Annotated in this window: 91 protein-coding genes, 1 tRNA gene and 1 riboswitch (2 of these 93 running past the window's edge); of the genes, 54 read left to right on the top strand and 38 right to left on the bottom strand. The window is 37.1% G+C overall.

Annotated features, from left to right (window positions below; genetic code table 11):
* The 4 genes from pstC to phoU all read left to right on the top strand — a co-directional run.
* Positions 1-504 carry the 3' portion of a phosphate ABC transporter permease PstC gene (gene pstC, locus ACPF7B_RS02550; protein ID WP_490506070.1) on the top strand. The gene continues 432 nt to the left of window position 1, outside the view, so only the last 504 of its 936 coding nucleotides appear in the window; the start codon falls outside the window, past its left edge; it ends in the stop codon at positions 502-504.
* On the top strand, positions 504-1,385 hold the full coding sequence (gene pstA, locus ACPF7B_RS02555) for a phosphate ABC transporter permease PstA (RefSeq protein ID WP_490506071.1): 882 nt from the start codon (positions 504-506) through the stop codon (positions 1,383-1,385). Before pstC ends, pstA begins: the two co-directional genes overlap by 1 nt.
* A 127-nt stretch (positions 1,386-1,512) precedes the next feature.
* Positions 1,513-2,349, top strand: a complete 837-nt coding sequence (pstB, locus tag ACPF7B_RS02560; protein WP_490506072.1) for a phosphate ABC transporter ATP-binding protein PstB — start codon at positions 1,513-1,515, stop codon at positions 2,347-2,349.
* Between the two features lie 46 nt (positions 2,350-2,395).
* A complete protein-coding gene (phoU, locus tag ACPF7B_RS02565; RefSeq protein ID WP_490506073.1) occupies positions 2,396-3,124 on the top strand; it encodes a phosphate signaling complex protein PhoU in 729 nt (242 codons plus the stop codon).
* A gap of 79 nt (positions 3,125-3,203) precedes the next feature.
* Here phoU and ACPF7B_RS02570 read toward each other — a convergent pair whose 3' ends face one another.
* The 5 genes from ACPF7B_RS02570 to ACPF7B_RS02590 all read right to left on the bottom strand — a co-directional run bounded on the left by ACPF7B_RS02570 (position 3,204) and on the right by ACPF7B_RS02590 (position 9,056).
* Entirely contained in the window at positions 3,204-4,286 is a 1,083-nt protein-coding gene (locus ACPF7B_RS02570; RefSeq protein WP_490506074.1) for an NADH:flavin oxidoreductase/NADH oxidase, read from the bottom strand.
* A gap of 193 nt (positions 4,287-4,479) precedes the next feature.
* Positions 4,480-5,784, bottom strand: a complete 1,305-nt coding sequence (gene phoR, locus ACPF7B_RS02575; RefSeq protein WP_490506075.1) for a phosphate regulon sensor histidine kinase PhoR — start codon at positions 5,782-5,784, stop codon at positions 4,480-4,482.
* Between the two features lie 62 nt (positions 5,785-5,846).
* A complete protein-coding gene (locus tag ACPF7B_RS02580) occupies positions 5,847-6,539 on the bottom strand; it encodes a response regulator (protein ID WP_490506076.1) in 693 nt (230 codons plus the stop codon).
* A gap of 218 nt (positions 6,540-6,757) precedes the next feature.
* A complete protein-coding gene (locus ACPF7B_RS02585) occupies positions 6,758-8,149 on the bottom strand; it encodes an NAD-dependent succinate-semialdehyde dehydrogenase (protein WP_490506077.1) in 1,392 nt (463 codons plus the stop codon).
* 220 nt (positions 8,150-8,369) lie between these two features.
* A complete protein-coding gene (locus tag ACPF7B_RS02590) occupies positions 8,370-9,056 on the bottom strand; it encodes a 5'-methylthioadenosine/adenosylhomocysteine nucleosidase (RefSeq protein ID WP_490506078.1) in 687 nt (228 codons plus the stop codon).
* A 241-nt stretch (positions 9,057-9,297) separates the two neighbouring features.
* Between ACPF7B_RS02590 and ACPF7B_RS02595 the strand changes: the two genes are divergently transcribed.
* Complete coding sequence (locus ACPF7B_RS02595; RefSeq protein ID WP_490506079.1) at positions 9,298-10,677, top strand: amino acid permease; 1,380 nt, start codon at positions 9,298-9,300, stop codon at positions 10,675-10,677.
* Between the two features lie 69 nt (positions 10,678-10,746).
* Here the strand turns inward: ACPF7B_RS02595 and ACPF7B_RS02600 are convergent, their stop codons facing one another.
* Both ACPF7B_RS02600 and ACPF7B_RS02605 read right to left on the bottom strand, forming a co-directional pair.
* A complete protein-coding gene (locus tag ACPF7B_RS02600; protein WP_490506080.1) occupies positions 10,747-11,373 on the bottom strand; it encodes a DUF805 domain-containing protein in 627 nt (208 codons plus the stop codon).
* Positions 11,374-11,739: 366 nt separating this feature from the next.
* Entirely contained in the window at positions 11,740-11,949 is a 210-nt protein-coding gene (locus tag ACPF7B_RS02605; protein WP_490506081.1) for a bacterioferritin-associated ferredoxin, read from the bottom strand.
* A gap of 170 nt (positions 11,950-12,119) precedes the next feature.
* Between ACPF7B_RS02605 and epmA the strand changes: the two genes are divergently transcribed.
* A complete protein-coding gene (gene epmA, locus ACPF7B_RS02610) occupies positions 12,120-13,079 on the top strand; it encodes an EF-P lysine aminoacylase EpmA (protein ID WP_490506082.1) in 960 nt (319 codons plus the stop codon).
* 230 nt (positions 13,080-13,309) lie between these two features.
* Here epmA and ACPF7B_RS02615 read toward each other — a convergent pair whose 3' ends face one another.
* Entirely contained in the window at positions 13,310-13,804 is a 495-nt protein-coding gene (locus tag ACPF7B_RS02615; RefSeq protein ID WP_490506083.1) for an acyl-CoA thioesterase, read from the bottom strand.
* Between the two features lie 168 nt (positions 13,805-13,972).
* Here ACPF7B_RS02615 and uvrD point away from each other — a divergent pair, with 168 nt between their 5' ends.
* Both uvrD and ACPF7B_RS02625 read left to right on the top strand, forming a co-directional pair.
* On the top strand, positions 13,973-16,195 hold the full coding sequence (gene uvrD, locus ACPF7B_RS02620; protein WP_490506084.1) for a DNA helicase II: 2,223 nt from the start codon (positions 13,973-13,975) through the stop codon (positions 16,193-16,195).
* A gap of 310 nt (positions 16,196-16,505) precedes the next feature.
* Positions 16,506-17,492, top strand: coding sequence for an MDR family oxidoreductase (locus ACPF7B_RS02625; protein ID WP_490506085.1), 987 nt, complete (start codon positions 16,506-16,508; stop codon positions 17,490-17,492).
* A 20-nt stretch (positions 17,493-17,512) separates the two neighbouring features.
* Here ACPF7B_RS02625 and ACPF7B_RS02630 read toward each other — a convergent pair whose 3' ends face one another.
* The 4 genes from ACPF7B_RS02630 to ACPF7B_RS02645 all read right to left on the bottom strand — a co-directional run bounded on the left by ACPF7B_RS02630 (position 17,513) and on the right by ACPF7B_RS02645 (position 20,574).
* A complete protein-coding gene (locus ACPF7B_RS02630; protein ID WP_490506086.1) occupies positions 17,513-18,013 on the bottom strand; it encodes a flavin reductase in 501 nt (166 codons plus the stop codon).
* A gap of 110 nt (positions 18,014-18,123) precedes the next feature.
* Entirely contained in the window at positions 18,124-19,230 is a 1,107-nt protein-coding gene (locus tag ACPF7B_RS02635; protein ID WP_490506087.1) for a DUF726 domain-containing protein, read from the bottom strand.
* A gap of 11 nt (positions 19,231-19,241) precedes the next feature.
* Positions 19,242-20,015, bottom strand: coding sequence for a sulfate transporter CysZ (gene cysZ, locus ACPF7B_RS02640; protein WP_490506088.1), 774 nt, complete (start codon positions 20,013-20,015; stop codon positions 19,242-19,244).
* Positions 20,016-20,055: 40 nt separating this feature from the next.
* Entirely contained in the window at positions 20,056-20,574 is a 519-nt protein-coding gene (locus tag ACPF7B_RS02645) for a dihydrofolate reductase (protein ID WP_490506089.1), read from the bottom strand.
* A gap of 211 nt (positions 20,575-20,785) precedes the next feature.
* Between ACPF7B_RS02645 and pssA the strand changes: the two genes are divergently transcribed.
* The 7 genes from pssA (at position 20,786) to ACPF7B_RS02680 (ending at position 27,461) form a co-directional block, all read left to right on the top strand.
* Positions 20,786-21,661 carry a CDP-diacylglycerol--serine O-phosphatidyltransferase gene (pssA, locus tag ACPF7B_RS02650; RefSeq protein ID WP_490506090.1) on the top strand — a complete coding sequence of 292 codons (876 nt, stop codon included), beginning with the start codon at positions 20,786-20,788 and terminating at the stop codon, positions 21,659-21,661.
* 47 nt (positions 21,662-21,708) lie between these two features.
* A complete protein-coding gene (locus ACPF7B_RS02655; RefSeq protein WP_490506091.1) occupies positions 21,709-22,677 on the top strand; it encodes a uracil-DNA glycosylase in 969 nt (322 codons plus the stop codon).
* Positions 22,678-22,715: 38 nt separating this feature from the next.
* A complete protein-coding gene (gene rimI, locus ACPF7B_RS02660; RefSeq protein WP_490506092.1) occupies positions 22,716-23,198 on the top strand; it encodes a ribosomal protein S18-alanine N-acetyltransferase in 483 nt (160 codons plus the stop codon).
* Between the two features lie 34 nt (positions 23,199-23,232).
* Complete coding sequence (locus ACPF7B_RS02665; RefSeq protein WP_490506093.1) at positions 23,233-23,481, top strand: sulfurtransferase TusA family protein; 249 nt, start codon at positions 23,233-23,235, stop codon at positions 23,479-23,481.
* Positions 23,482-23,518: 37 nt separating this feature from the next.
* Positions 23,519-25,243: a single-stranded-DNA-specific exonuclease RecJ gene (gene recJ, locus ACPF7B_RS02670; protein WP_490506094.1), complete on the top strand. Its 1,725-nt coding sequence runs from the start codon at positions 23,519-23,521 to the stop codon at positions 25,241-25,243.
* A gap of 172 nt (positions 25,244-25,415) precedes the next feature.
* The gene (locus tag ACPF7B_RS02675) at positions 25,416-26,930 is read left to right on the top strand and encodes a peptide MFS transporter (RefSeq protein WP_490506095.1); all 1,515 of its coding nucleotides are present in this window, start codon (positions 25,416-25,418) and stop codon (positions 26,928-26,930) included.
* 129 nt (positions 26,931-27,059) lie between these two features.
* On the top strand, positions 27,060-27,461 hold the full coding sequence (locus tag ACPF7B_RS02680) for a hypothetical protein (protein WP_490506096.1): 402 nt from the start codon (positions 27,060-27,062) through the stop codon (positions 27,459-27,461).
* An 85-nt stretch (positions 27,462-27,546) separates the two neighbouring features.
* On the opposite strand, the gene ACPF7B_RS02685 is transcribed toward ACPF7B_RS02680, so the two are convergent.
* From ACPF7B_RS02685 to leuC, 6 genes are all read right to left on the bottom strand, one after another.
* Entirely contained in the window at positions 27,547-28,674 is a 1,128-nt protein-coding gene (locus ACPF7B_RS02685; protein ID WP_490506097.1) for an ABC transporter permease, read from the bottom strand.
* A 3-nt stretch (positions 28,675-28,677) separates the two neighbouring features.
* Positions 28,678-31,434 (bottom strand): ribosome-associated ATPase/putative transporter RbbA, encoded by a 2,757-nt coding sequence (gene rbbA / locus ACPF7B_RS02690; RefSeq protein ID WP_490506098.1) that lies wholly within the window; start codon positions 31,432-31,434, stop codon positions 28,678-28,680.
* Positions 31,435-31,541: 107 nt separating this feature from the next.
* On the bottom strand, positions 31,542-32,633 hold the full coding sequence (locus ACPF7B_RS02695) for an HlyD family secretion protein (RefSeq protein WP_490506099.1): 1,092 nt from the start codon (positions 32,631-32,633) through the stop codon (positions 31,542-31,544).
* 311 nt (positions 32,634-32,944) lie between these two features.
* A complete protein-coding gene (gene alaS, locus ACPF7B_RS02700; RefSeq protein ID WP_490506100.1) occupies positions 32,945-35,548 on the bottom strand; it encodes an alanine--tRNA ligase in 2,604 nt (867 codons plus the stop codon).
* Between the two features lie 155 nt (positions 35,549-35,703).
* A complete protein-coding gene (gene leuD / locus ACPF7B_RS02705; protein ID WP_490506101.1) occupies positions 35,704-36,357 on the bottom strand; it encodes a 3-isopropylmalate dehydratase small subunit in 654 nt (217 codons plus the stop codon).
* Positions 36,358-36,371: 14 nt separating this feature from the next.
* The gene (leuC, locus tag ACPF7B_RS02710; RefSeq protein WP_490506102.1) at positions 36,372-37,778 is read right to left on the bottom strand and encodes a 3-isopropylmalate dehydratase large subunit; all 1,407 of its coding nucleotides are present in this window, start codon (positions 37,776-37,778) and stop codon (positions 36,372-36,374) included.
* Positions 37,779-37,971: 193 nt separating this feature from the next.
* On the opposite strand from leuC, the gene proB reads away from it, so the two are divergent.
* Together proB and secA are read left to right on the top strand one after the other, a co-directional pair.
* Complete coding sequence (proB, locus tag ACPF7B_RS02715) at positions 37,972-39,087, top strand: glutamate 5-kinase (protein ID WP_490506103.1); 1,116 nt, start codon at positions 37,972-37,974, stop codon at positions 39,085-39,087.
* A gap of 134 nt (positions 39,088-39,221) precedes the next feature.
* A complete protein-coding gene (gene secA / locus ACPF7B_RS02720; RefSeq protein WP_490506104.1) occupies positions 39,222-42,065 on the top strand; it encodes a preprotein translocase subunit SecA in 2,844 nt (947 codons plus the stop codon).
* A gap of 130 nt (positions 42,066-42,195) precedes the next feature.
* Here secA and ACPF7B_RS02725 read toward each other — a convergent pair whose 3' ends face one another.
* Positions 42,196-43,101, bottom strand: a complete 906-nt coding sequence (locus ACPF7B_RS02725; protein ID WP_490506105.1) for a hypothetical protein — start codon at positions 43,099-43,101, stop codon at positions 42,196-42,198.
* Between the two features lie 291 nt (positions 43,102-43,392).
* On the opposite strand from ACPF7B_RS02725, the gene ACPF7B_RS02730 reads away from it, so the two are divergent.
* From ACPF7B_RS02730 to murA, 8 genes are all read left to right on the top strand, one after another.
* Entirely contained in the window at positions 43,393-44,598 is a 1,206-nt protein-coding gene (locus ACPF7B_RS02730; RefSeq protein ID WP_490506106.1) for an efflux RND transporter periplasmic adaptor subunit, read from the top strand.
* On the top strand, positions 44,598-46,559 hold the full coding sequence (locus ACPF7B_RS02735; protein ID WP_490506107.1) for a MacB family efflux pump subunit: 1,962 nt from the start codon (positions 44,598-44,600) through the stop codon (positions 46,557-46,559). Before ACPF7B_RS02730 ends, ACPF7B_RS02735 begins: the two co-directional genes overlap by 1 nt.
* Positions 46,560-46,704: 145 nt before the next feature.
* Complete coding sequence (sdhC, locus tag ACPF7B_RS02740; RefSeq protein WP_490506108.1) at positions 46,705-47,094, top strand: succinate dehydrogenase, cytochrome b556 subunit; 390 nt, start codon at positions 46,705-46,707, stop codon at positions 47,092-47,094.
* 9 nt (positions 47,095-47,103) lie between these two features.
* Complete coding sequence (gene sdhD / locus ACPF7B_RS02745) at positions 47,104-47,523, top strand: succinate dehydrogenase, hydrophobic membrane anchor protein (RefSeq protein WP_490506109.1); 420 nt, start codon at positions 47,104-47,106, stop codon at positions 47,521-47,523.
* 56 nt (positions 47,524-47,579) lie between these two features.
* Positions 47,580-49,382: a succinate dehydrogenase flavoprotein subunit gene (gene sdhA / locus ACPF7B_RS02750; RefSeq protein WP_490506110.1), complete on the top strand. Its 1,803-nt coding sequence runs from the start codon at positions 47,580-47,582 to the stop codon at positions 49,380-49,382.
* Positions 49,383-49,433: 51 nt separating this feature from the next.
* Positions 49,434-50,210, top strand: coding sequence for a succinate dehydrogenase iron-sulfur subunit (locus tag ACPF7B_RS02755; RefSeq protein WP_490506111.1), 777 nt, complete (start codon positions 49,434-49,436; stop codon positions 50,208-50,210).
* A 221-nt stretch (positions 50,211-50,431) separates the two neighbouring features.
* A complete protein-coding gene (locus tag ACPF7B_RS02760; protein ID WP_490506112.1) occupies positions 50,432-50,671 on the top strand; it encodes a BolA family protein in 240 nt (79 codons plus the stop codon).
* Positions 50,671-51,942 (top strand): UDP-N-acetylglucosamine 1-carboxyvinyltransferase, encoded by a 1,272-nt coding sequence (gene murA / locus ACPF7B_RS02765; RefSeq protein WP_490506113.1) that lies wholly within the window; start codon positions 50,671-50,673, stop codon positions 51,940-51,942. The genes ACPF7B_RS02760 and murA overlap by 1 nt, the downstream gene beginning before the upstream one ends.
* A 91-nt stretch (positions 51,943-52,033) precedes the next feature.
* Here the strand turns inward: murA and dsbD are convergent, their stop codons facing one another.
* Positions 52,034-53,842, bottom strand: coding sequence for a protein-disulfide reductase DsbD (gene dsbD / locus ACPF7B_RS02770; protein WP_490506114.1), 1,809 nt, complete (start codon positions 53,840-53,842; stop codon positions 52,034-52,036).
* A gap of 262 nt (positions 53,843-54,104) precedes the next feature.
* Here dsbD and ACPF7B_RS02775 point away from each other — a divergent pair.
* Positions 54,105-54,180: transfer RNA gene (locus ACPF7B_RS02775), tRNA-Gly, on the top strand.
* A 38-nt stretch (positions 54,181-54,218) separates the two neighbouring features.
* Here the strand turns inward: ACPF7B_RS02775 and ACPF7B_RS02780 are convergent.
* From ACPF7B_RS02780 to ACPF7B_RS02800, 5 genes are all read right to left on the bottom strand, one after another.
* The gene (locus ACPF7B_RS02780; RefSeq protein WP_490506115.1) at positions 54,219-55,091 is read right to left on the bottom strand and encodes a class II glutamine amidotransferase; all 873 of its coding nucleotides are present in this window, start codon (positions 55,089-55,091) and stop codon (positions 54,219-54,221) included.
* Between the two features lie 37 nt (positions 55,092-55,128).
* Positions 55,129-56,790: a formate--tetrahydrofolate ligase gene (locus tag ACPF7B_RS02785; RefSeq protein WP_490506116.1), complete on the bottom strand. Its 1,662-nt coding sequence runs from the start codon at positions 56,788-56,790 to the stop codon at positions 55,129-55,131.
* 221 nt (positions 56,791-57,011) lie between these two features.
* A complete protein-coding gene (gene gltP, locus ACPF7B_RS02790; RefSeq protein WP_490506117.1) occupies positions 57,012-58,340 on the bottom strand; it encodes a glutamate/aspartate:proton symporter GltP in 1,329 nt (442 codons plus the stop codon).
* A gap of 325 nt (positions 58,341-58,665) precedes the next feature.
* Positions 58,666-60,135: a basic amino acid/polyamine antiporter gene (locus tag ACPF7B_RS02795; protein WP_490506118.1), complete on the bottom strand. Its 1,470-nt coding sequence runs from the start codon at positions 60,133-60,135 to the stop codon at positions 58,666-58,668.
* Between the two features lie 12 nt (positions 60,136-60,147).
* Complete coding sequence (locus tag ACPF7B_RS02800; RefSeq protein WP_490506119.1) at positions 60,148-62,523, bottom strand: Orn/Lys/Arg family decarboxylase; 2,376 nt, start codon at positions 62,521-62,523, stop codon at positions 60,148-60,150.
* Positions 62,524-63,164: 641 nt separating this feature from the next.
* Between ACPF7B_RS02800 and ACPF7B_RS02805 the strand changes: the two genes are divergently transcribed.
* From ACPF7B_RS02805 to ACPF7B_RS02825, 5 genes are all read left to right on the top strand, one after another.
* Positions 63,165-64,853 (top strand): class I SAM-dependent DNA methyltransferase, encoded by a 1,689-nt coding sequence (locus tag ACPF7B_RS02805; RefSeq protein ID WP_490506120.1) that lies wholly within the window; start codon positions 63,165-63,167, stop codon positions 64,851-64,853.
* The gene (locus ACPF7B_RS02810; RefSeq protein ID WP_490506121.1) at positions 64,843-66,198 is read left to right on the top strand and encodes a restriction endonuclease subunit S; all 1,356 of its coding nucleotides are present in this window, start codon (positions 64,843-64,845) and stop codon (positions 66,196-66,198) included. Before ACPF7B_RS02805 ends, ACPF7B_RS02810 begins: the two co-directional genes overlap by 11 nt.
* Positions 66,198-66,776 carry a DUF8453 domain-containing protein gene (locus tag ACPF7B_RS02815; RefSeq protein WP_490506122.1) on the top strand — a complete coding sequence of 193 codons (579 nt, stop codon included), beginning with the start codon at positions 66,198-66,200 and terminating at the stop codon, positions 66,774-66,776. Before ACPF7B_RS02810 ends, ACPF7B_RS02815 begins: the two co-directional genes overlap by 1 nt.
* Positions 66,777-66,869: 93 nt before the next feature.
* Complete coding sequence (locus tag ACPF7B_RS02820; protein ID WP_490506486.1) at positions 66,870-70,031, top strand: type I restriction endonuclease subunit R; 3,162 nt, start codon at positions 66,870-66,872, stop codon at positions 70,029-70,031.
* Between the two features lie 3 nt (positions 70,032-70,034).
* Positions 70,035-71,837 carry a transglycosylase domain-containing protein gene (locus ACPF7B_RS02825; protein WP_490506123.1) on the top strand — a complete coding sequence of 601 codons (1,803 nt, stop codon included), beginning with the start codon at positions 70,035-70,037 and terminating at the stop codon, positions 71,835-71,837.
* Positions 71,838-71,923: 86 nt separating this feature from the next.
* Here the strand turns inward: ACPF7B_RS02825 and ACPF7B_RS02830 are convergent, their stop codons facing one another.
* Positions 71,924-73,240, bottom strand: a complete 1,317-nt coding sequence (locus ACPF7B_RS02830; RefSeq protein WP_490506124.1) for an acetamidase/formamidase family protein — start codon at positions 73,238-73,240, stop codon at positions 71,924-71,926.
* 178 nt (positions 73,241-73,418) lie between these two features.
* Positions 73,419-74,384 (bottom strand): AEC family transporter, encoded by a 966-nt coding sequence (locus tag ACPF7B_RS02835; RefSeq protein ID WP_490506125.1) that lies wholly within the window; start codon positions 74,382-74,384, stop codon positions 73,419-73,421.
* Positions 74,385-74,705: 321 nt separating this feature from the next.
* Here ACPF7B_RS02835 and ACPF7B_RS02840 point away from each other — a divergent pair, with 321 nt between their 5' ends.
* Both ACPF7B_RS02840 and ACPF7B_RS02845 read left to right on the top strand, forming a co-directional pair.
* Complete coding sequence (locus tag ACPF7B_RS02840) at positions 74,706-75,362, top strand: hypothetical protein (protein WP_490506126.1); 657 nt, start codon at positions 74,706-74,708, stop codon at positions 75,360-75,362.
* Between the two features lie 57 nt (positions 75,363-75,419).
* A complete protein-coding gene (locus ACPF7B_RS02845; protein ID WP_490506127.1) occupies positions 75,420-75,614 on the top strand; it encodes a hypothetical protein in 195 nt (64 codons plus the stop codon).
* Positions 75,615-75,842: 228 nt separating this feature from the next.
* Here the strand turns inward: ACPF7B_RS02845 and ACPF7B_RS02850 are convergent, their stop codons facing one another.
* A complete protein-coding gene (locus tag ACPF7B_RS02850; protein ID WP_490506128.1) occupies positions 75,843-76,760 on the bottom strand; it encodes a hypothetical protein in 918 nt (305 codons plus the stop codon).
* Between the two features lie 305 nt (positions 76,761-77,065).
* Between ACPF7B_RS02850 and ACPF7B_RS02855 the strand changes: the two genes are divergently transcribed.
* Entirely contained in the window at positions 77,066-79,177 is a 2,112-nt protein-coding gene (locus tag ACPF7B_RS02855) for an nSTAND3 domain-containing NTPase (protein ID WP_490506129.1), read from the top strand.
* Between the two features lie 49 nt (positions 79,178-79,226).
* Here ACPF7B_RS02855 and ACPF7B_RS02860 read toward each other — a convergent pair.
* Positions 79,227-80,299, bottom strand: a protein-coding gene (locus tag ACPF7B_RS02860) for an IS3 family transposase (protein ID WP_490506130.1) whose coding sequence is annotated in 2 segments (ribosomal slippage) — positions 79,227-80,038 and positions 80,038-80,299 — 1,074 coding nt in all. Because the reading frame shifts where the segments join, the coding sequence is not laid out codon by codon here.
* 226 nt (positions 80,300-80,525) lie between these two features.
* On the opposite strand from ACPF7B_RS02860, the gene ACPF7B_RS02865 reads away from it, so the two are divergent.
* Both ACPF7B_RS02865 and ACPF7B_RS02870 read left to right on the top strand, forming a co-directional pair.
* Complete coding sequence (locus ACPF7B_RS02865) at positions 80,526-82,973, top strand: hypothetical protein (protein ID WP_490506131.1); 2,448 nt, start codon at positions 80,526-80,528, stop codon at positions 82,971-82,973.
* A 232-nt stretch (positions 82,974-83,205) separates the two neighbouring features.
* Positions 83,206-83,547 carry a VapD gene (locus tag ACPF7B_RS02870; RefSeq protein ID WP_490506132.1) on the top strand — a complete coding sequence of 114 codons (342 nt, stop codon included), beginning with the start codon at positions 83,206-83,208 and terminating at the stop codon, positions 83,545-83,547.
* Between the two features lie 55 nt (positions 83,548-83,602).
* Here the strand turns inward: ACPF7B_RS02870 and ACPF7B_RS02875 are convergent, their stop codons facing one another.
* Positions 83,603-84,550, bottom strand: coding sequence for a permease (locus tag ACPF7B_RS02875; protein ID WP_490506133.1), 948 nt, complete (start codon positions 84,548-84,550; stop codon positions 83,603-83,605).
* Positions 84,551-84,651: 101 nt separating this feature from the next.
* Here ACPF7B_RS02875 and ACPF7B_RS02880 point away from each other — a divergent pair, with 101 nt between their 5' ends.
* From ACPF7B_RS02880 to ACPF7B_RS02905, 6 genes are all read left to right on the top strand, one after another.
* A complete protein-coding gene (locus tag ACPF7B_RS02880) occupies positions 84,652-84,966 on the top strand; it encodes an ArsR/SmtB family transcription factor (protein WP_490506134.1) in 315 nt (104 codons plus the stop codon).
* A gap of 54 nt (positions 84,967-85,020) precedes the next feature.
* A complete protein-coding gene (locus ACPF7B_RS02885; protein WP_286479256.1) occupies positions 85,021-85,365 on the top strand; it encodes an ArsR/SmtB family transcription factor in 345 nt (114 codons plus the stop codon).
* A gap of 138 nt (positions 85,366-85,503) precedes the next feature.
* Positions 85,504-85,905, top strand: a complete 402-nt coding sequence (locus tag ACPF7B_RS02890; RefSeq protein WP_109201073.1) for an ArsC/Spx/MgsR family protein — start codon at positions 85,504-85,506, stop codon at positions 85,903-85,905.
* 34 nt (positions 85,906-85,939) lie between these two features.
* Positions 85,940-86,236: an arsenite efflux transporter metallochaperone ArsD gene (gene arsD / locus ACPF7B_RS02895; protein ID WP_109201072.1), complete on the top strand. Its 297-nt coding sequence runs from the start codon at positions 85,940-85,942 to the stop codon at positions 86,234-86,236.
* A gap of 23 nt (positions 86,237-86,259) precedes the next feature.
* On the top strand, positions 86,260-88,011 hold the full coding sequence (gene arsA / locus ACPF7B_RS02900) for an arsenical pump-driving ATPase (RefSeq protein ID WP_490506135.1): 1,752 nt from the start codon (positions 86,260-86,262) through the stop codon (positions 88,009-88,011).
* A gap of 81 nt (positions 88,012-88,092) precedes the next feature.
* Positions 88,093-89,376 carry an arsenic transporter gene (locus ACPF7B_RS02905; protein WP_490506136.1) on the top strand — a complete coding sequence of 428 codons (1,284 nt, stop codon included), beginning with the start codon at positions 88,093-88,095 and terminating at the stop codon, positions 89,374-89,376.
* 316 nt (positions 89,377-89,692) lie between these two features.
* On the opposite strand, the gene ACPF7B_RS02910 is transcribed toward ACPF7B_RS02905, so the two are convergent.
* On the bottom strand, positions 89,693-90,406 hold the full coding sequence (locus ACPF7B_RS02910) for a GntR family transcriptional regulator (RefSeq protein ID WP_490506137.1): 714 nt from the start codon (positions 90,404-90,406) through the stop codon (positions 89,693-89,695).
* Between the two features lie 29 nt (positions 90,407-90,435).
* On the opposite strand from ACPF7B_RS02910, the gene lhgO reads away from it, so the two are divergent.
* Positions 90,436-91,653, top strand: a complete 1,218-nt coding sequence (gene lhgO, locus ACPF7B_RS02915) for an L-2-hydroxyglutarate oxidase (protein ID WP_490506138.1) — start codon at positions 90,436-90,438, stop codon at positions 91,651-91,653.
* 94 nt (positions 91,654-91,747) lie between these two features.
* Here the strand turns inward: lhgO and ACPF7B_RS02920 are convergent, their stop codons facing one another.
* From ACPF7B_RS02920 to serC, 7 genes are all read right to left on the bottom strand, one after another.
* Entirely contained in the window at positions 91,748-92,695 is a 948-nt protein-coding gene (locus ACPF7B_RS02920) for a magnesium transporter CorA family protein (RefSeq protein WP_490506139.1), read from the bottom strand.
* A 23-nt stretch (positions 92,696-92,718) separates the two neighbouring features.
* Positions 92,719-93,675 (bottom strand): magnesium transporter CorA family protein, encoded by a 957-nt coding sequence (locus ACPF7B_RS02925; protein WP_490506140.1) that lies wholly within the window; start codon positions 93,673-93,675, stop codon positions 92,719-92,721.
* A gap of 48 nt (positions 93,676-93,723) precedes the next feature.
* On the bottom strand, positions 93,724-94,665 hold the full coding sequence (locus tag ACPF7B_RS02930; RefSeq protein ID WP_490506141.1) for a CorA family divalent cation transporter: 942 nt from the start codon (positions 94,663-94,665) through the stop codon (positions 93,724-93,726).
* A gap of 141 nt (positions 94,666-94,806) precedes the next feature.
* Positions 94,807-94,984: riboswitch (M-box (ykoK) riboswitch) on the bottom strand.
* 74 nt (positions 94,985-95,058) lie between these two features.
* Positions 95,059-96,894: an ABC transporter ATP-binding protein gene (locus ACPF7B_RS02935; protein WP_490506142.1), complete on the bottom strand. Its 1,836-nt coding sequence runs from the start codon at positions 96,892-96,894 to the stop codon at positions 95,059-95,061.
* Positions 96,895-97,047: 153 nt separating this feature from the next.
* A complete protein-coding gene (gene mnmA / locus ACPF7B_RS02940) occupies positions 97,048-98,145 on the bottom strand; it encodes a tRNA 2-thiouridine(34) synthase MnmA (protein ID WP_490506143.1) in 1,098 nt (365 codons plus the stop codon).
* A 102-nt stretch (positions 98,146-98,247) separates the two neighbouring features.
* A complete protein-coding gene (locus ACPF7B_RS02945; protein WP_490506144.1) occupies positions 98,248-100,422 on the bottom strand; it encodes a carboxy terminal-processing peptidase in 2,175 nt (724 codons plus the stop codon).
* Between the two features lie 282 nt (positions 100,423-100,704).
* A complete protein-coding gene (gene serC / locus ACPF7B_RS02950; RefSeq protein ID WP_490506145.1) occupies positions 100,705-101,805 on the bottom strand; it encodes a 3-phosphoserine/phosphohydroxythreonine transaminase in 1,101 nt (366 codons plus the stop codon).
* A 233-nt stretch (positions 101,806-102,038) separates the two neighbouring features.
* On the opposite strand from serC, the gene clpP reads away from it, so the two are divergent.
* From clpP to pepN, 11 genes are all read left to right on the top strand, one after another.
* Positions 102,039-102,647, top strand: coding sequence for an ATP-dependent Clp endopeptidase proteolytic subunit ClpP (clpP, locus tag ACPF7B_RS02955; protein ID WP_490506146.1), 609 nt, complete (start codon positions 102,039-102,041; stop codon positions 102,645-102,647).
* Between the two features lie 126 nt (positions 102,648-102,773).
* Positions 102,774-104,021 (top strand): ATP-dependent Clp protease ATP-binding subunit ClpX, encoded by a 1,248-nt coding sequence (clpX, locus tag ACPF7B_RS02960; protein ID WP_490506147.1) that lies wholly within the window; start codon positions 102,774-102,776, stop codon positions 104,019-104,021.
* Between the two features lie 114 nt (positions 104,022-104,135).
* Positions 104,136-104,807 (top strand): ribonuclease T, encoded by a 672-nt coding sequence (gene rnt, locus ACPF7B_RS02965; RefSeq protein ID WP_490506148.1) that lies wholly within the window; start codon positions 104,136-104,138, stop codon positions 104,805-104,807.
* Positions 104,808-104,856: 49 nt separating this feature from the next.
* Positions 104,857-106,410, top strand: a complete 1,554-nt coding sequence (gene gshA, locus ACPF7B_RS02970; protein WP_490506149.1) for a glutamate--cysteine ligase — start codon at positions 104,857-104,859, stop codon at positions 106,408-106,410.
* Positions 106,411-106,446: 36 nt separating this feature from the next.
* Positions 106,447-107,445 (top strand): TerC family protein, encoded by a 999-nt coding sequence (locus ACPF7B_RS02975; RefSeq protein WP_490506150.1) that lies wholly within the window; start codon positions 106,447-106,449, stop codon positions 107,443-107,445.
* A 70-nt stretch (positions 107,446-107,515) separates the two neighbouring features.
* Positions 107,516-108,835 carry an NCS2 family permease gene (locus ACPF7B_RS02980; protein WP_490506151.1) on the top strand — a complete coding sequence of 440 codons (1,320 nt, stop codon included), beginning with the start codon at positions 107,516-107,518 and terminating at the stop codon, positions 108,833-108,835.
* Positions 108,836-108,928: 93 nt separating this feature from the next.
* Positions 108,929-110,992, top strand: coding sequence for an FUSC family protein (locus tag ACPF7B_RS02985; protein ID WP_490506152.1), 2,064 nt, complete (start codon positions 108,929-108,931; stop codon positions 110,990-110,992).
* 63 nt (positions 110,993-111,055) lie between these two features.
* On the top strand, positions 111,056-111,547 hold the full coding sequence (mraZ, locus tag ACPF7B_RS02990; RefSeq protein WP_490506153.1) for a division/cell wall cluster transcriptional repressor MraZ: 492 nt from the start codon (positions 111,056-111,058) through the stop codon (positions 111,545-111,547).
* Between the two features lie 22 nt (positions 111,548-111,569).
* Positions 111,570-112,385 carry a glutamate racemase gene (murI, locus tag ACPF7B_RS02995; protein WP_490506154.1) on the top strand — a complete coding sequence of 272 codons (816 nt, stop codon included), beginning with the start codon at positions 111,570-111,572 and terminating at the stop codon, positions 112,383-112,385.
* A gap of 97 nt (positions 112,386-112,482) precedes the next feature.
* A complete protein-coding gene (locus ACPF7B_RS03000; protein WP_490506155.1) occupies positions 112,483-113,019 on the top strand; it encodes a hypothetical protein in 537 nt (178 codons plus the stop codon).
* A gap of 235 nt (positions 113,020-113,254) precedes the next feature.
* On the top strand, positions 113,255-115,343 hold the 5' portion of the coding sequence (gene pepN, locus ACPF7B_RS03005) for an aminopeptidase N (protein ID WP_490506156.1). 482 nt of this gene lie beyond the right edge of the window; 2,089 of the gene's 2,571 nt are visible here — the first part of the coding sequence; its start codon is at positions 113,255-113,257; the stop codon falls past the right edge of the window.

Here is a 115,343-nt window from a genome sequence, read left to right on the forward strand (position 1 = left end):
GAAAATTTCAGTGAAAATATTCCGATATTAAAAGCGTTATTTAAAGGACCATCTTTTGGAATAGGCATTCTTACCGCAGGAATTATACTCGCGATTATGATCATTCCCTACATTGCGTCTGTTATGCGAGATGTATTTGAAAGAACACCCCGTATTATGAAAGAGTCAGCATATGGCTTAGGCGCTACGACATGGGAAGTTATTTGGAAAGTAATTTTACCATATACCAAACGGGGTGTATTTGGTGGGATTATGCTTGGTTTAGGTCGCGCATTAGGAGAGACAATGGCTGTCACCTTCGTCATTGGTAACACCTATCAGTTCGATAGTTTTTCGCTTTTTGCACCAGGTAATAGTATTACCTCATCATTGGCAAATGAGTTTGCCGAAGCCTCAAGTGAATTACACACCGCAGCATTAATGGAACTTGGATTACTACTCTTTGTGATTACCTTTATCGTATTAGCAATTTCCAAAATATTCATGAAACAGGAGCGTGCATAATGACTACTCAACGTTCGGAAATTATTGCCAGTCGCACTAAAAAACAGCAGCGTCGTAAATATATTAACCAAGTTGCTATCTCACTATCACTTATCGCTATGACTTTTGGTCTATTCTGGTTGATCTGGATTTTATGGACTACTGTTAGCAAAGGAATGGGAGGAATTTCGTTAGATTTCTTTACCGAAATGACACCACCACCAAACAGTGAAGGCGGCGGTTTACTCAATGCCATTGTGGGAAGTGGAATCATTATTCTCTGGGCAACGGTTATCGGTACACCTTTAGGAATATTGGCGGGGATATATCTTGCTGAATATAATGCAGAAGGTAAATTGTCAGCGATTATTCGTTTTATTAATGATGTTTTGTTATCAGCACCATCAATTGTAATCGGGCTTTTTGTTTATACGGTTGTAGTGGTAAGAATGGGTCACTATTCTGCATTTGCAGGAATTATTGCTTTAGCGTTAATCCAGATTCCTATTGTGATTCGTACTACGGAGAATATGTTATTGTTAGTGCCAAATACCCTTCGAGAAGCTGCATATGCCTTAGGTACACCGAAGTGGAAAATTATCTTACGCATCACACTTAAATCATCACTTTCGGGCATTATGACCGGTATTTTATTGGCAGTAGCCCGCATTTCTGGTGAAACAGCACCTTTACTATTTACAACACTGTCGAATCAATTCTGGAGTACAAATGTGATGGAGCCGATGGCTAGCTTGCCGGTAACGATTTACAATTTTGCAATGACACCAGATAGCAACTTACAGTCATTAGCATGGTCGGGTGTGTTCTTTATTACAATGGCTATTTTAGTATTGAACATCATTGTTCGCATATTTTTTAAGTCTAATACTAAGAATGATTAATCAATATAGAGAATCGTTTAGTTAATAGAAGATATTTGTCACAATTTTGTTACATTAAATCAGTAGACTAGAGATACATTTATTTCCTCGAATGTCGCGAGAGAAAAAACTCATGTAGGAATAGAGAATGAATTTAGAATCAAGACAAAAAATAGAATCAAGTGAAGCATTTACCAAGGTGAATAAAACCTCTGAGGTAAAAAAAGAAGATGTAGCTAAAATTAGTGTTCGCAATCTGAATTTTTATTACAATAAATTCCATGCGTTACATAATATTACTTTGGATATTCCTGAAAACCAAGTAACCGCATTTATTGGTCCATCAGGTTGCGGTAAATCAACTTTACTTCGTACATTTAATAAAATGTTCCAGCTATATCCTGAGCAAAAAGCGGAAGGTGAGATCATCATTAATGGCGAAAATATCTTAACAAGTAAACAGGATGTTGCACTTCTTCGCGCAAATGTTGGTATGGTTTTCCAAAAACCAACACCATTTCCAATGTCAATTTATGACAATATTGCATTTGGCGTAAAACTTTTTGAAAATCTTTCACGTGCAGATATGGATGCACGAGTCGAATGGGCCTTAACAAAAGCAGCACTTTGGGCAGAAACAAAAGATAAACTCCATGACCAAGGTACAAATCTTTCAGGCGGGCAACAACAACGTTTGAGTATTGCGCGAGCCATTGCAATACGTCCAGAAATTCTACTAATGGATGAGCCTTGCTCGGCATTGGATCCGATTTCTACCGGAAAGATTGAAGAGCTTATATTTGAGCTTAAAAAAGATTATACCATTGTTATGGTGACGCATAATATGCAACAAGCAGCGCGTTGTTCAGATAAGACAGCCTTTATGTACCTAGGTGACTTAATTGAATTTGATAATACCGATACTATTTTTACTAAGCCAAACAACAAACAGACGGAAGATTACATTACAGGCCGTTATGGTTGATAGTTTTAAGTATTAAATTCTCTTCGATTTTTTTGGAAAAACGATAATGAAAAATTTAGATTTTAATAGTCATATTTCAGCACAATTTAATGCTGAACTCGAGCGCTCTATGAGTAAGGTTCTTGAAATGGGTGGGCTTACAGAGCGACAAATTCAAGATTCAATCAAAGCAATGGTAACTCAAGATGAGACACTTGCAAAAGAGATTATCAGACGTGATGAAGTGATTAACGAGCTTGAAGTAGAAATCAATGAGCTCTGTATTATGATTATCGCTAAACGACAACCAACGGCGAGTGATCTACGTCTTTTGATTGTTATCATAAAGACGATTGCAGAGCTTGAAAGAATTGCTGATAGTGCTCGAAATATTGCAAAAATGGCTTTTAATCCACTTCCTGAAAATCATAATGAAGTTTTAGTATCATTGGAATCGCTAGCGAATCGAAGTTTAAGCTTTTTTGAAAAGGTGTTAGATGCTTTTGCGCGTATGGACTTAGATTCAGTATTGGAAATTTATCCAGAGGATGATCGTATTGATAGTGAATATAACAGTATTATTCGTCAACTAATGACTTATATGATGGAGGATGGAAAAACAATTCCCTCAGTTCTTAAGGCTATGCAATGTGCTCGTTCTTTAGAGCGTATAGGGGATCGTTGCCAAAATATTTGTGAGTTTATTATCTATTTTGTCAAAGGCGTGGATATTCGTGTAGAAAAAAATAAGCAGCTACAAGAACTTCTTGATAATCGTGATAGAAAAGCGCTTTAAAGTAATAAATAATATCTTTATTAAAACAGAAAACCAGGTATTCACCTGGTTTTCTTGAGTTTATGTGATCTTTTTCAAATTACAAATAACGCAATATTGAATTTATAGCAGCATATTGAGGCGGGGTTTGGGGTTTAATCCCGAGTTCTTTAGCTGCCGACCATCCCCAATGAGGATCCATGAGCATCGCTCTACCAATTGCAACGAGGTCAGCTTCACCTTTTTCTAAAATTGATTCAGCTTCTGCTGCGTTAGTAATAAGCCCCACGGCAATAGTTGATAATTTACTCTCTTTTTTAATTGTTTTGGCAAATGGGATTTGATAAAGGGGAGCTATTGGAATTTGTTGGTCTAAAGAGAGTGCACCGGTAGAAACATGGATAAAATCAGCGCCTTTTCCCTTAAGAATTTTTGCTAATTTTACAGATTCATTCAGATTCCAACCACCATCGACCCAATCAGTCGCTGATATTCTTATGCCAATGGCTGTTTTCGTTGAGACGCGCTTTTTAATTGCATCAAAAACTTCAATTAAGAAGCGAATACGGTTTTCAAAGTTTCCACCATATTGATCTGAACGATGATTAGATAAGGGGGATAAAAATTCATGAAGTAAATAGCCATGAGCCCCGTGAATTTCTATAACTTCAAATCCTGCCCGTTCTGCTCGTAGTGCTGAATCTACAAAGGCATTGACACGGTCATGAATTTCAGATTCAGTCAGTGCTTCAGGTGGAAGATCATTAGGTTCGAAGGCAATTTTGGAAGGTGCTTTGGTAGTCCATCCTCCTTGTTCTTTTGTTAATTGAGAATCTGACTCCCAAGGAACACCAGTAGAAGCCTTGCGACCGGCGTGTGCAAGCTGAATACCTAATTTGATATTGGCGTATTGTTTGATTGATTTGAGCTGTTTAGTAAACTCTGTTTCTTGAGCATCATTCCAAAGACCTAAATCGAGTGGTGAAATACGGCCTTCAGGCAATATGGCGGTTGCTTCATAAATGAGCAGGGAAGCACCGGAATTCGCCAAAGATCCATAGTGTATTAAGTGCCAATCCGATGGAATACCATCTTTTGCTGAGTATTGGCACATTGGTGGGATAACGATGCGATTCTCAAGTTGAATAGGGCCTAATGTATACGGTGAAAATAGTACGCGCATTTAAAACTCCTTCTTAACAGTATAAAGAGAGCAGAGTTTTATCGAATTATTTGAGTAGACTAATGAATAAGAATGAAGGCATAAACCAAAGTTAGCAAATAAGAGAAAAGGATGGCCCGCTCGTAGTAACTATAAATAGCGATAAAAATCTACTTTTCATCCATTTTAGCTCGGGCTCTGTAAAGGAAATGTATTATTTTTCAAACATATTTTTGTGGGGAATCTCAAAAGAGAAAGTGGTTCCTTGGCCTACAACACTTTTGATTTGCAATTGACTTTCATGATTGTTAAGAGCATGTTTGACAATCGCTAATCCGAGTCCACTACCACCTGATTGTTCACGGTTTCGTGAGGAATCTACACGGTAAAAACGCTCTGTAAGTTTGCCAAGATGTTGTGGAGCAATACCTTTGCCTTTATCGGAAATTGTAAAATGAACAGTACCATTATTTTTTCTTAGTGACAGATGAATAGAAGTTTGAGGCGGATTATGCTCAATCGCATTATAAAAAAGATTATTAAGTGCCTGCTTTATCTGATCACTATTTCCATAAATGAATACCTCTTTTTCAATATCCGCTGTAATATACGCTTGTGATTGAGGGTGGTTACTCCAATAATCATCAACCATTTGGTGAAGCAGAGTGCTGATATTAAATTCTTCAAAATTATCTGATTTAGGAGATGTTTCAAGTCTAGTAAGTGCCATCAGCTGAATGACAAGTGAATGGAGACGATGAATTTGTTCGCCCATACGATGTAGCGCTTTTGCCTCAAAACTATTCTGTTCGCCATCATGTAAATTTTCTTCGAGTATCTCCACATAACCTTTGAGAACCGTTAAAGGGACTCTCAGTTCATGATTGACATTTGAAAAAAACATTTGACGTGTCCGTTCAGCAACTAAACGATCAGTTACATCGCGAGCAATAATAAGAAGATTATTCTCAATGTATGGGGAATAAAATCGGCATTCTAGTTCACGTTGATCTTGTTTTAATAGAAAAGGCTGATTAAATTTTCCATTTTTGAAATACTCAAGTATTTCTGGTTTACGAATTAAATTAAAAATAGATTGATTTTCATCCTCTGGCCAACGTAATTTCAACATTTTTTCAGCTTGAGAATTACACCAATTTAAACGTCCTTCCATATCACAAAGAATAATTGCATCAGGCATTGACTCTGCGCCTTTACGAAAATAACGAATATATTCTAAGAGTTGGTTGCGTTGTTTGCGTTGATCAAGGCGTTGACGATGCAAACCATGAAATATAGAGAGCCAAATACCTTTACTAGCAGGGGGAGAAAGATTATGTTGAACCCAAGTCCAATGAGATAAACGATATATTTGTCGGTAATGCCAAATCAAAAGGATAAATAGAGCAATAAAAAACCATAAAAAAATATGGCCGAAAAAAAATGAAAGGAGTAGTGCTGGCAACAAAACAATGATCAATTCTAAGATGAAATGTTTGAGAGTGATGTGCCCTAGCATATAATTTGATGATCCTTTAGAGATTATTGTTTTGTTAGTATAAATTATTGATCAGTAATGGTCTATTCTGGAGAAAAGCGATACCCTTCGCCGCGTACAGTCTGTAATAATCTATGATGACCTGTGGGTTCGAGAATTTTTCGTAATCTTCCAATGGTTACATCAACAGTCCGTTCATCAACATAGCTATCAATTCCCCAAACATGATCTAATAGCTTCGTGCGGCTATATACTCGATCAATATGACTCATAAAAAAAGCCAATAAACGAAATTCGATTGCACTAACATTAAGGAGTTCTTTATTAATCAAGATTCGTTGGGCATCAAGATCTAATTCTATGCCTGCAATTTCGATGAAGTTTTTTTCTTCAGGAACATATTCATCAATGCGGCGTAGAAGAGAGTTTATGCGAGAAAGAAGCTCCTTCATGGCAAATGGTTTTGGTAGATAGTCATCAGCGCCCGTATCTAACCCTTGTAAGCGATCTTCTAATTCTGCACGTGCACTGAGCATAATCACAGGGATATGTCGATTTTTCCTGCTCTCTTTAAGCTCTTTTAGCAGATCAATTCCTGACTTTTTGGGTAGCATCCAATCTAGTAAGATTAAATCTATTTTGTGTGGGGCAATAAGGATCTCTTTTGCTTTTTGCCCATCATAGGCTTTTACAACATCAAATCCTTTACTTAACAGAAAGTGTTCGATCATTTCCGAAATAGGAAGCTCATCTTCAACTAAGAGAATTTTCTTCATAGGTCTCGCTAATTTCTCACTCGTTTAAATCTTGCAAGTTAGTTTAGGATTAAATTATGACAATTGTGTAACAAACTCTAAAATGTTTAAAAAATTGTCACTTTTTTGTCATATATTTAGCGTATAAGATTTTAAAAGAATGAGCAATCATTTTAAAACGCGAAAAAAAGAGCATCTGAAGATGCTCTTTTAATAAGTTTTAATTCAAAAAGAATAAATTAGAACGGTGCGTCGATATCTACAACATCAATTAATTTGATATTTACAAACTCTTTCAAACCTAAGTCAATCAATTCACGGCCGAATCCAGAGCGGCGTACACCACCAAATGGAAGATCTGCTTTAACCATTGTAGGATGATTTACAAAAATCATACCGGTTGAAATTTTAGAAGCTACACGGCGACCGCGAGTTTCATCTGAAGTAAATACTGACCCACCTAAACCAAATGGTGAATCATTTGCAATACGAATAGCATCTGCTTCATCTTCTGCTTTGATGATCATTGATACAGGTCCAAAAAATTCTTGATAATAAGCAGGATTATCGGGTGTTACATTAGTAAGAATTGTTGGTTGAACAAAACAACCTTGTTCTGGTACCTTTGGTCCTACGGGAGTTGCAGTTGCACCATGTTTTACAGCTTCTTCAATCTGTCTTAATAAACCATCTTTCGCTCTTTGTGAAGAAAGAGGTGCTAATTGCGTTGCAGGATCCATTGGGTCACCCGCTTTGAGTGCAGCAACACCAGCTGTATATTTTTCTAAATACTCATCATAAACTTTAGCGTCGATAATCATACGTTTAGATGAAACACATACTTGCCCTGCATTCCAATGACGTCCAAAAACACCCCATTTGACAGTTTTATCAATATCAGCATCATCTAACACAACAAAGGCATCAGCTCCGCCTAACTCCATAATAGATTTTTTAAGATGTTTACCCGCTGTTTGTGCAACTGCAGAACCAGCCACCTCAGAACCCGTTAATGCAACACCACAGACACGAGGATCAGCAAGAATGATTTCTACATCGGAATGTTCGATGAAAAGATTGATAAATACACCATCAGGAAGACCTGCATCTTTCATTAATTGTTCAAATGCAAGAGCGCATTGTGGAAGATTAGATGCATGTTTCAGGATTAATGTATTCCCCGCTGATAGTTGTGGGGCAAGAATACGTGCAACTTGATAAAAAGGGAAGTTCCACGGCTCGATTGCTAACAAAATACCCAGAGGTTCATATACTAATTTAGCATCGCCTTCAGCGGGATCCATCACTGGTAAATGACGTGGTTGTAATTGTTCCTCTGCATGTTTGACATAGTATTCAAGGATTTGTGCAGAAAGTTCAACTTCACCTTTTGCCTCCGCGAAAACCTTTCCCATCTCAAGTGTGATAAGTTTTGCATATTCATCACGATTTTTGCGAAGAAGATCAGCAGCATTTTTTAGATAGCTAACACGTTCTGCAATGGAGGTTGTTTTCCAATCTTGAAATGCTTTGTCAGACTTATCAAGTGCCGCATGAATATCTTCCTTCGTTGCACTTTTGTACTCTTTAAGTAACTCGTTTGTGTATGGATTAACAGTTGCGAATGCCATAGTTATCTCTCCTAAAAAATTTATATGAAACTTGATTATAGACCCCCCATTCAATATATGCATCTTTTTGATAGTAGAGAAAAGATGCAATGATTAAACGAAGATCAAAGAATTTTCGTAATTATTTGATTTGTTATACTCTTTTATAAGATGATAATTGTTTTCAATTGATGAATCTAATTTCATATATTTATCAGTCTGTTAATGTTTTTAATTTGAGCTAGATTTTTTTGAGTACGGATAAAACAATCGAAGCTGAATTTTTTGCAGCAAGATCGAGGTATTCAATAAAGCTCATGGGCATCTCTTTATCTGGAAGATCTGAAAGTGCTCGAATAACTATAAAAGGGGTTTGATAGAGGTAACAAACCTGAGCAATCGCTGCGGCTTCCATTTCAACTGCTTGTATAGTGGGGAAGATCGATTTGATGATATTTACACGCTCTTGATCCGCGATAAATGCATCCCCTGTACCAATTAATCCAATTTTATAGTTGAAATTGAGATCGTTTAAGGTTGATTGCACAAGATCGAGTAGACGTTGATCTGAACGAAAAGTTTTCGGTAACCCCGGTAAAACAGCGACCTCTAAACCAATTGGAGATAGATCAACATCATGATGTGCAGCTTCATCAGAGATAATAATATCACCGATCTCCATGCCTGTAATTAGTCCTCCAGCAGAGCCGATATTGATAACACATTGGGGATGATAATGCTCGTGAAGCAGTGTTGTTGCAATTGCTGCTTGAACCTTTCCGACACCAGATTTTAGTAGTACAACTCGTTTTTCTTCTAACTTTCCTTCAATAAATTCAATACCAGCAATATTTTTTTCTTTTTTATGCGTGATTAATGAAGCGAGGAGAGTTACTTCTTGCGTCATTGCGCCAATTATTCCTATCATAAAAACCTTTAGTAAAGTGTGATTTTAGTACATCGTATATATCAATTAATTATACATTTATCTTTGAAAAGAGAGGGGGCTTTTATCAAACAGGCAAAAATGTTTTATCTTAATTCATAAGAAGCTTTTCATTCATTAAAAAAGAAAATTGTTATACTGTGTCGTGACTGTTATGCCAAGCGGAAAATCTCGAGAAAAGGCCTAGCAAGTTATAAAAAATATTAAAGGATAACAGAGAAAAATGTCAGTAGAGATTCAAAATCAATCACAGTTAAAACGTGGACTTAAAAATCGTCATATCCAGATGATCGCACTAGGTGGTGCTATTGGAACGGGGTTATTTTATGGTTCCGCAGAATCGATTAAACTTGTTGGTCCGGCAATATTATTAGCCTATCTACTAGGTGGATTTGTGATCTATCTCATCATGACAATGATGGGAGAGATGGCAACGCATGAACCTGTCGTTGGGGCATTTAGCCATTTTTCCTATAAATATTGGGGAGAGTTTCCCGGTTTTTTAGCGGGATGGAATTATTGGTTTCTCTATATTCTTGTCAGTATGGCTGAGCTTTCGGTTATTGGTATATATATCCAGGTTTGGTTTCCTGAGATTCCTCTTTGGGTATCGTCGTTAGCTGTTTTGTTAATTATTACAGGAATTAATCTGTTTTCAATTCGGATCTATGGTGAATTTGAATTTTGGTTCGCATTGGTTAAAGTATTAGCGATTATTCTGCTTATTTTATTGGGGATTTATCTCATTTTAACAGGTACAGAAGGTGCAAAAATTTCTAATTTATGGCGCTATGATGGTTTTTTCCCTTATGGTTTAAAAGAGTTTTTATTATCACTTGTGATTGTCATGTTTTCTTTTGGAGGAACTGAGCTAATCGGGGTTACTGCCGCAGAAGCGGATGATCCTAAAACCTCCATCCCCAAAGCAATTAAGCAAGTTATTTGGCGCATTCTGCTATTTTATGTACTCTCCATTGCAATTTTGATGATCTTGCACCCGTGGAATGAGATTGGAACAGATGGCAGCCCATTTGTGATCATCTTCCGAGAAATGGGCTTTGGTATTGTTAATACTCCGATTGGGACGATTAATATTCCGGCAACATTTTTTAATATTGTCGTTTTATCGGCTGCGATCTCTGTCTATAACAGTGGAATTTATAGTAATGGTCGGATGTTGTTTGGTCTTGCTGAGCAAGGCAATGCACCTAAATTCTTTTTAAAGCTTAATCGACATTCAGCACCTTTCATTGCGATCCTTTTCTCTTCGCTTTGTACATTAGTGGCAGTTATTATTAATTTTGTGGTGCCAGAAGGCGCATTTATGCGAATTATGTCACTTGCCGTAGCTGCCGCAACCATTACGTGGGGATTAATTGTAATTGTTCAATATCAATTTAGAAAACAGATAGATCCGAAGGCATTGACCTATAAAGTACCATTTTATCCTTATAGTAATTATTTTGCTTTAGCCTTTTTACTATTATTGTTGGTTATGATGACCCAATCTGGCAACATGATCTATGCAGTAATTGTGATTCCAATTTGGATAGTTGCACTATATATTGGTTTTAGAATCAAAAAAGTAATTAGTAAACCGTAATTAGAGTTAATGAAGCCTAGAAAAAGATTATATACTTGTAAGCCCCATTATTGGGGCTTTGTGATCTATTTAAAAAACTATTTGATTATCTAGAAAGCCAATAGAAATGCTCTGTAAGGTAATATATTGATAAGTAAAATAGCTTAGAACAGCAAGAATCACAATTAATAGTATCAAGCCGAGAGGAGTGCCTTGTTTAGTTGGTGCACCATATTTATTGATTCCTTTGTTTCCAGGCATTGCAAAAGGAAAGATACGAGCAATTAATCCAATCACTCCAAAGGCACTCAAACATATATAAAAGAATGTTTTACTCATTGTCATGGGTAACATAATAATCATTAAGTCTGTGAAATAGGGAAAAATAAAAAGAACACAAGACCACCAGCCAGATAGATTAATGTCATGAAGCCGCATGATTACGATTCGAATATTTAAGAGAATGACAGCACCAGTATAGCCACTGTAAAATATCAACCGAATAAGATTTTTTGTCATATCAACGGATTTATCATTGATATCAAAGATTGAAAAAAGGCCTCTTTCAAAAACGAAAAAATAGAGGAGGTAAATAGTTACAAAAAGCACCAAATAGGTAACGAAACGATTTGCAAATTCTAATCGACCGATTCTTCCCGTGAAGTTAAGGGAAAAGTAGGGCGGAGCAGTAATATGTTCGTGGTGCTTTTTACTCATAAAAGGCCTCATGGAATAACGCGAGAATCAGTATTATAGTTTGTCTATTAAATAGACTCAACCTATTGAGATACTATCAATTATTGCAAAATATCGAATATAGACATTTTTATAGTGTACTTATTTTGATTCTCTAAAATTGTTATCCACACTAATAGTATAGTGTTTAATAATGTATTGGTAAATATTAAAAATTAGATAGTAAATCAACAATGAGTATCTATTATTCTGAGTAGAAAGGATTAGAGGAGAGAAAGAATTTAAAATGCCAATAAGTGTAAAAAAGCGAAGAAGATCAATTATTGTCGAATGAATTATAAAGTATACTTAAAAAATTTTGTGATTTCACGTTAGTCTTAGTAGTGACTAACGCAATTCACGCGCCTGTGGAATAGGTTGATTAGCGTTCAAAGGCGATGCACCTCCGGGGAGAAGACTCTTAGCAATTTCTGCACATGATCCACATCCAGTTGCAACGCCTAAATGTGTTTGTAGTGCTTCAAATGTCGTAATACCATTCTCAACAGCCTCAACAATTGCTTTATCGGTAATTCCATTGCAAAGACAAATATACATAATTTATTCCTCTTATTAACTTCTTTTGCATATAGTAATAATAATTATTCTTATTTGCAAGTGGGATGTAATGTTATTTTTACTTTTTATATAAGGTTTGCATGCTATTAAAGAATAGCGATAATAAGTGCTATAATTATGCGATATTTTTGAGTAACTATGAGGGTAAAATGGGCAGGTCAAGAGTTGGTCAATATCTGTGGCAGCGAGGGAAGTATCTTCGCAAAATTCGTGATTATTTTTTTTTAGAAGAGGTTGTAGAAGTTGATACACCAATTCTCAGTCAATTTGGGAATCCTGATCCTGCGTTACTCAACTTTATTACTCGCTTTAATGGTGGGGGGATGTTACACAATCAAAATTTATATCTGATTACTTCGCCTGAATACCATATGAAGCGACTTTTATCGCAAGGTTCTGGTTCTTGTTACTATTTAGGAAAGGTCTTTCGGGATGGTGAACTTAGTTATCGTCATAATCCTGAATTCACAATGCTTGAATGGTATCGGTTGGACTACGATTTAGATGACTTAATGGCAGAAGTCTCATTAGTAATTCGTCTCTTGAGTGAACAAAATTTAGAAATCGAAGCATACACTTACCTTGACGCATTTCAAAAATTTTTAGGTATTAATCCTTTTGAAGCATCGCTAACGGATCTTTCAGGTCTCATAAAAGCGCAAGGAATCGATATTACATTTGAATTTCGTGATAAAGATGAAGCGCTTGATTTGATTGTATCGCAATTGATAGAGCCACGTTTTAATCCGGAAAAATTGACATATCTCTATTACTATCCTGAGTCACAGGCCTCATTAGCAAAAGTTATTGAGTCCGATGGGTATCGTGTTGGAAAACGATTTGAGGTCTATTGGCGTGGATTAGAACTTGCAAATGGCTATGAAGAGCTCACAAATAGCCTGGAGCAACGACAACGATTTGAAAACGAAAATCTTATACGTCAAAACAAAGGACTTGATCCTGTTCCGATTGATGAGTTATTACTATCAAAGCTTGATAAGCTACCATTTTGCAGTGGGGTTGCGTTAGGCTTTGATCGTTTATTAATGGCAATTAAAGAAACAGATGCGATTCAGAATATAATCTCTTTTGGTTTTGAATCATCTTAGTTTCTCAGTAAAGCATTTTTTATAAATTTCTCCCTCATCTATTCCAGATAGTATAGAAAGAATGCTAATTTAAAAGTATATTTAATTATGGTCATATTCATTCACATGCCCATTAATTCATATAATTTATCAGAACCAAGTTTAAAATTAGTATGCAGAAAAAAGCTCTAGAGTGACGATCTAGAGCTTAAAGAACTAGGTAAAATACTATTAACACTTAATTACAAATTTTAATCTAAATCATCATCATCTTTTATTTGAGCTTTATCAAATGCAAGACGAGAATTGAGCCTCAATACAGCATTATCAAAACGGCGTTGATCAGTACGATTACGAATCTCAAGCTTTGGTACAGGTGTTGGTGTCCCATTATCATTAATCGCAACCATGGTGAAATAACAGCTATTAGTATGGCGTACTTCACGTGTTTTGATATTTTTTGCTTCAACGCGAATACCGATTTCCATTGAAGTCCGACCTACATAGTTAACATTTGCATGAAAGGTTACAAGCTCTTGTACATAGATAGGTTGTTTAAAGACAACTTTATCAACGGAGAGCGTTACTACATAGGTGCCAGCATATTGACTTGCACAGGCATATGCAACTTGGTCGAGCAATTTAAGGATATTCCCCCCGTGAATATTTCCAGAAAAGTTGACCATATCCGGCGTCATTAATACCGTCATACTCAATTCACGTGTGGGTTTTTTTGTATCAATCATTTTTCCTATCTCATTTGAAATCAATAAAAGGTATAATTGCTTATTATTATAGTGGGTTCTTTTGAATTCATACAGTATAAAACCTACTCTTTTTCTCTATGAATGTGATTGTGATTATTAATCATATTCTTCTTACTTATATCACGATAAACAATTCCGGCAAGATAAATGAGTTATTTAGAACAATTAAATGAAAGTCAGTACGAAGCAGTTACCGCACCTCTTGGTCCTGTGAGAGTATTAGCAGGTGCAGGTTCAGGAAAAACACGCGTATTGATCTCCCGAATAGCATGGCTTTTGGAAACAGAACAGGCAGAATCATATAATATTTTGGCAGTGACATTTACTAATAAAGCCGCTTTTGAAATGCGCACGCGACTTGAAGATACTTTGAAATTCTCTGTTCGTGGTATGTGGATCGGTACATTTCATTCATTATGTCATCGTATATTACGAACCCATTTCAAAGAAGCAAAACTGATCGAGAATTTTCAGATTTTAGATAGTGATGATCAAGTTCGGTTATGTCGAAGAATTATTCGTGGTCGCAATTTAGATGAAAAAATCTACCAACCGAAAATATTAGCGTCATTTATCAATGGTCATAAAGAGGAAGGAAGAAGAGCGCAGCACATTGAATCTTATGATGACACATTTACCCATAATTTAATAGAACTCTATAAAGAGTATCAAACAGTATGCGATCAATCAGGGCTTGTTGATTTTTCGGAGATTCTACTGAGAACTGTTGAGTTATTACGAGACAATAGACCAATCTTAGAACATTATCAGGATCGTTTTAAATTTATTCTCGTCGATGAGTTTCAAGATACCAATAGCGTGCAATATGCATGGTTGCAGCTTTTATCCGGGAAACATCATAATCTTTTTGTTGTGGGGGATGACGATCAATCAATCTACGGTTGGCGCGGTGCTAAAATTGAAAATATCCTCCATTTCGATAAAGATTTTAATGATGTTACAACTGTTCGCCTTGAACAGAATTATCGATCAACAAAAGCGATTTTGGAAGCAGCAAACTTTGTTATTTCAAAAAACCAAGATCGCTTAGATAAACGTCTTTGGACTGAAAATCAATCTGAAGATCTTGTAACCGTCTATCGTGGAACTGATGGTTATGATGAAGCTCGTTTTGTCATAGAAACCATTAAAGAGCGCTTAGATGAAGGCTATCGTAAATCCGATATCGCCATTTTATATCGTTCAAATGCTCAATCCCGTCTTTTTGAAGAGTTACTCTTAAGAGCACAAATCCCATATCGTGTCTATGGAGGACTACGCTTCTTCGATCGCGCTGAGATTAAAGATATTATGGCATACCTTCGGATGATCATTAACCCAAATGATGATGTTTCTCTTGAGCGAAGTATGACAACGCCTCCAAAAGGGATCGGACAAGCAACAATTGAAACAATTCGAGAGTATGCATCACAGCATGGTCTATCACTTTGGGAATCAATGCAACATCTTTTAGAGAGTCAATTACTTTCAACAAGAGCTCATAATGTATTGCTCGCCTATTATGAGCAAATTATCAATCTCACTCAAAAAATTGATACTACGAAATTAGATGAATTTTTTGCTTATGCTATCGAAGAGAGCGGGCTTAAACCACATTACAAAAAAGAGCCCTTAAATCGAGGTGAAGATCGAATTGATAACTTAAATGAATTAATCACTGCCGCTGAATATTTCATGATGAATGACCAAATTGAATTGGCATTTAGTGAGGAGCTAGTCGATGTGAAGAATTTATCAACTCGACAACAGCTTGATGCATTTATGGGGCAAACTTCGCTTGATTCGAGTGATTCACAAGCAGAGGTAGATGAAGATAGTATTCAACTGATGACATTACATGCCTCAAAAGGATTAGAGTTTCCAATAGTATTTTTGGTTGGTATGGAAGATGGTATGTTCCCAAGTGATGCAGCGATCAGCGAAATTGGTCGTATTGAAGAGGAGCGTCGCCTTGCGTATGTGGGCATTACCCGTGCTGAAAAAATGCTCTATCTTCTCGGTGCTGAACAACGAATGATTTATGGTAAGACCTTAAGAATGCCACCATCTCGATTTTTACGAGATATTCCAGAGCATCTTTTAAAAGTTATTGGTCCTGCTGTTGAAATCCGTCAGACCTTAACCAATCCCTCAACGGCGAATGTAGGAGATCGCATCCGCAATCAAACGAAGCTCGATGATAATATTAATGGCTACAAAATAGGGCAATTTGTTGCTCATCCAAAGTTTGGGGATGGAGTAATACAGGGATTTGAAGGGGTTGGGGCAAGTACGCGAGTAATTGTCGAATTTGCGGATTCCGGGCGAAAAGTACTGGTTCTTAGTTATGCTAATCTTACAATTTTGTAGTAAAAGAATCGTTAAGTTTTAATTGTCTAGACAATTTGGGGGGATAAAGGAAAAATCTTGTTCTATATCAAAACAGCCTTTGAGAATGGTGGTAAAATGCCTTTTATTCCCTAGGAGTAGACTTTAAAACTGACTTGTATTGTTATTTCCTCCAAGAAACGAGTCTACTTTTATTACTGATTTTAGTAGTGATACTAAAATCAGTTTTTTTATTTTAAAAACCACAGTTAAACTACAAATGCCTATTTTAGTTTGTTATTCTTACACGATAGCTGAAATAACCGAAAACGATAAATAGGGAGTGCAAAGTATGTTTTCTGCAATGATTTTAAGAGATGAACCCCATTTTTCTTGTAGAGTTGAATCAGTTTCTTTTGGTGAACTTCAAAAACAAGCGGGAAATACCCTTATCAAAGTACATCATTCGACACTTAATTATAAAGATGCGTTAGCGGTAACTAATAAAGGACAAATAGCGCGATACTTTCCTATGATCCCCGGGATTGATCTTGCGGGTGAAGTGGTCCAATCAGAGAGTGATGAATTTACCAAAGGTGATCTTGTTTTCATAAATGGATTAGGTTTGGGTGAGAGTCATTTTGGTGGTTTTTCTCAGTTTGCATGGATAGATGCCGATAAACTTCTAAAGATTCCTGCCGCTTACAATAGCTATGATGTTATGGCATTTGGTACAGCTGGCTATACAGCAGCCTTATGTGTTAATCGCCTTTTAGCGCATGGTATAGAGAAAGACAATGGACCTATAATAGTTTCAGGTGCGACAGGCGGGGTAGGTTTAGTTGCGGTGATGTTACTTTCTAAACTTGGATTTAATGTAGTCGCGATGAGCTCAAAAAAGGGGAATGAAGAATTCTTTAAAAAACTAGGGACGGCTTCCATTATTTCGAGTGAAGAATTCAAAGAGAAGGGACGAGCCCTGCAAAAGTCGACTTATCAAGCAGCAATTGATGTTGTAGGATCGAACGTACTTGCAAATATATGCGCTCAAGTGAAGTACGATGGAATTGTGGCTGCATGTGGGCTTGCTGCTGGAATGGATCTGCCCGCTACTGTTGCGCCTTTTATTCTTCGAAATATTACGTTAGCTGGAATTGACAGTGTGATGGCTTCTAAAGAGCGACGTATAAAAGCCTGGAAATTGTTGGAGTCACAGATCAAATCAGATGAAATTTGCCAATTTAGTAAAACAATTTCTCTACAAGAGGTGATTCCAACAGCATTAGCGATGATAGAAGGCCAAATACAAGGGCGTTACGTTATTGAAATCCCTTTATAGTGCTGCTCTTTGTGCATCTATTACTTTTCTCGGTGTAGTTGATGAAATTGTCGATTAAAGTAGATAAGTGCAGGACCTTTTTCTTGATTTACAATCATTTCTTCAATCTCAACAATAAAGAGGGTATGAGTACCAACTTCTAAAGTATTGGTAATAATCCCCTCTAAGTTTGCGATTGCACCTCTTAGAATGGGCAATTGATAACGCCCCTCATAGAAATCAAATTTTTCGAATCGTTCTTCCATTGATACAGGATGCATTCCGCCAAAGAACTCGGCTACTAACTGTTGATCGGCATGACAAATGTTAATTGCCATCCGTCTATTCTCTTTAAATGCTTCATTTGCCGAACTATTACGGTTAATCGATACAAGCATTGTCGGTGGTGTGTCAGTAATAGAGACCACCGCTGTTGCAGTTAATCCACATCGACCATTAGAGCCGTTAGTCGTAATAATATTAACCCCAGCTCCCAAGGTCGCCATTGCATCTCTAAATTCTTTTTTTATATCGCGATCCATTATCCTCTCCTCATCCTCTTTTGATTCTAATGAATTGAGAGATATTTGCAAAAAATAATCACTCTCAATGTTACATTTTGTGAGAGATTAGTCACAAAAGGTGTTAGCTCTCAACTGAGAAGTGTGCGTTGATAGACTTCTGGATAGCTTTCTTTCCAATTAGTGTGAGATTGAATGATATCGGTGCAATCTATATCTCGAATGCGCTTATTGTCGCTCTCAATTGGAAAGCAACCAACGGCTTTGCTAATATTGAGCGTCGATGTTGCGTAACCTTTACTCAAGACTTTATCATTTAAGGAATAACAGTTGTAAATATTTCCCTTCATTGCCGGCAAAACAGCTTCCCATTCCTTTTTTTGATTACCGACAGCACCGCCGAGAAGATAAATATTATTGATTTTAATATGTGGGTGGTATTGTAAAAAATGCAATGCGTAAAATATCACTCTGCATCCTAATGAATGGGCAACTAAAGTAACTGGTTCTGTTTCTAAATTCATTTTTAAGAGAATATTACCTAACAATTCGCCAGCATCTTGTGCACGTTTTAGTGAGACATGCCAAGGATTGGTGACCACATTGTAGGCAATATTCGCCCAAAATAGTTTCCTCGAAACTAAACTTGGAATCGAAAATGTTTTAATAACGTCATCGACCCCCTTCGAAGCCCATGTTAATCCGTAAAGTTCGACATTTTCATTGATAAGTTTATAACTAGCTTTCCAATCCCCAAAGAATTGGTCTTTCTCTTGTAAAAATCCGTTGATTAGAATGATTTTTTTGGAATGAATTGATGAATCGACAGTATGAGTAAGATGAATGAGTTCAAACTTTTCATCATCTGTAAAGTAATCCGCTAATAGAAATTTTCCAATTTTAGTCAATGAGAGACTCTTTTTATTTTTATGGAGTAAAACATCTCTATAAGCAGCTAGATTATTTAAAGAGTTATTAGGGGGTTCAGAAAAGCTGAAAATAGTGCCATCATGTTCAGCACAACGTTCATTCGTCCATTTCCATTTTTGATGAAATTCATCATGTTCAATAGCCTTCACCATGTTGTCACAAAATCGACAGGGGGCTGTATAGTTCTTGCATTCAGCACATTGAAAAAGATTTCGACCAATTTTTTCGATCTTAACTAAATGATGTGTTGTTTTCTCATAACACCATGAGCAATATTGATTTTCAGATGTTGTAATCACTTGGCTCATAAACTTTAGTCCTAGTCTGGGTGATTCGCTTTATAACGATCAACCCACATTGCTGTTCCCGCACAGACCGATGCAGGCATAATAAATAGGTTCACAAGTGGGATCATTGTCAAGAAAGCCACCAACGCACCAAAGGGCATATTGGTAATTCGGTCTTTTGCAAGCGTCTTTTTCATATCGTTAAATGAAACTTTGTGATTGTCAAAAGCATAGTCGCAATATTGAATGACCATCATCCATGAACCGAATATAAACCATAATATTGGAGCAATAATATTTATGACAGGGATAAAGGAGATAATGAGCAACACAATCGCACGAGGGAGATAATAACCTAAACGTGTAAATTCACGAGCGATCATACGGGGGATATCTTTTACAAACTCTGTCCAGGAGCTATCTTGAGCTACAACTCCACTTAATTCTTCCTCCACTTTTTCGGCTAAGAAACCATTAAATGGTGCCGCTATAATATTGGCGAGGGTACTAAAAAAGTAGGCGAATATTAGTAAAATAGAGGCAAGAATGACCGGCCAAAGGAGATAACGTAGCCATTCTAACCATGATGGTAGAAAACTAATCCAATAGTTTACCCATTCATCTGCTTTAAAGTAGAACCAAAGAAAAGCGCCGCCAAGGATAAAAATGTTGACAATAATCGGGAGAAACACAAAACGTTTTAGGCCAGGGCGCATCATAATGCTAAAGCCTTCAGCAAAATATTGCAGACCATTTTGGGCTTTACGAGTTGGATGTCTATGCGAGACTTTTTTGTCGATATTCATAGTTAATATTTCAGTGTATAATTACTCGGAATAGCTTAGTTTATTGAATTTTATGATTAAATTTCCATATCTCGAATGTATAATCATAAGGATTTTTTTCATCTTTAGCATGAAATTCTTCAAATAATAATGTTGCATTCGTAAAATCAAAATGCTTCATCTTAGTATCACCGGTAACATTAGCGTGTACATGGGTTAGGTAGAGTTTGTCCATTAATGGAATGGTTTCCCGATAAATTTGTGCGCCGCCCATGATCATCACTTCCGGTGCATTTAATGTTTCTTCACAGTATTGAATTGCGCTTTGAATATCATTGAAAACAATACAGCCTTCGATGTTGACCGACTGTTGGCGTGTAACGACAATATTATGGCGATTCGGTAAAGGACGTCCAATGGATTCATACGTTTTTCGTCCCATAATGACCGGCTTACCAACGGTATTATCTTTGAAAAATTTTAAATCATTCGGTAGATGCCACGGCAAACTATTGTTATCTCCAATAGTACCATTATCAGCCATGGCTAAAATTAACGAGATAATTGTCTTACTCTCCATTACGTGATCCTTTACTAAATTTAAGCCTCTATCATAAGGTAAATATTGTAAAATCGCATCTGTAAGATCTTTATTCTCCTCATTTTTCATCTTGGACTGAATATAGATATCGAATAAAGTTCAACTTAATAAAAAAAGTAAGGGTGTTATAATAAAGCCTTACTTAAATGAGGTCGCTTAGAAAATGATCAACGAAAAAGAGAGTAATATCGTGGCAAAAAAGAATAATGCGATATATGTTTTACCTAATTTAATTACCACAGCATCTATGCTCTGTGGCTTTTCTGCAATATTAATGGCCTTAGATGCTTATTATGGTGTGCAGAATATGGGGGAAGTCTCACAAACATTTACGAAAGCTGCGATTTTAGTATTTGTCGCGATGATTTTTGATGGACTTGATGGTCGGGTTGCGCGTGCAACGAATAGTTCGAGTGCTTTTGGCGAGCAGTACGATTCTTTATCGGATCTTATCTCTTTTGGTATTGCACCCGCGTTAATAGTTTACCTATGGGCGCTAAAAGAGAGCCATTTTAATATGATTGGTGGAATCTCTTGGTTTGTGGCGTATCTTTACCTTGCTTGTGCTGCACTGCGTTTAGCGCGATTTAATGTCCAAATTGGAAAAGTAGATAAACGTTTCTTCGTTGGAATGCCAAGTCCTACTGCCGCCGCGATTGTTGTCGGTTTTGTTTGGTTCGGCGAAACAGTAGATTTAGATACGCCGTGGAAAGATTACATTGCTTTAGTCTTGACACTTTATAGTGGGCTGATGATGGTGACGAATGTGAAGTTCTTTAGTTTTAAAGATATCCGTTTCCAAAATCCCGTACCATTTTTTGTGTGGGTATTATTAGTGATGCTGATTGGTCTATTAGCAGTATGTCTTGTACGGTTCCCAAGCCAAGTGATCTTCTTTGTATTACTTGCTTATGGTTTATCTGGTCCGATTTATGCTGTTTTACGTTGTCGCAAGCGCCGTAAAATAAAAGGAACAGATAAAGCATCTAGAAAAGCTGCTCGAAAAGCTGAAAAATTAAATTCTGCAAAAACTGCCATCAATGATTCAGTAAAAGATGCCGAGTAAGTGATTTTGAATAACAAAGAAATTTTTACTTCACGAGGTATTTCGTAATGAATGACCGTCAGGCGCAATATCTTCAATTACTTGGAATTCAAGCTTGGTGTAAACAAGAGGATCTTTCACGTATCCGTGAAGTTAAAAAAGAACTTATTCAAACAAAGAAAAAGTTATCGACGTCATTATTATTGACTGATAACTCGAAACTTTCTAGCCGTGACAATGATGACAATGAGGATTTACAAAATCCGTTATCGCAATCTATCGCTCTGCCAATAAATGAAGTTCAAGAAGATACGCAGATAGCTCGTAATCCTCATCAAAATTCATTTAGTCAGCAACTTCAGGCTATTGTTGGCGGGACAGTAAAAGATTCTAGAACTTTAGTAAAACCACAATCAGTTCAACAAACAAAAACGAATGTCGGGTCATTTAATGAAACGGAATTTCGATTTTCACAAGATCAATCGATTTTTGAAAATTCCTTTTTGCAAGCTATTCAAAATTGCCGAGGTTGTATTTTCGCGCAAAGCCGTCTTCAAGCCGTTCTGCCAAGACAACAATCGTCAGCAAATATCATGGTTATTACTGATATTCCGTTAAAAGAGGAATCTCGTCAGGGAGTAGTCCTAGATCGAGCGGATGAGCAATTCTTCTTTAAGGCTATGAATCAGGTAGGTTTTCAACCCGAAAATCTCTATATCACGCCTTTTATAAAATGTCGTCCACCTGAATTGCGGGATGTGGAAGAGAAAGAGTGGGAAGCTTGCTCCTCAATCCTCTATCGGGAAATTAATGCGCTGAACCCTAAAATAATTTTTATCTTAGGGCGAACGTCTGTTAAATACTTATTAAAGAAAGAACTTCCTTTTGAATCTCTTCGGCAAACAACTCATTCATTACCGGTCGGTGATAGAAACTATCAAGTAGTGATTTCCCATTCACCAAGAGTTTATGCTAAAAATCCCAGATTGAAGTCTAATTTTTGGCAAGATCTTAAATATCTTCGCCAACATATATAACAATAATTTTAAGATTAAAGGGATAAAAGGATAAAGGGATGAATCGTTTTGTTATTGAAACAATAGATGAAGCAGATATTACATCTATTTTAGAAATTGAGAATAGAGCTTATTCAGTGCCGTGGAATGAGCAACAAATGCGTGATGTCTTTGCACAAAATGTTGATCGACTTAAGCTTATGGAAGGTGAAAATATTATTGGTTACGCATTTTTTCAAACTATTTTAGATGAAGGGCACCTTCTTCATATTACTATTGATCCTAAACACCAAGGCCGAAAGTTAGGGAAATTCCTTTTAGATCATATTATTCAAAAAGCACACGACGCTGAATTAGTCACTATTTTTCTCGAGGTTCGGGCTGGTAATGTGCCGGCATTACGACTTTACGAAAAATCAGGGTTCAATCAAATAGGCATTCGTAAAGGTTACTATCCATGTGTTATAAATGGCCGAGAAGATGCGATTGTAATGGCTTATAGTAATCCATTGTTGTTTTTTAAAACAGCTATTCAAAATTAGTAACAGTTATTTTTAAAAATTTCAGGAAGAGTTAATGATGTCTGATAATAAAAATCCTAAAACAGTGATTGAATTGGATTTAAAAGGTTTAAATTGTCCAATGCCTATATTAAAAACAAAACAGGCGTTAATGAAGGCTGAATCAGGTGATCAAATCCGCGTATACGCAACTGATCCGCATTCTGAAGTTGATTTCAAAGCCTTTATCATTCGTACAAATCATCATCTATTGGAAAATAGTCAAAAAGATGGTGTCTTTACTTTTTTAATTGAGAAAGCATGATCTCGCTGTTAAACGAATTAGGATAAAAACTGTTTTAATGAAAATTATTCGCCGTACTCCAAAGCATCAATTTGTAAATCAACAATTTTCTCCCCTGTTACAACAAGTTATTCGTAATCGAAAAATTGAAAAAGAAGAGGATTTAGATCTCTCTTTAAGAGGTTTGCTCCCGTATCATTCTCTGAGTAATATAAAGGAAGCGACAGAGATTGTTGTGGATGGCATTCTCAATCAGAAAGAGATTTTAATTGTGGGGGATTATGATGTTGATGGTGCGACGAGTATTACTTTAGCAATCCGAATTCTACGTGAATTTGGGGTGCATAATGTTCGTTATATTGTGCCGCACCGTGTGTTGGATGGTTATGGACTATCTCGTACACTTGTCCAAAAAATTCTTCGAAATCCTCCGGAACTATTAATCACTGTTGATAATGGCATTTCAAATGTTGAGGGCGTTGCATTAGCGCGAGAGAATGGAATTGATGTAATTGTTACTGATCATCATTTACCACCTGAAATTCTTCCAAATGCTAATGCTATTGTAAATCCGAATCTAGAAGGCGATCTTTTTCCGAGTAAATCACTAGCAGGTGTTGGGGTAATTTTTTATCTTCTCCTAAGTGTTCGTGCAAAATTAGTCGAAATTGGGTACTTTGGTAGCCATACACCGCCTAATTTAGCTAAGTATCTCGATATTGTCGCGCTTGGCACTATCGCTGATTTGGTTCCATTAGATGCAAATAATCGACGAATTGCCCAACAAGGACTGCTCCGAATTAGGCAAGGAGCCAATATCAAAGGTATCACGGCGCTAATTGATATCTCTTCACGGCAACAAACGCAACTTTCAACGAGCGATATCGGCTTTGGGTTAGCACCGCTTCTAAATGCGGCAGGCCGTCTAGATAATATGCAAGTGGGAATTGAATTATTATTAACCGATGACTATCAAGAAGCTTTTGCTATTGCACAAGAACTTTTTTCAATGAATGAAGAGCGTAAAAATATTGAACGTGATATGCGTGACAAAGCTGAAGAAATTCTTCAAACAGTCTCGATTAAAGATGATGAATTGCCAGCTGCAATCTGTCTTTATGATGATTCTTGGCATCAGGGGATCACCGGTATTGTCGCATCTCGAATTAAAGAGCAATATTATCGCCCAACATTTATCTTTGCATATGATAATGATGGATTACTAAAAGGATCCGGTCGATCTATTCAAGGAATCCATCTACGTGATTTAATGAGCAACGTTGCGAGCAAATACCCAGGACTTATAGCAACATTCGGTGGACATGCAATGGCTGCGGGACTCTCGCTTTATGAAGAAAATTTATTGCAATTTCAAAAAGCGATGAATGAAGAAGTAATCGATTTTCTAGAAAAAGAGAAAACCCTCGATTCTATCTTTAGCCAAGAGATTTATACTGATGGGGCGCTCCCTACTAATATACTAAATATACAGGTTGCTGACGAACTCAAAATTGCTTTTCCATGGGGACAGCAATTTCCTGAACCTGTCTTTGATGATTATTTTAAAGTGATTGATTTTCGTATCCTAAAAGATGTTCATCTCAAATTTACTTTGCAAAAAAAGGGCAGTACACAACTGATAGAGGGACTTGCTTTTTTCCAAGCCCATAAACTTATTGATAATGTCAAAGCTATTCACTGTGCTTTTAAGCTCGATATTAATGAGTGGAGGGGGAATCGTAATCTACAATTAATTATCGATTACTTTGAACCAATTGCTTAATTCCTATAAAACAAGCCAACTATTGAGATCTCGTTCAAAATCAGATCAACATAAATTGGTAAACATTTACCTACCAAAATGATTGGATTTCTTATTGTTCATGGTAGTCTATTTTAATTTCTCTTATTAAATTGGGAATTATTTATAAGAATCACTACGTTAAGGCTCACATATGAAACAGCTTAAAACAGAGGACAATGCCTTTTTTGGTCATCCTAAACCCTTGAGTTCACTCTTTTTCACTGAAATGTGGGAGCGATTCTCCTTCTACGGAATCCGACCATTATTAATATTGTTTATGGTTGCAGCTATAAACGAAAATGGTCTTGGTATTGATACTGTCACAGCGTCTGCCATAGTTGGAATTTTCGGAGGCGCAATCTATATCGCCGCATTACCTGGTGGTTGGATTGCTGATAATTGGCTCGGGCAGGAACGGAGTGTTTGGTATGGTTCACTAATTATTGCGTTAGGTCATCTTTCAATTGCATTATCAGCGTGGTTATCAGTCCATTTCTTTTATCTCGGTTTAATCTTTATCGTCATTGGATCGGGATTATTTAAAACCTGTATTTCTGTGATTGTGGGGATGCTCTATAAAGAAGGGGATCATCGTCGAGACAGCGGATTCTCTATTTTTTATATGGGCATTAACCTCGGTGCTTTTTTAGCGCCTATTATTGGGGGTATCTTACTCGATTTTTATGGTTGGCATGCTGGATTTGCTGTTGGTGGTATTGGTATGCTTATCGCCTTAATTATTTTTCGATTGAAAGCCATGCCAGAAATGCGACGGTTTGCAGATGCTGAAGGAATAGATCGTTCATGGGGGTCGCCGACCATTATTTCATCATCTACTAAACTTTGGGTTCTTTCGGTGATTTTAGTGATTGCAATTTTATTCTTCGGTATTAGTTTTGACTGGATTCCATTCTCAGCAACAATAGTTGTAAACTATACTACCGTAATTATTGCAGTGACTGTGATTGCCTACTTTCTGGGGTTGTTTTTCTTCGCGAAACTAGAAAAAAAAGAGCGATTTCAGCTAATTATTTGCTTGATTTTATTCATTGCTTCAGCATTTTTCTGGTCAGCATTTGAACAGCAACCCACTTCTATGAACTTATTTGTTGATCAATATACTGATCGGGAAATCTTTGGGTTTACGATCCCAACAACTTGGTTCCAATCAGTAAACTCGATATTTATCATTATCTTTGCGCCAATTTTTGCAATGATTTGGCCATGGATGAACCGTCATAATCTTGAACCTAGCAGTATGACTAAATTTGCATTTGGACTCTTCTTTGCAGCAGTTGCTTTCGGTTGTTTATATTTAGCAAGTCAGTTAGTTGTCGGTGAGTCAAATTCACTTGCCTCACCATCGTGGATGGTAGCTTGTATGCTTTTTTTAACCTTCGGTGAACTTTGCTTAAGTCCAGTAGGATTATCAATTATGACCAAGATTGCACCTAAAATGATTCGAGGACAAATCATGGGATTATGGTTTGCTTCTATTGCTCTAGGAAATCTTGTGGCCTCTCGTGTTGGAGGGAATGTTCAAGCTGAAACAATCGGTGATTTACCCGGAATCTTTATGACAATTATTATTATGTTGGTCATTGTTGGTGTAGTGTTATTACTTATTAATATCCCCATTAAACGTTTTAATAAAATACTCGATTAAACTTTTGACTATCAGTATCTGAAGCCCGTACATTTCGTTACGGGCTTTTTTGTGCAAAATATGTTCACTAATTGAAAGGTTTCGAAACCCTTTAAAACCATTGGTTTATTTTGGAAGGTGTTTCTTCTCATGCCACTCACTATGCTCGAAAATTCATTGCAACAATATATTCAAAGTTATCAGCGCCGATTAGATAGTATTTTTAGCTATCAAAACTCTGTTAGAAAAGATGATCTAGATATACAAAAGATAGCTTGCGAAAAGAGAATGCTACCTATCTATATTCATATTTTGAAGGGGCTGCAAAATATTCTTTTAAGAAAGAAGTTAATACCAAAAAGTACCGAAGATAAAGATTATTTAGATGGATATATCGAAGGAGTTTTAAAAGGTACAACCATAGCATCAGAGCTTCTTTTAGAAGCGCTTACTCTAGGCTCTGACGAGAAAGAATCAGCTGAACTGGCAAATTTTTGCCAGATTTTTAATACATTTTCAGCACAAGTTTGGAAAGCAATTGATGATATGTAAGTTCTGTGTAAAACTCGTTTACATAAAACCTCATAAATAGGCCATTATGAGGTTTTAAAAATGTTGAATTTTCTTATGACATTAATTACGCCATTTTACTAATCGTATCTCTAAAGCGACGATGGGCAAAGAAGAAGAATCCCGTTCCAATCAATAAGAGATAAAGCATTGAAGGCCATATAATTGATAAGCCAGCGCCTCTAAAGAGAATTGCTTTACCAAGTTCAATGAAATGTGTTGTTGGCGCGATTAACATAATGTTCTGGATAATTTCCGGCATACTTTCCCGTGGAGTAATGCCACCAGAGAGCATCTGTAATGGTACTAAAACCATCAAAAGTAACATCCCGAATTGCGGCATATTTCGTGCAAGTGTCGCTAAGTAGATCCCTATGGAAGTTGTCGCATAAAGATTTAATGCCGCACCAACAACAAAGAGAACTATGGAGCCTTCTATTGGAACATTTAAAAAGCCTTGAACTACAAATACTAGTGAGAGTATAGAAGCCACTAAAACAACCAGTCCCATAGACCAGATTTTTGAGAGCATAATCTCAAAAGAAGTTAAAGGCATTACTAAAAGATGCTCAATTGTCCCACGTTCGCGTTCACGTATAACGGCAGCCCCTGTTAAAATAATTGAGAGCATAGTAATAAGGTTTATAACCTCATTTAACGCACCAAACCATGATGCCGTAAGGTTTGGATTAAACCGCATGCGCTCTACAAGATTAACAGGTAAGTCAGTTTTTTCTCGTTGCCTTTCAAGATATTCATTCACCTCAGCATTAATAATTTGATTGATGATCATATTTCCCGTAAATCCTTGGGTCATACGAGTAGCATCAATATTCAACTGCATTGCTGGCGTTCGATTACCAAGTAAATCTTGTTGGAATGATGGTGGGATATTTAAAACAAAGGTGTAATTGCCTTTATCCATCCCTGTATCCATTTGACTCAAAGTAATCTCTTTAGGATAGGTAAATTGCGGAGGATAAAAAGCACTTTGAATACGCTCCGATAACGTAGAGCGATCTTCATCAACTACTGCGATACTCGCATTTTGTATACCATCTGGTGCAGCTGTTGCTGCTGTATACACTGATACGGTGAAAGTAAATGCAATTAATACCAATAAAAATGGATCCCGAATAAGACTCCAAAGTTCTTTAATGCCAAGGTAATATATATTTTGAATTTGTGTTTTCATAGCTTAAGAATCCTGTTTTTTGAGTAAAAGGACACTACAAAGCACAATAATTGGTCCCGCGATCATCAAAATAGCAGTCTCAAAATAGAGATCATTAAGGTAGAGCGCTTTACTAAATATCCCTCGAGAAATAGTGAGCATATGGGAAGCAGGGTAAAGTTCTGCAATAACGTGAGATATTCCTTCTAATGAACTCGTTGGATTAATTAATCCCGCAAACTGAATTGAAGGGATTAATGTACCAATAATTGTGAAGAACATCGCGCCTATCTGACTTTTTGTAAAACTTGATGCAAACAGCCCAAAACCAGTGGAGAATATTGAGAAAAAGAGAGCAGCTAACGTTAGTGTGAATAGTCCACCTTTTACCGGTACACCAAAGAGTACGACAGCTAACAGAACCATCAGGAAGAAGTTGAACATCGCAACTAATATGTAGGGGATCTGTTTACCAAGTAAAAACTCTAGTTTTGTAACAGGTGTGACATAGAGATTAATGATGGAGCCAAGTTCTTTTTCACGCACAACTGATAATGCAGCAAGCATTGCTGGAATCAGTAATAACATAATTGGGATGACGGCGGGTACAATCGAGAAAAGACTCTTCACATCGGGATTATAACGATAACGCACTTCGATATTGAATGTTTCGGGAAGATCAATACCATAATGGTATTTAGCTTCTTTCTTCAACCAATCTAAATGCATCCCTTGTACATATCCACGAATTGTCTCGGCTCGTTGTGGCATTGCACCATCGATCCAGACCCCAATCTCAACCTTTGAGCCTTTAGCAACGTCTCGTGCAAAATTAGGAGGGATTTCAATAGCTAAAGCTATTTCGGCACTTCGCATCCGTTCATCGAGTTCAGTGTAGTCATAGATTGGTGCTTTCTCAATAAAGTAGCGTGATCCAGCAATATTATTAACATAGCTAGTACTTAAAGATGTTTGATCTCGATCGAGAACAGCGTAGGGAAGATTCTCGACATCCATAGTAATTCCATAACCAATCGTTGCCATAAGAATCAATGAACCTAAAAGTGCTAATGCTGCTCGTACAGGATCACGCTGTAACTCAAGTGCTTCTCGCCATGTATAGCTTAATAAACGTTGGAAACTAAAGCGTTTGGTCGATTCGATCTCGGCATTTACATCCTCTTGTTTCTCTGTTTGAAGATTTAATTGCGCAACTTCATGGCCATCTGAAGGAATATCATCTCCGGCACCCGCATCTAAGAGATACTTAATGAATGCGTCTTCAAGAGTATTTGTTCTTTGTTTTTTAATAAGATTTTCAGGCGTATCACTGTCAAGAACTTGTCCAGCATGCATCATTGACATACGATCGCAGCGTAATGCTTCATTCATAAAGTGTGTAGAAATGAATATCGTTACACCATCGTTGCGTGAAAGATCAATCAATAGCCGCCAAAAATTATCACGAGCGATTGGATCGACTCCTGATGTTGGTTCATCTAGAATTAAGAGTTCAGGTTTGTGAACCATCGCAACAGCAAGTGATAGGCGCTGACGCATTCCTAGGGGGATATTATCTGGTAATTTTGTTAATACAGATTTAAGATCAAATCGCTTCACCATTTCATCAACACGAGCATCGATTTGATCGGCAGGAACATGGAACAACTTCGCATGTAAAACTAAATTTTGAAGAACAGTTAATTCACTATAAAGGGAGAAAGCTTGCGACATATAGCCAACTCGTTTACGAGTATTAATATCTTCCGATTCAATTGGTTGCCCAAAAAGCCAAGCTTCACCTTTGCTAACAGGAAGTAAACCAGTAAGCATCTTCATTGTAGTCGACTTTCCACAACCATTTGATCCTAAAAAGCCAAAGATTTCCCCTTTTTTAATCTCAAAACTGACATTATTGACAGCAATAAAATCCCCAAATTGTTTTGTTAATCCATCTGCTTTAATTGCGATGGGTGTTTCATCAGTCAACTTCAGAGGAGTCACGACAACTGGTTCATAACCACCTTTTTTTTCATCGGGTAGTAATCCAATGAAAGCAGCTTCTAAATTGTCACTATTGGTTCTTTCAAGCAACGCTTTTGGCGTACCTGTTGCCATTACTTTCCCATCATCCATCGCCATGAGCCAATCAAAACGCTCTGCTTCATCCATGTATGCAGTAGCAACGATAACACTCATTGATGGACGATCTTCGCGAATACGATTAATCAGATCCCAAAATTGGGATCGGGCAAGTGGGTCAACGCCCGTTGTTGGTTCATCGAGAATTAATAGATCGGGATCATGGATTAGCGCGCAACAGAGTCCTAATTTTTGTTTCATTCCACCAGAAAGTTTACCGGCAGGGCGATCAAGGAAGTTATATAATCCTGTGCTTTTTGTTAGATCGTCAATACGGCGGCGGCGTTCTTCGGCATCATGACCAAAAAGGCGGCCAAAGAACTGTAAGTTCTCTTCAACGGAAAGCGTATGATAGAGGTTTTTCCCTAGACCTTGGGGCATGTAGGCGATTCGTGGGCAGATTTGATCACGCACCTTTTTTATGCTCATATCCCCATTAAGAACAATTACATCACCGGTCTGTATTGCTCTTGCTCCGGAAACAAGCGAAAGCAGTGTGGATTTACCAACACCATCAGGCCCGATTATTCCCGTAATAATTCCACTTGGAATTTTGATCGAGAGGTCATCTAAAGCAAGATTATCACCATAAAGAAATGAAACATTTTTGATGGAAACGACAGGTTCACGAGAATCCATTATTGAATACCTTTCAGAGCTGTTCTAAAAACGGGAAGTGCAGAGCATCATTTTGAGAATGGTGCAAAAGGGATTTCGAGCATTCAAAAGAATGCTCAATGAATCACTTACGGTTTAGTAACTTCATCAATTAAAGGCCCATTGAGTTTTGCGGGCCACGCTTTATCTGGATCGATTTTGATATATGCCTCACCAGTTACGCCTGTTTTAATATACTTCTGATAACGGTCGAGTAGGTCACTATTGATACGCGCTTTCACGCGATACATCAATTTTTGACGCTCATTTTGCGTCTCAACAGCTTTAGGTGTGAATTGTGCCTCTGGAGATACAAAGGTTACACGTGCTGGAATTGGCATATCAGGGGCAACATCGAGAAGAATTCTTACTTCAGTTCCATCTTCCTCACCTTCGACTAACATTCCTGTATATTCTGTTGGGACAAAGAAGGTCATATAGACTTTCGAGAGATCTAAAAGATTAAGAACTTTACCGCCTGCACCAAGGACCTCTGATGGTTCAGAAATACGGTACTGAATACGCCCAGTTACAGGTGCTATTAAGGCACTATCTTTAAGATCAGCCTTCACACGATTAATCGTTGCTACTGCTGCTGCAACTTGTGATTCAGCGGCAACTGATTGCGCTTTTGCCGCATCGATTGCTGCTTGTGCTGCTAGAACTTTTGATTTTGCAGTTGCAATATTTGATTTTAGTACACGCGTATAGGCTTCTTGGTCATCAAAATCTTGTTCCGTTGTTGCGCCTTTTTTCACAAGTAATTTGATACGATTGAGCTTACGATCTGCCGCATAGAGCTGACTTTCAGCTGCTGTAACAGCTGATTCTGCTGCAATTTTATCGCTCTCACGAGCTTTTACAACGGCTTTTGCTGAATCTGCTTGATGCAGCGCTTGTTGGTGATATGCTTGGGCTTCGGCTAACTGTGCTTCTAGTGAGTCAACTTGCATAATTGCAAGCAATTGTCCTGCTTCAACGTAATCACCTTCATCAACAAGAATTTCATCAACTCTACCGGGAAGCTTTGTGGAAATATCAAGTGGTGTTACTTCGATACGACCATTACTTTTTATAAAACCAGCATCTGGATCTCTTGCTAAAAAGTAGTTCGCTAATATAATCAGCACAACAATTGCGATACCGCCAATAATATATTTTTTACTGTTATTCTTTTTCATTCAATTAGACCTCATACCGCTGTAAAAACTGTTGAACTAGTGTTAATTGCATATTGAAAACACTAACTTGCTTGAAATTTTCTCTATCATTCATTTTAGCTGAACTGTAAAGAAATAGCATATTAATTATTTACATCGAAATACAATAATTTTATTAATTTTATATTAATGTAGTTTCATTAATAATGAATAGTATTGACTGGGTATTTTGAGTTTTGAAAGCCAAAAATAGTATGAAAGGACGTTAAAAAAGCCACTTAGTGATGTAAGTGGCTTTTTTTCTATGTAAGCAGGTTATCTTGACATGTTTTTTAAAATTTTGCTTTCAACCAACTAGATGAAACATCCAATGCTTTTTGAATATTCTGAGGTTCTGTACCACCACCCGTTGCTGAGTCTGGACGTCCTCCACCTTTACCACCGACCTCTGCTGCTGCGATATTAAGAAGTTCTCCAGCTTTGATTTTACTTGTTAATGCCTTATCAACACTCGTGACGATCGCTACTCGCCCGTCGACTTCTGCCATGAGCAGTGTAATACCTTTGGTTTCAGCTTGGAGGTTCTCACAAAGCTCGCGTAGTGAGCGATTATCTGCACCATCAACTTTAGCAATAATTACTTTGATGCCATTAATCTCTTGAGCTTTTGCTAAGATTTCGCCACGATTTGCAAATACTAATTTCGATTGTAGATTTGCCATTTCTTTGCGAAGTGCTTTTGCTTCATCAAGAGCTTGATTAACACGTGTCACAATATGAGCACTATCGGTTTTAAGCGTTGATCCTAGATGATGTAATGTAGCGGCCTGCTCCAAAATATATTCAATCGCAAGACCTGCTGTCACAGCTTCAATTCGGCGAACACCAGCTGCAATTCCTGTTTCTGAGATGATTTTAAAGAGCCCTATATCACCCGTTGCAGAAACGTGGGTTCCACCACAAAGTTCAATTGAATCCCCCATTTCTACTACACGTACAACGTCACCATATTTTTCACCAAAAAGTGCCATCGCCCCTTTTGCCTTAGCATCATCAATCGGCATTTCATTAATATCGATTGAATTATTTTGCCGAATAGCCTCATTGACCAACCGTTCAATTTCTTGAATTTCTTCAAATGTTACGGGTTTATTGTGTGAAAAGTCGAAGCGCAAACGGTCATGAGTGACTAAAGAACCTTTCTGTTCAATATGAGAACCGAGAAGAGTTTGTAGAGCATTGTGAAGCAGATGTGTTGCTGAGTGATTTTTACGAATTAACGTTCTGCGAGAATCATCAATTTTTGCTGCCACTTTAGAATGAGTAGTTAATTTTCCACTTTTTAGAATGCCATGGTGGAGATAGATATTTTGTTGTTTTTGCGTATCTTTTACCAAAAACTCGAATCCATCACCTGAAATAACACCAGTATCACCAACTTGCCCACCTGATTCACCATAGAAAGGCGTTTCAGTTAAAACAATCACCGCTTCCATACCTTTAACAATGGCATTAACAGCTTCACCATTAACTAAAATAGAGCATACCGATGTATCTGCTTCTATATTGTTATAGCCTTTGAAGGTCGTCTCCGAGAGATGCTGCAGATCAAATGTTTTCTCGGCACCAAAATTACTCGCAGCACGAGCACGTTCACGTTGTTCTTCCATGCAACGCTCAAACCCCTGCATATCAAGTGTAAGTGATTGCTCGCGGGCAATATCATTTGTCAGATCAACAGGGAAACCATAAGTATCATAAAGTTTGAAAATTGTTTCGCCCTGGATTTCTTTCGATGTTAATTTAGCAATATCAGCTTCTAAAAGTTTAAGACCATTTTCAAGCGTTGTAGAGAAACGTTTCTCTTCATCTTTAATTGTTTCAATAATAAAGGCTTCTTTCTCTTTTAATTGCGAGTATGCCTCTCCCATTTCTGTAACTAATGCAGGCACAATTTTATGAAAGAAAAGCCCTTTCTGTCCTAATTTATAACCATGACGAATTGCACGACGAATGATGCGGCGAAGGACATAACCGCGGCCTTCATTAGAAGGTAAAATCCCATCAGCAATAAGGAACGATACAGAGCGGATATGGTCACTCAACACTTTTAATGAACTACTTGTAAGATCGGTTGTTCCCACAGCTTTTGCGGAGGCTGCAATAAGTTTTACAAAAAGGTCAATCTCGTAATTACTATGAACCTTTTGCAATATTGCAGAAATACGCTCTAAGCCCATTCCCGTATCGATTGAAGGATTGGGTAACGGATGTAGCGTCCCTTCTTCGTCACGATTAAATTGCATAAATACAAGATTCCAGATCTCAATAAAGCGATCACCATCTTCTTCTGCCGATCCTGGAGGGCCGCCCCAGATGTGATCTCCATGGTCGTAGAAAATCTCCGAACAAGGCCCACAAGGACCAGTATCACCCATTTGCCAAAAATTATCAGAAGAACCATCTTCTTTATCACCAATACGAATGATTTTATCCGCCGGAACGCCAATTTTTTCATTCCAGATTTTAAAAGCCTCATCATCAGTGTGATATACAGTAACAAGTAATTTCTCAGCAGGTAGATTGTAAACTGTTGTTAATAGTTCCCACGCATAACTGATCGCTTTTTCTTTAAAATAATCACCAAAACTGAAGTTCCCGAGCATTTCAAAGAAAGTATGATGACGAGCAGTAAAACCAACATTCTCTAAATCATTGTGCTTACCGCCGGCGCGAACACATTTTTGTGCGGTTGTTGCTGTGCTATAAGCTCTTTTTTCCTGCCCAAGGAAACAATCCTTAAATTGATTCATTCCAGCATTTGTAAAGAGTAGGGTAGGATCATTAGCGGGCAAAAGTGAGCTAGAAGTGACCTCTTGATGCCCCTTACTGACGAAGAAATCAATAAATTTTCGGCGTATTTCGTTTGTTTTCATTGTGTTCTATCAATATTAAAGAAGTTAATTGATCGATTATAATCTATTTTCGACCATTGTTTAGGAATAGTGCGTGATTTTACTACGGTTCTATCTTCAAAAAAAGGAAAGGTTTACAGTCACTGTAAACCTTTCAATATTTCTGAACTATTTATTTAACGGAAAAGCCACGGAGCTTCCTCTTTGCGTTTTTCCTCATATGCACGGATCTCATCAGCATGTTCGAGTGTTAAACTAATATCATCAAAGCCATTAACCATGCAGTGTTTACGAAAGGAATCGATCTCAAAATGGAATGGCCCTGCTAATACTTCATTCATTCTATGAGCTGACACTGTTTGTGCTGGTAGGTCGATAGAAATTTCGAGATCTTGATATTTTTCAGTTAGTTTGAATAATTGATCTATTTCTTTAGGTGTCAAACGGATGGGTAAGAAACCATTTTTAAAACAGTTGTTGAAAAAAATATCGGAGTAACTTGAGCTAATGACCGCACGGAAACCGTAATCAGTTAGAGCCCAAACAGCATGCTCACGCGATGAACCACAGCCAAAATTTTCACGCGCTAAAAGAATCGTCGCTTCTTGATAATGTGAATAATTAAGAGGGAATTTTTCATTTCGTGGTCGATTACTGTTGTCCATTCCCGGAGCACCTTGATCAAGATAGCGCCATTCATCAAATAGGTTAGGGCCAAATCCCGTCTTATAGATACTTGTTAAAAATTGCTTAGGGATGATCGCATCTGTATCAATATTCGCACGATCTAATGGAACAACAATCCCTGTATGCTGAACAAATGGTTGCATGAAAGACTCCTTACTTAATTAAATTCACGAATATCAACGAAACAGCCGGCAATTGCAGCAGCTGCTGCCATAGCGGGGCTCACAAGATGTGTTCGACCACCAGCACCTTGACGCCCTTCAAAGTTACGATTTGAGGTAGATGCACAGCGTTCATAGGGTTCTAGACGATCAGGATTCATTGCTAAACACATTGAACAACCCGGCTCGCGCCATTCAAATCCAGCTTCGATAAAGATTTTATCTAAACCTTCCGCTTCCGCGGCTGCTTTCACTAACCCAGAGCCAGGAACTACCATTGCGAGTTTAATGTTATCCGCGATTTTTTTGCCTTTCACAAAACGGGCGGCATCGCGAATATCTTCAATACGTGAATTGGTACAAGAGCCAATAAAAACTTTATCAATTTTTATTTCTTTAGGAGATTGGTTAGCTTGAAGTCCCATATATTTAAGAGCTTTTTCAATGCTCTCTTTCTGGATAGGAGAAGTAGCTTTTGCCGGATCTGGAATGATTTCATTCACACTGATAACCATCTCAGGACTTGTTCCCCAACTTACTTGGGGTTCAATTGTTGTTGCATCAATCGTAATCACCTTATCAAAGTGGGCATTTTTATCGCTATGTAGAGTTTTCCAGTAGGTAACAGCTTTATCCCAATCCGCTCCTTTTGGGGCAAAAGGACGATCTTTCACATAATTAATCGTTTTATCATCGACGCCAACTAAACCGACACGAGCACCCGCTTCAATTGCCATGTTACACATTGTCATTCGACCTTCCATTGAAAGGTTGCTTACAGCCTCACCGCTAAATTCAATGGCATAACCTGTTCCACCAGCAGTTCCAATTTTACCGATAATTGCAAGAATCAGATCTTTAGCAGTGATATTAGGATGTAATTTCCCCTGTACTTCAATTTTCATAGTCTTTGATTGTTTCTGTACAAGACAGTTTGTTGCCATGACATGTTCAACTTCACTTGTGCCAATCCCAAAGGCAATTGCTCCGAACGCACCATGTGTAGCGGTATGGGAATCTCCGCAAACTATTGTCATTCCAGGAAGTGTTGCACCTTGTTCAGGACCTGCAACATGAACGATTCCTCGGCGCATATCACCAATAGCAAAATAAGCAAGTTCATTTTTACGTGCATTTTTATCAAGTGTATCCACCTGAAGTCTGGCTATTGGATCAGTAATATTATCGATGTCACTTGTTGTGGGGGTATTATGATCCGCCATTGCTACAATAGAGCTTTTTCGCCACAGTTTCCGTCCTGCTTTTTCAAGCCCTTCAAATGCTTGAGCACTTGTTACCTCATGGATTATATGTCGATCAATATAGAGTAGCGCAGTACCGTCCTCCTCAGTACGAACCACATGATCATCCCAAATTTTTTCATAAAGTGTTTTTGCTGTCATTTTTATATTCACTCTCTTCTTTTATCGGTGAGCTTGCTCTATCATTCTTCAATATATTCACAAAACATAGTGAATTATTGTTTTAAAACAATGAATTTATATTAGCAAATAAAATCTGCGTTAGTGCTAGAATAACATCCATTTTTCATATATTTCAAAAATTCAATTTAACTCTAGAATAGGTATCACAAAAATGAAAACGGCAGAGAGAAAAACCTGGGTCGTTAAGATCGGTAGTGCGATGATTACTAATGATGGTCAAGGGGTAGATCTCGCTCGGATCAATCATTGGTGTGAACAGATTAAAGTACTACATGAGCGTGGAATTGATGTGGTGCTTGTCTCCTCTGGAGCGATAGCAGAAGGCATGAAATTGTTAAAATGGTCAGAGCGCCCGCATTTTTTAAGTGAGTTGCAAGCGGCTGCATCTGTTGGGCAATCATCTTTAATTAACGCTTGGACGTCAGGCTTTGCACCCCTTGATCTCAATGTTGGACAAATTCTTCTAACCCATGAAGATGCCGCGGATAGACAGCGCTATTTAAATATTAAAAATACCATTAATACATTGCTTAAGTACCAAGCTGTTCCAATTATCAATGAGAATGACACAATTTCTTTTTCAGAGATCAAATTTGGTGACAATGATACTCTCGGCGCATTGGTTGCGAGTCTTATTGATGCGGATGTATATGTGATATTAACGGATCAGGAAGGTGTCTATGAGGCAGATCCTCGTAAAAACCCCGATGCTAAAATGATTCATGAAGCAGATGCTCACGATGAACGTCTACTTGGAATGGTCACAAGCGAAGGTGGTAAATTCGGCACTGGTGGAATGTTTACAAAAATTACAGCTTCTCATATCGCTGCAACATCAGGAACGGTTACTTATATCGTCAAAGGTGATCGACAATGGGCGCTTCGAGATATCGCCGATGGAAAAGAGATTGGTACAAAGCTTAATCCTGATGGATCTAAGATAACCGCCAAAAAACGGTGGATTTTAAGTCAAAAACAGATTAAAGGCCATATTGTGATTGATGATGGGGCTGTCAATGCATTAATAAATGAAGGAAAAAGCTTATTGCCTATTGGAATTATTGCTGTCGATGGTACCTTCGAAAGAGGTGATGTTATTCGTTGTTTGGATTCTAATGGGGAAGAAATTGGCAGAGGATTAACCAACTACCACTCTCTTGAAATAGAAAATATTTTAAAAACTCCATCAAACCAAATCATCGATAAATTGGGATATATCATCACTGATGAAGTGATTCATCGTAATAACTGGGTTGAAACTCTTTAATTTCACCTCATATTGATAATTAGCGATTAATTTTAACGCTAAAATCATGTAATATAGTCACCTAAAATTATCTTACATAATCTAAGAACAATAACTTAAACAGAATGAACTGTTGAACTGGTAAAAGGTCTCAAATGATTAATAAATTGATCCGAAAAATCTTTGGTACACGTAACGATCGAATGATCAAAGAAGCAAAACGTTATGTTTCTCAAGTAAATGCACTCGAAGAAAAGATGCGTGCAATGTCTGAAGAGGAATTAAAGGGTCAGACACAACGCTTTAAAGAACGAATTGCCAAAGGGGAGACTTTAGATGATCTTTTACCAGAGGCATTTGCAACCATGCGTGAAGCCTCAAGCCGAGTATTAGGTATGCGTCATTATGATGTACAGTTAATCGGTGGTTATATGCTTCATAAAGGTCGTATTGCTGAGATGCGTACTGGTGAAGGTAAAACCTTAGTTGCAACTTTAGCGGTATACCTTAATGCCTTAGCAGGTAAAGGTGTCCATGTTGTGACAGTCAATGACTATCTTGCTAAACGTGATGCGGAATGGATGGGACAAGTCTATAATTACCTTGATCTAACGGTTGGTGTAATCGTAGCAAACCAATCTCTCCCAGAGAAAAAAGCTGCCTATGAAGCGGATATCTCTTATGCAACAAACAACGAGCTTGGATTTGACTATCTTCGCGATAACATGGTCTTTGATCTTTCACAAAAAGTCCAACGACCACTTTATTTCGCAGTTATTGATGAGGTTGACTCAATCTTAATTGATGAAGCACGTACCCCACTTATTATTTCTGGTCCTGTTGAAGGTGGTGCTGAACTTTATCATGCTGTGAATAAACTTATCCCATCACTCAAGAAACCCACTGCAGATGGTCCTGTTGATTTTGAAATCAATGAAAAGGATAAACAAGTTAATTTAACCGAAGAAGGACATCAACATTTAGAATCACTTTTAGTGGAAGCAGGTTTACTCCAAGAAGGGGATAGCCTCTATGATAGCCAAAACTTAAAGCTATACCATCATGTCGATAATTGCTTACGTGCACATTATATTTTCCATAAAGATGTCGATTATATTGTTGAAAATGGCGAGATTGTCATTGTCGATGAGCATACTGGTCGTACATTAGCAGGTCGTCGTTGGTCCGATGGATTACATCAAGCGATCGAGGTTAAAGAAGGTGTTGAAGTTAAGCCTGAAAACCAAACATTAGCATCCATTACCTTCCAAAATTATTTCCGTATCTACGAAAAGTTAGCTGGGATGACTGGTACAGCAGATACCGAGGCACCAGAATTTTTAGAAATATATGGGCTTGAGGTTGTAGTAATACCAACGCATCGCCCAATTCAACGCAAAGATTTTGGGGATTTAATCTACCTTACACAAAAAGAGAAATATGAAGCAATCATTAAAGATATTCTTGATTGCTATGCACGTCGCCAACCAGTATTAGTTGGGACTGCATCAGTTGAAGTATCAGAGTTAATTTCCGATCTTTTGAAAGCACAGAATATTCCTCATGAGGTCTTGAATGCCAAACAGCATGAGCGGGAAGCATATGTTGTCGGACGTGCTGGTATTCCTGGTGCAATTACCATCGCAACCAATATGGCTGGTCGTGGTACCGATATTGTACTCGGTGGAAACGTAAAATTGGAAGAAGAACTTTTTCTTGCTGAAAATCCTAATGCAACTGAAAAAGATCTTGAAGCATTGCGTCAACGAGCAAAAGATCGTCAAGCTGAAGTTCTCGGACTTGGTGGTCTTCATATCATTGGTACAGAACGCCATGAATCACGTCGTATTGATAATCAGCTTCGTGGACGTGCCGGTCGTCAAGGAGATGTCGGATCATCGCGCTTTTATCTGTCACTTGATGATCACTTAATGCGTATCTTTATGAATCCTAAAATGCGTAGCATCATGGCGAGCTTAGGAATGGGGAACGGCGAGGCTCTTGAACATAAAATGATTACTCGTTCTATCGAAAATGCCCAACGTAAAGTAGAAGGGCATAACTTTGATATTCGTAAAAATCTTCTTCAATATGATGATATTGCAAACGATCAACGCAAAATTATTTATCAACAGCGTGATGATATTCTTAAAGCCACAGACATTACAAATGCTGTCAAAATGATGCGTGAGCAAGTATTTGGTGCTGTTTTAGAACGCTTTGTTCCACCGCAAAGCTATGCAGAACAATGGGATCTAAAAGGATTGTCAGATTTACTAGCGAAAGAATTCAAGATTGAAATCGATTTTGAAAAACGCTTAGCGGATAATCCAAACTTAACAGAAGAAGAGATTTACGATGAAATTCTTCAAGAAAGTGAGCGCTTATATGCTGAAAAAGAAGATCAGGCGAATGTTAAAGTTGATCCTACTCAATTTAGACGTTTTGAAAAATCGGTTCTTTTAGAAGTGCTAGATACTCAATGGAAAGAGCATTTAGCGGCGATGGATTATTTACGCCAAGGAATTCAGCTACGAGCTTACGGACAACGACGTCCGGAACAAGAATATAAGCGTGAATCATTTATTCTTTTCGAAGAGATGTTAAATCAAATTCACTATAAAACGATCCGTTTCCTAAGCAATATTGTTATTCGAATGGAAACTCCTGCAGATGAAGTTGCAGAGAAGTTACAAGCGCCTGAAAAAGAGGAGTCAAATATCATTTCAGGATCCATTACTAATGCATCGGATGTTGAACGCATTGCTGATGAGATTGGTAATATTCGGGAAGAAAATATAGAAGAAACAGAGCGCAAAATTCTCCTAGAGTCTCGCACAGAGGCTTGTCCTTGTGGATCAGGCAAACCATATAATGAGTGCCATGGGGCTATTGAACTCAATGAAAAAGATCATGATCTTTTCCATATTGGCCGCAATGATCCATGCCCTTGTGGTTCAGGTGCAAAATATAAGAATTGTCATGGAAAAATAGCATAATAGTTTTATTGTTTCCTAAGATCTAGTTTTAAAATTTATAGTAACAAAAAAGACCTATTCAGCTGAGTAGGTCTTTTTTGTCAATCTGTTAGCCAATAATAAATATAATAATTATATTTTATAGGACAATCTAAAGGGCTTTAATATGGTTATTGAGTTGTGCTCTTGCTTTTTCAATTGTTACTTCACCATCAAAAAATAGAGGATCCATTACTTCAGCTTTACTATAAGGGATTTTATGCATTTTGAAGAGTTGCTCTAATCGCTCTGATGTTGCATGATAATTTTTTTCAGTTTGTATATAGTTTTTCATCGCTGTCTCATAGATTGATGGATGTGCGGTATAGAGAACCACCTCATCAAGCTTCCAATATAAGATATGCCCACTGCCAAGTAGACGTAGTTTTTCGGTTTGATCAAAAATAACAGCTTGAATAATCTCCCATAGCTCCTCAAGTCCAATTTGGATTAATTGTGATGCAAAAAGACCATTTAAGTCAGCAAGTGTCACAATTGAGATATTTTCAATTTGACGTTGAAACGAAGCTTCAAAATCTTCGATGATTTGTCCTGAAAGGTGAGCTTTTGTAATCAACTCATTTTCAAGAAGATCAATAAACTTTTCGCTTTCAGGGAGATCTGGCATTACAACAGTAAAGGGAAGTACTTCGAGTAGTTCAGGATAAGGCGATGGCTCTTTATTAAAATAAGAAATTTCAAACTCAGGCTCTTCTGTTCCTATTCCAATAACGAGAGGCTTAAAATTATTTGCACGAAAACGGATCTTAGAAAGTTCGAACAACTGTCGATAAATCGGAAAACCAGGACGGATAATCTGGTTTAAATGATAAAGCCCACCAACTCCAATCATTCCATATTGCGTTATTTGCGGATAGTAAAATGCAATATTTTGCCCAATTTTCTGTAAAAGTTCGGTCGCATGATCCTTGTTAAGATAGCGGCTCGCATTCGTTAAGTTACTAGGAGATCGCTGAATGACGACAGCAAGATCAATTGTTTTTAGTCTATTTTCCATTATCTTTCCACTGTATGATTAGCTATATTTTATTGATTGAGTATTGTACGACTTTCATTACATAATTGCGATTAGAATGGATATTTCTAGTGGTGGGAGCAATCAGAAATATCAAGTGTTATTCTTAAGTGATAATTCTTCTCATTTAATATACTTTCAAGTATACTAACAAAAATCAACAACCTAAAAAGATTAATCTACGTTAGACTATATGTTTTATTAATAAATATTTTATGTGTTTATATTTTATAAAAACTAAAGTTGCCGATTTAACTTTACAAACTTAAGAAGATGAAAAAGTCACTCAAATTATTGATCATTATTGTAACTATTATCGTTTTGACGATTGCCGCTTATGCTGTTTTTAAACCCAAAGAGACAATCGCATATCTAACAGCCCCCGTAGAGAAGGGCAATTTAGAGGTTAATATTCTTGCATATGGAAAAATGGAAGCTTCTCAGCAGGTTGATGTAGGAGCACAGGTATCAGGGCAGATCAAGAAGATGAATGTTTCCCTAGGTGATGCAGTTGAAAAAGGTGACCTATTGGCAGAGATTGATGATCTTCCTCAGCAAAATGCTCTGCGTGATAGTGAAGCTCGCCTCAAGAACATGATTGCATCGAAAGTTGCAAAGGAGGCCCAACTAGTTAACGCACGTATTACCCTTGAACGTCAACAAAACCTTATTAAAAATGGTGCAACAACACGATCAGATCTTGATTTGGCAGAAGCCAATTTAAAAGTATATGAAGCGGAAGTCGAAGCATTAATTGCACAAATAGCACAAGCACAAGTTGCGCTTGATACAGCAGAAATTGATCTAGGCTATACAAAGATCACCGCCCCGATGGATGGGGTCGTTGTTGCAACAGTTGTAAAAGAGGGACAAACGGTAAACTCAACACAAACAGCCCCGACAATTGTAAAAGTTGCCGATCTTTCTAAAATGACAATTAAGGCACAAATTTCAGAAGCAGATGTTACTAAACTCTATCCTGGGATGAAAGCGTATTTTACAATACTTGGTGAACCTAGCCAACGTTACGAAGCAAAACTAAGACAAATTGAACCAGCAACTGAAACTTTTCAAACTACGACCGGTAATGCTGTTACAAACTTTACCGAAGCAGTTTATTACAATGGGTTGTTTGATGTCGAAAATCCCGATCATAAATTCTATATTGGCATGTCAACACAGGTCTATATCGTATTAGACGATGTGAAAGATACTTTAAAAATTCCTGTATCAGCACTGCGTTTTAAACCGACGGAAGGCGTTTTGACGGGCAAGCCGAGTATTGGAAAAAGATTTATCTGGATTTTAGAAGATCGAGAAACCGGTAAAATAGCACCTCGTGAAATTGAAACAGGAATCTCAAATAATGTCGATGTGCAAGTGATTAGCGGATTATCAGAAGGGGAGAGTGTCATAACAGCAGAATCCACAAGCAAAGCCTCATCTGGAACAATGGGGCCAATGGGCAGAAGACGATAATGATGAAAGCAATTATTGAATTAACAGATCTGCGTCGCTCATTTCAGTCGGGCGATTTAGAAGTAGAGGTACTCAAGGGAATAAGTCTTTCAATTCAAAAAGGTGAATTTATCGCAATTATGGGGTCTTCGGGATCAGGTAAATCCACATTGATGAATATTATTGGAGGGCTTGATTATCTCTCTTCGGGCAGCTATCGCTTTAAGGGTAAGGAAATTACACACTACGATGCAGATGAGTTGGCAGAATTACGGCGCGAACATTTTGGATTTATCTTTCAACGCTATCATCTTCTTAATAGTCTAACTGCCGAAGGGAACGTGGAAATGCCGGCAATATATTCAGGTATGCCATCCTATCTTCGTCATGAAAGAGCCGCTGAACTTCTTGAACGACTTGGCTTAAAAGAGCGTTTGAAGTATTATCCGACTCAACTTTCTGGTGGACAGCAACAACGAGTAAGTATTGCACGAGCACTAATGAATGGCGGCGAGATTATTCTTGCCGATGAGCCAACAGGTGCGCTTGATAGCGAAAGCGGAAAGGCAGTATTAGAAATCCTCAAAGAATTAAATGATGCTGGGCAGACCATTATTATGGTAACGCATGACCCCGAGGTTGCGGCTCATGCGGAGCGAATTATTGAAATTAAAGATGGGTTAATCATCTCGGATACACAAAATTTGGGGGAGTCTCGAGAAGTAGATAGTAGTTCTTCGAATAATATCACATTTAAACGTGCTACTGGTCTTTCTCATTTATGGCTTCGTTTAAGTAATGCGTTTAAAATGGCAATTGTATCGATGATGATGCAACGACTACGTACATTTTTAACAATGCTTGGAATCATTATTGGTATTGCGGCAGTTGTGTTAGTAATCGCACTTGGCCGAGGCTCTACCGATCAGATTATTGCAGATATTCGACAAATGGGAACAAATACATTGACAATTTATCCTGGTACAGGATTTGGTGATCGCCGATCACAAAGTATCGATTCTCTACAACCCCGGGATATAGACGCATTGAAAGAACTGCCTTTTGTTCACAGCGTCACACCACTTGTTGCAACATCCGTAGAAGCTCGATTTGAAAATATGTCTGCAATTAATACGCAAGTACAAGGTGTTGGAGCACAATTTTTTGATGTACAAGGTTATGATATTAGTCAAGGCATCCCTTTCAATGAAGCAAGTGAAGAGGATCTAGCACTAGAAGCGGTTATTGATGAAAATACCGTTAAGACTTTCTTTAAAGACGGACGTAATCCGATTGGTGAAGTATTAATTTTAGGCGCACTTCCAGTAAGAATTGTTGGTGTTGCAACTTCTAAGTCTCAAGGAATGTTTAGTAGTGATAGCATGACTATTTGGATTCCGTACTCTAGCGCAATGCATCGTATGACAGGAAGTACATCTCTTCGAAATATTACGATAAGAGTAGATGATGGCGTTGATATGAGTCTTGCAGAGCAGAGTATTACTGAAGTCTTAACCGCACTACATGGTCAAAAAGACTTTTTTGTTTATAATGCTGATGCTATTAAGGAGATGGTGGAGTCTACAACCTTAATTATGCGTCTTTTAATCACATCTATTGCGCTTATATCGTTGTTAGTCGGGGGAATTGGTGTAATGAATATTATGCTTGTTTCTGTTGCCGAGCGGACAAAAGAAATTGGAATGCGTATGGCTGTTGGTGCACGGAAAAGTGATATTTCACAACAATTTTTAATTGAATCGGTCCTTGTTTGTCTATTCGGAGGAGTCATCGGCTTAGCACTTGCATTGACAGTCGGTTTGATTATGAAACAATTATCAGATGTTATTCCCTTGAGCTTCTCATTACCCTCTATTGTTTTCTCGTTTATCTCGGCATTCGTCATTGGTATACTTTTTGGCTATTTTCCTGCAAAAAAAGCAGCTGAGCTAGCGCCTATTGAAGCATTAGAAAGATCTTAACCACTTAATTTTAATATAACGATATCCAAAATGAGTAATATGTTGGCTATTTTTGATCATATATTGAAAAGTTGCTAATAAGTTGGCAAACTGATGTAACTTAGGTTTAATCTGTATTTTCTATTTATTTTTTGGAGTTCTATCTATGAGTCAAAATAAACGGCCAGTATCGCCATTTATGCTCGGTAGTGGCTACAAATTGCAATTTACTTCGGTAATGAGCTTTTTGCACCGTCTCTCGGGCATTGCGTTAGTGTTGGTTCTATTAGTTATTGGAATATGGTTTGTCTCGCTTGCAGCTGGGCCATCTGCATTTGCGACAATGACAGCTGTTCTTACAAATCCATTGATGATTTTATTAGTCATGATCGGAACATTTGCAGCTTGCTACCATTTTTGTAATGGTATTCGCCACCTTTTTTGGGATGCGGGTAAAGGTGTAGATATTCAATCAGCGAAAAGAAGCGCTAAGATTGTTCAAATTGCAGCTCCTGTTATCGCTGTTCTTTTAATTATTGTTGGATTTGCGGTTTAAGGAGCTAACATGAAAAGATATCAATCACCATTGGGGCGAGTAAAAGGTCTAGGTTCAGCACATGCCGGTTCAGCATCATGGTTAGCCCAAAAAGTATCCGCAGTAGTGCTGGCAATCCTATTTCTTTGGTTTGCTTTTTCATTTGCAGCACTATATGGAAAACCTTATGACGAGGTATTAGTATGGGTTGGAACGCCTTTTAACACTGTACTATTTATTGTTTTTATAGTTACTGCTATCTATCATGCAATTTTAGGATTGCAGGTTGTTATCGAGGATTATGTGAGTAAAACATGTCAACGTACTGTCATGCTTGTTGCTATGCGTGTAATCCTATCGATTATTGGTTTAGCAATTGTTTGGGCAATTGTTCGTGTTGGATTTACCATCAATACACTAGGATTGTTTGAGCAAATATTTAGATTCTAAATATATTAAATAGCTTTACTAACATAAATAAAACAAAATTCTCGAGGTCTAAATCGATGAGTAACTTAAAAGAATATAAAGATTATAAAATTCAAGAACATGTCTATGACGTTGTTGTTGTCGGTGCTGGTGGAGCAGGTCTTCGTGCTACACTAGGAATGGCAGAAAAAGGGTTAAAAACGGCTTGTGTGACAAAAGTCTTCCCAACACGTTCACATACGGTTGCGGCACAAGGTGGCGTTTCAGCAGCCCTTGGAAACATGGGTGAAGATGATTGGCGCTGGCATATGTATGATACTGTTAAAGGTTCTGACTGGTTAGGTGACCAAGATGCAATCGAGTACATGTGTCGTGAAGCTATTCCAGCGATTTTGGAATTAGAACATTATGGATTGCCATTTTCTCGTACCGAAGAGGGTAAAATTTATCAACGCCCATTCGGAGGAATGACAACTAATTTCGGTGAAGGGCAAGCACAAAGAACATGTGCAGCAGCCGATAGAACTGGGCATGCGATGCTACACACTCTCTATCAACAATCATTAAAACATAATGCAGAATTCTATATCGAATATTTTGCAATTGATCTTTTAATGGATGATGGTGAATGCCGTGGTGTTGTCGCTTGGGATTTAGCAGAAGGTACAATGCATGTATTCCGTTCGCAAATGGTCGTTTTAGCTACTGGTGGATATGGTCGTGCATATTTCTCTGCAACATCAGCACATACTTGCACAGGCGACGGAAATGGAATGGTTGCTCGCGCAGGATTACCGCTTCAAGATATGGAGTTTGTTCAATTCCATCCAACAGGTATCTATGGCGCTGGCTGTTTAATTACTGAAGGTGTTCGTGGTGAAGGAGGATACTTAACAAACTCTAATGGTGAGCGTTTTATGGAGCGTTACGCACCAAATGCAAAAGACCTCGCATCACGTGACGTAGTTTCTCGCTCAATGCTCATTGAAATTCGTGAAGGTCGTGGAGTTGGTCCTAAAAAAGACCACATTCATCTTCATCTTGAGCATTTAGGTCCTGAAGTGATTGAAGAGCGTCTTCCGAGTATTGCAGAAAGTGCTCGTATTTTTGCGGATGTTGATGTCCGTAAGGAACCAATTCCTGTAATTCCGACTGTCCATTATAATATGGGAGGAATTCCAACGAACTATCACGCAGAAGTAGTCACTTTAAAAGATGGCAATCCTGATTCAATTGTCCCAGGATTAATGGCGATTGGAGAAGCAGCTTGTGTATCTGTACACGGAGCGAATCGTTTAGGTTCGAACTCACTTTTAGACTTAGTGGTCTTTGGCCGTGCAGCAGCAAATCGTGCATCTGAGATTTTAAAGCCAAATGCTCCGCATAAACCGCTTGATGATCAAAAAGTCATCGATATTTTAGATCGTTTTGACAAAATTCGTTATGCAGATGGCTCAATCTCCACGGCAGCACTCCGTGACAAAATGCAAAGAGCAATGCAAGAAGATGTTTCTGTTTTCCGTATGCAAGAGACTTTAGAAGATGGTGCAAAACGTGTGGAAGAGGCATATCAGCAATTCAATGACATTAAAGTCCATGATCGTAGTCTAATTTGGAACTCTGATCTCGTTGAAACATTAGAATTATCAAATCTTTTAACTTGTGCATTAGTGACTGTAAAATCCGCGGTTAATCGCACAGAATCCCGTGGTGCTCATGCTCGCGAAGATTATCCAACACGTGATGATGTGAATTGGATGAAACATACATTAGCTTGGGTTAATGAAAATGGAGATGTAACGCTTGATTATCGTCCCGTGCATGCCTACACGCTAACAGATGAGATTGACTATATCGAACCCAAAGAGCGTACTTATTAAATCGTTGTTTACAACATTTATTAAGAATGGTTAAAAGAAAAGGAAATTATTATGGCTGAATTTAAATTACCTGCAAATTCGGTTGTTAAAGAAGGAAAATTCTTTAAAAACGAAACTGCAACTAATAAACGCGTCTTCAAAGTCTATCGTTGGAGCCCAGATACAGGGGAGAATCCTCGTTATGATCGTTATGAAGTAGATTTAGATGCGTGTGGACCAATGATTTTGGATGCATTACTGTTGATCAAAAATACCATTGATCCAACATTAACGCTTCGTCGTTCATGCCGTGAGGGTGTGTGTGGTTCTTGTGCGATGAACATTGATGGAACAAATACACTTGCATGTACAAAAGCAATTAGCTCTGTACCTGAAGGTGAAATTTCTATCAATCCATTGCCGCATATGCATGTTGTGAAGGACCTTGTACCAGATTTAACACATTTTTATGCACAATATGCATCTATTAAACCTTGGTTGCAAACAGATACAGCAACACCGCCACGTGAACGTCTTCAATCAATCGAAGAACGCCGTAAACTTGATGGTTATTATGAATGTATCCTTTGTGCATCATGTTCGACATCATGCCCAAGTTATTGGTGGAATTCTGATAAGTATTTAGGTCCTGCTGTACTATTGCAAGCGTATCGTTTTATCTCTGATAGTCGTGATGAATATACCGGTGAGCGTTTAGATGAATTAGAAGATCCGTTTAAACTCTATCGTTGTCATACCATTATGAACTGTACCAATACTTGTCCAAAAGGATTAAATCCTGCAAAAGCCATTGCGGAGATTAAAAAATTGATGGTAGCACGTCATTAATAAGCAGCAGCGATAGCTTCTCTATGAGAGGAGTACTTATGCTAAAACGTCACTTTAGTGACGTTTTTTATTGGGGGAAAAATGGTATTCCTTTTGATTTTTTGCATGTGAATTATTTAGAATTAGGGTGTTATTACATAGTTTATTCAAATTTTTTCATGCAAACATGGCATAATGGTAAACATATTTTTTGGACAATAACGATTAGGGATTGAAGTAAAATGATGACAAAAGAAAAAATTCAAGAACTTATTGAATCTGCAATTAAATGCGATTATATCGAGATTAAAGGTGAAGATGGTGTTCACTTTGAGGCAATTATTGTTAGTCCCGATTTTGAAGGTTTATCAATGTTAAAACAACACAAACTTGTATATTCAGCACTTGGAGATCGCTTAAAAACGGAAGAGATCCATGCGCTTGCACTAAAAACTTATAAACCATCTGAATGGAGTCACTAATGAGCGATAATCAGCGCTTACTCGTTGAAAATAATGGTCCATTAAAGGGTTCGGTTCAAGCAAGCGGTGCAAAAAATGCAGTCTTACCGATATTAGCGGCAACCATATTGGCAACAGAACCAGTCATTTTAAAAAATGTGCCTAATCTCCAAGATGTACATGTGCTTAGTAAAATCTTAATTGACCTTGGTGCAAAAGTCACAAGAGAGCATGACACGATAATAGTCGATCCAAGTAGCATTTCTAAAACACGTGCTAATCATGATTTAGTCAGTAAAATGAGAGCATCCATTCTAGTTCTAGGACCAATTTTAGCAAAATTTGGAGAGGCAGAAGTATCGCTTCCTGGTGGATGTGCTATTGGGAGTCGACCTGTTGATCAACACCTTTTAGGAATGGAAGCGCTTGGTGCAGATATTAAAATTGAAAATGGTTATGTTCATGCAACCGTTAAAGGCGGACGGCTTAAGGCAAATCATCATGCATTCGATGTTGTCACAGTCACAGGTGTTGAAAATGTTCTAATGGCAGCTGTTTTAGCAGAAGGTATCACTATTTTAGACAATTGTGCGAAAGAACCAGAAGTGAGTGATTTGGCGCTTATGCTTAATAGACTTGGTGCAAAAATTGACGGAATTGGTACAGATCGATTAGTGATTACTGGCGTTGAAAAGCTCAGCGGTGGAGAATACACTGTGATGCCTGATCGAATTGAGATTGGAACCTATATGGTTGCAGCAGCAATGACTTTTGGCGATGTCACTATTGAGAATTGTATTCCTGAGCATGTTGATTCTGTGACTCATGCGTTAAAACAGGCTGGCAGTAATGTTTACATTGAGGGGAATAATATTTTGATCTCCCCAAAAAGCACACGTTTAAAAGCACTTCGGATAAAAACTGCGCCTTATCCACTATTTGCAACCGATATGCAAGCTCAATTTATGGCGATGGCAGCTATTTCCGAAGGCACATCATCCATTATTGAAACAATATTTGAAAATCGTTTTATGCATGCTAATGAGTTAGTGCGAATGGGTGCGAATATTAAAATAGATAATCGTTTAGCACTGATTGAAGGTGTTAAACACCTGTCAGGTGCAACAGTAACAGCAACAGATTTACGAGCTTCTGCGGCATTAATTCTAGCAGGGCTTGTTGCAGATGGGGTAACTACGATTGGTGCTTTACATCATCTTGATCGTGGATATGATTCTATTGAAAACAAGCTGACAAATCTTGGTGCTAAAATTCGTCGTATTACGATTTAAATTATAAGTTTTTCATAAATAAAAAAGATCTGCTCCTTGTAAATAAGTGCAGATCTTTTTTATATGTAATATATTTTTGTCCCTCGCTTTCTTAATAATTTTGCAAGATAAAATCGAGGTAACGTAAAAACTCTTCTTTCGATACACTTCCCATTACGCGCAAATCTGGAATCTCTTGGCCATTTCGATCGAAAAATAGCATCGCTGGCGGTCCGAAGATATTAAAGTGTTCTTGTAAGCGTTGGTCTTGCTTATCATTTTGGGTAACATCACTTGCAAGCAGATTCAGTCGCGCCATTTTTTCTTTCACTTTTGGATCACTAAAAACATATTTTTCCATTTCTTTACAAGCAACACACCAGTCTGCATTAAATTCTAACATCGAGATGTTGCCATTATTCGATGCAAGTGCATCATTTAATCCATTAATACCTTTTACTGCCTTAAACTGGGCTGTCTCAATAGTACGAGTTGATTCATTAATTGACATCACACCAAATATTAATGTACCAACCGCTAATACTCCAAATAGAAAACGTGCTTTTATACCGCTTTCAACAATTGTTACTAATAGCCAAACAAAAGTCATTAAACTAATAATGGCATAGAGCATCTGTTCCCAAAAGTGTGGTAATGTACGACCAATAAAGTAAGCAGCTAGCCCTAATAACATAAAGCCAAATAGATATTTAACTTTATCCATCCAAATTCCCGCTTTCGGGAGTAAATGACCAGAAGAAGCACCGAGTATCAATAATGGAATTCCCATACCAATACTCATGCTAAAGAGTGCGGCTCCACCTAATAGATAATCTTGAGATTGCGCAACTAAGCCGATAATACCAATTAGAGGTGCAGTGACACAAGGGCCAACTATCAAAGCCGATAGCATTCCCATAATAGCAGTACCAATATAGCTGTTTTGGTTAGACTGCTTATTGCTTAATATACTTAATTTTGATTGAATCGCTGCTGGCATCTGAATTTGATATGCGCCAAACATTGAGAATGCTAAAAGTACAAAAATCAATCCGAAGCCAATCAATACATATGAATTTTGAAGATATGCAGCTAATCCTTTTCCAAAATAGGCAGCAAGAAGCCCGAGCAATGTATAAACAAATGCCATTGCTAATACGTAAACGAGTGATATTGTAAAACCTTTTCGCGGGGTTAAATTGCCACTTCCAGTGAGAATTCCAGATAAAATAGGAAGCATTGGTAACACACAAGGTGTAAAAGTTAATAACAATCCTAGTAAGAAAAAGAGAGGGATTGCTAAATATTGCTTATCTTGTAAATATTGTGTCAAACGATCGTGCTCTGCAATAATCGGCTTCATTGTTTTTGTTCCAGCCGTCGTACTACTCACATCTAACTGATCATTTTTTGGATTATTATTAGAATTTATTTCAACATCTAGTTGATATTGCTGAGGGGCAAAGCAATAGCCACTTTTTGCGCAACCTTGTGCTTCAAGATTAAAATAAGCGCGATTCATCGTATCGCTATTTTTTAGAGTAATTGGAATGATAATGGGAAAATCATAAATCTCTTGTTTTCCGAAGAATTCATCTTCATGTTCAATCCCTTCAGGAAGGGCTATTGTAGCAATTTCCCCATTACTATTGCGTAGCAGGATATTGATTTTATCTTTATAAAGATAATAATCAGGGTGAATATTCCAAAGAAGTTTTATCTCGCCACTCTTATCATCAAAAGTAATTGTTGGATCAAACGCCTCTTTTGCTTGGAGCAGGGTAGAAGTATCGATACCGATTTTAGGTGCATTGATTCCTTGTGAACGATTAAAGAGTGATTGTCCAAAAACGATATTCGAAATGGCAACAGAAAGTATCAATATAAAGAGACTTACTTTCATCATTATCTGTTTAAGCATAAATCTTCCTAAAATTATTATACAGCACCTTAATATTATACCTTTTAATATAATATTAGTGCGATTCTTAGTAAAAATATAAAGATGTAGTATAACGAAAAAGGACTCTTTAAACAGTAAAGCCATTGAGATTTACAATTTTTGATTCCATCCCATATGTGCTCATAAAAATCCATTTATAAAATCTCATCATATTGCTAATAATTTGCACTTTTTTGGAATTGACACTTTGTAAAAAAGCTCTATAATAAGCTCATCTTTTGCGGGAATAGCTCAGTTGGTAGAGCACGACCTTGCCAAGGTCGGGGTCGCGAGTTCGAGTCTCGTTTCCCGCTCCAAATTTAAAGCCACTCATTATTTGAGTGGCTTTTTTGTTTTACAACACACTTTCTGGCGCTGCTCCTACGGCCTTCGCAAGGGCTAATGCTTCCTCAATCGCCATTACCTCACCCTCATTGGGGCTATCTTTTGCAATAATTTCCCCATCTTTAAACATTAACAGTTCATTTCGAGATAATTGATGCCATGTTTCATTGGCTGTTAGAGGCAATGTAGCAATTACAGCAACGCGATCTTGCGCAGTAGTCACGGAAGCGAAGTCGATAGAAACATCATCATCGATAAGATGAGCTTCGCCAAAAGGTGCTTGTCGAATAATATAATGCAAAAGTGTTGTCGCATGAGCGATCATCCATTCACCATTGCTCAATATATAATTAAAAATACCATGTACTCGGATTTTTTGCGTCAATGTCTGTATTGCTTTAAAAAGCAGATCTTTCTCAGGTTTTATAGGAAATTTTTTGCGAAGCTCATTTAAGATAAAACAAAAAACTTGCTCTGAGTCGGTATTTCCAACTGCTCGATAGTAATCGTTTGTTGTATCACTATTTTTCAATAATTTTTCAAGTTCTGTTAAGTGCCCATTATGTGCAAAAAGCCAATATTCACCCCATAATTCACGCATAAAAGGGTGTGTGTTCGCTAAGCTTACCTGTCCGCTAGAAGCCTTACGAATATGTGCAATAACATTTTTAGATTTAATGTCATACGATTGAATCATTTCAGCAACAGGCGATGAAGCACAGGGTGTATCGTCTTGGTAAATTCGAATTCCCTTTCCTTCAAAAAATGCAATGCCAAAACCATCAACATGTTGATCAGTAACGCCTCCTCGACGGCGAAACCCTTCGAAGGAGAAGGTAATATCTGTGGGAGTATTACAATTCATTCCTAAAAGTTGACACATATCGATCCTCCTTCCACTATCAGACACTTCATCTTATCTATAATCCGATAATATTACCATTTTCATCAATATCGATATGACGATAGGCCGGCTTAAGACCCAGTCCTGGCATGGTCATAATATCGCCAAGTAGAACTTTTACAAAGCCAGCGCCTTTTGCTAATTGAATTTCTTGCACAGGCAGTATAAATGGCTCTGGAACATTTTTGATATTTGGATCATGGCTAATAGATTGTGGTGTTTTAGCGATACAAATAGGGAAGTGCCCATAACCATTTTTAGTCAATTTTTGAAGTATCGCTTCTGATTCTTTAGAATACTCAATTGCTTTTGCCCCATATGTAGCAGCAACGGTTGCTATTTTATCCTTAAGTGGAAGAGCATCATCATATAGAAGGGTTGCCTCCGCATTTAGCTTGCACGCTTTAACGATCTTTTCCGCAAGAAGGCTGGCTCCTTTTCCACCTTCAACAAAAGCACGGCTTACTTCACAGTCATAAGCTCCCTGTTCAAGCGCATATTGGCGGATAAAGTCCATTTCTAAATTGGTATCGTCTGGAAACTGATTAATCGCTACAATAACAGGAATATTGTAACGTTTAGCATTTTGAATATGCCAACCTAAATTAGCAATTCCTGAATGAAGTTTATCCGTTTCTGAGGCATATTCCCCTAGCGTTGAATTAGATTTAATACTTTTGACGGTACTAACAACGACAACACATTTAGGGAAGATTCCACTTTGACGCGCTTTAATGTTGAAAAATTTTTCCATCCCCATATCTGATGCAAATCCCGCTTCTGTGACAACATAATCAGCATGAGACAGCCCAATTTGATCTGCAATAATGGAAGAATTTCCATGCGCAATGTTAGCAAAAGGGCCTGCATGAATTAGTACTGGCGTATTTTCAACGGTCTGCATGAGCGTTGGTTCAATAGCTTTTTGTAAAATAGCCGTCATGGCGCCCGCAACCTCTAAATCATCGGCAGTAATTTCATTGCCTGAAAAATCGTAAGCAAGAACAACACGCCCGATCCGTTTACGAAGATCAAATAGATCATTACTTAATGCTAAAATCGCCATTAACTCTGATGCTGCGGTGATCTCAAAACTGCTCTCATGCATGTAAGCAGTTTGGAAACCCATTTTTCCAACAGCTACCTCACGAAGCGCCCGATCATTATGATCAACAACTCGTGACCATAAAATACGGTTCGGATCAATATTGAGCCTTGGAAGCCCACTTCGCTGCGTGAATTTTTCACCTAAACGTGTCTCATGATATAAACGCGCATCTAATGCAGCTGCTGCTAAATTATGCGCAGAGCTTAGTGCATGAATATCACCAGAAAGATGTAAATTCAATTGTTCCATCGGTACAACTTCTGCTTGGCCACCGCCTGCTGCTCCACCTTTTTGTCCAAAAATGGGACCAAGACTTGGCTGACGAATGCAGGCGATTGCTTTATGACCGTTATAATTTAATGCCTCACTAATACCAATAGTCGTTACCGTTTTACCCTCTCCTTGTGGCGTTGGAGTCGTGCTTGTTACTAGAATCAAATCGCCTGTTAGGGATTTATTTACCAAATTTTGAAGGCTTACTTTTGCAGCATAGTTACCATAATGAGTCAGTGTTTTTATAGGGATATTGATTTTTTCGGCAATAGTATCAATCGGTAAAAGCATCATCATTTCTCATTTAGAATATAGTTAAAAATATAAAGGTGATTCTGATATCTGTACGTATCATAACGAGCCATTCATAAAAACTAAACAAAAAAATGCGAATAATTTATTTTTTCTAAAGTGATGAAAATCTTTAATGAATGATCGTATTTATGAACTAATAAGCATAAAAAACTCCAAAAGAATTTAATCTTTTGGAGTTCATTTTATATATATAAAAAGCAAGACTAGATATTTTTATTCACGTCAAAATAGCTATCTGCCTTTGATTGATCAAACGATCCTTCCCATTTTGCAATTACAAGCGCCGCTAAAGCATTCCCCACAACATTAAGCGCAGTGCGCGCCATATCCAAAATGCGATCAATACCGATAATATAAGCAACACTTTCGAGCGGAATACCAACAGTTCCAATCGTTGCTAATAGTACAACAATCGATACGCCTGGCACACCAGCAATTCCTTTTGATGTGAGCATTAACGTCACAACAAGAATAATTTGATCCAAAATAGAGAGATCTACACCAGAAATTTGTGCCAAGAAAATTGCCGCGATACTTTGGTAAAGCGTTGAACCATCAAGGTTAAATGAATAACCAATAGGAATAACAAACCCCGTTACTTGTGGTGGTGCTCCATACAGTTCCATTTTTTCCATGATTCTTGGAAGAACGGTCTCAGAACTTGCCGTAGTATATGCAAGAATCAATTCATCTTTCAGAATCTTAAAGAGCGTAAAGATATTAATTTTAAAAAGATACGCAACAATACCTAATACCACAACCGCAAAAAATATAATTGTTCCATACACGACAAGCACTAAGTTTAAAAGTGGATAGAGTGATTCGAATCCAAAACTTGCAACAGTTGTTGCAATAAGTGCAAATACACCGATAGGGGCATATTTCATAATCATATTGGTGACTTTAAACATTGCGCCCGAAATCCCTTTGAGTACTTGGATGACCGGCATTTTTTGTTCAGTAGGTAATGAACCTAATCCTAAGCCAAATAAGACAGAAAAAAAGATCACCGCTAGCATACTATGATTATCCGACATCGCCGCAAAGATATTACTAGGGAAGATTGATAGTATCGTATTTACAAAAGGACTAGTCGTTGATTCATTAATATTCGAGATTGTATCACTATATTTACTAATATCCGTTTGTGCCAAGTTTGATATATTTAACCCAGAACCAGGATGGAAAATGTTTGCGGCTAAAATCCCTACTAAGATCGCAATAGTAGTGATAATCTCAAAATAGACAATCGTTTTTAAGCCCATTTTACCGAGCTCTTTACTATTTTCACCGCCTGCAATACCGACGGTTAATGTTGATACAACAATCGGAACCACAATCATCTTAATCATGATAATTAAGATCTGTCCTGCGGGATTGAATATATTATCAATAACCCATTGTTTTGCTTCATGGTCATGAAGAAATGCACCAGCAATGATCCCTAAAACTAGCGCGATAAGAATCTGAACGCCTAAATTGGGGAGTTTAAATCGTCGTTGTTTAGTTGGTGTGACGGTATTTTGCGACACAATTGCCTCCTCTTATTTATCAATATTGATAAATATAAAAATGAAAAGAATAGAGGATAACAGTGATATTGTAAACTTTACAACTTTCAAAGTGCCCTTTAATTATACTGTTATTGAGCAATAGAAAATATTTGTTATCGCTCTAATCCATTCTATTATTTAATGAAACTGGTATTGAACCGATCTTAAAGCTCTAAGTTTTATAAAATATATCTTTTTTTGTGAAAATTCGATATAAATTTTGTTTTTAAGCGAGAAAAAATTATAAAACTCGTAGAAGTAAACCCTCTACGAGTTTTATAGCGGCTCATTATTAGTCAGATTATTACAGTTTTACCCAACCTCCCCAGACGGAGATTATGCCGGCAATCGCTAATAGCAGAAGGATCAGAAGATAGAGCACTTCCAGTTTTTGAAAGATCGGCGCACCATCTCTCTTCTCCCAGCGAGACCAGATAAATACCGGAATTCCCAATGCTAAGAGGACGGGAACCATTACCACATATTGAATACCGCCGGCATAGAACATAAAAAGGCCAAAGAGAAAACCGATCAAACCACTTAAATAGGCAAGCGTTTTCCCTTTTTTTGCATACTTTTCATACTCTTTTTGCGTGCAGAGCTTAAAGAGGAAGAGCGTAGTCCCAAGATAGGCCGGCAACATAATAAGGCTAGAGATACTGAGCATTGTTTGCCACGCATTATTGGAGAAATAGACCAATAACATCGCCGCCTGCATAATGATGCTACTGACGAGCAGTGAGAATGATGGGGTCTGATTCTTATTCTGCTTGGCAAAGAGCGAAGGGAAGGTTCCATTTTGTGCCGCTGCCATCGGGACTTCTGCGCAGAGGAGTGTCCAAGAGAGCCAGCCGACAAGAACGGAGATCATCAGCCCAATATTCATCAACCATTGACCCCAATTGCCAACAGCTTTACCCAATACGCCGGCAGTGGAAGGATTGGGAACTTCTGCAATCTCATGTTGCGCCATAAAACCAAAGGGAAGGATCGAGAGCAGAATATAGATCGTTAATACCACTAAAAAGCCGATTAAAGTAGCTTTCCCGACATCGGCAGGATTTTTCGCTCGGCCTGAGAGAACCACAGCCCCTTCAACGCCGATAAAGCACCATAAGGCCACTAACATTGGTGACATAATCTGCTTAGGAATAGAGCCAAGATCCTCACTGGGGGCCGGCGCACTATGACCCCAGAAGTTCTCCGTAAAATGGCTGAACTTAAAGAAGAAGAGCATAATAATGATAAAGAGCGTTAAGGGGATAAGGTTACTCATCGTCCCGACCATATTGATAAAGCTCGCTGTCTTGATGCCACGAAGGACTAAGAAGTAGTAGAGCCAGATCAAAATGGAGCCGAAGATAATGGAGTTGAGGTTATTCCCCCCGGTAAATTTCCCCGGGAAGATATAGTTCATTGCATCCATCAAGATAACGGCAAACGCGACATTCCCAAAAGCGGTCATGAGCCAGTAGCCCCAAGCGACGATAAAGCCGATAAAGGGGCCGAAACCTTCACGTGCATACATATAGACGCCCGATTTTAGATCGGGACGAATATCAGAGAGAATACGGAAGGAGTTAGCGATAAAGTAGACGCCAAAGCCGGCGATCAGCCAAGCAATAATAATGGGGCCAACAGCGGAGTGGAGCGAGGTGTTTTGGGGTAAGCTGTAGACGCCACCACCGAGCATCGATCCGACCACAATCGCGATAAGGGCAAAGAAGCCAAGTTTAGAAGCAGGCTTCGGTGCTTCTGTTGCATGCTTTTTCATGATTAATCTCCTTTAACCGCGTGCTGTACGGATGGCATGAGAGCGCTGTTTTCTAAATTTCACCTTCGGTGGCGCAGGTGCTCGCTCTTCCTCAACAATTGCTCGAACCCAGAAGTCGCCTGCTTCATCGATATGTACCCCTTGTAGCTCATGCTCAAATCCGGGGAATGCTTTATCAAATTCTTGCAACGCTTTAAGGTAAGCAATTACGCCGGTATCCTCTTCAGAGAGTCGTTCACCCGGCATTAAGACTGGAATTCCAGGTGGGTAAGGGGTTACCATTGTTGCGGAAATTCGACCTCTAAAGTCATCGAGCTTCACTACCTCAGTCTGATAACGAACCACTTTCTGGAAGGCTTCTGCCGGCGTTAACTCGGCAATAGGCGCACTATTGACGGCATTATTGATCTTCAACATCATCTCTTTTGATTTCATCATCTCATGCATCTTTTGGCAGAGTGCTTTGAGTGTGATATTACGATAGTGATCCCCTTCTGCTGCGAGAGAAGGAATCGCCTCAATCGCGAGAGTGTCATTGTCATAGAGCTTCTTAAATTCAAGTAGAGCTTCCACTAAGGTTCCCCATTTTCCTTTTGTTGTCCCGACAGAGAAGAGAATTAAGAGGGTATAATCACCAGTTCGTGCAATCTCAATCCGGCGATCATCGAGGAAGCGAGTCATAATATAGCCTGGAATTCCTCTCTCTTCATAGATCCCTTGTGCCGTAATGCCGGGGCAGGTGATGGTCACTTTTACAGGATCGAGCATACTATCGGTATCGGCTAAATCTTTATCGCTAAAACCATGCCAATCTTCACCTGCACGCAGTTGCCAAGCGCGGGGATCATGAGTTAAAAGCTCTATCGGCGCCTCTTCAAAGCTATAATAACGATTCTCTTTCTCAGAGTATATTTCGCGCGGTTGGAGCAGATCGAAGAACCAAGATTCTTCTCCCTCTTCCTCCTGCAGTCGGCGTTTAATAGAGACAATCGATTTTCGGAAAGCGATCGCCTCTTCTAGTGACTCTTGTACTAGGGAGTAGCCCGATTGACCACTCATCATATTAACGGCAACATCGATCGATGCAATGATCGGATAGTAGGGCGAAGTGGTGCCATGCATCATAAAGGCATCATTAAAGTCTTCAAAATTGAGTGGCGCTCGCTCACTCTTCTTCACATGGATCATCGACGCCATAGAGAGTGCCGGCAACATCTTGTGGGTCGATTGTACAGCAAATATTGTCGGTCGATGGGGATCATTATCTTCAACATCCATCGCAAAACGTGCCTTATAGAGAGGATGAAACTTTGCATAGGCGTACCAAGCCTCATCAAAATGGATACGCGGGACCGATTCGCCAAGATGAGAGACCACATCTTTAACGTTGTAGCAGAAGCCATCATAAGTACAGTTCGTGACAACGGCATAAGTGGGCGCCGGTGAGATAGCATCCTTTGTTAAAGGACTTGCGGCAATTAAGCTATCGATATGATCTTTGGTTAATCTTTTTGTCGGAATTGGGCCGATCAGACCGAAGCCATTTCGAGTCGGTTGAAGATAGACAGGACGCGCCTGAGAGAGTGTTAATGCGTGATTGATCGATTTATGACAGTTGCGATCTACTGCCACCATCTCATTAGCACCTACGGCACCTTGCGCCACAATTCTATTGGAGGTAGAAGAGCCTCCGACACCATAGAAAGTCCAATCAGCTCCAAACTCTTTTGCCGCAATCGCTTCCGACTTTTTCGGCGGCCCTTCATGAATGAGATAATCTCCCATCTCCGCCGTAGCGACACCAATATCGGAGCGGAACATATTCTCCCCATAAAATTTAAAAAACTCTGCGCCAACAGGATGCTTTAGATATGCCATTCCTCCCATGTGACCTGGGCAATCCCAATAGTAATCACCATCTTCGGTAAACTCTTTTAAAGTCTTAAAGTAGGGTGGCAGCATCGCTTCATAGTGGCGACGAATCGCTCGATCGATACGATTGGCTAAAAAGGTGGGAGTTTCTGAATAGAGATAGATATACTCCTTCATCTCTCTAAGAAGATCGATCGGCAGATTATGAGTAATCGATTCAACCGAGAGGAGAAAGATGGGCGTTTCCGGATTTCTAGCGCGAAAAGTGGTTAAAAAGTGTAGCGCATCAGCGCCATCTGTCTCTTTACCACTCCAGAAGAGTCCAACACCTCCAAAATGAGGCGTCTCTGCAACCATTGCGGTTGCCTGTGGTAGAGAATCAACCACTGTAAATTGATACCCTAAAACACTTAAAGCGCTCTGTAACTCGTTCAATCGCTCATTGAGTCTAGGGGAAGGATGATCGCTATAATCGGAAAAATCATTAATAAAAAGAATATCTCTATTATATTTCATCTTAAACTCCGCACTAAATGGATGAAGGTGTTATCTAATTAACAATATATAACAATTAGAGATAAGTTTTTATATTGTTTTAGCTCCTTTTGCGCTATTTTTAGGGATATTTACCTTAAATAAAGAAATTATGATGTATGTCAACTTATACCAATAAATGAAAAAAATTTTCCGCTACCTGTGACAATTTTTGTTATGATTTGTTGTTCTGTACGGTAGTTTCACTAGACCCAAACAGCACATATTTTATGTGTTCTAATGGATGCTATTTTACAGAAAGGGCTAAAGTGCCCAATATCCTTATTGGTGAATTCCATCACAATTCATCCTACTCATTGAGGATCACTTTCTCCCAAGGTATAAAAAAATGTGAAAATCTGTATCACTACTCATAATCACATCTCTTAAAAACAATAAACCTTAATGGGAGTATCCATTCAATTGCCGGCATAGCGCCGGCTTTTTGTTTTTTTGGGGGGGATTATAAAAATTTTTCTAGCTCTCAACTACCGATTTTCAAGATGAGCTTTTATCAGTTAAAAAGTAGAAAAATAGGGTAGAAGGGGATATTATCTATAAAATGAATAAAACATTATATAAAACTAGTAAATAGATAATTAATTTGGGAGTTGTAACGTTAGATGGATCAACAAAAATTAGAACAAGCCTTTTTAAGTGACCTAGACAAACGTCTTTGGGAATCTGCAGATAAATTACGTAGTAGCTTAGATGCTGCTAATTATAAGCATATTGTGTTGGGCTTGATTTTCTTAAAATATATCTCCGATAGTTTTAATCATCGCCGAGAGATATTAATTCAAGAGTTTAAAGATCCTGATTCTATCTACTATCTTGAAGGTGCAACAGAAACTGAATTGCTCGAAGAGTTGGAAGAGCGCGATTATTATATTGAGAAGAATATCTTCTGGGTACCGCGTAATGCTCGTTGGGAGTTTCTCAAGGAGCACTCTGTGTTGCCATTTCCCCAAAAATTGGTCAATGATGCCGGCAAAGAACGGACCATCAGTTCGGTCAATCGTCTCGTAGATAATGCTTTTGATGAGATCGAAGAGGCGAATCAGAAGCTTAAAGGCATCTTAAATCGTATCTCAGGTTATCAGTTAAGTGATGATAAATTAGCAGAATTAATTACCGCTTTCTCTTTGACCGATTTTAATCATCCTGAATATAAGGGGAAGAAGCTCAATCTCTCTAGTCACGATATCCTCGGCCATGTTTATGAATATTTCCTCGGTGAATTTGCTTTAGCGGAAGGAAAGCAAGGCGGGCAATACTATACGCCGAAATCGATTGTGACGTTGATTATTGAGATGCTCGAACCATTTGAAGGACGTGTCTATGACCCGGCAATGGGTTCTGGCGGTTTCTTTGTAAGTAATATGCGCTTTATTGAAGAGCATGCCGATCGCACTCACAATAATCGTAAAATTCGTAAAGAGAATATCTCTATCTATGGGCAAGAGAGCAACCCGACCACTTGGAAATTAGCGGCGATGAACCTTGCCATTCGCGGGATTGATTTTAATTTTGGTAAACAAAATGCCGATACCTTTACCAATAATCAGCATCCGGATCTGAAAGCCGATTACATTATGGCCAATCCCCCTTTTAATCTAAAGGATTGGTGGCACGAATCTTTGCAAAATGACCGTCGTTGGCAATTTGGTACACCTCCTGCCGGCAATGCGAACTTTGCTTGGCTTCAACATATGATCTATCACCTTGCGCCGGAAGGTTCCATGGCGTTACTCCTTGCCAATGGTTCTATGAGTTCGATGACCAGTGGCGAGGGTGATATTCGACAAAAGATTGTAGAAGCGGATCTCGTAGAATGTATGGTGGCATTGCCGGGGCAACTCTTTACCAATACGCAAATTCCGGCGTGTATCTGGTTCTTAACCCGAGATAAAGGGGATCAGCCTACGCGCAATCGTAAAGATCGCCGAGGGAAAACGCTCTTTATTGATGCCCGTAATATCGGCTATATGAAAGATCGTGTTCAGCGAGATTTCAGCGCCGAAGATATTGCGCACATTGCCGATACTTTCCACGCTTGGCAAGCGCAGATCGATCAATATGAAGATATCCCTGGTTTCTGTTACTCCGCTGATCTTGCCGAAATTGCCAAGAATGATTTCGTTCTTACGCCGGGGCGTTATGTAGGGGCAGAAGAGGTGGAAGATGATGGCGAGCCCTTCGCCGAGAAAATGGCTCGCTTAACCGAAACCCTCAAAGCACAATTTGCCGAAAGCGCCGAATTAGAAACAGCGATTCGTAAGAATTTGCGGGGGATTGGGTATGGATTTTAATTCCTATAAACTATCAGATATCTTAGAAATTATAGGTGGGGGAACTCCCAAGAGAAGCGAACCAACATATTGGAATGGAGAGATACCATGGCTTTCTGTTGTTGACTTTAATAACAATGAGAGATTTGTTAATGAAAGTACAGAAACCATAACTAAACTTGGACTAGAAAAAAGTAGTACAAAATTATTAGATAAAGGTGATTTAATTATTTCTGCCAGGGGAACTGTTGGAGCCTTAGCGCAATTAACAAAAAAAATGGCATTTAATCAATCTTGCTATGGTCTCCGAGCAAAACTAGAGATTACTGAAAATAATTTTTTATATTACCTTGTCAAATTTAAGATTAGTGAATTACAACAAAAAACTCATGGGGCAGTTTTCGATACAATTACTCGAGAAACTTTTAAACATATTCATGTAAAAATCCCTCATTTAAAAAACCAACGAAAAATAGCTCAAGTGCTCGGTGACCTAGACAAAAAAATCACCCTCAACAACCAAATCAATGAAACCCTAGAAGCGATGGCGCAAGCGCTTTTCAAAAGTTGGTTTATCGATTTTGAGCCGGTGAAAGCGAAGATTAAGGCGAAAGATGCCGGTCAAGATGCCGAGGGGATTCTTCTTGCGGCAATGAGTGCTATCTCCGGCAAAGAGATTAAAGCATTGAAAGTATTACAAACCACAGCGCCGGAAGAATACGCCGAGCTAAAAGCCATCGCCGAACAATTCCCCGATAGCCTCGAAGAGTCAGAGCTAGGAATGATCCCGAAAGGGTGGGAGGTTTCTAGTTTAGGTGCTCAATATCATATTACGATGGGGCAATCTCCAAAAGGAGATACGTATAACGAAAATAATGAAGGAACGTTATTCTTTCAAGGACGAGCGGAATTTGGTTGGAGATACCCAACACCGCGATTATTTACCACCGCTCCAAAAAGAATAGCAAAAGCTGGAAATGTTTTAATGAGCGTAAGAGCGCCAGTTGGAGATTTTAATATTGCATTAAATGATTGTTGTATTGGCAGAGGATTAGCTGCATTACAACATAAATCAGGATCACAAACTTTTACTTTCTATCAGATGAACTCTTTACAAGATGTATTAAATAGATATAACGGTGAGGGAACAGTATTTGGTTCTATTAATCAATCAAACTTAAAATCTATTAAGAGTGTTTTTCCCACTCAGAACTTGATAGATAAATTTATTTCAAAAGCTCAGAAATTAGATGATTTAATAAAAAATTACAGTATTACTAATTTGGCATTAACTGAACTCCGAGACACACTCCTTCCAAAACTCCTCTCCGGCGAGATTGATGTGAGTAATGTGGAGATTATGTAATGAATTATTTGATAGCAATAGCCACAATTGTAAGTGGATTTTCTACGTTAGTAATAGCTCTTTTAACCTGGTTTTTGTGGAAAGAAAATAGAGCATTACGAAAAGCAGGATCAGCTCCTCATTTAGTTGCTTACTTTGAAATGCACCCTGATGGTAATAGTGTAATAAATATTGCAATTATGAACACAGGACAGGGGGCAGCAAGAGATTTTTATATTGAACTAGTATGTGATGAAACTAATTTTGAGCAGTATTCTCTTATTTATGATTATTCTATAAAAAGACGCGGACCTTTCACTCTGCTTCCTCAAGGTGAAAAATTATCTGTGATGTTTGCTGTAGGATATCAACTTTTTGCACCACGAGACTTACCTGAAAGGCAACCTATTAATCCTTTTCACATAATATTGGAGTGGAAGTCGATAGATTTAACTACAACTTACAGAGAAAAGTATCTTTTAGATATTAAGCCATATAGTCATCTGGTAGGACTTATTCATGAGCCATATTTATTAAGAATTACAAAAGAAATGAAAGCCATAAATAAAAGCTTAGAAAGGCTTGCTAATAAAAAATAGGTGTATCAGAAAGTTATAACGATTAAAGAATGACTATTAATTAATTTAAGTCATTGCGGTAAAGGAATGAGCAGAGCGAGAGATAACGATATGATGGATGAAAAACAGTTAGAGATTACGGCGTTAGAATGGTTCAGAGAGATTGGCTGGGAATATCACTTTGGCCCTGATATTGCGCCTAATGGCGAGAGTCCACTACGGGAATCCGATAGTGATCCATTCTTAATGCCCCATATTGAAGAGGCTTTCTATCGTATTAATGATTGGCTCCCGCCGGCTCAACAGTCGGCTGTTTTTGAGGAATTGTGTTCTCTGCTTCGTACTCGATTACCGGATCTCATTGCTAATAACCGGCAGATGACGGAATATCTGCAAAATGGTTTTCCTGTCTCTTATCAAGATGAAGAGGGCAACCGGCAACATGAACGTGTCTTTCTCATCGACTTTCAAATGCCGGAAAGTAACCGTTTTCTAGTGACGAATCAAGTTGCGATTACCGGCAGTAAAGGGGTGCGCCGGCCCGATATTGTTGCTTATATTAATGGTTTGCCGATTGCTGTTATTGAACTGAAAAATCCCAGTAAGGGTAAAGATTCCTTAGCGGTGAATCGAGAGGCATACCATCAATTGCAAACGTATAAAGAGGAGATTACAGATCTCTTTATCACAAATGGTGCGCTAATAATTAGCGATGGTTTTATGGCTCGAGTTGGTTCTCTATCAGCCGGATTTGACCGCTTTATGCCTTGGCGAACGGTGGAGAAAGAGAGCGATACGCCCCAATTGAGCTTTGAATTGCAAACCTTGATCTATGGCTTTTTTGAGCCAAAACGGCTACTTGATTATCTTCAAAATTTCGTACTCTTCAAAGAAGATGGAAAATCAGTCTTTAAAATCATCGCCGGCTATCATCAATACCATGCCGTGCAAAACGCCATTGAAGCCACCGTTGTGGCCAGCAATCCTGAGCTTGGTGATGGGAAAATTGGGGTTGTTTGGCATACGCAAGGCTCAGGTAAATCGCTCTCGATGTGTTTCTATGCCGGAAAGCTTCTCAAAACACCATCAATGCATAATCCGACTATTGTAGTGGTAACAGATCGTAATGATTTAGATGATCAGCTCTTCGCGACCTTTGCCGGCGCTGAATCCTTATTTCCAAATTCAAAACCAGTGCAGGCAGAAAATCGAGGGCAATTAAGACAGCTACTAGCAGAGCGAGAAGCGGGTGGAATCATCTTCACAACGGTACAAAAATTTGCGCCAGAAGAGATCGGAGGAGAGCATCCGGTTCTCAATAATCGTAGCAATATTGTCGTGATCTCCGATGAAGCACACCGTACACAATATGGTTTAAATGCTACCTTAAATGAGCAAGGGCTCTACACTTATGGTTACGCTAAGCATATGCGAGATGCATTGCCAAAAGCCTCTTTTATCGGTTTTACCGGTACGCCGATTGCTGTTGATGATCGTGATACGCGCCAGGTATTTGGGCCGGATATCTCCGTCTATGATATTGAAGCGGCGGTAAAAGATGGAGCAACTGTCCCGATCTATTATGAGCCCCGTTTAGCGCGCCTTAATATTGATGATGCGGAGCTTGAACGGCAAGAGGAGGAGCTTGAGGCCATTTTAGAAGATGCCGATCTAGAGGAGCGAGAGAAGCAGAAAGCCACATGGAGCCGACTGGAAAAAATTGTCGGTGCGCCGAGCCGTATTGAGATGGTGGCCGAAGATATTGTCCAACACTTTGAGCAGCGTAATCAGGAGAGTGAGATCCCCGGCAAAGCGATGATCGTGGGAATGAGCCGGGCAATCTGTGTAGAGCTATATGAGGCCATTGTTAAACTTCGTCCTGATTGGCATAACGATGATCCACAACAAGGTGAGATCAAAATCATGATGACCGGCAGTGCCTCAGATCCTCAATCGTTCCAGCAACATCTCTACAATAAAAATGAGCGCAAGGAGCTCGAATCTCGCTTTAGAGATCCCGATGATCCTTTTAAGCTCGTGATTGTCTGCGATATGTGGTTAACAGGTTTTGATGCGCCATCTTGCCATACGCTCTATATTGATAAGCCGATGCGTGGGCATAATTTGATGCAAGCGATCGCAAGGGTTAATCGCGTCTTTAAGAGTAAATCGGGCGGATTAGTGGTGGACTATATTGGGATCGGCAAAGAGCTAGAAGCTGCTTTAAAAGTCTATACAAACGCCAAAGGGAAGGGGAAACCGACCATTGATGTCGAAGAAGCTTTTAAACAGCTTGAACGCTATCTTGAGATTATTCGAGGGCTATTTGCTAAAACGCCGACACAACCCGGATTTGATCTTGCCGGTTTTGATAGTGAAACGGCTCCCTTCTTACTGATGAATGCGGCGAACTATATCTTAGGGCTTAAAAAAGATGAAAATGCCGGCGATGGAAAACAACGTTTTTTAGATGCGTTATTAGGTGTGAATAAAGCACTCTCTCTCTGCTCCACAATGCCGGAAGTAGAGCCTTACCAAAAAGAGATCGCTTTTTACAAAAGACTAGGCAAATTGATTCGCAAAGCAACTTCAGATGCCGCCAACAAGCGTCAACAAAATAGCGATCCGATCTTTGAGCGCATTATCCGTAATGCGATTAGTGCCGATGGGATTATTGATCTTTACGACTATTGTGGCGAGGAGAATCCACGAATCGATATTTTAGATGAGCGTTTCTTTGATACTGTGCGCGAAAGTAAGAATAAGAATCTCTCTTTGGAGATGCTCAAGCAATTGATCAATAACCAAGTTAAAGCAAACTTTAAAAATAATCTGGTGCAAGAATCTAAATTCCTAGATCGCTTAAAGGAGACGATGGCTCGCTACAATAATCGCACCATCGAATCTGCTGAAGCAATGGAAGAGCTAATCACTATGGCAAAAGATCTTGCTAAAGCGGTGGAAGAGGGGCAAAAATTGGGTCTTGCCTATGATGAACTCGCCTTCTATCAAGCCCTAGCTAATAATGATTCTGCAGTTGAAGAGATGGGTGATGAGCTTCTTAAAACAATTGCCAAAGATATCACCGAGCAACTCCGTCGATCTGTCACTGTCGATTGGCAAAAAAGAGACAGTATTCGCGCAAGACTTAGAATTCTTGTTAGTAGAACGCTAAAACGTTACGGCTATCCTCCCGATGGGCAGAAAAGTGCCGTTGATCTTATTATTCAAAATACAGAAATAATCTCTGATCAGTGGACGCAGGAAATGATTTAAAAGATGGAAGATAAGATGTATTGGTTTAGGGATTATTCTCAAATCAAAATTGATGATAAAAACAGAGATATATATTTAAAAGAATATGAAAGTGCAACAAAACAGCTAGAACTTGAGGAACGTCTTTTTAGTAATACAGTCAGCCTTTCATCAATATTAGTAACAATATTTACAACGTTATTTATCACTAACCTTGAAAGCACTAAACGTTTTGTAAGCAAATTCAGTTACATCAAGATTGATTCAATACTACTCTTATTTACCGTATTAATAATGCTGTTTAGTAGTACAGCACTAAAATATTTTGCTACTAAAACGCGATCTATTATTTCCTCAAGGAGAAAAGTTGTTCTTATTCGAGGGTTGATGAATTGCGATTATGATAATTTCAGTGCAATTTTACCTAATTGGACAGTCCATGGAGCAACTAACCCCTTTTCAATAAGAGTTGGTAGTAGTCATTCCTATTTTATATTTTTATTAATTTCTACAGTTAGTGCTTCTTTATTATTTTTTTTGACACAAGAAATACAGCTACTAAAAGTCCTTAATAACGACGTTATTACTTTAGTAATAGTTCTATCGATACTCTGTTTTTATAGAGCTTTTTCGGTTAAAAAAATGACCCCAAAACAGATGTGGTTTACGGTAGGGTATATCGTAATATTTGAATCAATCTATTTTGCTATGAAAAAAGGTATTATTTCAGCCTCATGGATTAATTCACATTGGGTAATTGTATTTTGCATTTCTTTAGTTTTCGCAATATTTATTGAATCAGCATTTAATTCTAGAGTTAGTATTGAGCGTTCAATCAGGAATTTATTGTTCTTGTTAATAGCTATTTTTTTAAATAGTTATATTTGTAATTTTTTAGCTGGATTGCAAAATATTAAGATACCAACATCTACATCTTTTTTAATTTCTATCAGTTGGTTTTTATATTGTTGGCTTATTTATCAAAAAAATTTATTCGATAAATTTGAAAATTTCATTCTATTTTTCGGAAAAAAAATAGCATTTATCTTAAATTATAAATTGCATCATAATATGATCTTTAAGACATATCAGGCAATGATGGCTGTTAGTGAAATCAAGAGATTAAATGTCTCTTTAGTTGAAATCAAAAAAATAGTTATCGAAATTGAGGATCGACGCTTTATTAAGAGAGAAGATGTTACAGATATTAGATCTCTTTTGAGGGTTGTTTATTCTATTTTGTTTAAAAGAAAGATTATTCCCGATAAGGTCAAAAAATATTTTAAAATATCTAAGAATATTAGTCCATTTTCTGGAGGATCTACGATTCCCCAACAATTATTTAGAACTTTGTATTCTGCTGAAACTTCTTTAGCAAAGAAAAAATTACGAAGAAAATTCCTAGAATTATATTTTAGCTATTGGCTTTTATCTATATTTAGTAAAGATGAGATTTTAGATCTTTATTTAGCATCGGTAAGATATGAAAAGGGTCAACATGGAATTTTGTCCGCCATTAAATATTTTTTTGGTGATGGTTATTTTTTTAGGATACAAAATTTTAACTTAACACCTGCTCAATCTTTCTTTTTAGTAGAAAGGCTTTCCAATACACGATCTAAATTTTTTTGGGATAAAATAAAGCTTTTAATAAAGAGATTACACGAAGAAATAGGAGATGATGGTAAGGTTTTATTATCCAATAAAGATATTCAAGAACTTATATGTCTTTATAAAAAAGCAATTGATAGAGGCAAGATATTAGTGTCCTGTAAGATAAAGACAAATAAGAGTTTAAATGATTTCTCCCAAAATTATCCAGCTTAAACAAAAATCCAAAGTCTATTTCAACTTTGGATTTTTTCTTTTTGGCTTTGATAAGCCGTAAGCCGGTCAATAACTATAAATCGATTCTAACAATCAGATTGCTCAAAATATTGTTTTTCAACTGTCGTTAATATTCCTGCTTTTTCTAAGTACTTTTTAGGCGCTAAAAATGTTGCTGTTACGACACCAGGATTACGGCCAATTTCAATAGAGCCGGTGATGGTCGCTCTATTCATAATCTCTGTTACAGGAACATCAAATAATGTTGCTGCTCGATTAAGGGCATTATCTGTTGCTTGGTTAAGAGTTGGGCCAGTGCCGATAAATGCTACGGGATATGACTCTTCTAATGCCGGTACATCCCATTTTTTAGCAAGTGCTTCGGCCGCTGCCTTTTCATGAGCATTAAAACATTTTGCCGTATAAGGTAAATCATCATGATTAGGTAATAAGATAGGACCATCAAGCGTTACATTTTTTAAAACATCTACTTGTAGATGGGCAATGCCGGCAACATCGGTGGTATGGCCTGCGATCTCTCCATCGCCTTGCATCGCGTGCATATCCCCTAAATAGACACCTCCTCCCGGAACTTTCACCGGACAGATCAGTGTTGCGCCTGCTCGGACTCGACTAATATCGAGATGCCCATCAGTTTTATGCTTATTAAGCGCTTCTTCTGTTAAGCCATATTCATGGCTTGCTCCCACTAATGATGCGCCAAAATCGCCGGCATTATGGGAATCGGGCAGGGGAGTTGAAGGAGTTGTTCCTAATTGACCTAAGAAAGGACGCATTCTAGCCACAGTTCCTACAAGATCATGCGGCGCTAAAGTAACAACAGGATTTTGGATAGAAGCTTCGGGTGTTCCCATATAATCACGCGCTTGATGGGCAATCTCTTCAGCTTTCTCTTTTGTGAGGGTAATCCCAATCTTATTTTGATGGTCAAAAACTATTGTATAACCATTTGTTAAAAGAAAAGGTATTGCATTCGCTCCGCAGTTCTCACAGCGAATTGCTTCTAATCCGATCCCTTCAATTTTAGTCATTGGTCTTAAAGTATCGCAGGAATCACATTTTGCAGCGACAAAGGGGTCATCATTAAATCGCCCCTCTACAGGCTCATCACTGCCGGAAGCAGTAGCCATTGAGACAACATCAACATTAAGAATCTTTATTGCGATAGCATCACCGACCTCAGCACCTTCGATATATACAGGTTGAGTCACTTCATGCCCACCCTTGAGTGCCGGAGTTATCATTGGACCCCAACATCCTGGAGTAGTATGAGCTACAATATGCCCTCCATCTTTAACTGGCCCGAGCATCGGTTTATTAGGATCTAAAATACCATCCACAAAGCTATTAACTAAAAGTGTATTAACTGCTTTTTTCATCATAACTACCCCCATTTTTCAAGTGAAACAAGGTTTACCTCTTAATATCAAGATAGCATATTCCGTATAAATTATTGACAATAAAAGCAGAAAACTTATATAAGCTAATGAATCTTCTAGAATACTTATAATAAAATCTTCAGGTGATCACCTTGCTTTATAGATTTTTATATTTAGGGGCCTATACCGCCAACAGATAGATAAATCCTCCGATGGTTAATGGGGATAGAATGGTACTTAGTAACAGTGCCGAGGGCATATTTTTTTCTGCTACTTTATATTCGATTGCGAATACAACGATGATCGGCATTGCAGGAATTGCCATTGTAATCACTGCTTGAGCGACAGTTTTATGATCGAGTCCTAATGCAGATGCCGCAAAATAGATCGCTGCCGGTGCCGCAATATTCTTTAATATGACAATAAACCACGTTAAAAAATCTAATCGAATTTTGTAGGCGGCTAACATAATCCCGGAAGCAAAAAGGGCGACTCCGGAAGCTGATGATCCCAATAAATTGAGGGATTTACCAAAAAGAGAGGAGAGATCGAGGCCTGAAAAGACAATAATAACAGCAAGAATTGGTGCCCATACTAAAGGTTTTTGTACAGTCTCTTTTAAGTGCTCAATAAATATGGAGCCGGCATCTTCTTCTATCTCTTTATCATTTTCTGCTTGCTCACTCTTCATTTTTCCGACCGTTAAAAGATAAACAGTGAAGGGGACGATCGTAACGTTAATGACAATACTACCGATAGCCATCGGTACTGCACCAGATGTGCCGAAAACACCTTCAAGAATTGCAGGACCAAAAAAAGGAACGGCAGGTCCGGCAACAGCAACCGCTACTAATGCGCTAGCGCTAAGGGATAATCTTAGTAAGAGGCGAGAGATAAAATAGACAACAATATAGGTAATAACAACACCTGCAGTAATTGTTGTAAATAAGGGGAGACTTTCAATTAAATATTCGCGAGAAGTACTGATTGTTCCGGCAAAAATTGCCATCGGGACGGCATAGGTTAAAACCATTCTATTTAAAATAGGAGCATCATTACTTGTAAAATCGTGATGCCAGGCAGCAAAAAAACCTAGTAACAGCGTTACGACAATAGGGAGTGTTGTATCTAATACTGTCATCATCATCTTGATCACCATATCCTTTTATTATTTTATAAAGAACTTTAAAGCTATTTACCAGATTATAATTTTTGAAATTCTTTAAAATCATTTTTTAATTATATTTAGATAATATATATCTAAACAGGAATTTAAAATAGAGTCTTAAATATCTTAAATATAAAGTGGTTCCTATCTGTCTAAAAGCTACTACTAAATAAGCACCCATTAAATTGGGATTGAGATTAAAATTGATCGATATAGATAAGCTCAAATGTTCGATAATTTTCATCTCTCTTTTAGATTTTAGGCTATCATTTCCTTCTTTTCTTTAGATACTTTTACACTATGAAATTTCCAAATCGCACCAATACGCTCTTTATGACAATGATATTAAGTTTAGTGTCATCGCTTGCTTATGCTGATACAGCTGTTTTTCAACAAGGGAAAACCGTTTTTTATGATGGTTCCTTGAGTGATGAGGCAAATAGGGAAGTAGCGCTGCTATTGGAAAAAGATCCTCAGATCAATATGCTTAAAATCAATAGCCGAGGCGGTGATATCGAGATTGGCTTAGATCTTGGAGAGTTAGTTTACAATCATCGATTGAATGTTGAGGTTGGGAATTACTGCTTCTCATCTTGTGCGAATTATGTTTTCCCAGCAGGGAAGGTGAAGTATCTTAATGATCAGAGTCAGCTCGGTTGGCATGGCGGAGCTCTGCAGAAGATGGAGTTTGATGATCCCGAGATGGAGTCTTTCTACCTAACCTATATTGGTCCTATTCAAGAGCGGGAGAAGCAATTTTTCGAAAAGATTGGTGTTGATCAAAGCTCAACAATTGCCGGACAGCAACCAGAGTATGAATCATATAATCACTGTATCGGTTGGCGTTATAGTCGAAAGAAGATGGTAGATTTTGGGATAGATAATATTCGCTATAAACAGTTTAGATGGCGTCCGGCAGATCAATTTGAAGAAAAGTGTATCTTTATTGTTGATTAATTCTATTTTTATTAATTCTATTTCTATTACGGTATGATCTTATAAAAGAGAGGCTTTATGGGCGCTTCCGCTGCTGCTGGTGGTTTTATTATTGTTATTTTTATTGCCATCCTTGGCTTTCTACTCTTTTTAGGGTTGTGGATCTATCGCCGGCGTTATTTACGAGGATCGAGAGAGATCTCTAAGCTCAAACTCTTTGGGATCAATCTATCGATGGTGATTACGGTTTTCCCGGCAGTTATGCTTCTTTGAACCATCTTTGTTACAGAAATCACCGATCTGATCACTGAAAAGCGAGCTTTAGAAGAGCTTAAAGAGCGTTATTTTCAAGTAGAATTTAACGAATACACCTATGCAGTTAGTTCACGAGAATTGCTGTCTGAAAAAAACTGATATGGCAGTGATTTAAGGTTTGTTGATTATGGCCAAGTTCATGAACAGAAAGATTGGCCGTAAACATAAGCCGAGAGTTATTCTTTTTTAACTTTGATTGGGGGGGATTCTATATTGAGACTTTGAGTTAATGTCTGTGGTGAAGCAACGGTCTTTTTTTGCTTCATTCCAGTCACAATATTCATAATAATTTCCCTGACGGTATCCCCATTTGCCATACACTAAAATTAACCATTCTTGCATTTCTTCTTTCAACTTTGGGTTCTTATTAAAATTAAAGTTTTGGAAAACGGCCAGTGTTTCTTTGTAGGTTTTAGCGCTATTAAATTTTAGTTCTAAAATTAAAGGCTGAATAGAAGAGATTGGCGATAATTCATTTTCTGATTTGCGGTAGAAACTAGCTCTTGCAGCCGTCTCTAAGTATATGGCCTTTCTTTCATTGCAAAAATGCTTGCCAGATTTTCTGATCTTTGCTTCAACAAGCTTAGTGTAAAACAGCCCCTTAGAATATAAAGGACTATTGGCACTTCTTTGGTCTAATAATAATTTTTGTACTTCAATATTGGCGTATTTTTCTCTAATTGATAATGAACTAAATACATCATGCAGTTGTTTGATAGTTTTTATATCTTTTTTACAGTCAATGTTAGCTTCATCATTATTAACGTTTTTTCTATTGGAGTCTTGTTGCTTGTTTAAATTCTTGGAGCCTGATCGTTTAGACATGCTTTCTAATAATTGATTAGGATTAAAACTGTTTTCATTAAACTGTTCAGGGCTATTTACTGATTGAGTTTTAGAAAAAGGGCATCCAGAAATATGGTTGTGTTCAGGGTAAGTTGCTCTAAAGTAAGATGAATTAACCCCATCTGCATCGCAACGATATAAGTGTGCATCACACTCAAAATTGGGGCAGTAAAATCTCTGATCTTTACTTTCTTTGTAAGCATCAGTCCTTTGTACTGTAATGGTTCTTGCGGAATCTCTAAATACATAAGAACTCATAAAATCTCCTTATTTACTTTTATTTTATTGAAAACAAGATTTTTATAATTATATCAGTAATTGGTAATCAAAAAATTAAAGGAGTATTAATGTGATCAACTGCATGAACTGAAAGATTGGCCATAAATAGAAATCAAATAACCAAGCTTCACGGAGTGAAATTCATGAAGTTACCCATAAGATAAACTAGCTTTCATGAAATAAAGATATTAAAGACTTATATATAGACTAACATAAAGCTAAGTTAATAAATGATTGCTACAATGATCGAATTACGATGATTGAAAGAAATAATGGTGATAACGATGAATTGGAAAGCTTTCAGTGTAAAAAACAATGAAAAAGAACCTTGGGCATTTGAACGATTATCTTACTTATTATTTTGTGCCGAATTTGATATTAGAATTGGATTATTTCGTTATAAAAATCAAACAGGAATTGAAACAGAACCTGTCAAAAAAGATAATCAATATTATGGTTTTCAAGCTAAATATTATACAACTTCGATTTCCACCAATAAACATGACATTATTGATTCAATTCAAAAAGCAAAAAAAACAAACCCTCATCTGCAGAATATATATTTATACCTTAACCAAGAGCTATCCGAAAGTAATGATAAAAAGAATAAAAAACCTAAATATCAATTAGCTATTGAGGAGTCAGCTAAAAATTTAGGGATAACTATTCATTGGCGAGTTCCTAGTCATTTAGAAGTACAGCTATCTTTGCCTGAAAACAAATACCTCTTCGATTTATTCTTTTCTCTTGTTCCTAATGAGGGAAATTTATATGATGAAATTTATCAGCATAATCATCAAATCCTACAAGCAATACAGACAGAGATTCCTTTCGGTGATCAAAAAATTAAAATCGAACGCAGCGATATTGTTAACGAAATCAAAAAATGTTTACAAAACAAAAAAAATATCATCATTTCAGGAGAAGGTGGCTGTGGTAAAACGGCATTATTTAAAGAGTTTTATAATCTTTACAAAAAAGAAATTCCTATGTGTATTTTCAAAGCGAACGAACTCAATGTATCTCATATTAATGATATTTTTCACTTTGATAATAAATTCACATTTGTACAATTTCTCAATACCTTTAAAGATGAGTCTATCAAAGTCTTTGTTATTGACTCAGCTGAAAAGCTTGCAGAGTCCACAAACAATGAGATTCTAATCTCGTTAGTACAAACGTTAAAAGATAGTGGCTGGAATATTGTATTCACAACTCGTTATTCTTATCTCAATGATTTACTTTTCCATATAAAAGAAAACTATCATTTATCCTGTGAAATTCAAGATGTTTCACTTATTGATATTGACCATTTACAATCTATTTCAGACAATTTTCACTTTTCACTTCCTGAAAACCAAAAATTCACAGAGAGGTTAAGAAATTTATTTTATCTAAGTGAATATATCCAGCAAAATGCTTATATAAATAAGAATGGGAGTTTTAAAGACTTCATCAATTTGCTTTGGAAAAAGCGCATACAAAATAACTCAATCCAAAAAGACAATCTCCACCAAGAAAGGGACAAATGCATTGTCAACATTGCAAAATGCAGATGTGAAACAGGTAAGTTTTATATCAATGCAAATCATCTACCGCAGACCGCTCTTTTTCACTTAAAACAAGATGAAATCTTAGCTTATGATGAAGCACATGATGGCTATTTTATCACTCATGATATTTATGAAGAATGGGCTTTAGATAAAATCATCTCTCGTTGCTATTTGAATCATTTAGAAATTAAGCAGTTTTTTGATGAACTGGGAACCTCATTGCCAATACGAAGAGCATTTAGGCTATGGTTGTCCGAATCCTTATTAATGAATGACCAAGAAATAATAAACTTTATCCAAGAAGCTTTTGTTCATAGTCAAATAACTCAATTCTGGAAAGATGAAATCTTAGTTTCAGTTTTATTATCAGACTATTCAGCGGAGTTTTTTAGATTATTTACACAAGAAATGATGGCTAATGATGCAGAAATATTGAAACGAATTTTATTCCTATTACAAATTGCTTGTATAGATATTCCAACAGCTCAAAATTTTGAAAGAACACTCCCTAAAGGTAAAGGTTGGAAAGAAACGATCGCCTTTATTTACAAAGATAAATCAGAATTTTTCTACAAAAACTTCAAACTTGTCCTACCTATTTTAACTATTTGGTGCAAATCTAATGATAAAGGTAATACAACACGAAATTCAGGTTTACTAGCCATCAGTCTGATAGAAAAAAGCGAAAGCGAAGAAAAATTTTACATTCGTAATGAAAAAGAGGATATTTTTAAAATCATTTTTAATTCATCATTTGAAATTAAAGAGAAGTTAAAAACAATCTTTGATCAGGTTCTTACAAATAAATGGACAAAACACCGTAATCCTTATGTTGGGCTGTAAACCTCCCCTTTTTAGGGCTATTTAAAAGTAGAAGGTTTCTCTTGGTTTATTAAAGTTGACACGGTGGCACAGATCCAATGGCTGAATGGGGTCTTTCATTATTATAACTCCATAGCCATTTAGTGGAGTAAATTTGTGCTTCATTGATTGTTCCAAACAGATAATTCGATAGTAACTCCTCTCTTACGGTGCGGTTAAATCGCTCAATATAAGCATTTTGTGTGGGTTTCCCCGGTTGAGTATAGATCAGAGTGATCTTCTTTGAATTAGCCCAATCAATTAATTTCTGGCTAATATATTCAGGGCCATTATCACATCGAATCGCTGCAGGCTTTCCTCTCCATTCAATAATTCTCTCTAAGGAGCGAATCACTTTTTCTGTCGGTAAACTAAAATCAATATCCACGCAAAGACCTTCTCGATTATAATCATCAATCACATTAAAAGTTCGGAAATAACGTCCATTTTGCAAGCTGTCAGACATAAAATCCATCGACCATATTTGATTAATATCTGTCGCTAATCCCAATGCTTCGGGGCAATTTCTGATGATTCGTTTTTTAGGTTTAATTCTGAGATTAAGCTCTAATTCCCGATAAACTCTTAAAACTCGTTTATGATTCCATCGGAACTTTTGAATATTTCTCAAATAATCAAAACATAAACCAAAACCCCAACGCTTATGAGCTTTAGTTAACTTCAGTAACCAAGTTTCAATGAGTCTGTTTTCGGAAGAGGCTTTGGCCTGATAGTGAAAAGCCGTTTTGCTAATCCCAAATATCTCACAAACTAAACGAATGGAGATATCTTGAGTCTTTAAAACAGCTTTAGCCATCTCTTTTCGTTGAGATGGCTTTACCACTTTCCCTCTAAAGCTTCTTGGCGGATACGGGACTTTAAACATTCTTCAGCATACATTTTTTTGAGCCTTGCATTCTCCGCTTCTAGCTCTTTTAAGCGAGTAATCATCGAGGCATCCATGCCTCCATATTTTGAACGCCACTTATAAAATGTCGCCGAACTAATCCCATGCTCTCGACATAAATCGGTCACTTGCACGCCTGATTCATTCTGCTTTAAGATCGACATGATTTGTGTGTCTGTGAATTTTGATTTTTTCATAGTCAATTTCTCCTAAGTAAATAATACGAGAAAATTCTACTTATAGTCGGTATTATTTTTAGGGAGGATTACAGGGCTGTGTACTAATATATTAGACAAACCATATTTAGCAACTAAATTAATTGTTAGTCTTCCACTATCAGTCATTCAATTATGCGATCTATTTTGGCAAGCCCAACCAGTAGAAGATGACGATAGTATATTTGGTTCGTATAGAAGAGATTCAATGGAAAGTAGATATGGGTTAAGCGATGACCACCATTTTAGATACTTCCCTTCTAGTGCTAACCAAACACCGATCAAGTGGTTATTACAAATTGCTTTTCATGAAACTTTAGATTTTATTGTTGATTTTACAAATCGATCTGTAGAAACATATAGTGAATCAGATTATGGAAAAGAAGATGTTATCCAAGTCCCATTAAATATTGAAGGAAAAGAAGTAACACAGTATCTAAGTTGGTCAATTTGGAGCATGTATAGAGGCAATGGAAGTCCTGTTGTTCCAAGTATATTGCAATCAATGCACATGGCTTTAGAAGTTATTTTATTAGATATTGCCAAACAAATTGACTCAGAGTCTGGATTAACAATATTCAAAAATATTCTTCTAAAAATCCTTGCTCAATCAAAATCAGCATCACTTACTGCCGTTGTGATCAGCATAGTGCTAACTAATCCTGATAAATATTACTCAATTGCCTTAATCTTATTTAATACAATAGAATTTTTTCAATTTGATTCAATTAGGAGCTTAAGAGAGCACGAAGCTAAATCACTTTATTCAATGGGGTATGGAATGAATCTAATCTCTGATAGGCTATATGCTAATGAGAGATTAAGTACCTGCAAAGATGAACATAGAAAAATAAATCTAGAAACATTATTTTTTAATTATCAATTTTATGGAGTTAAAGGATTTACAGAAGAACAAAATGATGAGTTTATAAACAAACTCTATCAAATAATTGATAAACACAAATCCTGCCCAGAAAAGAGTAAAAATTTTGGAATTTTACTAGCTAGAATGGATAGACGAAATCTTATTCCAAAGGCAACAAAACAAGTCGACGATAAACTATTAATCGAATTTGAAACTAAACTTTCTGATGACTTAAAACAGAAAAGTGAGCAAGCTACAAATCAATTTCAAGATCTTCATAAATATGGCTCATTAAGAATATGGTCTGATTTCCTATTCAATATTAATAAAGAAGGTCAACAATATGAGAAATACAACGACAATCCATTGATAGCTTTATCAGAAACTAAGCAGCTTATTAAAGAGCTTGAATTAGGAAGAGAAGGCTTAGGGGATTATGTCATTCCTGTATTTGTATGCTCTAAGTTATTAATTGAACATATAGATAAACTAACAAGTGAAGACAAAGAGTTTTGTAGCGAGATTGTTCTTTCAACTGTGCTTAACTTATTTCATGATGACTACCATTACCAAATCAGTGATGGTACAGAAGCCTCTATTCATGCAATACCTGTACTAATAAATGAGTTTCCTGGACAGGTGAAAGAATATATTTCATGTATTATTTTTGTTCTCTTAGATAAGACGTCAATCGGGAGTTATAAAAGAGTATGTGACTATGTTATCGAATCTATTCGAAACTCAAATTTATGGACAAATCATGAACCTGTAGCACAAACTATTTTATTCGGATATATCAAACTAGCGCCTATTTACAAAGATCTTCGCAACAAAACATATGAACAACAAAGAAGGCAAGGAAACTGGAATCCCATTTCTAGAAGTGAAATTTTAGAAGAATTAGAAGGCAACCATCTCAAATCTGTTTTTGAAAATAATTCATTTGAAATAAAGAAACTCAATCTGCTTGATATTCATGATTTAGAAATAGTTCTTCAATTGATTCCATCAAACACACAAAATAAAACTCATTTAAATATACACAAAGTAATTTATCAAAAACTAGCTAATCAGCTATTGGATAAAAATAATAAGATACAAGGAGATGCTGGAAAGCTATATTTATTACGTCTAAATATTTTCAAAAGATTTGCTCATTTCATTTTACAAAGAGAAAAAAAAGAAATTGCTAGCTATCTTCAACCGTTTATTGATTCATTCGTTTCAAGTGAAGAGGTAGGTAATTTAATTAAAGAGTTAGTAATGACTGAAGATATTCTGAATCACAACGAGCAGTTTTGGTATATTTGGGATTGTCTATACCCATCAATCAAAAAATTATGTATTGAGCATCCGAATGAACATTATTTAAAAAAAATTATTATTAATTATTTATTGGCATGGGAATGGTGGCAAGAAGGCCAAAGTGAATGGCATAGTTTGAAAAAGGAGAATATATACATCTACAATCATATATCACAAGAAATAGGTCATGTTCCTGCTACATTATATTCAATTGTAAGAGTTTTAAATACAATTGGTAATCTTTTCATAGATGAGGGAATCAATTGGATTTATAATATTGTTTCAAAAAATCCATCCCTTAATCTTGATGATCTAGAATCAAATAGTTTATTTTATTTAGAAAAGCTAATGAGAAGGTTTATCTATTCAAATAAGTATAAAATAAAACAAGAGGCAAGACTGAAATCTAAAATCATTTCTATACTTGATTTTATGATTGAACGAGGGTCTGCCCATGCTTATCATCAGCGTGAAGCAATCATGTAATATTTGTGATTAAAGACAAATGTTATTTAACAGAGTCTACAATTAGTTCATTAAATTATTATGTTAAAATAATATTCATATAACGATGATTTAAAATCATAATTTTTTTGTTTGCCGTTACAATACTAACTTGCAGAATGGGAGATATTTTTAATGAGCCGTTATTTAATAATTTTAGATATAGATACCAATCATTTGGTAGAAAATTCTCATAAGAATATTGATGAAGTTTATGTTTGCATTAGAAAATCATGGTTTTAGGAATATTCAGGGCAGTGTATATATAGGTGATGAAGGAATTGGCGAAGCGCATGCAACCATTGCAATTCAAGAAGTCACTTATAGATACGAGTGGTTTAACTCATGTGTATCAAACATACGATTTTACCGTATTGAAAATGAATTTAATGCCCAGTTTGTTTCAGATAGAGCTTACGAAGCGAAACAAGTTGTTAATACTAGATTTAAATTATTACGTGAAAATTTAATTGAAAGAGGGCTGAATGAAGTGCAAATAGAAAAAATTTTAATTGAACAGAATACGAATATCAATTCCTCATTAATTGCTTTCTAAATGCCTCATGATAAGTGAAAAGGCCCTACCTAACAGTAGAGCCTTTTCACTCATTTTAAAAAAATAGATATGCGCAATAGCCTGCAAGTAAAGCCATTCCTAATATTATGACAACAAAAGCTATTAATAATTGAGTTCTAAATATCGATTTTAATAAAATCAACTCTGTAATACTCGCTCCAGTACTACCAATAATTAATGCTAGGACTGTTCCTGTCCCCACTCCTTTAGCTAATAATCCTGCGGCTAAAGGAATAACTGTTTCAGCTCTAATATATAGAGGAATACCTATAATAGCCGCGATAGGTATTGCAAATGGATTGTCATCACTAGCATATTTAACTAAAAATTCTGTTGGAATAAAACCATAAATAATACTCCCAATAGCAATCCCTATAAATAAGTATAAAGCGAGCTTTTTATATTCTAACCATGTAGTAAGCCAGATTTTTTTGAAATTTATTTTCTTTTTAGGAGGAGCCATTTTTTTACCACCGCCCATATTTACTTCTACTAATAAATTAGACTCACAGGTGTTATTTTGGCAACTACTCTTTTCCTTCATTTTTTCTTCGATAATATAGCGATCAAAGTTCATTTTTTGCAACATCCAGCCCGAAAATAGTGAAACTAAAAGTGCAGAGAAGGAATAAATAATTGTTATTTTAAAACCAAAAGTTATTAACAGCAGGCCAACAATAATAGGATTTAACAATGGCGAAACAAATAGAAACACCATGGTTGGACCAAACCCAGCTTTTGCTTTTAACATGCCTTTTAACATAGGGATAGTAGAACAGCTACAAAATGGAGTTATAGCACCAAATACAGCAGCAATTAAATAGCTTCTTTTGTTATTTGATTTAAGAAAAAAGCCATTTTTTAAAAAAGGAAACTTCTCCTGTAAGGAGCTGATAATAAAACTTATTCCTATAAATAGGATGGATAATTCTAATGCTAGAAAGATAAACATTTCTATAGCATTCTTTAGTTCTTCAGTCATTGATATAGTTCCTTTTTGATTGTTTTATATTTCTAGTAATATGGAAATGTAAGTTATACAACAAAATTTAGGATGTCAACTATAATGAGAAGATCCATATAATGAAATTAAAAAAGGTTATCACCATGCAACAACATGAAAATATTGCTAAATGTTTAGCTGAATTAGGAAATGTCCATCGATTGGCGATTTTTCGTTATTTAGTAAAATCAGGAACCGAAGGTGCTATAGTTGGAGATATACAACAAAAATTAAATATCCCTAATTCGACTCTTTCACATCATTTATCTAGAATGGCGCATATTGGCTTAATTGAACAGAGAAAGGAAGGGCGAATTATCAGATGTATTCCTATTTATACTAAACTTGATGAAATTATTAATTTTTTAAAAGAAGAGTGTTGTTTAGGCATTTAGAAAAATTTATAGGAATTACTTGCATCATTTCAATAGAAGTTGTAGTATCAAAATATGGAAAAGAAAATTGCAATAAAAATATTTGAAGCGCTGTCATCCGAAGTCAGATTGGATGTATACCGTTTACTAGTTAAATATGGTGATTCAGGTTTAGTCGCAGGAGAAATAGCAACTCTCCTGGATATTCCTAATACTAATTTATCCTTTCATTTAAAGGCTCTTGTACACGCTGAAATGCTATATGTAGAGCAAGAAGGAAGGTTCCTACGTTATAAAGCTAATATTGATTTAATGTTATCTTTAGTAGAATTTTTAACTGATGAATGTTGTTTTAATAACCCAAACCATTGTTTATCTATTCGAGAGAAACATCCCAAACTTAAAAATGTTTTAAGATAATTTTAGGATGTTGTATATATAATTACTCATCTAATATTTCAATACTAGTTGAATAATTGGTATATAAGCTTCTCCTGAAATATTTCAATAATTGTTGAATAGTTGATTTATTAAAATTTAAAAATAGAGATTTATAAAATGAAAAATAATGAAGTAATTATTTATCACAATCCAGATTGTGGCACTTCAAGAAATGTTTTAGGGCTGATTAGAAATACTGGGATTGAGCCTATTATTATTGAATACTTGAAAACACCTCCTTTAAAACATGAACTAAAAAAATTAATTTTTTCTGCTGGACTGAAACCAAGTGAAGCTTTAAGAAAAAATGTTAATGAATTTGAATTAATAAAAAATCAAGTTTTAAGTGAAGAGCAGATTATTGATCATATGCTTCTAACACCAATTTTAATTAATAGGCCTTTTGTTGTTACATCTAAAGGTACAGCTCTTTGTAGACCCTCTGAAAAAGTCCTAGAAATCTTAACCAAGCCTCAATTAAATAGTTTTTATAAAGAAGATGGGGAAAAAGTAGTTTAGGTTCTTTTTAAATATCAATTGTAAGGAAATATTTATGAAAAAAATCGAAATTTTTGATCCAGCATTATGTTGCAGTACCGGCGTTTGTGGCGCAACTCCTGATGATGAATTAGTAAGAATGGCGGGAATTGTTGAATCCTTGAAGAAGAAAGGTTATCCCGTGACTCGGTATAATTTAGGTCAAGAGCCAGCGAAATTTGCTGAGAACACTCTTGTGAAAAATTTATTAGAAGCAGAGGGAAGTTCGGCGCTACCGATAGTGATCATCGATGAAGTGATCGCCTTCTCTAAAAGTTATCCTCAAGAAAAAGATCTGTTAGCGCTTTTATAGCGGTTGAACTAGGAGTTATTGATATGAATTTTATTAAACATGCCTCTCCCTTTCTATTTTTTACCGGTAAAGGCGGTGTTGGAAAAACATCTATTGCCGCCTCCACGGCTGTAACGCTGGCGGATATGGGGAAAAAGGTATTAATTGTTAGTACCGATCCTGCTTCTAATATTGCTCAAGTATTCGGGCAAAAAGTAGGTTCACATATTACCGAGATAAAGGCTGTTTCAAATCTTTCAGCGATTGAAATTAATCCTCACGATGCGGCTGAAGCCTATCGTAAAAAAATAATTGATCCTATTAAAGGCACACTTCCTGAAGATGTTATTGCCGGAATAGAAGAGCAATTATCTGGAGCATGTACCACTGAAATTGCGGCATTTGATGAGTTTACAGCACTATTAACAAATAGTGATATTAAGCGTGAATTTGATCATATTGTCTTTGATACAGCACCCACTGGTCATACTATTAGAATGCTATCGTTGCCAGGTGCTTGGAGCGAATTCTTAGAAGCTTCACCAAAAGGCGCTTCTTGTTTAGGACCTTTAGCAGGACTAGAAAAACAGAAAACTCAATATAAAGCTGCGGTTGATGCTTTAGCTGATGAAAAAATGACAACGATGGTTCTTGTCTCTCGAGCGCAAAGAAGTGCAATCAATGAGGTATCTAAAACTTTCGATGAACTGTATGCTCTTGGAATTCATAAACAATATCTCGTGATCAATGGCTTATTTCCTAAAGAAGAAGCGCAGAAGGATGAACTAGGGGCTACAATTTATGAAAGAGAGCAGAAAATTCTAAAAGCCATCCCATCAAATCTTGAGAAATTATCGATTGATTATATCCCTTTAAAACCCTTTAATTTAGTGGGGATTGATCACTTAAGATTACTGTTAAATCGTGAGAATCTCTCGTTTGAAACATTGATAACACCCGAAGCAATCAATGTTACTGTTCCCAATTTAGCAACTATGGTAGAAAAACTTGCTCAAAAGGATACGGGATTATTAATGCTAATGGGGAAGGGCGGTGTCGGGAAAACAACGATGGCCGCAGCAATTGCCGTTAAATTAGCGCAAATGGGGAAACAGGTTCATCTATCGACATCTGATCCTGCAGCACATTTAGCATCGACTTTAAATGATGAAGCGTTGAGCAATTTAACCATCAGTCGCATTGATCCTACTGCGGAAACTGAAAGATATCGTGGGGAAGTGATGAAACGCCATGGGGATAATTTAAGTGATAGTGAAAAAGCTGTTTTAGAGGAAGATTTAAGATCACCTTGTACCGAAGAGATTGCGATTTTCCAAGCATTCTCGAGAATTATCAGAGAATCTAGTAAAAAGATTGTCGTAATGGATACAGCGCCAACGGGGCATACACTACTATTATTAGATGCAACAGGTGCCTATCACAATGAAGTGATTAAGCAAATGGGTAGTAAAGGCGTTACAACGCCGATGATGCAGATTCAAGATCCCGATAAAACAAAGGTTATTCTTGTGACACTTGCGGAAACAACGCCCATTACAGAAGCTCAGCATCTTGAAGAAGATTTAGGTAGAGCAGGAATTCAACCATGGGGCTGGATCGTCAATAACAGTTTAGTCAATTATCCTACTCGATCAGGACTCCTAAAAGAGCGAGCCTTGAAAGAAAAAGCGGAAATTGAAAAGGTATCAAAACGTCAAGAAAACTTAGCGCTTGTTAGGTTACAAAATGATGAGCCTGTAGGCATAGAAGGATTAAGTAAACTTTTTCATCACTGATAAGCATTATTTTTATAAATAAATCATATATTGATAAGCTCCTTTATTAGGGGCTTATTGATCTTTTTTAGGAAATTACTGATGATAGCAGCAATTATTATATTTATACTGACTTTGGTGTTAGTCATATGGCAACCCAAAGGTTTAGGAATTGGTTGGAGCGCCTCTATTGGCGCTATATTAGCACTTTTATTTGGGGTGATTACCTTTGAGGATATTCCTCTCGTTTGGGAAATTATTTGGAATGCGACGATTACTTTTATCGCCATTATTATTATTAGTTTAATTTTAGATGAAGCAGGCTTTTTTAAATGGGCGGCCTTACATATTGCCAGATTTGGCAACGGTAATAGTCGAAAACTATTCACCTATCTAATTCTGCTCGGGGCTTTAGTTGCGGCATTCTTTGCCAATGATGGTGCGGCTCTCATTATTACACCAATCGTTATGGCCATGCTTCTATCTTTAGGCGTTAGCCGAGCAACAACGCTTGCATTTGTGATGGCTGCTGGCTTTATCGCTGATACAGGAAGTTTGCCATTTATTGTTTCGAATCTCGTTAATATCGTTTCAGCGGATTATTTTGATATTAACTTTACACGTTATGCCTCTGTTATGTTGCCGGTAAATATCGTTTCTGTTGTCACAACATTAATTGTGCTCCATCTCTTTTTTAGAAGAGATACAAAATTTTCATATAACGTTCATCACCTTGAAGCACCGAAAAATTCTATTGTGGATCTAGCGACATTTAAAGCTGGATGGGGGATTTTAGTTTTCCTGTTGATTGGCTTCTTCACATCTGATTATTTAGAGATTCCTATCAGTTTAATCGCCTCTATTGCCGCATTAATTTTGGCATTGATTGCTTATCGAGGAAAGAAAATCAACCTCAAAACTGTTGTAAAAGGCGCTCCTTGGCAAATCGTGATATTCTCACTAGGCATGTATCTTGTAGTTTTTGGATTACGAAATGCAGGATTAACAAATTATATTACCGATATTCTCAATCATCTTGCGGATAACGGGTTATGGGCATCCATATTTGGAACAGGGGTTCTCACCGCTATTTTATCATCTGTGATGAATAATATGCCTACAGTATTGGTCGGCGTACTCTCTATTGATGCGAGTACGGCGGCAGGACTGACTGAAGAAGCGATGGTTTATGCAAACGTGATCGGTAGTGATTTAGGCCCCAAAATAACGCCAATAGGAAGCCTCGCAACACTACTTTGGTTACATGTTTTATCTCAGAAGAACTTAAAAATCACTTGGGGATATTACTTTAAAGTCGGTATTATTTTAACCACGCCAATTTTATTAGTCACTTTAGCAGCTTTGGCCATCAGGCTATCTTTCTAATACAAGTAGAAATTGAATATAAATACTTTTAATGAAACCTCAAGATTTATTCTGAGGTTTCATTACGTAAGCTTACGATTAATATTAATTTGGGATCGTTATTATGAATCTATAAGAGATAGATATTTATGAGTTAGGACTGTATAAACATAATATTTAACATAATATATAGAATAGGACATATTGGATATTCTAATAATCAAATCAAGATCGCAATATTTTCAATAAAAAAATATCTCTTGCCGCTCTTAGTTGCATGCAACATCCAATTGTGATAAAAATAAATCATCGAAAATAACAATAATGAGGAGTTTTTTTAACGACTATGAATCCATGAGAATTGCTCAAGAAGATCTGAGTCATTCCAATTTTCTCGACTTTCTGATTCTTGTTTCACAAGCAAGCGTGCGGTATTAATTATGTGACGCTCCATCTCTTGTCCTGCAGCTTCAGAATCGCCTTTTATGACAGCTTCGTGAAGATTCTTATGATCTTCAAAAGCTTCCATACAAGAACGAGAATGTGGAATTGTACTTGGGCCAGTTAATAAAACCGTATTTCGCGTGTTATCAATAATTGTTAATGCTCGATCCATATCCGAAATTTTTAAAAGCTCAGAATGATACTCTTTATCAGCTTTTAAAGTTGCTTTTGCATCATCTGTTTCAGCAGCTTTTTGAAGTTTCTCATACGCTTTATTAAGATGTTTTAAATCTTCTTCAGTACGAATCATGGCAACTTTGCGAACTAATGGCACTTCGAGCATCAGACGTATTTGAAATGATTGAAGGAGATCTTTTAGTGAGGTTGGTAAAATTCGAATCCCTCGATTTCGTTCGATTCGTACCAAGCCAATATTTGCTAATTGTTGGGCGGCTTCCCGAATCGGTGTACGTGATGCCCCAACCCATTCACCAATCTCAGTTGCGGAATAGAGTTTTCCCGGTTCTAACACATTGTTAAGAATAGCTTCGCGTAAAAGTTCAAACGCTTGATCAGAGAGACTTTCGATTTTTTTTAGTTTTTTCATATTCAAGTATCTTAAATAAGGAGATAAATGTGTCAACCGTCAACTATGCAGTGATCGGAGGAGGAATTAACGGGTTATCCGTTGCACGACAACTTCTCATCGACTATCCTGATGCCAATGTAACGCTATTTGAAAAAGAGCCTGATGTTGCAAAACACCAAACAAGCCATAATTCTGGCGTAGTTCATGCTGGTTTATATTATGCAAAGGGTAGCTTAAAAGCAAGATTATGTCGTCGTGGAGTTGAATTAGTTCAGCAATATTGCCGTGATAATCAACTTCCTTATGATCAATGTGGGAAAGTTGTTGTTGCGCTTAATAAAATTGAAGAAGAACGGCTGCAAAAACTCTTTAAAATTGCTCAAGATAATGAAGTGCCTAATATACGTATGCTCTATGGTGATGAGATTAAAGAAGTTGAGCCAAATTGTATTGGTGTCGCTGCTCTACACTCTCCTGAAACAGCCATTGTTAGCTATGAAGCAATTGCTAAGCGTATTGCCGAAGAGATAAAAGAACGTGGTGGAAAAATCATTTTGAATGCAGTCGTGACTTCCATTCAAAATGCTCATGATGGAAAGATTGAAATTATTTTAAAAAATGAAGCATCTTTTCCTACAAAATTTGATTATGCGGTAAGCTGTGCTGGATTACAATCAGATCGTTTAGCACGTAATTCTGGAGATATTGATACGCCTAAGATCGTTCCATTTTTTGGACAATATTTTGTTTTAGATGAAGAATTCACTCATGATGTTAAAGGTTTAATTTACCCTGTTCCAGATCCTAAATATCCGTTTCTAGGAGTCCATTTTACCAAGCGAATAGATGGTCGCATGACAATTGGTCCAAATGCTTTTCTGTCGCTTGCTCGCGAAAACTATGATGGCAAAGGATTTAATTGGAAGGATATAAAAGAGTACCTTTTCTATCCAGGGTTTTGGTGTTTTGCATTTCGTAATATTCCGGCAGCAATGCGCGAATCAAAGACTGTATTTAGTCAACAAAATTTCATTAAAGAAGCGACAAAATATGTTCCCTCTTTATCAAATATGCGAGTAGAACCAGCTACAAGAGGTATTCGTGCTCAGGCAATGGAGAAAGATGGTAAGTTGGTTGATGACTTTGTTATCCGTCGTGAAGGAAATATCACACATATTCGTAATGCGCCATCACCCGGAGCAACATCATCCATGGCGATTGCAGAATATATTGTGCGAGAAGTCATGTTTAATAACGAGATATAGTTTTTATTTATGAACTTATATTTTAAAGCCCTTGATACATCATGCATCAAGGGCTTTAAGATTGCTCAATCATATAATTCCTTTTAACTCTGCTTTAAAAGTATTTTTTCTTATAAAATAGACCTGCAACAATACCAGTGATAATAACCATTATTGCAATAATCAGCATAAAAGCATGAGGATGATCTGCGCCAGGTAAAGGAACATTCATGCCATAAATTGTTGCGATTACAGTTGGAATTGAGAGTACTATGGTTAACGCGGTTAATAATTTTACAACATGGCTAACATTATTTTGAATGATATTGCCATAAGCATCCATAACATTATTCACGTTAAGTTGATTAATTTCTGCGGCAGAATAGGCCTGCTCAAATTCAATAATCGTATCTTCAAATTGCCCTTTTTCTGAGTAGAAAAGATTTAAAAAATGTTCAGAATTAATTTTTTTCATAAGGTATAACATCTGCTTGAGTGAGACTGTCATATCCAATAATCCATCATTGATATAGAGTAATGCATAGAGCTCTGAGTTACGATAAGAACGAGAAAGTTCGGTTTCTGCATCTAAGATTTCAAATTCAATTGTATGCATTAATTTTAAATAACGCTTAGATGCAATATAAAATAGGTCTAAGATATTTTGAATCTGTTGCTCTTTTCCAAGCCCATTACATATTTTCATAAACGCATTAAAATAAGCATCTATTTTTACACTGCATATCGTCACTATATGAGAGTCAATGAGCACAATTCCTAACGGAACCGTTTCATAACGTATACCTTCAAAATTCTCTTTAAATTTTGGGTTCACATAAGGTAAATGAACAATTAAGGCTAACATCTCATCAGTCTTGATGACTGTCGGACGGGCATTTTGATCAAGGGACTCATAAATAAAGTCCATGGGAATGCCAAGGTTTTTATGAAGAATTTTACACCCTGCCTCATTAGGGGAAATTGCATTAATCCAGTTGTTCTCAGTAATCTCTAATTCATGCTCGTAACAATTTTTTTGTAAGTTTTTATATATAGTAATCATGTTTAACTCCTTCTACTTCAAAATTAATCAAAACGAATATATTTTTTAACGTAAAAAACAACGAGTAAAATCATACTTAAAAGTACTATGCCACTGATAACTACAACGGTTGTAATGGGATTATCCTCTTGTGGTAAAGCCACATTCATTGAAAATATTGATCCGATCATAGAAGGAACGATTAAGATTATTGCGATTGCTGTCAATGTCTTTAAAACGGTATTTAAATTATTATGGACAATAGCCGCATAAGCATCCATTAGATTACTCAGGCTTTCTCTACTCATTTCGATAATTTCTGCAGATTGTTGAATATCCACTAAAATTGAAGCCAATAGTTCTTTCTCATCACTATATATTTTGATCGCTGAACCATTCATAACTTGTCGATATAAAATACATAAGCCCGATAATGCCACAGAAAACAGAAGAAGACTTTTATTTTGACTCATTAAACTAAACAACTCACTGTTTTTGTAAGATTGGCGTAATTTTTGTTGTAAAGTACGCGTCTCATCTTTCACAAAGCCTAGATAATCATCGAATTCTTTTGCAACTGCTTTGAATAAAAGAATTGTCATTCGTGTTTTCATATGCGTTTGGAATTGACCGTAATCACCATTTAGAAAATCTTGAATCAAAGGACGATGAGCATCTCTAATCACTAAAATCAGGTGATCTTGCGCATGAATAATACCTAACGGTAACGTTATATAAGGTGCTCCATTCTCTTCATTCACTTTTGGATTTTTGACAGGAACATTGAGTACAAGTAGTAATCCATTATGATCTCTTTCAAGTCGTGAATGCTCTTTAGGATCTAATGAATCGGTAAAAAATTTAAGTGGTAATTCAAATTGCGAGGCAATTTGACGCATCTTCTCATCTGAAGGCTCTGTTAAAATAATCAAACTGTTTTGTTTGAAACGAGCTTCTTCCACAAGATGTAAATTAGTATCTGTTTTATATACTTTTAACATGATTAATCCCCTTTTTCGCTAAAGGTTTAAGGCTAAATATTGAAGTAATTAGATCAGTTTTTTAGCTTTAAAAAATAACAATGAAATAATAATTAACCCGATACAAATAATGCCTAATAGAGGCAATATAAAAGGATTATTCTGTGCCGGTAGTGGTATATTCATCCCGTAAATTCCACCTATCGCCATTGGAAATGTTGCGACGGTAACTATAATCGTGAGATATTGCACAGACAAACTTAAGTTATTCTCAATAAGCGCAGAATAGGCATCCATCATATTGCGCATATTTGCTTGGTATGTTTGAGCAACTGCCCTTACTTGTTTTGTATATGCAATGAGCTCATTTAAACGCTTATTCAAATCATGAGACTGACTAAAATCCTCTAAATTATCGAGTTTTTCCATAAGAAGAATATTCTTTTGTAATGCTTGCGCGAAAAGCAACAAACTTTTATTGAAATTAATCAATTTATAAACAGATTTATTATTAAAAGAATACTTTAATTTTAATTCTAAATTTTCCATATCCTTAATAAGGATATCGCTCAAATTAGAAAAGGATTTTGCCACTAGCAGAAGGAGCTGGTAGGTGAATTCAATAGAATTCTGTGATGACCAATGCGATATATACTCATAATCCATGTGGGTAAAGATATAGGAGTCAGTTTCACATAGAGAGATCACGAGTCCATTCTTAACTATAATTGTTAAATGACTTGTATGATAAGGTATTTTCGCTGTTGGTAGATTAACATGAGGAATTTCAATTTTTAACAGCGTAATATTGCCATTGAGTCTTTTTAAATTTCCATGAAAATGATTTAATGAATCTTCGTTAAGATTGATAGAGCTCAATGCAATACGTTTCTCATCTCGCGTGGGCGATACTAAATTTATCCATTGTGTGATTTCTGTACAAGGATTAGCATCGATCTGTGACAATTGAATATTTTTATCTGAGAGATTTTGACGGTTTAAATAAGTCATGTTGCTCTCCTTTTTAGAATAATGATTGACGAAAAAAACAAAAGCGCACCTCCAATCAATAGAGGCGCGCTTTTCAAAATTCTGAAAAACACAACATGAAAACAGATATATTTTGAATTTTGTTATTCAAAATATTCTTAAATTTCCCCTCCATTCATTGAGCTTTAGCACTGTGCGGCATAAGTTTTATCTTTTCAGATTACTAGCTACGTTATAAATCACCTTAACTCGATGATCTCTGTTCAACCCGTTGGCGTCTTTGGACGTTTCTGGGCAGCAGCTTATCTCCGCACAGGAGCCTCACCTAACGAGGTACCTGTTATTTGTGAGGCGATAATACACCTGCTCAAAAGAAGAAGTCAAATAATTATGTTAAAATATTAATTATTTTAATCAATTTTTTGTGGACATTGATGCTTGTTTTTGCCAAAAGGATGCGTAAATTCCAGCATTTTTAATTAATGCATCATGTGTTCCCATTTCCACAATTTTCCCTTGATCCATAACAATTAAACGATCCATTTTTGCAATGGTAGAGAGGCGATGGGCAATAGCGATCACCGTTTTTCCTTGCATTAAAATTTCGAGATTTTCTTGTATTACAGTTTCTGATTCAGAGTCCAGTGCAGAGGTTGCTTCATCTAATATTAAAATAGGAGCATTCTTCAGTAGTACTCGTGCAATCGCTATGCGCTGCCGCTGACCACCGGAGAGTTTTACACCACTTTCTCCAACTAGCGCATCTAATCCTCTATTACCATACTGATCTACAAGTTCTTGCACGAATTGATCGGCTTTTGTCTTTTTCAGAGCCTCAAAGAGCATCTCATCTGTCGCCTCTTCTCGTCCATAAAGAAGATTATCGCGGATTGAACGATGAAAGAGAGTTGGCTCTTGAGTCACTACCCCAATATTATGTCGTAAAGTATCTTGAGTTACCTCGCGAATATTTTTCCCATCAATCATAATCTTCCCAGCATTAATATCATAAAGGCGCAGTAAAACTTGAGTCAACGTTGTTTTACCAGCTCCAGATGGACCAACGAGCCCTATTTTTTCGCCGGCTTTGATATGAAGATTAAATTTCTGATAAATCGGTTTTTCAGGATGATAACTAAAATCAACATCTTTAAAGAGAATTTCACCTTGCACTTCATCTAAATCTTTAGCATAAGGAATATCCATAACTTCCCGTTCTTTAGCAATGATCTTTAATCCATCTTGAACACTACCTATATCCTCAAAAATATGACTCACAACTCGCATAACCCACGTCGACATAGTATTGATACGTATGACTAAGCTAATGGTAAAAGCAATGGCGCCTGCGCTGATGAGCGATGCTCCCCAAAGATAAATAGCAATAAGTACAGTACTAGCTATAAGAAGGCTATTGAGCATGGTCAACGAGAAATCCATACCGGTTGATAGCTTGGTTGAATGAAGCGCAGCATCAGTCTGTTCACGCATTATAGCTTTAGCATCATTTTCATCTTTACTACTGTGCGAAAAGAGTTTTAACGTCACAATATTGCTATAACTATCGACAACATGCCCCATCAATTTAGAGCGCGTTTTTGCTGATTTATGAGAACGTCGACGCGTTCGTGGGAGAAAATAGCTAAGCAAAAGAATATAACCAATAATCCAGAGAATAATTGGCAATGCCAACCAAAAATTGACTTCAAGAAAGAGTATAACGGTTGTAATTGCATAGATTACTACTCGCCACATTGAATCAGTAGACATAATCACTGAATTGCGAATTGCCTGCCCTGTATTCATTACTCGGCTGGCAATTCCTCCAGAGAGACTATTGTGAAAAAAGTTTATGCTCTGTTTTAATACATAGCGATGCTGCTGCCAGCGAATCATCGAGGTGAAATTAGTGGTTAATGCCTGATTAATAAATAAATTATGAAGTAGTGACGACAACGGTCTTAGCAGTAAAATCACTATCAACATCCAAATAAATGTCCCACTATATTTAGCCCATAATTGGTCGAGTGTTTTTACTGATTCAATCATATCAACGACTTGACCAATATAACTAAACAGCGCGATCTCTAAAATAGAGACAAAAAAACCGACAACTAGTAATCCGGCAAATACCCATTTAACCTGCTTAACGTAATGCCAATAAAATGCGAATAATGTTGATGGCGGAGTTTTATCAGGATGATTTTTAAAAGGGTTAATGAGTGATTCAAAAAGTGTTATCAGTTTCATATTGATCCGCTTTATAGGTAATGGTTGATAGTCTAACGTAATTGATATTTACTATCAATTAGCTTATCTGTAAGCACTATTTTGATATAAAAAAGCTACTTCAAAGTAGAAAGTAGCTTTATAAATTATTTTCTAGTCATGCGAACCAAATCTCTAGACAAGTTTTTGCTCGATAAATGCGCCACCTAAACAGACCTCGTCATCGTAAAAAACAATTGATTGCCCAGGAGTAATCGCTCTTTGCGGCTCTTGAAAATAGACTGATATTCGGCCATTTTCATGCGCCTTTACTTCACATTTCACATCTTTTTGTCGATAACGAATTTTAGCGGTTAAACGAGGATTTACCTCTTGCCAATCAATCGGATTAATCTGGTGTAGTTCTCGTGCAATCAATCCCGTACCGTAGAGTTCTTTTTGGTCACCTTGCACTACAATCAACTCATTTTTTGCTAAATCTTTATCAGCAACAAACCATGGTTCACCATTGGAATCCTTGCGCCCACCAATGCCTAGTCCTTGTCGTTGTCCAATAGTATAAAAAGTAAGCCCCTTATGTTCAGCGACAATCTCCCCGTCAGGTAATACCATATTTCCAGGTTTTGTTGGTAAATATTGCATAATAAAATCTGTAAAATCTCGCTCGCCAATAAAACAGATCCCCGTAGAGTCTTTTTTATCAAAAGTAATTAATTTATTATCGAGCGCAATTTGTCGTACTTCGGGCTTCTCATAATCTCCAATAGGAAAAAGTGTATTAATTAATTGTTGTTGATTTAGTAGATAGAGAAAGTAACTCTGATCTTTATTGTCATCAATTCCTTTTAAAAGATATGCTTTGCCATCCTCACGTTTGACGCGAGCATAGTGCCCTGTTGCAAGATAATCCGCTCCAAGTTCTTCAGCATATTGTAAAAAAGCTTTGAACTTAATCTCTTTATTGCATAGAACATCAGGATTAGGAGTTAGCCCATCTTTTAATGTATCAATAAAATAATCGAAGACTTGTTCTTTGTAGTTTTTAGCAAAATTTACTTTATGGAGTGGGATTCCAAGTGTTTTACAGACAGATTCAGCATCTTTTAGATCATCTTCTGCAGTACAATATCCCTGATCAAATTCCTCCTCCCAGTTTTTCATGAAAACACCATGAACATCGGCACCCTGCTCTTTTAATAAAAATGCCGCAACAGAGGAATCCACTCCTCCACTCATTCCTACAATTACGCGTTTCCCACGAATATCTTCCATGCTTATATCTACCTTTAACGAATAAAATGGCAAGGGATCAATTGCGTAATTACCATAAAGTAAGCCACAATTGATCCCTAAATTTTCACAATTTTTTTAAACTTATAATGCTTTTTTTCCTGATGAATGAGGAATTTCTTCGGGATCTAAAACATCGATATAATCGCGAAGAATCAACAACCCTTCTTCTAGGAGTAGATCAGTTTCAGTATCTTTTAGCATTTTGGTATAAGAACCATCTTCATTTCTAAATTCTTCAAGCGTTAACGGTTCATAACCATAAAGCACTCGCATTCTATTTTGTAATTCGAGGTTTTCTGCTTCTTCTGCTGTTAACTTTTCTTTTCGAGTATTGAGATTAAGACTTAGCTCATTAATTGTCCAAAGCTCTAGAGTTTTATCTGCTTGACGTTTATATATCTTGTGTTTTTCATCTGTTTTAAACCGCTCGTTACTCTTTGCTTGTAATTTCTGCTTCAAATCTTCTTTTATAACAACAGAAGGATCATAATCCGGAGCTGAAGCAATGGTATCCCATGACATTACATACATCTCTTTTGATTCACCTATTTCATTCGGATCATAGGTTGCCGGCAGTACAACGTCAGCAGCAACCCCCTTTTCTTGTGTTGATTCACCGTTTGCACGATAGAATTTTGCAATTGTGACTTTCGACTGACCCGGTTTTGCGGCATTACCTAACATACGACTGAGATCAATCATTGTTTGAACAGTTCCTTTACCAAAACTGGTCGATCCGGCAATAATAGCTCGGCCTTGATCTTGCATACTTCCTGCAAAAATTTCGCTTGCAGAAGCACTCAATCGATCAATAAGAACCACCATCGGTCCTGTATAGATCAGATCTTCTGTGTTACTCGACTGAGCTTCCATAGAACCGTCAAACCCTCGAGTTTGAACTACTGACTTATCACTACCGATAAAGAGCGCAGAAAGATCAATTACTTCCGATAGTGAACCTCCACCATTTCCACGCAGATCTATTACTAAGCCGTTGATATGGTCATTGCCCACCAATTCTAAAAGTAATTTTTTCACATCACGAGTGGTACTTTTAAAGTCTTGAACGCCCTGTTTATTACCTTCAAAGTCGCTATAAAATGCAGGTAATGTAATCACCCCTAATTTATATTCTTGATCATCGTTAATCATGGAAGGCATTGTATAAACCTTCGATTTTGCTTCTTGTTCTTCAAGTTTTACGGTGTCACGTTTGATTTTTACAACTTTTTCAGCACCTTTGCCTTTATTCCCAATCATTTGAAGACGAACAGTCGTTCCTTTTTCACCACGTACCATCTCAACGACCTTATCGAGTCGCATTCCTACAATGTCAACAAACTCTCCATCTTCACCCTGGGCAACACCAATAATCTCATCACCCACTTGAATCTGACCGGTTTGATCAGCAGGTCCTCCAGGTACAACTTCTACAATTTTTACAGAATCATCATCTTGACGAAGAACTGTACCAATACCTTGCAACGAAAGGCTCATACTGATATTAAATTGTTCCATCTGTTTGGCTGAATAGTAACCAGAATGAGGATCAAATGCTAAAGATACAACGTTCATAAAAAGACTGAATAATTCACCCTCTTCCATATCATGAATACGTTTTTTACGAGTATTATAGCGTTTTTGTAATTTCGCTTTTGCTTCCTCTAAAGTGAGCTTATCATCGGTGACCATTAGATTGATTAACTCATTTTGAATACGATCTTTCCAAAGTGCCCGCATCTCTTTTTTGTCTTTAGGGAAATTGGCATCTTTCCGTTGAACGGCAATTGAACGGTCTATATTAAAGTCATAATCTTCAGCCAGTAACTCTTCAACAAGATCATACTGCTCATCCATACGATCGATTAAAAGAGCATACATATCGTATGGGACGTTTAATTGTGAACGGCGAATAAAATCATCAAATTGTAAACGATATTGCTCAAATCCATCGACATCAGATTGTAAAAAAAATACTTTTTGCGGATCAAGCGCTTTCAAATAAAGCGTATAAATTCGCTCTGAAAGAGAATCATCAATTGGTAAGCGATCATAGTGATATTGTGCCATTATCGCAGTATGAGCCGCATTTATTAGTTGCTCATTATAAGTTGGTGCAGTGATAATTAATTTTTCACTAGGCACTTCTTTTGAAGCTGCTAAAGTAGTTTGTCCAAATAACAGCGATGAGGCGAGCAGTATTGAGCTAACAACTTTTGCGACCGTACTTTTTCTCACTTTATTTTCTTTTACCATTGCGTTTTTATCCGTACTAGTTTTCTTTGTACACCTGACAAAGGTGTAATGAATGCAATTGCTTTAGTATATCGAAACAGCTATTACTTGTTTGATTTTTTTATTAAATAACCTTAATCAATCTCTTTCAAAATCACTATTTAGCGAAAATAATAAAATAAGCAGTCAAGCATCTATGCTGCTTATCTTATAAGAGTTAACCATCAATGATGATCGATTCATAAAACAACACGATTGTTGTAATTTAGGGTTTTTTTTTATGATTTCAATTGTTATGAATTTTTACGAATAATGACGAGCTTCAAAATCTTTCATAAAGTTTGTTAATGCAATAACTCCCTCAATTGGCATTGCATTATAGATACTTGCCCGCATACCACCAACACTCCGGTGACCTTTTAGGTTAATAAGTTTATGCTGTTCCGCTTCTTTTAAAAAAAGTGCATCAAGTGTGGGATCTGCCAAGGTAAAAGGAATTGTCATATTTGAACGAGCATCAACATGAACGGGATTCCGATAAAGGCGACTGTTATCAATAGTGTTATAAAGTAAAAAAGATTTTTTATGATTGATCTTTTCAATCTCTTCTAAACCGCCTTTCTCTTTAAGCTCTTTTAACACTAGGCTCATAAGATAAATTGCAAATGTCGGCGGTGTATTGAGCATTGAATCATTTTTAGCTTGAAGCGTATAATTGAGTGCATCCGGAACAAATGGTGATGCTCTACCTAGAAGATCTTCGCGTATAATGACTAGTGTTAACCCAGCAGGACCAATGTTTTTCTGAGCACCAGCATAGATAATGCCATATTGACTCACATCGATCCGTTTTGAGAGGATGTTAGAACTCATATCTGCCACAACAGGAATTGGACAGTTTTGGATGTCGTAGAAGAATTCAACACCGTTTATCGTTTCGTTTGAACATAAGTGTAAATAAGCACTATGAGGATTTACATTAATCTCATTTTTGTGCGGTACATCGATATATCCTGCCTCTTTTCCATTATAAATCACATTCGTTGCTGCATAACGGCTTCCTTCGATGATCGCTTTCTTCGACCAAACACCTGTTTCGAGATAATCAACAGTGACTTCAGGATTCCCGACATTACTACCTAATAAGTTCAATGGAATAAGTCCAAATTGTGCCAATCCACCACCTTGTAAAAAAAGCACTTTATAATTAACAGGAATATCGAGTAATTCCCGTAAGTCGTTTTCACATTCTTTGGCAAGAGCAATAAATTCTTTTCCTCTATGGGAGACTTCCATTACCGAAGCCCCTTTTTTTTGCCAATCTAAAAGCTCTTCTTGCGCTTGAATTAAGACGTTATAAGGCATCGTTGCAGGCCCTGCACAAAAATTATATGTATCTCTCACAGTGATATTCCTCTGACTTCCTAATGATTTTTTTGTAATGATACTTTATCGTAATTTGTCACTCTCGCTCCGATAATAAGCGTCCTCTATCATACTACGATCTATGGTAGATTTCATTTTATTCCCAAAGGATCTCTTAAGCCGAATTATATTCATCAAAGCAATCTCTTTTCTGCTAAAATAACTCGTTTAAAAATGAATAATTGGTTTTATCCCTAAAGGAAAATAGCATTATGTCTTCTGTCATTGATACTGAATTGGCCCGATTAGTCCCTATGGTTGTTGAGCAAACTGGCCGCGGTGAACGTTCCTACGATATCTATTCTCGTCTTTTAAAAGAAAGAATTATTTTTATGGTAGGTGAAGTTGAAGACCATATGGCTAATTTGATCGTTGCACAGCTTCTTTTCTTAGAAGCCGAAGATCCCAATAAAGATATTCATCTTTATATCAACTCTCCCGGCGGATCAGTTACCGCAGGAATGTCCATTTATGACACTATGCAATTTATCAAGCCAGATGTATCAACCATGTGCTTAGGTCAAGCATGTAGCATGGGTGCATTTCTCTTAACTGCCGGAGCTGAAGGTAAACGTTTTGCCCTACCAAATGCCCGAGTGATGATTCACCAACCTTTAGGTGGGTATCGTGGCCAAGCATCGGATATTGAAATCCATACAAAAGAGATGCTTAAAATTAAAAAGCAATTAAATACATTGCTTGCATTCCATACGGGAAAGACTGTCAAACAGATCGAAAAAGATACTGATAGAGATAACTTTATGGGAGCTGAAGAAGCAGTAAAGTATGGCCTTGTCGACAAAGTTGTCACTAAGCGATAGCCTATTTATAACGCTTATATATTTATAAAGCTTATATGTGGAAGGCCTTCAAATTTTGCAAGAAAAACAATATCTTATCGATAGATTTTTTAGATTGACGAAATCTATTTTGGAGTAAAATAATTTATGAGTAACAAATCGGATAAACCAACAAAAAGCGTCTCATGCTCTTTCTGTGGTAAGGATCAAAGTGAAGCTGAACGTTTGATTTCTGGTGATGGGGTATATATTTGCAAAGAATGTATCGAGCTCTGCAACGACTTAGTTTCCAAAGATATTCAGGAAGAAATTGAAGAGGAAGCTAAAAATCTCCCAACCCCTAAAGAAATTTATGCAGATTTAGATCAATACGTTATTGGGCAAGATCAAGCGAAACGCACTTTGAGTGTTGCTGTTTACAATCACTATAAACGTCTTGAGAGTGAGAAGCTATCCGGCGCAAAAGATATTGAACTCACAAAGAGCAATATTCTTCTTATTGGGCCAACAGGCTCTGGGAAAACGCTTCTTGCAGAAACTCTTGCTCGTAGTTTAAATGTTCCTTTCGCTATCACTGATGCAACAACGCTCACAGAAGCGGGATATGTTGGTGAAGATGTTGAAAACATCATCCTCCGATTGCTTCAAAACTGCGATTTTGATATCGAAAGTGCAGAATCTGGAATTATCTATGTTGATGAAATCGATAAAATTTCTCGACGAAGTGAAAATCCTTCCATTACTCGTGATGTTTCTGGTGAAGGCGTGCAACAAGCACTTCTAAAAATCATTGAAGGTACAACAGCATCTGTATCACCAACTGGGGGACGTAAACATCCGAATGCAGAATTGATTGAAGTAAACACTCGCAATATTCTTTTCATTTGTGGTGGTGCCTTTTCTGGGCTTGAAAAAATTATCCAGCAACGTCAGTCAAAAGGTGGCATAGGATTTGGCGCTGAGGTAAAAGCAAAAGATGAAGAGAAAAATTTATCGACGCTTTTCTCTGAAGTAGAAGCTGAAGATTTAACAAAATATGGATTAATTCCAGAATTTATCGGGCGTTTACCGGTAATTACCACACTTGATGAGCTTGATGAAGAGGCGTTGGTCAATATTTTAACAGAGCCACGTAATGCCATTACCAAACAATTCTCTTATTTATTTGAAATGGAAAATGTTGATCTAGAGTTCACTAAACCTGCATTAACTGCAATTGCTAAAAAGGCACTTGCCCGAAAAACAGGTGCACGCGGACTTCGGAGTATTATTGAGCATCTTTTACTCGATGTTATGTTTGAAATCCCATCACTTGATAATGTTCAAAAGGTGATCGTGCACGAAAACTGTGTCACCGAAAATGCTAAACCAGAAATTATCTATCATAGTGTATAAGTTACAGCAGCTATAAATAATGATTTTCTATTAAAACAATTATTTATAGCACCACTATTACTGATAATATATTTTTTTCTACAACAAAAGGCGAGACGAATCTCTTTCATTGTTATGACAGATCACTTACAATCACCTCCCCCTATTTCCATGCGCTTTCGCGGTTTTTTGCCGGTTGTAATTGATGTTGAAACTGGTGGAGTGAACCCTAAGACCGACGCTCTTTTGGAAATTGCAGCGGTTGTTATTGATATGGATGAGTCGGGCTTACTCACAACAGCAGAGACTATTTCAGCACATGTTGAACCTGAAAAAGGTCTATTGCTAAATCCCGAGTCGATGAAGATTAATGGTATAAAAATTGATAATCCATTCCGCTTTGCAATTTCAGAAAAAGAAGCACTTAAAAGAATTTTTCAAGTTGTCCGAGATGCTTTAAAATCAAAGGGGTGTACCCGCGCAATTTTAGTCGGTCATAATGCGCATTTTGACTTGGCATTTTTAAATGCCGCAATTGCTCGGACAGGCATCAAAAACTCTCCATTTCACCCTTTTTCTGTCATTGATACAGTAAGTCTTTCTGGACTTGTATATGGCCAAACAGTATTAGCAAGAGCCATTGCCGCAGCAGGGATTGAATGGGATCATAGTCAGGCACACTCTGCGCTATATGACACTGAAAAAACGGCTGAACTCTTCTGCAATATTGTCAATCTTTGGCAAGCTAAAGTGGGTTTTGATTTAACACTTTTTCAACCCAATAATGACCCTATTGATGCACGATAAATTTCAATGTAATTTATAGATGACGATTCACTAACATCCGAGAAATCTCATGAAAGATCAATGTAATAGCTTAAAAAATCATTTAAAACTGCTAGGTTCTCACGCACCTCTCATCAATGCCGTTAATATTGGGCTTGAAAGAGAAACACTACGTGTAGATGCTAAAAAAGGTCATATTAGTCAAAGCCGTCATCCAAAGTCATTAGGATCACCGCTCACGAATAGTCATATTACTACCGATTTTTCTGAATCGTTATTAGAGTTTGTCACAAACCCCAAAGATACCCCGGATGCCGCTCTCGATGAACTACGAGAAATTCAACAGTTTACTCTAAACTCTTTGGAGAACAATGAGCTTTTCTGGCCTAATTCTATGCCTCCTGAAATTGCTTCAGAAGATGAAATTGCCATTGCCCAATACGGCACATCAAATGATGCCAAAATGAAGTCTCTCTATCGCAAAGGGTTAAGCCTACGTTACGGCAAAATGATGCAGGTTATCTCAGGAATTCATTATAATTTCTCATTTAAAGATAACGTATTTGAAACGCTTAAAGCATCGCTAAATGATAATCGCACATTACAGGAATTTAAAACTGAGCGCTATCTACACGCATGTCGAAATGTATCGCGTTACGGAATCATTATCCCTTTCTTTTTAGGGGCATCTCCAGTAATGGATAAGAGTTTTCTTGGAGGCAAACCACATACTTTCACATCACTAAATTCTACTGATTGCTATTTACCAAAAGGTGAATCTTTACGGCTCTCAGATATTGGCTACGGTAATAATAAATGCCACTTCGATGTCTCATTCAATAATATCGATGATTTTGTAAGTAATATTCATTATGCAATCTCTACACCTTGCCGTACATTTTCCAAAATTCCTGTTATAGAAAATGGTGCATATAATCAAATTAATAACCATATTCTTCAAATTGAAAATGAATATTATGCAAGCGTTCGTCCAAAACAGATTATCAAGAAAGGGGAAAACTTCTTAACTGCCCTTAAAAAAAGAGGGATTGAGTATATTGAGCTACGCTCAATTGATATTAATCCATTGATTCCAGAAGGTATTGATATTGACTCAATGAGACTAATTCAGCTCTTTCTTACTGCTTCAGTCTTAACAGATGCCCCCCCCCTTTCTCAACAAGAGTATGAAGCTAATCAAAAAAACCTTAAAATGGTTGCAAAACAAGGCTTAGTTCTTGATGAACCATTGATGATATATGATTTAACGGCAACGGTAAAAACGCATCTGCAAAATATTCTTCAATGGTTGATGCCTGTTGCAGAAGTTTTGGGAGAAACTTATATATCGACATTACAGCGATTTGAACAAAAATTAAGAAATACGGCAGAGTTACCATCACAGAAAGTATTAAAGGCTCTGATTGAGAGCAAACTCTCTTACCAAGAGTTTTTCCTTTTACAGGCACGCAAGCTCTATGATCGTGATCACTATCAGTTATCTGAAGTTAAAATACCGAAGATGCAAAAAGAAGCCGAAGATTCACTAAAAAAACTATATGATCTAGAAAATACCGAGCAAATTTCTTTCGAACAATATCTAGATAACTACTTCAAATTTTGATATTTTATTTTTTTAAAACACTAGAGGACTCTCTCCGTGATTGATCATGTTTCTATTGGTTCACCAACGCTGTATCTTGTATTTGGCGTTGTTGTCGCCATTATGATTTTTATTGATATGTTCGCACTTAAGGCGAGCGGTGATCATAAAGTCAGCGCCAAGGAAGCACTTATCTGGACACTTATTTGGATCACGGTCGCACTTTTATTTGATCTTGGGCTTTGGTATTACATCAAACACTTTATTCCGACTGGGGATATCCCTGCTAAATTTGCAGATAGTGGCGCATTTGCTTGGAGCAAGTCGCTAGAATTTTTAACGGGGTATATTGTTGAAAAATCGCTTTCTATTGATAATATTTTTATTTTCTTACTGATCTTTAGCTACTTTAAAGTTCCTAATATATATCAACGTCGGGTTCTCGTTTATGGTGTATTGGCAGCTGTGTTATTACGGGTCATTATGGTTTTAATTGGCAGCTATCTTATCTCTAAATTTGAGTGGATTCTCTATATTTTTGGTGCCTTTCTGCTTTTTACCGGAATTAAGATGTGCTTTGGGCATGATGAAGAACAAGATCTTAGTCAAAACAAAATTATTAAAGCCACCAAGAAATTATTTAAAACTACCGATCAATATCATCACGAACACTTCTTTGTAAAAGATAATGGTGTTCGTTATGCAACACCGCTCTTCTTAGTGTTAGTGATGATTACGATTTCAGATGTAATTTTTGCAGTCGATTCAGTTCCAGCAGTTTTTTCAGTAACGACGGATCCATTTATTGTGATGACCTCTAATATCTTTGCAATTTTAGGCCTACGTGCAATGTATTTCTTATTAGCAGATATGGCTGAACGTTTCTACCTATTGCAATATGGATTGGCAATCATCTTAATCTTCATCGGTGTGAAGATGCTGATTCTTTACTTCGATTACCACCTTCCTATTTTGTTCTCCTTGAGCGTGATTCTAGGAACACTAATAGGATCAATAGTACTTTCCCTCCTCCTACCTCAAAAAGGGAAAAGCTAAAACCTTAATTTTTAGGATAAGTCTCGTGAAAACGAGGCTTTTTTAATGTTTATCTCATAAAGGAAGCGTTATGCTCGAGAAGCTGTTTCAACTTAAAGCCCACGGCACCAATTTCCGTACAGAAATATTTGCGGGAATCACTACATTTTTAACAATGTCTTATATTATTTTTGTAAACCCAAGTATTTTGGGAAATACAGGAATGGATACTCAGGCAATCTTTATGGCAACCTGTCTTGCAGCAGCAATTGGTACCGTTGTAATGGCACTTGTTGCAAACTACCCTGTTGGTATGGCACCGGGGATGGGTTTAAATGCTTTCTTCGCATTTACGATTGCAGCTCCCGTTGCTGCTGGTGGCTTTGGGTACACATGGCAAGAAGCACTTGGGGCAGTCTTTGTTTCTGGTGTAATCTTCTTCATCTTAACAGCAACTGGACTTCGGTCGTGGATTATCGGCGGTATTCCAAAATCTTTACGAGCAGCAATTGGTGCCGGTATCGGTCTGTTCCTTGCCTTTATCGGTTTATCAAATCCTGCTGTTGGTATTATTACCGATAGTCAGGCGACTTTAGTGACGTTAGGCGATCTCTCTTCACCTGGTGCACTCTATGCTATTTTAGGATTTTTTCTAATCGTTGTATTAGATAACTTTAAGGTAAAAGGTGCAATTCTTATTAGTATCCTTTTTGTGTCGATCTTAAGTGCAATTTTAGGTCACAATGAATTTGCGGGAGTTATCTCGACACCTCCATCATTGGCGCCAACATTCTTCCAATTGAGCTTTGAAAAAGTCCTAAGCGGCAGTTTCGTACAGATCTTAATTGCTTTAGTCCTTGTTGAGCTATTTGACGCAACTGGCGTATTGATGAGCGTTGCTAAGCGTAGTGGCCTATTAGATGAAACCAAAGTGCCAAATGCACAAAAACGCTTTAATCGTGCGCTTTTTGCAGATTCAACAGCTATCTTATCTGGTAGTCTTTTAGGAACAAGTTCAGTTACTGCATATGTGGAGAGTACCTCAGGTGTTCAAGCAGGTGGTCGTACTGGACTTACAGCACTGACAATTGCTTTTTGTTTTGTATTAGCTATTTTCTTCTCACCACTTGCAGCATCTATCCCTGCATATGCAACAGCTCCAGCACTCGTCTATATTGCGGGGTTAATGTTACGTGAATTAACCGAGATTAATTGGGATTCACCAACAGATTCTATTCCTGCTGCGCTTTTGGTATTGGGAATTCCTTTTACATACTCAATTGCCGAAGGTTTTGCATTTGGATTTATCAGCTTTGTCGCATTAAAACTTGGTACTGGAAAATATCGTGATATTCATCCTGCGACCTATATCATTGCGATTCTCTTCTTGTTAAAATTTGCTCTCTTTTAAACAAACAAATTTTTAATACGTTGTAGATATTACGCCATATTGAGACTTTGTTTTATTCAATATGGCGTTTTAATTTGAAAGGTAATTGATAGGATGAATCACTTTATTACAGCAACACATCGCTTCTTATTTAGTAGTGATTTTGCAATGGGTGTCAAAATGGCCTGCGGGATATTTATTCCAGTGGCGATTTTATATTGCTTTAATATTCCCTTTGAAATTTTAATGATTGCTGGTTACGGCAGCTTGACGATGTCGATTGCTGATCAGATCGGTCCGTTAAAACACAAACGTAATGAGATGGCCGCCACGTTTGTAGCAATGGTTGTTATTACCTTAATTTTTATCTTTCAACCACAAGGCTTACATCCTTTAAAAATTATCACCTTGTCAATGATCTCTTTCATTGTCGCCTTTATCTATGCGTTTCGCGTCAAATTCATTGCACTTGGATTTATTGTGGGATTTACGGCACTTTTAGCCTCTGGGAATACAGCCGCCACACCCTTTATATATCTTATATATTTTAGTTTTGGTGCGCTTTTTTACTTTGGTTTTTGTATGCTGATCACCAAATTATTTCAAGTGTATATTGTTCGCCAAAATCTTTCGGGGATTTACTTTCTCCTTTCCCGCTACCTACAAGCACTTTCAAAGTGTTATCGTCAATATGTTGATATTGAAAAAGAATTTAAAAATTTTATCAACTCTCAAACAGAATTACTTGAAGAACTCCAAGTAATGCGCGATCTGCTCTTTCGACTCGATTATGAGAAAGATCATCGTCTCAATCAAATGGTTAGCGAATTATTACTACTGATAGAAACTCGCGAAATCGCCACGATTCCATTGCAAGACTTTATTGTTATCCGCGAAAAATTTCCCAATAGTGATTTACAGATTTTTTTCCGTGATAGTTTCGCTAAGGCGGGTCGAAACCTTGATGAGATGGGAATGTTCTCATTAGGTGCGGGAGAAACACTCAAACGTCTTGGATTTAAAGCTGAATTACGTGCAATTGAATATGAATTAGAAATTTTACGCCGTAAAGATCCTGAAGGAGATGATTTAGAAGCTTATCAAATTGTTGCGAACCATTTTCGCAAGGTCTGGTCTTTATCAAGAAACCTTGAACGAATTCGCACCTTTTTGGTGGATGATGAAGAGTTTGAAGAGACAGTACCACGACATAAATTACAAAAATTTCTCTCGCATTCACATTGGTCTAATGACTTTATTACCAAAAATCTGACTCTTAAATCACCTGTTCTTCGATTTGCGATACGTTCTTCTTTAGCCATGTTTTTTGCGCTAGTCCTAGTTAAATCGACAAACTTCCTTTCTCATGGTTTTTGGATAGCCTTTACATTACTTAGTTTAATGCGTCCGGGCTTTAGTCTGACTAAAGAGCGAAGTCGCAACAGGATTATCGGAACAATTGTTGGCTGCGTGATTGGTGGTTTCCTGATATCTTCCGAACTCTCAACGCTCGCTCTTTTGATTATTCTTTTTGTATCAGTGATACTAAATAATGGCTTAATCCGCATTCATAACCCTTTGAGCGTTACTTTTACGACTGTTTATGTCTTAATCTTACTGAACATCAGCAAAGATTTAACAATGATTGATGGAATCAGTATTTCGATAGAACGAATTATTGACACAATTATCGCTGCCGCCATAGCCTTAGGGTTTAGTCATGTGTTACCTAGTTGGGAAAAGGTTAATTTACCCAAGCTCGTTAAAACCGCTCGCGATAATCTCTACAACGTTTTACTCGAAATTGAAAAATGGAAAATCACTCAAGAAAACGAAGATGATGCGGATTTAAAATTAGCGCTTCGAACAGCGCAAGGCTCAATCGTTTCGCTTTCTAATTCTTTAGAACGTATGAAAGATGAACCTGAGAAAAATCGACAACATAATATTACTGAAATTAATGATGATCTAATAGAGATGCAATCGATTTTATCGCAACTATCGTATCTTTCATCACTAATTGAAAAAGTAGATACCAATAATATTGCTGAATTTAACGCGATTTTTCAACTGATTAAACGCAGAATGGATCCTGAATTACGTATTCAAAAACCGTCTATCTCGCGTTTTACAATGCGAGAACTAAAACCCCTTATTTGGTTGGTAGAACCAAAATAATTTGGCAAATGTTATGAAAAAATCGTAAGATACGTAAATATATCACTAATTTAGGCTAATATTATGTATCAATTTCTTGGAGAGTATGAGCTAAAGGTCGATGCGAAAAATCGTATCGCGCTTCCTGCTACTCTAAGGAAACAGTTTGAGGATATGAATCACTTTGTGATTAGCCGAGCTTTAGATAAATGTTTAAACTTTTACCCTATTGATGCTTGGCGTGAAGTAGAGGCGGAACTTGACAAGCTTAATCCATTTGTTAAAAAACAACGTGATTTTGCTCGTTTTGTACGTGGCGGGGCGACGGAAGTTATACTCGATAATCAAGGCCGTATGGTTTTGCCTAAAAGACTTATGGGCTATGCGGGCATTGAATCAGAGATGATACTGCTTGGAAATGGTAATCTTTTTGAAATGTGGGATCTTGCAACTTATGAAGAAATGCTTTCTATCGATCCAGAAGATTTCTCTCTTCTTGCAGAAGAAGTTATGCAATTTGAACCGGAAGAAAAGCCGGTTCTCGATCCTAACATCGTTGTCCCATTGGCACGATAAACTTCTTTAAACTATCTGACTTATGTTACGTATTGGATTAATTGATTCAGGAATTGGCGGATTTTCTATTCTCAATAGTTTTCTGAAAGCTGCACAAAATATTGAAAGCGAGTTTCTCTACATCGCTGATTCAGGGCACTTACCATATGGTATTAAAACAGATCACTATATCCATCATCGAATGGAACGATTAACTCGATATCTTCTTAATTTAAATATTGATGCCTTAGTCATTGCTTGTAATACAGCAACAGCAGTGAGTGCTACAAAATTGCGAGCCCAATACCCTAACCTACCGATTATTGGCATAGAACCTGCTATTAAACCTGCAACCATACTCACAAAAACTGGTCATATTGCTATCGCGGCAACGCAGTCAACATTAAAAAGCCAACGTTTACAAGTCCTTATTGAACAATATGCACATCAGTGTAAAGTCCACTCTATCATTGGATCTCAATGGGTGACAATTGTTGAAAATGATGAAATTAACAGTAAACCTGGTCATAAAGCAATTGCGCAATCACTGATGGTTTTTGAACGGTATCCTATCGATCAGTTAGTTTTAGGCTGTACACATTTTCCATTTCTGGAAGACAAATTGAGGACTCTCTTACCGGCAGAAATCAATATTATTAATCCAGCAAATTCAGTCGTAAACGAATGTTACAAACGATTAGGCATTGAAATCGAGCAAGTACAAAACAATAGCCATTTCTCACCACAGCTACACCTAATGACAACTGGAAAACTTTTGGGACTTGTAAAACAGTCTTCATTCATTGATCATAATTACATTGATAAAAAATCCATTCTATTTAAAAAAATAGAAAGTTAACGCTATATTTTACTTATGTTAAAATCACTACTTGTCTTAGAATAGTTGTTGAGACATTCTAACATCTGATATCTTTAATCAATAGGAATATAGGTCTATGAGTAAAATATTAAAAACGACTTTAACAATGAGCACACTTGCAGTATTGATGGCTTGTGGGAATCCCATTAAAACAGTCGATTCTAAGGATCAGCTCTTTTCCATAGAAATTTCCTCAGACTATAAAGATGTGATGGATAAGAAGGATTTTGTTGTCGCTAACAGACTCGAAGGAACACCTGTCAATAATATTACCCTACTTCAAGCAAAAAAAGGCGATATCTCAAATGACCTTCTTTATGCTGTAACACTCACGCCTCCTGGAGGTGTTGTCATTACTCTTGATGAATTTAAAGATGTCATGAATGATACGGTTAATGCTATCGATGGTGTGGTTGATTTTAGAGTTTTTCCCGTTGAAAATAGTGATACTGAACTCACTTATATCGCTGAAACAAACGTTAACAGTGCTCCCTATTATGAGTATTGTAAGATCTCTATTAAGGAACAAATGACCACAATTTGCATTGGGACCGCAAAAGATCAAGATGGTGCAAAAAAAGCGATTGATAGTATTAAGTTCCAACGAAATTAATCTTCATTACTTCAAAGCTATTTAAATAAAACTCATTATATAAATATATATTTTTAATTTTCAAAAAAATATATATGCTTTAAAATCTATCTATTGCAAATGCCGTCTGAATTGAGTTTAAAAATTCAGACGGCATTACTATATATCGATCGATTTAAAAAATCATCTCGATAGTCTTAATAAATTTAAAATAAAAAATAGTACAAAAACTTATTGCCACTATTCAAGGATACATATGCCATTTACTCGTCAAAATGATAATCAAATTTACCGGTTAGATTATATCGCTCCAAATTATAAAATTAATTATTTAAAACTCCATTTTGAACTCGATGAATTTTCAACCATTGTCACTAGTCAATTTGAAGTTGAAGCGCTGCAACCGAATATTTCTGAGCCTTTAGAAATCCGCTTACATGGATCGAATGAACTACTGCTGCAAACAATTTATATCAATGAAAATCAGCTTGATGCATCGGAATTTATCTTTGACGATAATGATATTTTATTAATTTTGGATCAGCCTAAAAATGTTATCCAAATAATAAATACTATTAATCCAAGTACAAATACGGAACTTAGTGGAATTTACATTTCTAATGGTATGTTTTGTAGTGATTGCGAACCACAAGGATTTCGCAATATTACCTATTTCCCCGATCGACCAGATGTGATGACAGTATATCAAGTCACATTAGTTGCGGATAAAATAAGATATCCAATTTTACTCTCAAACGGTAATTTGCTTGAAGAAGGCACGCTTGACACCAATCCTCAAAAACATTACGCAATTTGGGAGGATCCTTTCCCTAAACCCACTTACCTTTTTGCAATTGTTGCCGGGGATTTGGAATATATCGAAGATTATCATATCCGTCCTGACAAATCAGCGGTGAGACTTCGTGTCTATTCTCATGAAAAAGATATTGATCGTTGCTCTTTTGCGCTTAAATCACTAAAAAAAGCGATGAAATGGGATGAACAGCGCTTTGGACTAATCTGTGATCTCGATTATTATAATCTTGTAGCAGTAGATGACTTTAATAGTGGTGCAATGGAGAATAAAGGTCTAAATCTTTTTAATACTAGCTGTATATTAGCTTCTAAAGAAACTGTAACAGATGCAGATTTCGATTTTGTTGAAGCCGTTGTCGGGCACGAATATTTCCATAATTGGACGGGGAATCGAATAACTTGCCAGGATTGGTTCAATCTCTCCTTGAAAGAGAGTATTACGGTCTTTAGAGAACAGGAATTTATCAGTGAAAATGAACACCCAGGAATTCGACGAGTTCAGGATGTCAACTTTCTCCGTACCCATCAATTTCCCTATGATCAAGGGCCCTTATCTCATGCTGTTCGTCCTGATGTATTAGGATCAATCGAAAATATCTATACAACAACCACCTATGAGAAAGGTGCTGAAGTAATTCGCCTTTATCAGACAATTTTAGGAAAAGAGGGTTTCGATCGCGGTTTTGCTCGATATATTAAAGAATACGATGGTATGGCAGTCACTGTTGAAGATTTTTTTAATGCAATGAAAGCAGAAAATCCACGGCTTTTTGATAGCTTTATGCTTTGGTATAGTCAACGAGGTACTCCGATAGTAAAAGCAACCACAGAATATAATGCCGAAAAAAAAGAACTACGACTTTCATTAAAACAGTATCTTTTTGATCCTGTCACAAAAGAAAAAATGGCGCCAATGCCAATTCCTGTGAGCTATGCTCTCTTTTCACAAAATGGAGAGATGTTGTTAGAGGAAATCTTTACACTTACAACGGATCAACAATGTTTAGTATTTCATAATATTCAAGAGATCCCTACTATCTCTCTTCTTCGCAACTTTTCTGCTCCTGTCATGCTTGACTATCATTATTCATTACGAGATCTAACGAATCTGATCGCCTTTGAAAAGGATTATTTCGCAAAATGGGAGGCGTTACAAAATCTCATTCTAAAGGTGATTTTCTCAAAAGAGCTGAGTGCAGAACAGATGGCACAGACAATCGGGGATGCGATTGCACCATTATTGGATTATGCATATGAAGATCCCGGTTTTTGCGCACAAATGCTAACGATTCCAGATGAAGGCTACTATCTTGGGTTAATGGAAACGGAGGATATTTTCTATCTTAAAAATATTCGTAAAACGATTATTAAACATATTGCGCATCGTTACCAAGATGAGTGGATTAAACTTTATAACCACTATCAAAATGATAGTCCGACAGCCCGATCTATTAAAAATATTGCATTAAAATTTTTATCGTCAATGCCCGAATTTCATCATCTTATCATTGAACAATACTACTCAACTA

It is taken from the genome of Ignatzschineria sp. 22MB058224 (genome assembly GCF_058188435.1).

Coding starts and splice junctions, on each gene's coding strand:
- pstA (WP_490506071.1), top strand. CDS start 504: ATGACTACTCAACGTTCGGAAATTATTGCCAGTCGCACTAAAAAACAG.
- pstB (WP_490506072.1), top strand. CDS start 1,513: ATGAATTTAGAATCAAGACAAAAAATAGAATCAAGTGAAGCATTTACC.
- phoU (WP_490506073.1), top strand. CDS start 2,396: ATGAAAAATTTAGATTTTAATAGTCATATTTCAGCACAATTTAATGCT.
- ACPF7B_RS02570 (WP_490506074.1), bottom strand. CDS start 4,286: ATGCGCGTACTATTTTCACCGTATACATTAGGCCCTATTCAACTTGAG.
- phoR (WP_490506075.1), bottom strand. CDS start 5,784: ATGCTAGGGCACATCACTCTCAAACATTTCATCTTAGAATTGATCATT.
- ACPF7B_RS02580 (WP_490506076.1), bottom strand. CDS start 6,539: ATGAAGAAAATTCTCTTAGTTGAAGATGAGCTTCCTATTTCGGAAATG.
- ACPF7B_RS02585 (WP_490506077.1), bottom strand. CDS start 8,149: ATGGCATTCGCAACTGTTAATCCATACACAAACGAGTTACTTAAAGAG.
- ACPF7B_RS02590 (WP_490506078.1), bottom strand. CDS start 9,056: ATGATAGGAATAATTGGCGCAATGACGCAAGAAGTAACTCTCCTCGCT.
- ACPF7B_RS02595 (WP_490506079.1), top strand. CDS start 9,298: ATGTCAGTAGAGATTCAAAATCAATCACAGTTAAAACGTGGACTTAAA.
- ACPF7B_RS02600 (WP_490506080.1), bottom strand. CDS start 11,373: ATGAGTAAAAAGCACCACGAACATATTACTGCTCCGCCCTACTTTTCC.
- ACPF7B_RS02605 (WP_490506081.1), bottom strand. CDS start 11,949: ATGTATATTTGTCTTTGCAATGGAATTACCGATAAAGCAATTGTTGAG.
- epmA (WP_490506082.1), top strand. CDS start 12,120: ATGGGCAGGTCAAGAGTTGGTCAATATCTGTGGCAGCGAGGGAAGTAT.
- ACPF7B_RS02615 (WP_490506083.1), bottom strand. CDS start 13,804: ATGATTGATACAAAAAAACCCACACGTGAATTGAGTATGACGGTATTA.
- uvrD (WP_490506084.1), top strand. CDS start 13,973: ATGAGTTATTTAGAACAATTAAATGAAAGTCAGTACGAAGCAGTTACC.
- ACPF7B_RS02625 (WP_490506085.1), top strand. CDS start 16,506: ATGTTTTCTGCAATGATTTTAAGAGATGAACCCCATTTTTCTTGTAGA.
- ACPF7B_RS02630 (WP_490506086.1), bottom strand. CDS start 18,013: ATGGATCGCGATATAAAAAAAGAATTTAGAGATGCAATGGCGACCTTG.
- ACPF7B_RS02635 (WP_490506087.1), bottom strand. CDS start 19,230: ATGAGCCAAGTGATTACAACATCTGAAAATCAATATTGCTCATGGTGT.
- cysZ (WP_490506088.1), bottom strand. CDS start 20,015: ATGAATATCGACAAAAAAGTCTCGCATAGACATCCAACTCGTAAAGCC.
- ACPF7B_RS02645 (WP_490506089.1), bottom strand. CDS start 20,574: ATGGAGAGTAAGACAATTATCTCGTTAATTTTAGCCATGGCTGATAAT.
- ACPF7B_RS02655 (WP_490506091.1), top strand. CDS start 21,709: ATGAATGACCGTCAGGCGCAATATCTTCAATTACTTGGAATTCAAGCT.
- rimI (WP_490506092.1), top strand. CDS start 22,716: ATGAATCGTTTTGTTATTGAAACAATAGATGAAGCAGATATTACATCT.
- ACPF7B_RS02665 (WP_490506093.1), top strand. CDS start 23,233: ATGATGTCTGATAATAAAAATCCTAAAACAGTGATTGAATTGGATTTA.
- recJ (WP_490506094.1), top strand. CDS start 23,519: ATGAAAATTATTCGCCGTACTCCAAAGCATCAATTTGTAAATCAACAA.
- ACPF7B_RS02675 (WP_490506095.1), top strand. CDS start 25,416: ATGAAACAGCTTAAAACAGAGGACAATGCCTTTTTTGGTCATCCTAAA.
- ACPF7B_RS02680 (WP_490506096.1), top strand. CDS start 27,060: ATGCCACTCACTATGCTCGAAAATTCATTGCAACAATATATTCAAAGT.
- ACPF7B_RS02685 (WP_490506097.1), bottom strand. CDS start 28,674: ATGAAAACACAAATTCAAAATATATATTACCTTGGCATTAAAGAACTT.
- rbbA (WP_490506098.1), bottom strand. CDS start 31,434: ATGGATTCTCGTGAACCTGTCGTTTCCATCAAAAATGTTTCATTTCTT.
- ACPF7B_RS02695 (WP_490506099.1), bottom strand. CDS start 32,633: ATGAAAAAGAATAACAGTAAAAAATATATTATTGGCGGTATCGCAATT.
- alaS (WP_490506100.1), bottom strand. CDS start 35,548: ATGAAAACAAACGAAATACGCCGAAAATTTATTGATTTCTTCGTCAGT.
- leuD (WP_490506101.1), bottom strand. CDS start 36,357: ATGCAACCATTTGTTCAGCATACAGGGATTGTTGTTCCATTAGATCGT.
- leuC (WP_490506102.1), bottom strand. CDS start 37,778: ATGACAGCAAAAACACTTTATGAAAAAATTTGGGATGATCATGTGGTT.
- proB (WP_490506103.1), top strand. CDS start 37,972: ATGAAAACGGCAGAGAGAAAAACCTGGGTCGTTAAGATCGGTAGTGCG.
- secA (WP_490506104.1), top strand. CDS start 39,222: ATGATTAATAAATTGATCCGAAAAATCTTTGGTACACGTAACGATCGA.
- ACPF7B_RS02725 (WP_490506105.1), bottom strand. CDS start 43,101: ATGGAAAATAGACTAAAAACAATTGATCTTGCTGTCGTCATTCAGCGA.
- ACPF7B_RS02730 (WP_490506106.1), top strand. CDS start 43,393: ATGAAAAAGTCACTCAAATTATTGATCATTATTGTAACTATTATCGTT.
- ACPF7B_RS02735 (WP_490506107.1), top strand. CDS start 44,598: ATGATGAAAGCAATTATTGAATTAACAGATCTGCGTCGCTCATTTCAG.
- sdhC (WP_490506108.1), top strand. CDS start 46,705: ATGAGTCAAAATAAACGGCCAGTATCGCCATTTATGCTCGGTAGTGGC.
- sdhD (WP_490506109.1), top strand. CDS start 47,104: ATGAAAAGATATCAATCACCATTGGGGCGAGTAAAAGGTCTAGGTTCA.
- sdhA (WP_490506110.1), top strand. CDS start 47,580: ATGAGTAACTTAAAAGAATATAAAGATTATAAAATTCAAGAACATGTC.
- ACPF7B_RS02755 (WP_490506111.1), top strand. CDS start 49,434: ATGGCTGAATTTAAATTACCTGCAAATTCGGTTGTTAAAGAAGGAAAA.
- ACPF7B_RS02760 (WP_490506112.1), top strand. CDS start 50,432: ATGATGACAAAAGAAAAAATTCAAGAACTTATTGAATCTGCAATTAAA.
- murA (WP_490506113.1), top strand. CDS start 50,671: ATGAGCGATAATCAGCGCTTACTCGTTGAAAATAATGGTCCATTAAAG.
- dsbD (WP_490506114.1), bottom strand. CDS start 53,842: ATGCTTAAACAGATAATGATGAAAGTAAGTCTCTTTATATTGATACTT.
- ACPF7B_RS02780 (WP_490506115.1), bottom strand. CDS start 55,091: ATGTGTCAACTTTTAGGAATGAATTGTAATACTCCCACAGATATTACC.
- ACPF7B_RS02785 (WP_490506116.1), bottom strand. CDS start 56,790: ATGATGATGCTTTTACCGATTGATACTATTGCCGAAAAAATCAATATC.
- ACPF7B_RS02795 (WP_490506118.1), bottom strand. CDS start 60,135: ATGAAAAAGCATGCAACAGAAGCACCGAAGCCTGCTTCTAAACTTGGC.
- ACPF7B_RS02800 (WP_490506119.1), bottom strand. CDS start 62,523: ATGAAATATAATAGAGATATTCTTTTTATTAATGATTTTTCCGATTAT.
- ACPF7B_RS02805 (WP_490506120.1), top strand. CDS start 63,165: ATGGATCAACAAAAATTAGAACAAGCCTTTTTAAGTGACCTAGACAAA.
- ACPF7B_RS02810 (WP_490506121.1), top strand. CDS start 64,843: ATGGATTTTAATTCCTATAAACTATCAGATATCTTAGAAATTATAGGT.
- ACPF7B_RS02815 (WP_490506122.1), top strand. CDS start 66,198: ATGAATTATTTGATAGCAATAGCCACAATTGTAAGTGGATTTTCTACG.
- ACPF7B_RS02820 (WP_490506486.1), top strand. CDS start 66,870: ATGGATGAAAAACAGTTAGAGATTACGGCGTTAGAATGGTTCAGAGAG.
- ACPF7B_RS02825 (WP_490506123.1), top strand. CDS start 70,035: ATGGAAGATAAGATGTATTGGTTTAGGGATTATTCTCAAATCAAAATT.
- ACPF7B_RS02830 (WP_490506124.1), bottom strand. CDS start 73,240: ATGATGAAAAAAGCAGTTAATACACTTTTAGTTAATAGCTTTGTGGAT.
- ACPF7B_RS02835 (WP_490506125.1), bottom strand. CDS start 74,384: ATGATGATGACAGTATTAGATACAACACTCCCTATTGTCGTAACGCTG.
- ACPF7B_RS02840 (WP_490506126.1), top strand. CDS start 74,706: ATGAAATTTCCAAATCGCACCAATACGCTCTTTATGACAATGATATTA.
- ACPF7B_RS02845 (WP_490506127.1), top strand. CDS start 75,420: ATGGGCGCTTCCGCTGCTGCTGGTGGTTTTATTATTGTTATTTTTATT.
- ACPF7B_RS02850 (WP_490506128.1), bottom strand. CDS start 76,760: ATGAGTTCTTATGTATTTAGAGATTCCGCAAGAACCATTACAGTACAA.
- ACPF7B_RS02855 (WP_490506129.1), top strand. CDS start 77,066: ATGAATTGGAAAGCTTTCAGTGTAAAAAACAATGAAAAAGAACCTTGG.
- ACPF7B_RS02865 (WP_490506131.1), top strand. CDS start 80,526: ATGGAAAGTAGATATGGGTTAAGCGATGACCACCATTTTAGATACTTC.
- ACPF7B_RS02870 (WP_490506132.1), top strand. CDS start 83,206: ATGTTTGCATTAGAAAATCATGGTTTTAGGAATATTCAGGGCAGTGTA.
- ACPF7B_RS02875 (WP_490506133.1), bottom strand. CDS start 84,550: ATGACTGAAGAACTAAAGAATGCTATAGAAATGTTTATCTTTCTAGCA.
- ACPF7B_RS02880 (WP_490506134.1), top strand. CDS start 84,652: ATGAAATTAAAAAAGGTTATCACCATGCAACAACATGAAAATATTGCT.
- ACPF7B_RS02885 (WP_286479256.1), top strand. CDS start 85,021: ATGGAAAAGAAAATTGCAATAAAAATATTTGAAGCGCTGTCATCCGAA.
- ACPF7B_RS02890 (WP_109201073.1), top strand. CDS start 85,504: ATGAAAAATAATGAAGTAATTATTTATCACAATCCAGATTGTGGCACT.
- arsD (WP_109201072.1), top strand. CDS start 85,940: ATGAAAAAAATCGAAATTTTTGATCCAGCATTATGTTGCAGTACCGGC.
- arsA (WP_490506135.1), top strand. CDS start 86,260: ATGAATTTTATTAAACATGCCTCTCCCTTTCTATTTTTTACCGGTAAA.
- ACPF7B_RS02905 (WP_490506136.1), top strand. CDS start 88,093: ATGATAGCAGCAATTATTATATTTATACTGACTTTGGTGTTAGTCATA.
- ACPF7B_RS02910 (WP_490506137.1), bottom strand. CDS start 90,406: ATGAAAAAACTAAAAAAAATCGAAAGTCTCTCTGATCAAGCGTTTGAA.
- ACPF7B_RS02920 (WP_490506139.1), bottom strand. CDS start 92,695: ATGATTACTATATATAAAAACTTACAAAAAAATTGTTACGAGCATGAA.
- ACPF7B_RS02925 (WP_490506140.1), bottom strand. CDS start 93,675: ATGTTAAAAGTATATAAAACAGATACTAATTTACATCTTGTGGAAGAA.
- ACPF7B_RS02930 (WP_490506141.1), bottom strand. CDS start 94,665: ATGACTTATTTAAACCGTCAAAATCTCTCAGATAAAAATATTCAATTG.
- ACPF7B_RS02935 (WP_490506142.1), bottom strand. CDS start 96,894: ATGAAACTGATAACACTTTTTGAATCACTCATTAACCCTTTTAAAAAT.
- mnmA (WP_490506143.1), bottom strand. CDS start 98,145: ATGGAAGATATTCGTGGGAAACGCGTAATTGTAGGAATGAGTGGAGGA.
- ACPF7B_RS02945 (WP_490506144.1), bottom strand. CDS start 100,422: ATGGTAAAAGAAAATAAAGTGAGAAAAAGTACGGTCGCAAAAGTTGTT.
- clpP (WP_490506146.1), top strand. CDS start 102,039: ATGTCTTCTGTCATTGATACTGAATTGGCCCGATTAGTCCCTATGGTT.
- clpX (WP_490506147.1), top strand. CDS start 102,774: ATGAGTAACAAATCGGATAAACCAACAAAAAGCGTCTCATGCTCTTTC.
- rnt (WP_490506148.1), top strand. CDS start 104,136: ATGACAGATCACTTACAATCACCTCCCCCTATTTCCATGCGCTTTCGC.
- gshA (WP_490506149.1), top strand. CDS start 104,857: ATGAAAGATCAATGTAATAGCTTAAAAAATCATTTAAAACTGCTAGGT.
- ACPF7B_RS02980 (WP_490506151.1), top strand. CDS start 107,516: ATGCTCGAGAAGCTGTTTCAACTTAAAGCCCACGGCACCAATTTCCGT.
- ACPF7B_RS02985 (WP_490506152.1), top strand. CDS start 108,929: ATGAATCACTTTATTACAGCAACACATCGCTTCTTATTTAGTAGTGAT.
- mraZ (WP_490506153.1), top strand. CDS start 111,056: ATGTATCAATTTCTTGGAGAGTATGAGCTAAAGGTCGATGCGAAAAAT.
- murI (WP_490506154.1), top strand. CDS start 111,570: ATGTTACGTATTGGATTAATTGATTCAGGAATTGGCGGATTTTCTATT.
- ACPF7B_RS03000 (WP_490506155.1), top strand. CDS start 112,483: ATGAGTAAAATATTAAAAACGACTTTAACAATGAGCACACTTGCAGTA.